General features: G+C 52.5%; 88 protein-coding genes, 1 tRNA gene and 1 pseudogene (2 of these 90 only partly in view). 23 read left to right on the forward strand and 67 right to left on the reverse strand.

Annotation, left to right across the window (positions count from 1 at the left end):
* Positions 1 to 251, forward strand: the 3' end of a protein-coding gene (locus NSU14_RS21950) for an NAD(P)/FAD-dependent oxidoreductase (protein ID WP_076242635.1). Its footprint begins 988 nt before the window's first position; 251 of the gene's 1,239 nt are visible here — the last part of the coding sequence; its start codon lies off the left edge, out of view; it ends in the stop codon at positions 249 to 251.
* A gap of 138 nt (positions 252 to 389) precedes the next feature.
* Here NSU14_RS21950 and NSU14_RS21955 read toward each other — a convergent pair whose 3' ends face one another.
* Positions 390 to 1,949 (reverse strand): flavocytochrome c, encoded by a 1,560-nt coding sequence (locus tag NSU14_RS21955; protein WP_042135081.1) that lies wholly within the window; start codon positions 1,947 to 1,949, stop codon positions 390 to 392.
* A 179-nt stretch (positions 1,950 to 2,128) separates the two neighbouring features.
* On the opposite strand from NSU14_RS21955, the gene NSU14_RS21960 reads away from it, so the two are divergent.
* Positions 2,129 to 2,587, forward strand: coding sequence for a hypothetical protein (locus NSU14_RS21960; protein ID WP_171718893.1), 459 nt, complete (start codon positions 2,129 to 2,131; stop codon positions 2,585 to 2,587).
* 106 nt (positions 2,588 to 2,693) lie between these two features.
* Here the strand turns inward: NSU14_RS21960 and NSU14_RS21965 are convergent, their stop codons facing one another.
* From NSU14_RS21965 to NSU14_RS21980, 4 genes are read right to left on the reverse strand one after another with little or no spacing between them, the layout of a single operon-like run.
* Complete coding sequence (locus NSU14_RS21965) at positions 2,694 to 3,488, reverse strand: PHP domain-containing protein (RefSeq protein WP_340947351.1); 795 nt, start codon at positions 3,486 to 3,488, stop codon at positions 2,694 to 2,696.
* 34 nt (positions 3,489 to 3,522) lie between these two features.
* Positions 3,523 to 4,356 carry an energy-coupling factor transporter transmembrane component T family protein gene (locus NSU14_RS21970; RefSeq protein ID WP_042135075.1) on the reverse strand — a complete coding sequence of 278 codons (834 nt, stop codon included), beginning with the start codon at positions 4,354 to 4,356 and terminating at the stop codon, positions 3,523 to 3,525.
* Complete coding sequence (locus NSU14_RS21975) at positions 4,343 to 6,091, reverse strand: ABC transporter ATP-binding protein (protein ID WP_340947352.1); 1,749 nt, start codon at positions 6,089 to 6,091, stop codon at positions 4,343 to 4,345. The genes NSU14_RS21970 and NSU14_RS21975 overlap by 14 nt, the downstream gene beginning before the upstream one ends.
* Positions 6,084 to 6,962 carry a hypothetical protein gene (locus tag NSU14_RS21980; protein WP_042234137.1) on the reverse strand — a complete coding sequence of 293 codons (879 nt, stop codon included), beginning with the start codon at positions 6,960 to 6,962 and terminating at the stop codon, positions 6,084 to 6,086. Before NSU14_RS21980 ends, NSU14_RS21975 begins: the two co-directional genes overlap by 8 nt.
* A 179-nt stretch (positions 6,963 to 7,141) precedes the next feature.
* Between NSU14_RS21980 and NSU14_RS21985 the strand changes: the two genes are divergently transcribed.
* The gene (locus NSU14_RS21985) at positions 7,142 to 7,975 is read left to right on the forward strand and encodes a MurR/RpiR family transcriptional regulator (protein WP_042135070.1); all 834 of its coding nucleotides are present in this window, start codon (positions 7,142 to 7,144) and stop codon (positions 7,973 to 7,975) included.
* Positions 7,976 to 8,027: 52 nt separating this feature from the next.
* Here NSU14_RS21985 and NSU14_RS21990 read toward each other — a convergent pair whose 3' ends face one another.
* The 7 genes from NSU14_RS21990 to NSU14_RS22020 form a co-directional block, all read right to left on the reverse strand.
* On the reverse strand, positions 8,028 to 8,750 hold the full coding sequence (locus tag NSU14_RS21990) for a response regulator (RefSeq protein ID WP_042135068.1): 723 nt from the start codon (positions 8,748 to 8,750) through the stop codon (positions 8,028 to 8,030).
* Entirely contained in the window at positions 8,747 to 10,414 is a 1,668-nt protein-coding gene (gene dcuS / locus NSU14_RS21995) for a DcuS/MalK family sensor histidine kinase (RefSeq protein WP_340947353.1), read from the reverse strand. Before dcuS ends, NSU14_RS21990 begins: the two co-directional genes overlap by 4 nt.
* 575 nt (positions 10,415 to 10,989) lie before the next feature.
* Positions 10,990 to 11,244, reverse strand: a complete 255-nt coding sequence (locus tag NSU14_RS22000; RefSeq protein WP_042135067.1) for a DUF7660 family protein — start codon at positions 11,242 to 11,244, stop codon at positions 10,990 to 10,992.
* Positions 11,245 to 11,509: 265 nt separating this feature from the next.
* Positions 11,510 to 12,727 (reverse strand): MFS transporter, encoded by a 1,218-nt coding sequence (locus NSU14_RS22005; RefSeq protein WP_336102492.1) that lies wholly within the window; start codon positions 12,725 to 12,727, stop codon positions 11,510 to 11,512.
* 78 nt (positions 12,728 to 12,805) lie between these two features.
* The gene (locus NSU14_RS22010) at positions 12,806 to 13,354 is read right to left on the reverse strand and encodes a hypothetical protein (protein WP_340947354.1); all 549 of its coding nucleotides are present in this window, start codon (positions 13,352 to 13,354) and stop codon (positions 12,806 to 12,808) included.
* Positions 13,355 to 13,491: 137 nt separating this feature from the next.
* Positions 13,492 to 13,911, reverse strand: a complete 420-nt coding sequence (locus tag NSU14_RS22015; RefSeq protein ID WP_039308413.1) for a DUF350 domain-containing protein — start codon at positions 13,909 to 13,911, stop codon at positions 13,492 to 13,494.
* Between the two features lie 24 nt (positions 13,912 to 13,935).
* Positions 13,936 to 16,302 (reverse strand): endonuclease MutS2, encoded by a 2,367-nt coding sequence (locus NSU14_RS22020; RefSeq protein WP_042135061.1) that lies wholly within the window; start codon positions 16,300 to 16,302, stop codon positions 13,936 to 13,938.
* Between the two features lie 152 nt (positions 16,303 to 16,454).
* Between NSU14_RS22020 and NSU14_RS22025 the strand changes: the two genes are divergently transcribed.
* Positions 16,455 to 16,802, forward strand: coding sequence for a phage holin family protein (locus NSU14_RS22025; protein ID WP_039308415.1), 348 nt, complete (start codon positions 16,455 to 16,457; stop codon positions 16,800 to 16,802).
* Between the two features lie 120 nt (positions 16,803 to 16,922).
* Here NSU14_RS22025 and NSU14_RS22030 read toward each other — a convergent pair whose 3' ends face one another.
* The gene (locus NSU14_RS22030) at positions 16,923 to 17,978 is read right to left on the reverse strand and encodes a GGDEF domain-containing protein (protein WP_052421741.1); all 1,056 of its coding nucleotides are present in this window, start codon (positions 17,976 to 17,978) and stop codon (positions 16,923 to 16,925) included.
* Positions 17,979 to 18,289: 311 nt separating this feature from the next.
* On the opposite strand from NSU14_RS22030, the gene NSU14_RS22035 reads away from it, so the two are divergent.
* Complete coding sequence (locus tag NSU14_RS22035) at positions 18,290 to 18,682, forward strand: cupredoxin domain-containing protein (protein WP_171718886.1); 393 nt, start codon at positions 18,290 to 18,292, stop codon at positions 18,680 to 18,682.
* A gap of 117 nt (positions 18,683 to 18,799) precedes the next feature.
* Here the strand turns inward: NSU14_RS22035 and NSU14_RS22040 are convergent, their stop codons facing one another.
* The 10 genes from NSU14_RS22040 to pheS form a co-directional block, all read right to left on the reverse strand.
* Positions 18,800 to 19,993 (reverse strand): sugar ABC transporter permease, encoded by a 1,194-nt coding sequence (locus tag NSU14_RS22040; RefSeq protein WP_076242628.1) that lies wholly within the window; start codon positions 19,991 to 19,993, stop codon positions 18,800 to 18,802.
* 2 nt (positions 19,994 to 19,995) lie between these two features.
* Positions 19,996 to 21,507: a xylose ABC transporter ATP-binding protein gene (locus tag NSU14_RS22045; RefSeq protein WP_340841441.1), complete on the reverse strand. Its 1,512-nt coding sequence runs from the start codon at positions 21,505 to 21,507 to the stop codon at positions 19,996 to 19,998.
* Between the two features lie 88 nt (positions 21,508 to 21,595).
* Positions 21,596 to 22,651 (reverse strand): D-xylose ABC transporter substrate-binding protein, encoded by a 1,056-nt coding sequence (gene xylF / locus NSU14_RS22050; RefSeq protein ID WP_042140901.1) that lies wholly within the window; start codon positions 22,649 to 22,651, stop codon positions 21,596 to 21,598.
* Positions 22,652 to 22,680: 29 nt separating this feature from the next.
* Positions 22,681 to 22,848, reverse strand: coding sequence for a hypothetical protein (locus tag NSU14_RS22055; protein WP_340947355.1), 168 nt, complete (start codon positions 22,846 to 22,848; stop codon positions 22,681 to 22,683).
* A 41-nt stretch (positions 22,849 to 22,889) separates the two neighbouring features.
* Positions 22,890 to 24,470, reverse strand: a complete 1,581-nt coding sequence (locus NSU14_RS22060; protein WP_042135050.1) for a helix-turn-helix domain-containing protein — start codon at positions 24,468 to 24,470, stop codon at positions 22,890 to 22,892.
* Between the two features lie 30 nt (positions 24,471 to 24,500).
* Positions 24,501 to 25,934 carry a sensor histidine kinase gene (locus NSU14_RS22065; protein ID WP_076242626.1) on the reverse strand — a complete coding sequence of 478 codons (1,434 nt, stop codon included), beginning with the start codon at positions 25,932 to 25,934 and terminating at the stop codon, positions 24,501 to 24,503.
* Complete coding sequence (locus NSU14_RS22070; RefSeq protein WP_042140900.1) at positions 25,931 to 26,923, reverse strand: sugar-binding protein; 993 nt, start codon at positions 26,921 to 26,923, stop codon at positions 25,931 to 25,933. The genes NSU14_RS22065 and NSU14_RS22070 overlap by 4 nt, the downstream gene beginning before the upstream one ends.
* A 1,147-nt stretch (positions 26,924 to 28,070) precedes the next feature.
* Complete coding sequence (gene zapA / locus NSU14_RS22075) at positions 28,071 to 30,236, reverse strand: cell division protein ZapA (RefSeq protein WP_340948976.1); 2,166 nt, start codon at positions 30,234 to 30,236, stop codon at positions 28,071 to 28,073.
* Positions 30,237 to 30,439: 203 nt separating this feature from the next.
* Positions 30,440 to 32,884 carry a phenylalanine--tRNA ligase subunit beta gene (gene pheT, locus NSU14_RS22080; protein WP_340947356.1) on the reverse strand — a complete coding sequence of 815 codons (2,445 nt, stop codon included), beginning with the start codon at positions 32,882 to 32,884 and terminating at the stop codon, positions 30,440 to 30,442.
* A gap of 382 nt (positions 32,885 to 33,266) precedes the next feature.
* On the reverse strand, positions 33,267 to 34,301 hold the full coding sequence (gene pheS, locus NSU14_RS22085; protein WP_042135043.1) for a phenylalanine--tRNA ligase subunit alpha: 1,035 nt from the start codon (positions 34,299 to 34,301) through the stop codon (positions 33,267 to 33,269).
* 617 nt (positions 34,302 to 34,918) lie between these two features.
* Between pheS and NSU14_RS22090 the strand changes: the two genes are divergently transcribed.
* The 5 genes from NSU14_RS22090 to NSU14_RS22110 all read left to right on the forward strand — a co-directional run bounded on the left by NSU14_RS22090 (position 34,919) and on the right by NSU14_RS22110 (position 43,178).
* Positions 34,919 to 37,576, forward strand: a complete 2,658-nt coding sequence (locus NSU14_RS22090; protein WP_076242622.1) for a hypothetical protein — start codon at positions 34,919 to 34,921, stop codon at positions 37,574 to 37,576.
* A gap of 54 nt (positions 37,577 to 37,630) precedes the next feature.
* Positions 37,631 to 39,142 carry an efflux RND transporter periplasmic adaptor subunit gene (locus NSU14_RS22095; protein WP_340947357.1) on the forward strand — a complete coding sequence of 504 codons (1,512 nt, stop codon included), beginning with the start codon at positions 37,631 to 37,633 and terminating at the stop codon, positions 39,140 to 39,142.
* Complete coding sequence (locus tag NSU14_RS22100; RefSeq protein ID WP_076242620.1) at positions 39,139 to 39,840, forward strand: ABC transporter ATP-binding protein; 702 nt, start codon at positions 39,139 to 39,141, stop codon at positions 39,838 to 39,840. The genes NSU14_RS22095 and NSU14_RS22100 overlap by 4 nt, the downstream gene beginning before the upstream one ends.
* A complete protein-coding gene (locus NSU14_RS22105) occupies positions 39,837 to 41,009 on the forward strand; it encodes an ABC transporter permease (protein WP_039310234.1) in 1,173 nt (390 codons plus the stop codon). The genes NSU14_RS22100 and NSU14_RS22105 overlap by 4 nt, the downstream gene beginning before the upstream one ends.
* A gap of 564 nt (positions 41,010 to 41,573) precedes the next feature.
* A complete protein-coding gene (locus NSU14_RS22110; RefSeq protein ID WP_052421739.1) occupies positions 41,574 to 43,178 on the forward strand; it encodes a diguanylate cyclase domain-containing protein in 1,605 nt (534 codons plus the stop codon).
* A 78-nt stretch (positions 43,179 to 43,256) separates the two neighbouring features.
* Here NSU14_RS22110 and NSU14_RS22115 read toward each other — a convergent pair whose 3' ends face one another.
* Positions 43,257 to 44,201: an alpha/beta hydrolase gene (locus NSU14_RS22115; RefSeq protein WP_076242618.1), complete on the reverse strand. Its 945-nt coding sequence runs from the start codon at positions 44,199 to 44,201 to the stop codon at positions 43,257 to 43,259.
* A gap of 37 nt (positions 44,202 to 44,238) precedes the next feature.
* On the reverse strand, positions 44,239 to 45,093 hold the full coding sequence (locus NSU14_RS22120; protein WP_076242617.1) for an SDR family oxidoreductase: 855 nt from the start codon (positions 45,091 to 45,093) through the stop codon (positions 44,239 to 44,241).
* 175 nt (positions 45,094 to 45,268) lie between these two features.
* On the opposite strand from NSU14_RS22120, the gene NSU14_RS22125 reads away from it, so the two are divergent.
* Positions 45,269 to 45,646, forward strand: coding sequence for a MerR family transcriptional regulator (locus NSU14_RS22125; RefSeq protein ID WP_039310237.1), 378 nt, complete (start codon positions 45,269 to 45,271; stop codon positions 45,644 to 45,646).
* 83 nt (positions 45,647 to 45,729) lie between these two features.
* On the opposite strand, the gene pulA is transcribed toward NSU14_RS22125, so the two are convergent.
* The 17 genes from pulA to NSU14_RS22210 all read right to left on the reverse strand — a co-directional run bounded on the left by pulA (position 45,730) and on the right by NSU14_RS22210 (position 67,934).
* Positions 45,730 to 48,132: a type I pullulanase gene (gene pulA, locus NSU14_RS22130; RefSeq protein WP_076242616.1), complete on the reverse strand. Its 2,403-nt coding sequence runs from the start codon at positions 48,130 to 48,132 to the stop codon at positions 45,730 to 45,732.
* 411 nt (positions 48,133 to 48,543) lie between these two features.
* Complete coding sequence (tnpB, locus tag NSU14_RS22135; protein ID WP_340947358.1) at positions 48,544 to 49,617, reverse strand: IS200/IS605 family element RNA-guided endonuclease TnpB; 1,074 nt, start codon at positions 49,615 to 49,617, stop codon at positions 48,544 to 48,546.
* Positions 49,618 to 49,626: 9 nt separating this feature from the next.
* Complete coding sequence (gene tnpA / locus NSU14_RS22140) at positions 49,627 to 50,025, reverse strand: IS200/IS605 family transposase (protein WP_156123092.1); 399 nt, start codon at positions 50,023 to 50,025, stop codon at positions 49,627 to 49,629.
* Positions 50,026 to 50,179: 154 nt separating this feature from the next.
* Complete coding sequence (locus NSU14_RS22145; RefSeq protein ID WP_256703743.1) at positions 50,180 to 51,421, reverse strand: MFS transporter; 1,242 nt, start codon at positions 51,419 to 51,421, stop codon at positions 50,180 to 50,182.
* Positions 51,422 to 51,602: 181 nt separating this feature from the next.
* Positions 51,603 to 53,315: a phosphoenolpyruvate--protein phosphotransferase gene (ptsP, locus tag NSU14_RS22150; protein ID WP_042135030.1), complete on the reverse strand. Its 1,713-nt coding sequence runs from the start codon at positions 53,313 to 53,315 to the stop codon at positions 51,603 to 51,605.
* Entirely contained in the window at positions 53,308 to 53,583 is a 276-nt protein-coding gene (locus tag NSU14_RS22155; protein ID WP_039309348.1) for an HPr family phosphocarrier protein, read from the reverse strand. Before NSU14_RS22155 ends, ptsP begins: the two co-directional genes overlap by 8 nt.
* Before the next feature lie 98 nt (positions 53,584 to 53,681).
* Positions 53,682 to 55,739, reverse strand: coding sequence for a glucose-specific PTS transporter subunit IIBC (gene ptsG, locus NSU14_RS22160; RefSeq protein ID WP_042135028.1), 2,058 nt, complete (start codon positions 55,737 to 55,739; stop codon positions 53,682 to 53,684).
* Between the two features lie 241 nt (positions 55,740 to 55,980).
* Positions 55,981 to 56,859 (reverse strand): glucose PTS transporter transcription antiterminator GlcT, encoded by an 879-nt coding sequence (gene glcT, locus NSU14_RS22165; RefSeq protein ID WP_076242614.1) that lies wholly within the window; start codon positions 56,857 to 56,859, stop codon positions 55,981 to 55,983.
* Between the two features lie 141 nt (positions 56,860 to 57,000).
* Positions 57,001 to 58,629 (reverse strand): hypothetical protein, encoded by a 1,629-nt coding sequence (locus NSU14_RS22170; protein WP_340947359.1) that lies wholly within the window; start codon positions 58,627 to 58,629, stop codon positions 57,001 to 57,003.
* A complete protein-coding gene (locus tag NSU14_RS22175; protein ID WP_336103832.1) occupies positions 58,613 to 59,320 on the reverse strand; it encodes an ABC transporter ATP-binding protein in 708 nt (235 codons plus the stop codon). Before NSU14_RS22175 ends, NSU14_RS22170 begins: the two co-directional genes overlap by 17 nt.
* An 89-nt stretch (positions 59,321 to 59,409) precedes the next feature.
* Positions 59,410 to 60,984 (reverse strand): flotillin family protein, encoded by a 1,575-nt coding sequence (locus NSU14_RS22180; protein ID WP_042135020.1) that lies wholly within the window; start codon positions 60,982 to 60,984, stop codon positions 59,410 to 59,412.
* Positions 60,984 to 61,520 carry a protease gene (locus tag NSU14_RS22185; RefSeq protein WP_340947360.1) on the reverse strand — a complete coding sequence of 179 codons (537 nt, stop codon included), beginning with the start codon at positions 61,518 to 61,520 and terminating at the stop codon, positions 60,984 to 60,986. Before NSU14_RS22185 ends, NSU14_RS22180 begins: the two co-directional genes overlap by 1 nt.
* A gap of 265 nt (positions 61,521 to 61,785) precedes the next feature.
* A complete protein-coding gene (locus NSU14_RS22190; RefSeq protein WP_042135017.1) occupies positions 61,786 to 62,949 on the reverse strand; it encodes an iron-containing alcohol dehydrogenase in 1,164 nt (387 codons plus the stop codon).
* 129 nt (positions 62,950 to 63,078) lie between these two features.
* A complete protein-coding gene (locus NSU14_RS22195) occupies positions 63,079 to 63,531 on the reverse strand; it encodes a hypothetical protein (protein WP_340947361.1) in 453 nt (150 codons plus the stop codon).
* A 320-nt stretch (positions 63,532 to 63,851) separates the two neighbouring features.
* Positions 63,852 to 65,435 (reverse strand): UDP-glucose--hexose-1-phosphate uridylyltransferase, encoded by a 1,584-nt coding sequence (locus NSU14_RS22200; RefSeq protein WP_336101551.1) that lies wholly within the window; start codon positions 65,433 to 65,435, stop codon positions 63,852 to 63,854.
* A gap of 332 nt (positions 65,436 to 65,767) precedes the next feature.
* Positions 65,768 to 66,754, reverse strand: coding sequence for a UDP-glucose 4-epimerase GalE (galE, locus tag NSU14_RS22205; RefSeq protein WP_042135011.1), 987 nt, complete (start codon positions 66,752 to 66,754; stop codon positions 65,768 to 65,770).
* A 1-nt stretch (position 66,755) separates the two neighbouring features.
* Positions 66,756 to 67,934, reverse strand: a complete 1,179-nt coding sequence (locus NSU14_RS22210; protein ID WP_042135009.1) for a galactokinase — start codon at positions 67,932 to 67,934, stop codon at positions 66,756 to 66,758.
* Positions 67,935 to 68,128: 194 nt separating this feature from the next.
* Here NSU14_RS22210 and NSU14_RS22215 point away from each other — a divergent pair, with 194 nt between their 5' ends.
* Positions 68,129 to 69,031: an AraC family transcriptional regulator gene (locus tag NSU14_RS22215; RefSeq protein WP_042135006.1), complete on the forward strand. Its 903-nt coding sequence runs from the start codon at positions 68,129 to 68,131 to the stop codon at positions 69,029 to 69,031.
* 100 nt (positions 69,032 to 69,131) lie between these two features.
* On the opposite strand, the gene mgrA is transcribed toward NSU14_RS22215, so the two are convergent.
* From mgrA to NSU14_RS22235, 4 genes are all read right to left on the reverse strand, one after another.
* On the reverse strand, positions 69,132 to 70,136 hold the full coding sequence (gene mgrA, locus NSU14_RS22220) for an L-glyceraldehyde 3-phosphate reductase (protein WP_042135004.1): 1,005 nt from the start codon (positions 70,134 to 70,136) through the stop codon (positions 69,132 to 69,134).
* Between the two features lie 99 nt (positions 70,137 to 70,235).
* Positions 70,236 to 70,976, reverse strand: a complete 741-nt coding sequence (locus tag NSU14_RS22225; protein ID WP_336101561.1) for an NAD-dependent protein deacylase — start codon at positions 70,974 to 70,976, stop codon at positions 70,236 to 70,238.
* A 36-nt stretch (positions 70,977 to 71,012) separates the two neighbouring features.
* On the reverse strand, positions 71,013 to 71,783 hold the full coding sequence (locus NSU14_RS22230; protein WP_336101552.1) for an HAD family hydrolase: 771 nt from the start codon (positions 71,781 to 71,783) through the stop codon (positions 71,013 to 71,015).
* A 49-nt stretch (positions 71,784 to 71,832) separates the two neighbouring features.
* Positions 71,833 to 72,582, reverse strand: coding sequence for an alpha/beta hydrolase (locus tag NSU14_RS22235; RefSeq protein WP_042134998.1), 750 nt, complete (start codon positions 72,580 to 72,582; stop codon positions 71,833 to 71,835).
* A gap of 201 nt (positions 72,583 to 72,783) precedes the next feature.
* On the opposite strand from NSU14_RS22235, the gene NSU14_RS22240 reads away from it, so the two are divergent.
* Together NSU14_RS22240 and ilvD are read left to right on the forward strand one after the other, a co-directional pair.
* On the forward strand, positions 72,784 to 73,824 hold the full coding sequence (locus NSU14_RS22240; RefSeq protein ID WP_076242606.1) for an acyltransferase family protein: 1,041 nt from the start codon (positions 72,784 to 72,786) through the stop codon (positions 73,822 to 73,824).
* A gap of 384 nt (positions 73,825 to 74,208) precedes the next feature.
* Positions 74,209 to 75,894 (forward strand): dihydroxy-acid dehydratase, encoded by a 1,686-nt coding sequence (ilvD, locus tag NSU14_RS22245; protein ID WP_039295667.1) that lies wholly within the window; start codon positions 74,209 to 74,211, stop codon positions 75,892 to 75,894.
* Between the two features lie 522 nt (positions 75,895 to 76,416).
* Here ilvD and NSU14_RS22250 read toward each other — a convergent pair.
* Positions 76,417 to 77,802 (reverse strand): polysaccharide deacetylase family protein, encoded by a 1,386-nt coding sequence (locus NSU14_RS22250; RefSeq protein WP_042134994.1) that lies wholly within the window; start codon positions 77,800 to 77,802, stop codon positions 76,417 to 76,419.
* Positions 77,803 to 78,054: 252 nt separating this feature from the next.
* Here NSU14_RS22250 and NSU14_RS22255 point away from each other — a divergent pair, with 252 nt between their 5' ends.
* Positions 78,055 to 79,281: an AI-2E family transporter gene (locus NSU14_RS22255; protein WP_076242605.1), complete on the forward strand. Its 1,227-nt coding sequence runs from the start codon at positions 78,055 to 78,057 to the stop codon at positions 79,279 to 79,281.
* On the opposite strand, the gene NSU14_RS22260 is transcribed toward NSU14_RS22255, so the two are convergent.
* From NSU14_RS22260 to NSU14_RS22270, 3 genes are all read right to left on the reverse strand, one after another.
* Entirely contained in the window at positions 79,242 to 81,047 is a 1,806-nt protein-coding gene (locus NSU14_RS22260; RefSeq protein ID WP_340947362.1) for a peptidoglycan D,D-transpeptidase FtsI family protein, read from the reverse strand. The two genes, NSU14_RS22255 and NSU14_RS22260, sit on opposite strands and share 40 nt — an antisense overlap.
* 110 nt (positions 81,048 to 81,157) lie before the next feature.
* Positions 81,158 to 83,221 carry a methyl-accepting chemotaxis protein gene (locus NSU14_RS22265; protein ID WP_340947363.1) on the reverse strand — a complete coding sequence of 688 codons (2,064 nt, stop codon included), beginning with the start codon at positions 83,219 to 83,221 and terminating at the stop codon, positions 81,158 to 81,160.
* Between the two features lie 182 nt (positions 83,222 to 83,403).
* Positions 83,404 to 84,426: a glycoside hydrolase family 130 protein gene (locus NSU14_RS22270; protein ID WP_042134986.1), complete on the reverse strand. Its 1,023-nt coding sequence runs from the start codon at positions 84,424 to 84,426 to the stop codon at positions 83,404 to 83,406.
* Between the two features lie 266 nt (positions 84,427 to 84,692).
* Between NSU14_RS22270 and NSU14_RS22275 the strand changes: the two genes are divergently transcribed.
* The 3 genes from NSU14_RS22275 to NSU14_RS22285 are packed head-to-tail and all read left to right on the forward strand — an operon-like array spanning position 84,693 to position 88,088.
* Positions 84,693 to 85,655 (forward strand): glycoside hydrolase family 113, encoded by a 963-nt coding sequence (locus tag NSU14_RS22275; RefSeq protein WP_340947364.1) that lies wholly within the window; start codon positions 84,693 to 84,695, stop codon positions 85,653 to 85,655.
* A 46-nt stretch (positions 85,656 to 85,701) separates the two neighbouring features.
* Positions 85,702 to 86,916, forward strand: a complete 1,215-nt coding sequence (locus NSU14_RS22280) for an AGE family epimerase/isomerase (protein ID WP_042134982.1) — start codon at positions 85,702 to 85,704, stop codon at positions 86,914 to 86,916.
* Positions 86,916 to 88,088, forward strand: a complete 1,173-nt coding sequence (locus NSU14_RS22285) for a glycoside hydrolase family 130 protein (protein ID WP_340947365.1) — start codon at positions 86,916 to 86,918, stop codon at positions 88,086 to 88,088. The genes NSU14_RS22280 and NSU14_RS22285 overlap by 1 nt, the downstream gene beginning before the upstream one ends.
* A gap of 114 nt (positions 88,089 to 88,202) precedes the next feature.
* On the opposite strand, the gene NSU14_RS22290 is transcribed toward NSU14_RS22285, so the two are convergent.
* The 12 genes from NSU14_RS22290 to NSU14_RS22345 form a co-directional block, all read right to left on the reverse strand.
* On the reverse strand, positions 88,203 to 89,165 hold the full coding sequence (locus NSU14_RS22290; protein WP_231575314.1) for an alpha/beta fold hydrolase: 963 nt from the start codon (positions 89,163 to 89,165) through the stop codon (positions 88,203 to 88,205).
* Between the two features lie 123 nt (positions 89,166 to 89,288).
* Positions 89,289 to 90,353 carry a LacI family DNA-binding transcriptional regulator gene (locus NSU14_RS22295; RefSeq protein ID WP_076242599.1) on the reverse strand — a complete coding sequence of 355 codons (1,065 nt, stop codon included), beginning with the start codon at positions 90,351 to 90,353 and terminating at the stop codon, positions 89,289 to 89,291.
* A 238-nt stretch (positions 90,354 to 90,591) separates the two neighbouring features.
* Complete coding sequence (locus NSU14_RS22300) at positions 90,592 to 92,589, reverse strand: methyl-accepting chemotaxis protein (protein ID WP_340947366.1); 1,998 nt, start codon at positions 92,587 to 92,589, stop codon at positions 90,592 to 90,594.
* Positions 92,590 to 93,400: 811 nt separating this feature from the next.
* Positions 93,401 to 94,723 (reverse strand): peptidase U32 family protein, encoded by a 1,323-nt coding sequence (locus tag NSU14_RS22305; protein ID WP_042134976.1) that lies wholly within the window; start codon positions 94,721 to 94,723, stop codon positions 93,401 to 93,403.
* A 261-nt stretch (positions 94,724 to 94,984) separates the two neighbouring features.
* Positions 94,985 to 95,917 (reverse strand): peptidase U32 family protein, encoded by a 933-nt coding sequence (locus tag NSU14_RS22310; RefSeq protein ID WP_340947367.1) that lies wholly within the window; start codon positions 95,915 to 95,917, stop codon positions 94,985 to 94,987.
* Positions 95,918 to 95,965: 48 nt separating this feature from the next.
* A complete protein-coding gene (gene mltG, locus NSU14_RS22315; RefSeq protein ID WP_081969892.1) occupies positions 95,966 to 97,012 on the reverse strand; it encodes an endolytic transglycosylase MltG in 1,047 nt (348 codons plus the stop codon).
* Between the two features lie 134 nt (positions 97,013 to 97,146).
* On the reverse strand, positions 97,147 to 97,455 hold the full coding sequence (locus NSU14_RS22320; protein ID WP_039295631.1) for a DUF1292 domain-containing protein: 309 nt from the start codon (positions 97,453 to 97,455) through the stop codon (positions 97,147 to 97,149).
* Positions 97,448 to 97,756 carry a DUF1292 domain-containing protein gene (locus NSU14_RS22325; RefSeq protein ID WP_036696606.1) on the reverse strand — a complete coding sequence of 103 codons (309 nt, stop codon included), beginning with the start codon at positions 97,754 to 97,756 and terminating at the stop codon, positions 97,448 to 97,450. The genes NSU14_RS22320 and NSU14_RS22325 overlap by 8 nt, the downstream gene beginning before the upstream one ends.
* 13 nt (positions 97,757 to 97,769) lie before the next feature.
* On the reverse strand, positions 97,770 to 98,186 hold the full coding sequence (gene ruvX / locus NSU14_RS22330; protein ID WP_042140895.1) for a Holliday junction resolvase RuvX: 417 nt from the start codon (positions 98,184 to 98,186) through the stop codon (positions 97,770 to 97,772).
* Positions 98,186 to 98,461, reverse strand: coding sequence for an IreB family regulatory phosphoprotein (locus NSU14_RS22335; protein WP_036696603.1), 276 nt, complete (start codon positions 98,459 to 98,461; stop codon positions 98,186 to 98,188). The genes ruvX and NSU14_RS22335 overlap by 1 nt, the downstream gene beginning before the upstream one ends.
* A gap of 319 nt (positions 98,462 to 98,780) precedes the next feature.
* Complete coding sequence (alaS, locus tag NSU14_RS22340; RefSeq protein WP_336101562.1) at positions 98,781 to 101,414, reverse strand: alanine--tRNA ligase; 2,634 nt, start codon at positions 101,412 to 101,414, stop codon at positions 98,781 to 98,783.
* Positions 101,401 to 101,835, reverse strand: coding sequence for a hypothetical protein (locus tag NSU14_RS22345; protein WP_042134969.1), 435 nt, complete (start codon positions 101,833 to 101,835; stop codon positions 101,401 to 101,403). Before NSU14_RS22345 ends, alaS begins: the two co-directional genes overlap by 14 nt.
* Positions 101,836 to 101,916: 81 nt before the next feature.
* Here NSU14_RS22345 and NSU14_RS22350 point away from each other — a divergent pair, with 81 nt between their 5' ends.
* Complete coding sequence (locus NSU14_RS22350) at positions 101,917 to 104,637, forward strand: tetratricopeptide repeat protein (RefSeq protein WP_340947368.1); 2,721 nt, start codon at positions 101,917 to 101,919, stop codon at positions 104,635 to 104,637.
* Positions 104,638 to 104,791: 154 nt separating this feature from the next.
* Here NSU14_RS22350 and NSU14_RS22355 read toward each other — a convergent pair.
* Positions 104,792 to 104,974 (reverse strand): annotated as a pseudogene (locus tag NSU14_RS22355) (alanine--tRNA ligase-related protein); the annotation flags it as partial.
* Positions 104,975 to 105,441: 467 nt separating this feature from the next.
* On the opposite strand from NSU14_RS22355, the gene NSU14_RS22360 reads away from it, so the two are divergent.
* Positions 105,442 to 105,518 (forward strand) — tRNA-Pro (locus tag NSU14_RS22360).
* 386 nt (positions 105,519 to 105,904) lie between these two features.
* Here the strand turns inward: NSU14_RS22360 and NSU14_RS22365 are convergent.
* Positions 105,905 to 106,612 carry a DUF421 domain-containing protein gene (locus tag NSU14_RS22365; RefSeq protein WP_042134964.1) on the reverse strand — a complete coding sequence of 236 codons (708 nt, stop codon included), beginning with the start codon at positions 106,610 to 106,612 and terminating at the stop codon, positions 105,905 to 105,907.
* Positions 106,613 to 106,719: 107 nt separating this feature from the next.
* A complete protein-coding gene (locus NSU14_RS22370; RefSeq protein WP_340947369.1) occupies positions 106,720 to 108,138 on the reverse strand; it encodes an MDR family MFS transporter in 1,419 nt (472 codons plus the stop codon).
* Between the two features lie 117 nt (positions 108,139 to 108,255).
* Here NSU14_RS22370 and NSU14_RS22375 point away from each other — a divergent pair, with 117 nt between their 5' ends.
* The gene (locus NSU14_RS22375) at positions 108,256 to 108,849 is read left to right on the forward strand and encodes a TetR/AcrR family transcriptional regulator (RefSeq protein ID WP_042134962.1); all 594 of its coding nucleotides are present in this window, start codon (positions 108,256 to 108,258) and stop codon (positions 108,847 to 108,849) included.
* Positions 108,850 to 108,952: 103 nt separating this feature from the next.
* Here the strand turns inward: NSU14_RS22375 and NSU14_RS22380 are convergent, their stop codons facing one another.
* Positions 108,953 to 109,369, reverse strand: coding sequence for a MerR family transcriptional regulator (locus NSU14_RS22380; protein ID WP_076242592.1), 417 nt, complete (start codon positions 109,367 to 109,369; stop codon positions 108,953 to 108,955).
* A gap of 91 nt (positions 109,370 to 109,460) precedes the next feature.
* On the opposite strand from NSU14_RS22380, the gene NSU14_RS22385 reads away from it, so the two are divergent.
* Both NSU14_RS22385 and NSU14_RS22390 read left to right on the forward strand, forming a co-directional pair.
* On the forward strand, positions 109,461 to 110,306 hold the full coding sequence (locus NSU14_RS22385; RefSeq protein ID WP_039295569.1) for an SDR family oxidoreductase: 846 nt from the start codon (positions 109,461 to 109,463) through the stop codon (positions 110,304 to 110,306).
* Positions 110,307 to 110,520: 214 nt separating this feature from the next.
* Positions 110,521 to 111,498 carry a Gfo/Idh/MocA family protein gene (locus NSU14_RS22390; protein WP_076242590.1) on the forward strand — a complete coding sequence of 326 codons (978 nt, stop codon included), beginning with the start codon at positions 110,521 to 110,523 and terminating at the stop codon, positions 111,496 to 111,498.
* Between the two features lie 115 nt (positions 111,499 to 111,613).
* On the opposite strand, the gene NSU14_RS22395 is transcribed toward NSU14_RS22390, so the two are convergent.
* Positions 111,614 to 115,343 carry the 3' portion of an endo-1,4-beta-xylanase gene (locus NSU14_RS22395; protein ID WP_340947370.1) on the reverse strand. 311 nt of this gene lie beyond the right edge of the window, so only the last 3,730 of its 4,041 coding nucleotides appear in the window; its start codon lies beyond the right edge, outside the window; the stop codon is at positions 111,614 to 111,616.

Raw genomic sequence — 115,343 nt, forward strand, 5'->3', positions numbered from 1 at the left:
GAATAGAGGCTGAATACTCCTGGGGAGCGGTCTTCGGCTCTACCCGTGACGGCTTGCCTTATATTGGGCCGCATCCGGAGTACCCGCACTGCTATTTCATTGAAGGCTACGGGGGCAACGGAACCGTCTACAGCATGATCGCGGCCGAGCTGCTCGCAGATACCCTTGCCGGCAAGGTGCGCCCCGAGCTGGAGCTGTTCTCGCTGACCCGTACAGCGAAGCCTGCGCCGTCTCCGGCAATTCAGGCGTAAGCAGCTGAGCCTGCGGGAGCCTGAATTGCCGGAGACGGCAGGAGCAGCAGCAAGTACACGCAGGAAAGGGATGCTCCGCAAGCCTGATGGCTGCGGAGCATCCCTTTTATAATAAAGCTGACAATATGGAATAATAGCTTATTGTGCTTTTACAAACTCAGCAGATTTGATCCCTGCCTGCCGTCCAAAGATAATAATCTCGGCTACAGAATTCCCGCCGATCCGGTTCTGGCCGTGTAATCCGCCGACTACCTCACCTGCTGCAAAAAGTCCTGTGATCGCTTTGCCGTCTTTGTTCAAGACCTCTGTATTGGTGTTAATCACCACACCGCCCATGGTGTAGTGAATTCCCGGGCCGATTTGGATCGCGTAATACGGTGCGCCGGACAGATCATTATCCATGCCTGTTGTTCTGCCGAATTCCGCATCCGACTTATTCTTCACTGCGCTGTTCCAGGTATCTACGGTCTTCTTCAGCTGATCTGCCGGAACGTTCATTTGTTCTGCCAGCAATTCGATGGTATCCGCTGTTTTGACTACACCCATCTTGATGTACTGGTCCACCGCTTTGACGCGGGATTTCACGCCGGAATCAAACACCAGATACGCTGATTTCTCCGGAAGTGTATTGATGGAAGCTGTCACTTTATCACGGGTATCCATTTCGTTGCCGAAACGTTTGCCCTCGCTGGACACCAGAATTGCACCTTCGCCCCGGACCGCTTCACCGATCAGGTAGGATTTCTCCTGTTGTACAGTCGGGTGAACCTGAATCTGATCCAGATCTACCGTTGTGCCGCCAGCCTGTTCAATCATCCGGATGCCGTCGCCGGTGCTGCCGATCTGGTTCGTAGTCACATAACCCTCGAGGTCAGGTCTGACTTCGGTAATCATCTCCATATTGGCGCCGAAGCCGCCGGTTGTTACGATCACTGCTGATCCGGTAATTGTTTTCTCATCGGCCTGGTTGAACAACACCTTGACGCCGTTCACCTTGCCATCCTGCACTGTAAGTTCCTTCACGTCCGCATTAACGAACAAGGGAATCCCTTGCTCTTGTACATTTCTTACGAGTCCGGCAACCAGATATTGACCGACTGCTGAGCCGTCTTCCGGACGGTGGGTGCGCTTCTCTTTCATTCCGCCGGTAATCGTAATATTGTTCAAACGGATTCCGATCGAATCCAGCCAGTCAATGGCACTTGCGGAATTGTCCACGAAAAAGCGGAGCAGCTCCTTGTTGTTCGTATCATGGCCGCCTGCCAGTGTCTCTTCATAGAACAGATCATTGGTATCCTCGATGCCCTGCTCCTTCTGGAACTTCGTCTGCGAAGCGTTCATACCCGAGGAGGATTTGGTAGTATTACCGCCGGCAACCGGCATTTTCTCGAGAATAACCGGGTTCATGCCGTTAGCCTTGGCTTCCAGCGCCGCCGACATTCCGGCACCGCCTGCGCCGACAATGATGATATCATATTTATCTTTTAACTGATCGTACGGTGTATAGCTCGCTTCGGATGCTCCCGATACGGCTTCGGCTGTCTCTTTAGGTGCAGTGGTTGCTGCAGGCTCTGTGGTTGCGCTATTCTTACCCTTGCTCTCATTGACACTGCCGTTAGCATTGTTGTTACCGCAGCCTGCGATAACCAGCATAACGGAAAGAACGAGTATAAGAGTCGCTGCATATCTCTTTTTCATAGTAACGCTTGCCCCCTTGTGCATATTTTCACAATTATCATATCCGCAAAAGGGCTGTCCTTGGAAGCTTACGTAATTAAAGAAATCATTAAGTAATTAAAGTAAGTGAATTTGCGTGCGGATGTTTATAGTTTTATAATTGGGACTTACACAATCGTATGACTGGGAGGAACTGAACCATGGACAAAAGCAAAAAATATATGCTTGCCGGCGCCATCCTGACCGCAGCTGGTGTTTCTCTAATGACCTATACAGCAAACCGTTACACTTCCTTCAAAAAAGTGGTGGCCAGAACCATCCGGCTGGAGGATATCGCCTCCCTTGAAATCACCCGTCTGTCCTCTGTTCCCGGTGAACAGAAGGATATTGTGGTTACGGAGCCGGAGGCCATCAAACAAATATGTGATGATTTCGCCGACGTCCGGTTAATGAAATCAGCGCGGAATGTAAGCACAGACAACAAATACAGCTATTATATTACCATCGTACAGGCTGACCGGAAGCAGCGGTTTGATATCATTCTCAAGGGCAGGCAGCATATGATTATTTACGATAATGATATGAACAATCCGCATTTAAAAGCTTATAAAATTATGGGTTCCTTCCATCCGCAGGCATTGAAGCTGGCTTTTGCTTAAAACCGCAAGGCGTAGCGTAAATCATCCCCGGAAGCATAGAAGACATTACCTATGAAGTCATGGCCGGAGGAGTCCGGACATGACTTCATAGGATTTCAGGGCCGCTTTAAGCCAGATAGCCAATCTCCGCTTCATCTCTGGAAGGCGCTTCGCCGGCAAGCTGCTTCAGCAGCTTCTTCATCATGACCGAAGCCTTCACCTTGGTATGGAGACACGGTGAAAGCTCCATCTCATAGTCCCCCTGCTTAATAGCCTCCTTCAATTCCTCAACTGTAGAGCAGGATACATGTAGCCGGTTCATTACGCTGCCATACTGCAGGCATTGATGACTGTCACTGCCGGCAACCACAGGAACGCCAAGCTTCTCTGCAAATGGCGTAATCAGGTTCTTGTAGGCTTCAGCCCCCTGCACGTAAATGTCTTTAGCATTGAAATCAAACGCATCCAGCCGCTTAAGCAGCTGAGGGTCCAATTGATGAAGTGGAGTAGAGGTGCGGAACGGATGGGCCCCTATTTTCCACAGATTGAATTCATCCGCCAGATCCAGCAGTCTTTTGAAAGGAATAAAGCTACACTGAGCAGTGTAATCTTCCAGCAAAGAACGGACAGCAAGAACATTCTCCTTAAGCCCGATCAGCAGGATGTGGCCTGTCTCGGCAATATCCACTTCCATTCCCGGAAACAGCTTCAGCCCGTCCACCTCATAGTAATGTCCGTTATACGGATACATCTGATCCAGTGCCTCGTACATTGCGAAGAAATTAGAAGTATTAAAATGCTCTGTCAAAGCGGCTGCCTGCAGTCCGTTCACTTTAGCTTCCGACATCATTTCTGCGAAATACGCCGGGGAAAATGCTGATTTCTTGGACAATTTTCCGTGTGTGTGCAGATCAATATTCATATAGGTTAGGCTCCTTTTAAGTTTGCAGATTAGGTTAATACACCAGCTCAGGGTACAGGGTTCCAAACCAGAACAGCAGTATAATGTAAATCGTTGAACCGGATAAAAAAGCCCAGTCCGGCCTCTTCATCCTCAAATAGGACAGCTTGATCTTCTTCACCTTCGGATTGCTGAGACCGTAGCTGAATCCGCGTGTTTCCAGTGCTTCAATCGTGGTTCGCGACCGTTTGGCTGTATTGAGCATGAGCGGGTAGAAGACCAGCACCACAATCCGCAAGTAATACGCAGCTGTTCTCCAGTAGAACACCCCGTGACGATGCGGTCTTTGCCCCCTGAGTCTGAAGGACAACAATATCTGGTGGAATTCTTCCAGCAAAGTAGGCAGAATACGATAACCGTAAGATAAACTAAATGCAAAGGCATCAGGTATGCCTAAGGATAAAAGTCCGTCACTAAGCCGTTCGGGATCCAGACTGGAGAATACAGTGATGCTCGCCAGTGAAATGACAGAAAGCTTCAGCGTCAGCGTTAACATTGGCAGCAGGGATTCACTCCCCCCTCCGAAAAAAAGCGTCAGCACGAACATCCAGCCGATCTGGCCGGTCAGGCCAAGGCACAGGATACAGATGATTAGCGGACTAACCCGTGACAGGACAGTTGTTATGACCATGAACACGAACATTCCTAATAAGATTGTCCGGTTATGCACAAACCAGGGCACGATGGCAAAAAACAAATACCATAACAGCAGTGTCCGGGGGTCAAGCCTGCCCAGAAAGGTAGCGCTGTTGTTATACGCGGTCCCCAGTAATTCCAGCTTGATCTGTTCTACAGAGATCCGGTCCAGCGCTTTTTTAACAGCCTCCATAGATTCCGGCCACCTCCTTCTGTAGCTCCACTTGGCTCACAAACTCGTCCAGGCTGCAGCAAATGCGCGGCAGGCCGAGTATGCGGCTTAGCTTCATTAATTGTGTCTCTGCCAATCCGGCACGCCTCAAGAGCATTCCGTCAGCAAATATTTCATCCTTCGTTCCGTCAGCAATGATCTGTCCCTGATGCATAACAATAATTCTACTGGCCCATTCAGACACAAGCTGCATATCATGAGTGGCGATTACCACCGTCTCCACATGGCTCCGCAATGTCTCAAGAACGCTAACCATTTCCTGCTTGGTCGAAATATCCAGATTCGCGGTGGGCTCGTCTAGCAGCATAACTGCAGGGCGGACAGCGGCACCGATTGCCAGGGATACCCGCCGCTGCTGGCCGCCGCTCAGCAGACGGGCATCCCGCTCAGCGAGCTCACTAAGCCGGAACGCCTGGAGCATCTCTTCTACTCTCCGGTCTGTATCCGCTAACTTCCGGGCCTTCAGATAATAGGAGATTTCTTTGCGTACAGAATCCTCGATAAACATATCCTCCGGATTCTGAAATACATAAGCAACCGTACCGGACAGGCGCTCGGGCGGCACACCATTGACTTCTATGCCTTTCACATTAACCGTTCCTGAGGAGGGTCTGGCAATACCTGAAATCAGTTTCATTAAGGATGATTTCCCTGCACCGTTGTTACCGATAAGGGCTACCGATTCCCCGTGTTTGAGCTCCAGCTTTACCCCGTTCAGAACAGGATGAAGTGTCTTGTGAATCGTGCGGTACGACAGGTGAACATCCTTCATTTTAACGATAGAATCCACATCTCCTACGCCTGTGCGGATCTGCCCGCAGACTGGATAGGCGGACCCGGCCTGCCCAGCCGGCCCTTTACGGCGGATCATCCGGTCAAGCCCCTCTTCAGGGGTCAAAGGGAACTGTCCTGCATTCCGGTCATTCTCCTCCAGCATCCAGACAGCTCTGGTCACATCCGGCGGATAAATGCCAAGCTCCAGCAATTCTTGTACAGAGGACAAAGCATCACGTACCGGCTTCTGCCAGCGTATGGATCCTTTATCCATTAGGATAACGTTCCTGCAGTATTCTGCTATAAATTCGGCATGGTGCTCAATGACTACGATGGTCTTCCCGTGCAGCTCATTCAATTGCCGCAGGATATCATAGATATGACGTGCATGCTGCGGATCAAGCTGGGCTACCGGCTCATCTATGACCAGTATTTCCGGATCCATTGCCAGTGCTCCCGCAAGAGCCAGCAAGTGCTTTTGCCCACCGCTAAGCTGCCAGATAAATTCATTTCTCAGTTCGCTAAGTCCGGTCAACGCCAGCGCCCGTTCTCCCCGTTCCTTGTAGTCCGCAAAACCATAGTTCAGCGGGGTAAAAGAAACATCATCAAGCACGGTTGGACGCACCAGCTGGTTCTCGAAGTCCTGATAGACATAACCGATATGCCTGGATAGTTCAGCGACACTCTGCCCTTCCGCCGGTTGACCGCAAATCACCGCTTCTCCGGCGAAATCTCCTGTGTAATAATGCGGGATTAATCCATTGAAGCATTTACAGAGTGTGGATTTGCCGGATCCGTTGCTGCCGATCACGGCAACAAAATCCCCTTTCTCCAGTTGCAGGGATACATCCCGCAGTACAGATTGTTCCGCCCCCGGGTAAGTAAAGGACACTCCTCTAAGCTCCAGGACCAGTTCATGCATCTGCCTGTCCTCCTTCCTGACGCCTGCGTGCAGCACGCCGGATTAGCGATAGAATGGTCACAACCGCAATGATGACGGCAACCAGCATGCTCAGCCAGATCAGCTTTTCCTCACCTGATTCAGCCCAGGCAAATTCAAAATCACCGAAGTTCCAGCCTGATTCCGACAACAATTCAGAACCTAGCGCAACCATGATCAGAATCGTACCTGAAATGACAAGCTTTGGCGACAGCCAGACCCCGGATGCATATTTCATATTCCGCTCACGCGGCTTCATGCCGAGCAGCGGCTCAATCTTGCCGTACAAGCGGGGAACCAGATACATCGTAGGCAGAAGGGCGAACAGAATGCCCGAGAACAGCACATCATTCAGAAATCCGACACCTTCGATGATGACGATACTTTCCGCCAGACCCTTAACCGCTTCCAGTTCCTCCACACCGACCCATACCTTCAAGATATCTACCGCTGAGCTAAAAAACTGGTGAATCGCCACTCCGGTAATTGCGGCTGCGCCTACCTGTCTACGGTTCTTCGGATCGGATACCATAAGGCCTGCTGTATACATCGCAAGAGAGAAGGTAATGAATTTCTCCAGTTCGCCCAGTCCGCCGAATTGACCCAGCATCAGCTCACCAAAGATCACTTCGCCGACAGCCGCTCCAACAGCTGCATACAACGGGTGAAACAGCATACATAAGGTCAGAGGAATGAAAGCGAAATATTCAATCGACAATTCAACCGGACCCAACTGGATGCTAGGCACCAGCTCCGTAAACATATTAGACAAACCATACAGCGACATCGACAGCACAAAAATCATCATTTTTTGAGATTGGGTCAGCGTGTAGCGGGTCTTTAACGTGCTCATAAACAGTTGGCCTCCCTACAGGAATTTATCTTTATTATAAAAAGGCCATGTCAGCACAGGTTTTTCCATTTGTTAAGCCGGAGTAATATTTTTTTCAGAATTTTTAACGCTGTAAAAATATTTACAACATCTTCAAGCGTTATATTGTGTAAAAAGAGCACATCCGGAGGAAACGCATTATGTATAAAGACTGGAATCACCGCCCGTTCTCACCCAACCAGCGGATCATCGCCGATTTTATCCAGAAGAATGAGCAGCGGGTTGTCTATATGACAGAGCAGGAAGTTGCTGACGAGCTCCATTTGAGCATCGCCTCCGTCTCACGTTTCTGGAAAGCAGCCGGCTACAAGCATGCCAAGGATTTCAAAAACCGGCTACGGTTCCGGTTCGAATCTACGCCCTCGGTTAAAATGCGTGACGCAATGGAGCGATCCGATGATAGTTCACTCCCCCAGCTGCTGCTGAATAATTCCCTTCACCATCTTCAGGAGACACACCGTTATTTGAATGAGACGTCGCTGCAGTCCGCGGTATACAGTCTGTCTGCTGCACGGATTGTATATGTTTATTGTCCCGGCCCCTGCGGCGGACTGGCTGAACTGATGATCTACCGGATGGCGCGCTTTGGTCTTCAGATGAAGCGGATGGCTCCGAGCGGCCATGAGCTGCTGGAGACCCTAATGCATGCTGACAAACAGGATGTGGTACTGGTTTTTGGATTTGTGCAGCTGTTACCTGAAATCGAGGTGATTCTGGACCATTCACGGGAGGCAGCTTATCAGGTCATTCTGATCACTGACAGACTTGTATATCCCCGTTCACAGGATGCAGATATCGTGTTGTATGCCGGAAGAGGCGAGGTTTGGGAGTTTCATTCAATGGTCGGCCCTATTTATATCATTGAGAATCTGATTCTCGGTGTAGGACTGGTCAACCGGGATCATAACCTGAGCAATCTTGACAAGCTCCAGCAGCTGCGGGCGCAGTATGGAGGGAAGCTTCCGCGTACCTGAACCCGCAATAATAAAAAAAGGACCCGAAGGTCCCCGCTAACACGCTTGCCGCTTATAAATATCTACTTATATAGTCCTTCCCCTCCGGCTTCACCTTGTACATATATACCGGTCTGCCTACCGCGCCGTAGCTGAGCTCCATCTCCAGAATGCCTGCCTCGGTCAGAAAAGCCAGATATTTGCGGACGGAAATCCGCGAAATCGGCGCCTGGCTGCTGATATCTTCAGTGGAGAATACCGGGTTCTGCAGCTGCTTAATCGTATCCCAGATGCTCTCCAGTGTGCCTTCGGTAAGACCTTTGGGCAGGCTCTGCGCCCCACTCTTGTCTTCTTCAGCCTCCGGAGCGGAATGGCGCAGCAGCTTATCCAGCTGTTCCTGGCTCAGATGCTCCTTGTGCATTAACCGAAAGTCTTCGCGGTATGCCGACAAAGCCGCCTGAAAACGGGCAAACTCAAATGGCTTGATCAGGTAATCCACAGCCCCGTTCTGCAGCGCCTTGCGGATGCTTGCATTATCGCTGGCGGCGGAGATCACAATGATATCCGCCTTGCTTCCCTGCTCCCGGAGCGTGGACAACAGCTGAAGCCCGCTGGTACCGGGCATATAGATATCCAGCAGCAGGAGATCGATCTCCTGTTCCGCCAGCATCTTCAAGGCCTCATCTCCTGAAGCCGCCCAGCCCGCGAACTCGAAGCCCTGGACCTGTTCGAGATAATGGCGGTTGAATTTCGCTACCATCGGGTCATCTTCTACAATCAGCACTTTAATGTTCATTGGCTCTCCTCACCCTTTGCAGCATATGGCACATCAACGATGAACGTGGTTCCCTGCCCGCCGCCGCAGGCGGCAATCTGAAGATGTCCCTGCAGTTTATCTACACTCTTCCTGACCAAATACAGTCCGATTCCCCGGTGTTCCCCCTTGGATGAGAAGCCCTGGACGAAGATCTGCTCCCGGAGTGCCTCCGGAATCCCCGGGCCGTTGTCGCTAACCTCACACAGCAGCCTTCCCTCTTCATAGTGAAAAGCAAGCCCGATCCGCTTATTACTGTGTACATCTCTGCCGTGTACATCTCTGCTGTATACATCGCTGCTGTGTTCATCAGGTCCCGGGCCGCCCAGCGCTTCCATCGCATTGTCCAGCAAATTCCCGGCAATCGTAATCAGCTCATGAATAACCTGCGAATCTGCCGATTCCGGCAGATAACTGTCCGCAGTCAGCAGCAGTTCAATTCCCGTCTCGCGCGCCCGGCTCAGCTTACCCAGCAGAAAACCCGCCATAGCCGGGTCCTTAATCTGTCTCGTGATGGCCCCGATCTCCTGCTGGTAGTTATTTGCCGTTCCCAGAATATACTGCTGCAGCTCGTCATATAAGCCCATATGCGTCATGCCCATAATCACATGCAGCTTGTTCATGAATTCATGGGCACCTGCCCGCAAGGCGTCTGCATAGACAGAAATACCCGACAGCCGTTCGGCCAGAACTGCCAGCTCAGTCTTGTCACGAAATGTAGCGATGGCTCCGGCAATCTCGCCGCCTACGCGGACCGGCAGGCTGCTTACGAGCAGGGAGATACCGCCCAGCTCCAGCTCCTGGTCCTGCCTGCCTTCCCCGCTGGCCAGCACATGCTCCAGACGCAGCTCTGGCCAATAATCGGCAATCTGCCGGTTTACAACGGCGCCGTTGATCCCTGCCGCCTTGAGAAGCCGGTGCGCCTCCATATTGATAAGCGTAATGCGCGCTTCCTGGTCAATCGCAATAATCCCCTCGCGAATGGATTCCAGCATGGCGCTGCGTTCCTGCAGGAGTCTGGAAATATCGGCAGGCTCCATGCCGAACATCATTTGCTTGATCCTCCTCGCCAGAACAAAGGCGCCTCCTGCTCCAAACAGCGCGCCTGAGACCAGAATGGCAATAATCGTCCATTCATTCTGCCTGACCAGACGCTGCACCCTGTCCATTGACAGTCCAGCTACTACGACCCCGAGCTGATGCCCTCTGCCGTCATAGACCGGCACGAATGCCCGCAACGAATTCCCGAGCGTCCCTGTTCCTTCGGAGATGCTCTCTTGTCCGCGCAGCGCAGCCTCCTGCCCGCCTCCCACGAAGGGCAGTCCTACCTTGGAGGCATCCGGATGCGAATACCGGATGCTGTTCATATCCATCACCACTACAAACAATATATCATTACGGCGTGTAATCTTGGAGGTGTAGGCTTGAATCCCCTTGCTGTTCCCTTCGCTTAAGCCCTCTGAGAGCAGCGGCATCAGGGCAATCGTGCGGGCAATCGTAATGGCCTTATCCTCCAGCGCATGCCGGGTCTGGGGAATAATCTGATTGCGGAATATAATATATAAGACCAGCAGCACCAGGACTACAACAGCAGATACCATCACCGCTACCGTTGTCCTTAGGCTATAGCTTTTTTTCTTGGCCAAGGATGCCCATGCCTCCTCATCTTCAATGAACTGCTACAAAGACTAGAATTATTTAAGGTAAGCTAGAAAACTGGATCACGCTATTCTGAATTTACCGATCTAATAACAGTACATGAAGGGAATTTATCTTTCAATCTTTTAGATGACTTACAGAAGTTTCAATTAGTTATTTATATCCTCTCACTGCTTCGCTAGGAAAAAGGATTGGATATACGATAACAAAAAAAGGCCATCATGGTGACTGACCTTACGACAAATAGGCAAAAAGAAACCTTGATAGACCGGAAGCCATTTAAGGTTTCAGTTTTATTAAAAATCATATGGGTCAGCTATTTCAAAATCATCTTCATGCACACTTTCGTATCGATACAATACCTGGTATTTTTATATTTCTCCAATCATCCACAGATTTCACCTTACCTTCCTCAAACGATACTATTGAACCATCTGGTGCTAAGTCTATATATTTTACATATCTTTTCAATCCATCATTCGGTAATCGATAGACTCCACCAAAGAAGTACCTTGAAAGGCTGTGAGCCAATCAAGATTAAACAGACATTTATTAGCACTTATTATTCATACACCCTCCCGACATAAAATAAATTCGCAAGAAAGTTCCAATCTATAACTTGAGGTATTTGTAAATTGTTATTTTCATAATAACCTTCCATATCCTCTACCCAAGACTTTATTCCTTCGAGAAAACTCTCAATGTCTCTATTTTCCCAAACATCAGGGTTTAATTTAAAATCCTTAATTAACATACCAATAAATTCTGTAAAAAGATCTTTATCACTAACTTTTTTTATTTCATTATATAATTCCATGTTCCCCTCCTACTGTATCGCAAGATTAATTCCATCGTCCATTTCCATTCAATTTAATTTACACCTTTTTTGTTATATTATTCCATTTTTACTTTCAACCATTTTTTTAGTAACCCATTGTACTGGTATTTTTCAGTACCGGCAATTCTAAATGCGGATAATCTTCGATAATCCAACGTTCATATATTTCCTGCATCATCTTTCCAAACACAATGGTTTTTAAATCACTTGATGAAAATCCCCTTGATTTAAGTGCGTCAGCAAATCAGTTAACATTGTTCTTTTTGTGAACATTTAAATCAAGCAACCGCCGCAGCACCAGCCAGCCCCCCAGCGGAGCCGTTCCCAGCAGCAGCATAAGCCAAGTGACAGCCTGCGGGGACTGATTGACCGACAGCACAGCAATGAACACAAGCAGCCCCATCAGCCGCCCGGTCATTAGACTCAGCTCTCTAAGCACAACCAGCTCCACCCGTTTGCCGGCACTCTCTTCAGAGACACCCATCAGGTCGAAGCTGGTAGACGTCATCGGCAGCATGTAGAGCGGGATGCACAGCGAGGTTCCAATACCCATAATTAACAGCGTGGCGTAATTCACCTTCCACAGAAGCGGCAGAATGAAAACGGCCAGCAGCAGACTGCCTGCCAGCATCCCCCTGAAGCGGGTTCCAGGCTTGAACCATTTGCCGGCCGCATAGTAGCTGATCAAAGAAACTGCCGAGGTAATCAGCGCGAACTGCCCAAGCTTACTCTCCTCACGGGCGGCAATATAGACCAGCAGTCCGATCAGGAACGAGAATACGCCCTCCCGTACTCCCTGGAACAGCAGCGCCGCCGAAGCAGGCCGCCAGGGACTCTCCTTGCGGCTAAGCTCACGCCAGGGCTCCAGCCACAGGTAAGTTCCGCCGCGCGGCCGCTTCTCCAGCCCAAAGCTGAGTACAGCAGCCACTCCATAGATGCACAGGGACAGGATAAACACAATACGGTAGCCCTTGTCCCCATGCCACAAGGAGATCAGACTACCCGACACCCACGGACCTACAATGCCCGTCAGCGAACCCAGCAGTCCCATCCAGCCGTTGAAGAAATCGCGGTTGTCCGCCTCGGTAATCTCAAAGAAAACAATATTAAAAGCCAGCCAGTAGAACCCGATGGAAAGACCGAGAATGAGTCCCAGCGGCCAGATATAATGCACCGCTTCTCCGCGCAGCCAGAGCACCAGCAAATAAAAAAAGCCCGAAACGGCAATTCCCAGCCGCAGGGCATTCATTTTGTTATGCTCCTTCACCCATTTGCCGCCCAGCCAGAAGCTTAGTCCGACTGCGAGCTGCTGGGCAACCGTAAACCAGCCGATCATGGCGAAGTTCTGCCGGCTTTTCCACAAATATACGTTCAAAAAAGTACCTGCCAGCACCGTAGCCAGCAGGTAGAGCCCGCCCACGGCGAGCAGCAGCGCCGCCTGGTTCCGTAATAACCTCTTCATGCTATACCTCCCTGCTATTCTGGACACCTCATGTATAACTAACATGTCCAAATCACAGGGAAAGCATGAATCCGAAGCTTACTCCGATGCAGTGCTGAGATTGCGCACAAGCTGAATGCGGTCTTCCTGTGCCAGACTGTGCTGCACATGGAAGCAGGAAGGACATACGAACAAATTCAGCGAGAACGGCGGCTTCAGTACCGGTCCGCCGCCCAGCGCTTCCGGCGTTGCCGGGGTAAATCCGCTTACCTGCTGAGTGCCGGAGTGAAGCATCAGCTCATGGCATTGCGGACATTCCGGTGCTTCCAGCTGCGCGGCCAGCAAGCTGGCGACACTCTGCTCATAACGCGTCAGATCATAGTCATCACCGAACTGGACCAGCGTATTAAATATGGGAACCACACTATCCTTGTCACCGTCGTCATCCCACAGATCCTCGTCGCTGACCTCTTCCTGTACGGAGGCGTCCTCAGTGTCCAGCTCTTCATCTTCAAGATCGTCAGCGCCTATTGTAATTGTGCGGTAACCGCTAAGCTCATTATTGCAATGAGGACAAGTGTCCTCCGGGCCAAACTCCTCATCCCATACAATCTCGGTATGGCACCAAGGACATACTGTCGTTTCCATCTGTATAATCTCCTTCGTTCCTCACATTAGGTTCACTTTCAATGCAACATTAAATAAATAATCCCGGCCGCTATAAACGCCAGAGCGGAAATGAACAGAACCCGAACCAGAATCTTCATAATTTCCTGCTCCCTAAATCAAAATATAGCGGCGCCGATGACATAGGACAATGAAACGGAGATCAGCAGTGCTGTCAGTCCCACGGCCCGGTTATCCGCAGCAATCTCGTCATCAATCGAAAAGACGGGGGTTAGAAATTCAAACAGGAAGTACGCCAGCAGCAGCAGGAGGAAACCCACAACCGACCATTTCATCGTCTCATAGATCGATGCTCCCGCTTCAATGCTGAAGCGCAGAATATTGCAGATGCCGAAGATCTTGCCTCCGGTTGCCATCGCTACGGCCACATTCCCCTTGCGGATTTCTTCCCAGCAGTTATATTTAGTCACCATTTCAAAGAAGGACAGGAATACCACCAGACCCAATATGGCCACAGTGAAGTAGCCGAGCAGCGCTCCCAGCGGATGATCCAGCAAAAGATCAATATTATCTTGCATACTTCTCCCTCTTTCTGCCGGACGCTACTGCAGTTCAGCCACGGTTACGCCCGCGCCGCCTTCGTTGTAATTCCCGAGCCGGTAGCTTTTGATATGCTTATGCTTGCGCAGATATTCCTGTATCCCCGTCCGCAATACCCCCGTGCCTTTGCCGTGGATAATCGAAATCTGCCCAAGGTTGCCGAGGAACGCTTCGTCGATGAAGCGGTCGGTCTCCATGATGGCCTCTTCCAGATTGGCCCCGCGCAGATCGAGCTCGGTGCGGACATTCTCATCCCGCGTACGCTTGACTGTCGTAGCCCGGCGCAGAGCCGGCGGAGGCGCATCCGGTGCAGAGGCCAGGAACTCCAGATCAGCAAGGTTGACCTTCATCTTCATAATGCCGAACTGCACCACGGCTTCCTTGGCACCGCTAAGCTCTACAACAAGGCCCTTCTGATTCACATTAGCCACCTTGACTTCATCCCCGGGCTGAATCTTCCGCGGCGCCTTGGTGCTGCTGCGGGCAATAACCTTCTTACGCGGTGCAGGCTCCGCTTCATCCAGTCTCCGGCGCGCTTCAATCAGCTTGTGCTCCTTGACGGACGCCCCTTCCTCCATTGCCAGGCGGCGGAGGTCACTGATGATCTCCTCGGCTTCCTTACGCGCCTTGGCGAGGATATCGCTGGCATCCTTCTCTGCCTTCTCCAGGCGTTTGTCGCGCTGGCCTTCCAGCTTCTCCAGCTCCAGCTGCTGCCGCTTGCGGAATTCTTCCGCTTCGCGGCGCAGGCCCTCGGCCCGTTCACGCTCATTCTCTGCGGTGAGGCGGTTCTCTTCCAGGGAAGCGATCATGTGCTCGACGCGCATGTCTTCTTCCTTGACTTCGCCGCGCGCATGCTCAAGAATGGCATTCGGCAGGCCGAGGCGCTCGGCAATGGCGAATGCATTGCTTCGTCCCGGCACACCGATCAGCAGCCGGTAGGTAGGACTCAGACTGGCCACATCAAACTCCATACTGGCATTGATGACGCCTTTGCGCTCATACGCATAAGCCTTCAGCTCACTGTAATGCGTAGTTGCCACCATCCGGCATTCTGTACGGTGGATATTCTCCAGAATGGCAATCGCCAGGGCCGATCCCTCCGCCGGATCCGTTCCTGCTCCAACTTCATCGAGCAGAATCAGACTCTTCGGCGTCATTCTCTTCAGAATGGAGATGATATTGGTCATATGGCTGGAGAACGTACTTAGGCTCTGCTCAATACTCTGCTCATCGCCAATGTCGGCATAGATCGCATCGAAGACGCACATCTGGCTGCCTTCCTCTGCCGGAATGAACAGTCCCGACATCGACATCAGACTGAGCAGACCGATGGTCTTCAGGGTAACTGTCTTACCGCCGGTGTTCGGGCCGGTCACGATAATCGAGGTGTACTGGTTGCCCAGCTCCACATCCAGCGGCACAACCTGCTCTGCGGGAATGAGCGGATGGCGCCCTTTGCGCAGACGCAGGTAGCCGCGGTCATTCATACGCGGCTGGGTAGCCTTCATGTCGCGTGCCAGGCGCGCTTTGGCGAAGATGAAATCGAGTTCGCCGAGAATATCGATATCATAAGCCATCTCTTCGGCAATATCGCCGACAAGTGCCGTCAGGCGGTGCAGGATAATCTCGATCTCCCGCTCCTCGCGCAGCCGTGTCTCGCGCAGCTTGTTGTTCATCGCCACAATCGATTCCGGCTCAATGAACAGCGTCGCCCCGGAGCCGGACTGATCATGAACAATGCCGCCGAAATGGGCACGGTACTCCGCTTTGACCGGAATGACAAACCGGTCACCACGGATCGTCACAAGCTGATCCTGCAGCATCTTCGATACCGAAGACGAGCGGATCATGGAATCCAGTTTCTCGCGGATGCGGGTCTCGCCGCCGCGCAGCTCCCGGCGGATGGAGGCCAGCTCTGTACTGGCCGAATCCATGACATCCGCATTCTCGTCGATACACAGGCGGATGGCATCCTCCACATGCTTCTGCTCCGAGAGCAGATCACTCTGGGCGAAGAGGGTAGGGATCTTCTCATCCTCGTGCATCGCCCCGAGGAACCGCTTCACTCTGCGGGCTCCGCCGATCGTGTTGCCGACAGAGAGCAGTTCAGTGGTGCCCAGCATTCCCCCGATCGAAGCGCGTTTCAGGGCGGGCTTGATGTCAGTCACACCGCGGAAGGAAGGAATTCCCTTCAGCCGGTCAACATTAGCAGCCTCATCCGTAGCCTGCAGAAGCAGCTTCACTCCTTCGAAATCCCCGGAGGGCTTCAGCAATTCGGCAGTCAGCCGTCCCATCGGTGTCTGCGTATACTGCATCAATTTATTTAAAATCTTGCGATATTCAAGCGTATGCAAAATTTTGTCGTCCAATTACTGTCACAGCTCCCTTCATAGATGGTTACATTATACCTAATTTAGCCCATTTTCGCTATTTGGGTATGATTTCTGGGCATAGAAAAGCGGCTGCGGGCCACAATAACAACGCACATATCCTTACGCGAACGCCAAAGGAGGTTAGTTAGGTGAGATTCTTAGGTCATGTGGTACGTTTCGTGGTCGCGGCAATCGTTCTGATGGTGGTCGGCTGGATTGTCCCGCAATTCACGGTCGGGGGGTTCTGGAGCGCGCTTGTGCTTGCGCTGGTTATCGCTCTGCTCGGCTGGGTGGTTGAGGGCATTTTCGGCAAAAAAACAACACCCTTCGGCCGCGGTATCGTCGGCTTCCTGGTCAGTGCCCTGGTGATCTGGATTGCCCAGTTCATTGTGAGCGGAGTCAGCGTCACCATTCTCGGAGCGCTGCTCGCAGCCCTGGTCATTGGTATTATCGACCTCTTCCTGCCGGTATCCACTCCGTTTGAAGCGGCCAAGTAGAAACGGCTGAACCACCCTTAGGGGACGGTATCCGTTTCAGCGCACAACGAAACCCCCAATCCCCGGATTATACCGGATACTGGGGGTTTTTTGTAATTAAAAAATTTTTATAACTAAAAATTACGCATAGGACACAACCGGATCATCGCCATGGGTGACAGCAGCCGTGACGACAGCATTTTTACCGCCCCGCTTGGCGCTGTACAGCGCTTCGTCCGTCTTGCGGAACAGCATTTCCTTGCCGTCCCCCAGCTGATAATCGCAGAATCCGATACTGACCGTAATCGGCTTGCCTCCGGCATACGGATGCTCCATAGCGGCTATACCTACCCGCATCTCCTCGACGGCAGCATAGGCTTCCTGAAAGCTTTTATCCGTAAAAATCACCGCGAACTCTTCCCCGCCGTATCTCGCCGCGAAATCATTCAGCCCGATCAGACCATTCACCTTCGCTGCCACCTCCTTAAGCACGAGATCGCCGACCCAGTGTCCGTACGTATCATTAACACGCTTGAAGTTGTCGATATCAAACAGCGCCAGCTGCAGCCTCAGCCCGTTGCTCTCGCACTGCTCCAGCAGGGAGTCCAGATATTCATGAAAGGTTTTGTGATTGTACAGGCCGGTAAGCGCATCGATCTTCAGCAGCTTGTCGGAAATCGCCCGTTCCACCATCAGCCCCTGCTCCGACTTGGTCAACTGCTCCAGATATTCGCGGGTCTCACGGGCCCTGACAATGACAGCCTGCGCCATCACGGCGAACACAATAAACACACATTCCACCATCAGAAACTCCAGCAGCGGTTTGTCCAGCAGCGGCCGCTCCAGCCCGAAATAAATCCCGCTATAGAATAGCGTGCTGAATACCCCGAGATAGTATAGCAGCCGCTGGTCGAAATAGATCAGGGCAATCATAATCGGCATCATAAGTGTCATCTGGGCACCATCTACAAAAGGCTCCAGCACAAAATACATCAGATAAGAAACGATGAATCCGCAGATCACAACGGCCTGCTTATGATAATGCTGCATCTTACGCAGCCAAATCTCGGCGGAAGCCATAGCTATAATGATCATCAGATTACAGGCGATGAACAAGTGGCCTTTACTGGGGATGAGGATGGTCTTAGTCTCAGTGGAATGGGAGGACAGCATAAAAATAAATTGGGCTGCCAGCATACAGAGCACAATAATCCAGTATCCGGTTAATATTCTTCGGTGCCATTTCTCCGAACTTTGCGATTCGTGGGCTAAAATAATGTGGATCCCCTACTTCTAACCAAATAATATAAAAGTTAAAATTATAATAGCTTTAATTATAATAAATTTTAATTGTTTTTGCATCATATTTTTGCAATTTTCGACAAAGTTTGGAGTCAGCTTCCGGTCAAACAAATCCTCACAGATTATCCAAGACAACTATCAGGATTTGAGCTATGCTAATGTCATCTGCTATCACAATTCATCACGAACCTTTTAGGAGGATGCTTATGATCAGGAAGGCGGCTATTCTTTGTTCCATTGTATTTGCACTACTGCTTACGGCTTGCGGAGCCGGCGGGGGCAGCAGCAATTCTGACAGCGCTAACAGCCAGGCTGCTGACACCAATCTTACAGCGGAAGAAGAAATCGTCATTACAGCAACCAACTACAGCTTTGACCAGAAAGAATACCACTTGAAGAAGGGCGTACCTGTCAAAATCATCTTCAAAAACGAGAGCGGCAACCACGGCATTCTTGTGCCTGAGATGAAGCTGCGGCTGGATGCCAAAGATTCCTCCAAGGTGATTCTCCCCGAGGAGGCAGGAACCTTCGAGGTCACCTGCGCGATCATGTGCGGCTCCGGCCACAGCGGAATGAGCGCCAAGATTATCGTTGAATAGGCAGCTCTATACGCATAGCAAAAAAGCCGGCCAAGGACAACTGTGGGACTGACCCCATTGTCCTTGACCGGCTTTTTGGTTGTTCTGCTGAAAGTTGTTAACCGGCTGAAGCTGCCGTTACTTCACACCCTTGCTGCGATTGGAAATATCCAGCCAGACGGCAATGACCAGGATTGAGCCTTTGACGACATACTGCCAGAAGGATTCCAGTCCCATCAGCGACATTCCGTTATCCAGCGAGGTCATCACCAGCGCTCCGATAATGGCACCGATGACTGTGCCGGCTCCGCCCATCAGGGAAGTGCCGCCAATGACGCAAGCGGCGATAGCATCCATCTCAGCCATATTACCTGCTGTGATGGTGGCCGAGGCCAGGCGTGAGGTGAGCACGATGGCGGCGATCGAGCCCAGCAATCCGCTCAACACGAAGATCAGCATGGATTTGCGCTTGATGTTAATGCCGGAGAGGCGTGCCGCCTCAATATTGCCCCCTATTGCATAGATATGACGGCCGAAGGTGGTCTTAGTCGACAGGAAATAGAAGATGACTGCCAGGACAATTACGAAAATAATCGGGAATGGAATCCCCTTGTAATTATTCATCACGGCTACAAAAGCCACCACCAGCAGGGCAAGTCCGGCCACCTTGGCGATGTCCAGGCCCAGCGGGGCGATTTCGAAGCCGTATTTCCTGCGGGAACGGCGTTTATTGAACGCACTCCAGAGCAGCAGTCCTACTGCGATCACACCAAGGATGATCCCGAAGCCCGGGGCAAAATAAGCATTGCCGAGCAAGGCCAGCACCGGGTCGGATACCGGAATGGTCATCGACTCGGTCACGCCCATCAGCACCCCGCGGAACACCATCATTCCCCCGAGGGTGACAATGAAGGCGGGGATCATTTTATACGCCACCAGCCAGCCCTGAATCAGGCCCAGCACGGCACCTGCGGCCAGTGTGCCAAGAATGACTACAATAGCCGGCAGCTCCAGCCAGTTGCTGAGAATAGCTGCCATGCCGCCGGTCAGTCCGACGATGGAGCCGACAGACAGATCGATATGCCCTGCCACAATGACCAGCACCATGCCGATGGCCAGAATGGAGGTCACCGACATCTGCGTGAACAGATTGGACAGATTCCGCGAAGTCAGGAAGGTCGGATTCAGTACTCCGAACAGCACCCAGATCAGTATTAATGCACCCACCATCGTATAGGCACGCATATCCATTTTGCCGAACAAGCCGCGTAAGCGCGATCCTCCGGCTGCCGGAACCGCTTCAGGTTCCCTAAGCTCTTTTTGCAGCTGCATCTCTATCTACCTCCCGTAGCGGCCAGCATAATATTCTCCTGCGTCGCTTCCCGCCAATCATATTCCCGTACGAACTGTCCTTCACACATCACCAGAATCCGGTCGCTCATGCCCAGTACCTCCGGAAGCTCCGAGGAGATCATAATAATGGCAACGCCCTGCTCTACCAGCTGATTCATCAAATTATATATTTCGTACTTCGCCCCGACGTCGATGCCCCGGGTAGGTTCGTCCATAATCAGGATTTTGGGGTCTGACATCAGCCACTTGCCGATAACCACCTTCTGCTGGTTCCCCCCGGACAGTGTGCCTACCAGCGTTTCCAGCGAAGCTGTTTTCGTCTTCAGATCCTGCACGTACCGGTCTGCCCACTTAATTTCCTCATTCTCATTGATGACCCCCAGCCTTGCGACTTTGCCCAGTGTGGCTAAAGTGGTGTTACGTTTGACATCCATCCCCATGACCAGCCCCTGGCGTTTACGGTCTTCTGTAACCAGGGCAATCCCCGCCTTGATCGCCTCGGCTATGGAACGGATCTTAATGGCCTTGCCTTCAATCAGCACCGTTCCTTCGGCCCGGCCCCCATAGGCGCCGAAGAGGCTGCTGACAAGCTCCGTGCGTCCGGCGCCCATCAGCCCGGCAATACCCAGTATCTCACCTTGACGAAGGCTGAATTCAATATCGCGGAGCACCTTCTGCCGGCGCTTCTCCGGATGCCATACATTATAATCTCTGACCTCAAGCACCTTCTCCCCAGGCGAATGCTCCACGCGCGGATAACGCTCCGTGAGTTCACGGCCAACCATTAGGGATACAATCTGGTCGTCATCTGTCTCACTGCGGTCAAGTGTAGCTACCGTCCGCCCGTCCCGCAGCACGGTGATGGAATCAGCCAGTGCGAACACTTCAGGCATTTTGTGTGAAATATAGACACAGGTTACCCCTTCGCGCCGCAGCTGGTTCAGAATGCCCATCAGGATAGACACCTCGCTCTCGGTCAGAGCTGCCGTCGGTTCATCCAGAATGAGAATCTTGGTATGCTTGGAGAGTGCCTTGGCGATCTCGACCAGCTGCTGCTGGCCGATGCCGAGATTGCCGATCTTCGTGTCCGGAGACAGATTCAGCCCGACCTTCTTCAGCCATAGCGAAGCCTGATGGTACAGCTCATTCCACTGGATCGCCCCCCGCTTCACCGGCTCTGCCCCCAGAAAGATATTCTCGCCGACCGTCATTTCCTTCACGAGTGCCAGCTCCTGGTGAATAATCGCGATACCGGCCTTCTCCGCATCCGTTATTCTATGAAAAGACTTTTTCTCCCCATTGATCAGGATTTCCCCGCCGTATGTCCCTGCAGGGTATAGTCCGCTCAATACCTTCATCAGCGTGGATTTACCAGCGCCGTTCTCGCCGCATAAGGCGTGAATCTCCCCTTGCCTGACCTTGAAGTTCACATGGTCCAGCGCCTTAACACCGGGGAATGTCTTGCTGATCTCTACCATTTCAAGTACATTCATGCCTTCCGCTCCTCCTTCCGGCCCTTAAACCTGCAAGCAGATGCGGTAACGCCACAGGCGCCGCATCTGCTTGACGGACAGGCCGCCCTTATTGTTTCGGCCACTGGTCCTTCGGAACGTTCTTGTAGACATCCTCAAGCTTGTGGAAGCCGTCCTTGATCAGTACGTCCAGGTTATCCTTATTGACCGCTAGCGGATCGAGCAGCACAGAAGGAACATCAATTTTACCGTTGTTAACTGATTTTTCAGTCGAAATACTTTCGCCTTTGGCAGCTGCTATTGCCATTTCCGCAGCTTTGGTTGCAATCGCGTTGATCGGCTTGTAGACCGTCATCAGCTGCGTGCCTTCAGCGATACGCTGTACCGCAGCAAGGTCAGCATCCTGGCCGGATACCGGTATTTTACCGGCCATGCCCTGAGCCGTGAGCGCCTGAATCGAACCGCCTGCAGTCCCGTCATTGGCTGCTACCACACCTTGAACATCATTATTGTTCGCGGTCAGCGCATTCTCCATATTTTTCAGCGCTTCTTCCGGCTTCCAGTCCTTGGAGAACTGGTCGTAGACAATCTTAATGTCGCCTTTCTCTTCAAGCGGCTTCAGAATATTCATCGCCCCTTCTTTGAACATATGGGCGTTGTTATCCGTATCGGCACCGCCGATATAGACGATATTGCCTTTAGGAGCCTTATCAATGACCGCCTGCGCCTGGAACTCTCCGACACGCACGTTATCAAACGAAATATAATAGTCTACCTCGGCATTATTGATCAGGCGGTCATAGGCAATGACCTTGATGCCTTCCTTGTGAGCCTTCTCTACGATCGGAGCCGTTGCTTCCGCGTTATGGGCAATAACCACAAGCACATCCACACCCTGGGAGATCAGCTGTTCCGCCTGGCTTAACTGGGTAGCATCATCGCCGTTTGCAGCCAGCACCTTCACTTCACCGCCAAGCTCCTCCACTTTTGCCGTAAAGATATCCCGGTCCTTCTGCCAACGCTCCTCCTTCAAGGTATCCATCGACATGCCGATGACAATTTTGTCCCCGTCCTTCGCAGCGCCGGATGTCTCCTTCTTCTGATTATCACCGTTTGAGACCACCCCACAGCCCGCCATTGACGCTGCCAGCACTAACGCTGCCATCCCCAGTGAAATTGCTCTTCCGTATTTTCTCACTCTGCCCTTCGCCCCTTTTCATTAGCCGCATATTTGATTGCGCTTACAAAAAAAGTGTAGCATGGATCATCCACCGCAGGAGCCGCTATTCCCAGCACTTTCTTGCTCTCCGCCTGCATTCCGTCCTCCTCTCCTGTAATGTAATTCTTCCCGGCCGCTTTCATAGGATTATCCGGGGCCGGAGCACAAAAAAGTCCTTGCTCTGTCAGCAAGGACCCTGCTTCTCATGCTGCTGCCGGAATTCGCTTGGCGTCATGCCGGCCGCTTTTTTGAAGACCCTGCTGAAGTAATTCGGGTCCTTGTAGCCTACCTCGTAACAAATCTCCTTGAGGTTCAGCTGATCTCCGGTGATCAGGCGCTTCGCTTCGTTGATTCTTAGCCGTGTGACGTAATCAATGAAGGTTTCACCCGCATGCTGCCGGAACAATTTGCTGAAATAATGCGGGCTTAAATTCACATATTCAGCCGTCTGCTCCATAGATATGTCTTCTTTATATTTCTGGCTGATGTATAGCAGCGCCCGCTGATGGACATGGGAACGGTTATGCTCCTGTTCCTGCTCCAGACTGTGGATCAGCCGCTCCAGCCAGGATTCTGCGCTCAGTCTGAGCGATATGGGATCCTCTGCTGTATGCAAGGAGGCCAGGATCTCCGCTCCGGCTGCGGAGTGAACGCCTCTGGCGAGGAACAGCAGGAGCCCGGTCACCTCTCCCCGCACTTCGGGCAGCGGCCGCCCGCCGCCTTGCTCGAAAGCAGCATACAGAATTCCGAAGCGTTCTATGGCTTCCTGCTTGCTCCGCTGCAACAGTGCATCCAGCAGCCGCTTCTCCTCATCCAGGGATACGGCCGTCTGCCCGGAGCTTTGGAGGATATCATCATAGTGGTGCACGCTGAAGGAATCATGGTGATCCGCACAGACACGGACCGCTTCCCGGTAGGATCGGCTAAGCCCGTCCCAGCCCTCGCGGATCGAGCCGATGCCTATGCTGACCGGCAGACCGAACCGCTGCTCTATCAGACTGCGGAGCCGCTCCCCCCAATCCATGGAGCTGACGCGCTGTGAGTAACCGGTCCGCCCCGGCGGCAAGGGAATAAACAACGCCAGCTGATGCCCGATCAGCGGTCCGGACAGGCAGCCGAGCCCTGCTCTGGCAACCTGCTTGACCGCCTCATAGATCTCCCGCTTGCCCTGCTGGAATTCTTCCCAAGCTGCGCTAGAATGCCTCGGGAATGACAGCACCATCGCATAGCCTTTGGCCCACTGCAGCTCCAGCAGACCGGCCACTTGTTCCAGCTCCAGGTCCTGCACATGCTCCAGCATGAGCATCATTGTCAGCTCGTTCTCCGCCAGCGGAAGCAGGTGGGCCAGCTTCTCCTGCAGCTCCAGCTGCTCATTCCTGCGCCGCTTCTCCTCCTGGATCACCGCCATCAGCTGCTTCAGTACATCCGCCACTTCGTCCCGTCTGGCCGGCTTCAGCAGATAATCCCGCACGCCCAGCAGCAGCCCCTCCTTGGCGTAGGAGAAGTAATCATGAGCGGTAATCATCACGATCTGCGCGGAAGGGAGCTTGGTGAGAATCTGCCGTACGGCCTCCAGTCCCTGAATGCCCGGCATCTTAATGTCCATGAAGATAATATCAGGCCGGTGCTCCTCCGCGAGCTGAATAGCCTTCCGTCCGTTCTCGGCATGCAGAAATTCAAAACCATCCGGGAAAATATGGCGGATCATCAGCTCCAGCCCTTCCCGTTCCAGCGCCTCATCATCGGCGATCAGCAGTCTGTACATAGTAAATCTATCTCCTTTCTCACCTGCGGCTCAGGCAGACGTGCGGAAGGGTACTTTGAACAGCACCGCCGTCCCCTGCCCTTCACTGCTGTCAATCTCGATCAGCTGCTGCCCGTCAAAGAACAGATGCAGACGTTTGAATACATTATGTGTCCCCAGTCCGGTGGACTGGCCTTTACCGCTGAAATACGGGGCCTCTTCCTCGATCGATCCCATCAGCCTCGCTACAGTCTCCCGGTTCATGCCCACACCGTTATCACTGATCTCAATCTCTACAAGTCCGCTCCGGTAGCGGATCGACAGTGACAGCACCGCCCCCTCCTCCATTTGCTCCAGCCCGTGGACAAAAGCATTCTCGAAGATCGGCTGAAGGGTCAGGCAGGGAATCATTCCGCCGAGCGCCTGCTCATCAATATCCATCTCAAAAGCGATCCGGTCACGGAAGCGGGCCCGCTGAATGTTAATATACTCGTTCACATGCTCTACTTCCTCGCGCAGCGGTACAGCCTGGTCAAGCTTCTGCAGGTTATACCGGAGCAGGCGGGATACCGATACCGTCAGATCGCTGGTCCTTGCCGCTCCTTCCAGATACGCCAGCTTGGCGATGGAATTCAGTGTGTTGAACAGAAAATGCGGATTGATCTGGCTCTGCAGCATTTTCAGCTCCAGCTCCTTGACCAGCCGGTCCTTCTCCACGTTCTTGATATTCTCCTTCATCAGCTCCTGGATATTATCGATCATTCCGTTAAAAGCCCGGCACAGGATGCTGATCTCATCGTTGTTAACACTCTCCGGCGCTTTCGTATCCATCCTCCCCTTGGAGATCTGCTTGGCGGTGGCCACGAGGCGGCGGATAGGTCCTGTGATGCTCCCGGACAGCCAGATCGCCATACAGATACTAAGCAGCGCAGCGGTAATTACCAGCAGGCTCCCCAGCCGGTTCAGCTTGGCCGTCGTGGACATGATCTCCGCATAGATCGGCTTGTACTGGTCCAGTTCCAGGTCAACCAGCTCCTGTGCTTCCTCGCGGATGAACCGCTGCGTCTGCTCCGCCTCGATATAGGCACCGGCCAGTGTGTTGGAGTCCTGACCATCAATCTCTGTAATCATCTGCCCGGCCTGCTCCAGAAACGTATCAATGATATGGCTGTAGTTCATCAGCGGAAGGCCGCTTCCCCCGATGGTCGCCATTCCGTCCAGCTTCGCCCGCAGCTCCTGCACAGCGCTCAGATGCTTCTGCACCTCCGGGAAGCTGTCCGCGTCCACCTGCATAATGAAGCGGTTCAGAGAGCGCATATTCTCCCCTACCTCATAGGATACTTCCTTGTACAGCATGATCCGGTTCATCATCAGATGGTAGCTCTCCTGCACATTCTTTCCGCTCTCAAAAAGCACAAAAGAGACAGAGCTCATCAGCAGCACAAGCAGCGGAATGCAGATGAGCAGCTTATGGCGGATACTCATAGGCTCTCTCCCTCCTGCACATTAGACTTGTCCAGCACCTTCACGCCGGTGAAGTATTTGGACTCCAGCTGCAATCCCTGAAAATGCTCATGGAGCAGCCGCACGGCCGTAGCCCCCATAAGATAAGGCTGCTGTGCCACTGTGGCCGTGATATCCCCGCGGCTGATGGCAGCAAGGGTCTCTGCCTGGTTATCGAAGCCAATAATCGTCATCGGGACACGCTTCAGGCTCTTGGAGGCCTGCAGTACTCCCAGCGCATCCGTTGAGCTGGTGCCGACCATCACATCAATCTCCGGATGAAGCCGCAGCATATCGGCTGCCTGCTGGATTGCCTCCATATGCGAGATATTGGAGCTGCGGACATCCACAATTGCAAGGCCGCTGTAATTTTTCACAATATTACTGAGGCCGTTCAGACGCTGAACCTGATTCTTGGCCAGCTCGCTGCCGATGATCACGCCGATCTTCCCTTTACCGCCGGTCGTCTGCACCACCATCCGGCCCAGCGCCTCGCCGGCTGCAACATTGTCGGTCCCAACATAAGCCAGCCGCCTGCTCGCCGGAGCGTCTGTATCAATGGTGATTACCGGAATCCCCCGGTTCACGGCTTTATCAATTACGGGGGTGAACTTCTCGTCGTTCAGCCCCTGCACGATGATCGCATCCGCCTGTGCGGCAATCGCTTTTTCCAGCAGGCTGATCTGCTCCTCCATGTTATTGCGCACCGGGCCGGTGAACTCGATATCAATTCCGTATTTCGCAGCAGCCTCTTTGGCACCCTTCTCGACCATTTCCCAGTACGGATGGTACCGCTCCTGCTCGATCAGCACAATATGATAGCCGGAATTATCCCCGCCGGGATGCCCGCTTAATTCATTGACAATATTGCCCATCCGGCTTGAATGATTGGCAAAGTCTATAAACAGATATGCCAGCAGCAGAAAAAGCACAATAACCCCCGCGCCGCTGACCCATTTTTTATCCATCATGCTCACCTCAATCAACATCCTACCCCGAGTTGTAAACGGTTGCAATATTTAATTTATGAATAGCTTATTATGTGAAACCTATACATTCATAATCATTAATTGCGGGAGTTGCCTAATCGCGGCCAAACCCGCCCGATGACGGAATAAGCGGCACACCAGTGTTTGGCTTATCTCCACTTGCCCATTACGAGAGTCAAAAGGGATTTATGATTTCCTCAGTCCCCTCCACCGTCTACCTCCGGCGGATCCAGGGGCACTTCTGCCCTCTCGGAGACGCATTGTATTCGGTTTTTCGCATACATTCGGCTCATCTACTCTCTCGGACGCACATTGTATTCGGTTTTTCGCATACATTCGCCCCATCTACTCTCTCAGACGCACATTGTACTCGGTTTTTCGCATACATTCGGCTCATCTACTCTCTCAGACGCACATTGTATTCGGTTTTTCGCATACATTCGGCTCGTCTACTCTCTCAGACGCACATTGTATTCGGTTTTTCGCATACATTCGGCTCGTCTACGCTCACGGAGGAGCATTGTATTCGGTTTTTCGCATACATTCGGCTCGTTTACCCTCTCGGAGGCGCATTGTATTCGGTTTTTCGCATACATTTGGCTCATCTACTCTATCGGAGGCGCATTGTACTCGGTTTTTCGCATACATTCGCCCCATCTACTCTCTCAGACGCACATTGTACTCGGTTTTTCGCATACATTCGCCCCATCTACTCTCTCAGACGCACATTGTACTCGGTTTTTCACACACATTCGGCTCATCTAATCTATCGGAGGCGCATTGTATTCGGTTTTTCGCATACATTCGGCTCATCTACTCTCTCGGACGCACATTGTACTCGGTTTTTCACACACATTCGGCTCGTCTACGCTCTCGGAGGCGCATTGTACCCGGTTTTTCGCATACATTCGGCTCATCTACTTAGCCTGCCGCCTATCTACTTGCGGATTCCGGTGCCCTTTGGCTCTTCATTCCCGCCCTTTGGTCCGCTTCTGAAGAAATCAAGGTTGCTTTGATTCTCCTTACCATTCACTTCAGGTGGACTCGGTGGGACTCCCCCTAAACAGCAAAAGAGCTGTTCCAAGCAGCACCCTGCTTAAAACAGCTCTTTCGTTAATGCATCCGCCATTCAACTGTCCTGTTCGATCAGTTGAATCCATTCATTATATTCACTCTGCAGCTTGGCATATTCCGCCTGCAGGCTGCGGTGCTCCTGGGAGAGCTTGTCCAGCTTACCCTGCTGCAGCTCGAACTGGGCCTGAACCAGACGCAGCTGGCCCTGGACGAGCTCGTAGCTCTCGCCGATCTCCCCAAGCTGCTGCGCGGTCTCGCTGCGCGAGCGGCTCACGGATTCCGCCTGGGCTTCAGCATCCCCGGCTTCCTGCTGCCAGATCTCAATCTCCTCACGCAGCTTCGCCTCCTGCTCGCTCCACTGCTGCTCGCGCTGCTGCAGTTCTTCGTACTTCTGCTTCCATGAAGCTTCGTACTCCCTGGTCTCACGGAGCGCTTCCTGCTGCTCCGCCGCCGCTGCGGCAGCTTCGCGGCCCGCCTCGTACAGCTCTTCCAGACGCCGCGCAGCTTCCTCGCCTTCGGCTTCCAGCAGCTCATAACGTTCCTTCAGCTGTTCGCCATCCTGCAGAATTTCATCATACTGGGCGATCAGCTCTTCGTAGCGGCCGCGCAGCGCCGCCAGTTCCTTACGGGCTGCCTCTGCCGCTTCCTGATGAAGGGCAGCTTCCTGCTCTGCCTCAGCACGAAGCTGGGCTTCCAGGTCAAGCTGCTGCACCATTCCATCCGCCTGTCCGCGGAGGGTCTCGACTTCACGCTGCAGCGCTGCCGATTTCTCCCCGGCTTCCAGAAGGTTCATCTCCAGCTCGCCGATATCCTCCATATGCTTGTTCGCCAGCTCCTGCCAGGAGCTTGCTTCGAGCGCGGTACGGTCAAATTCCGCCTGTGTCCGGCTCAGATTATCCGTCGTCTCCCGCAGAGATTTGCGGAGAGACGACGCTTCTTCCTGCGTCAGCTCATAACGCTGGCGCAGCCCCTCCAGCTCATCATTCAGCAGACCGCTGAGCTCATTGGCAGTCTGCAGTTCTTCCAGTGCTGCACTTAGCTTGTCCGCTGTTTCCTGCAGCGCACTGTTAAGTCCCGCTGCTTCATCCTGCGCCTGGACGTAACGCTGGCGCACTTCCTCCAGCTCTGCGCTATGCTGCTGCCCTTGCTCTGCCGCAAGGCGCAGCTCTTCGCCAAGCTGCTCTTCCCGCTTCAGCACAGCTTCGTACTGCGCGAGCAGCGTCAGGCGCGCATCGCGCTCGCCCTTGAGCCCGGCTTCCGCCGCGCGCAGCCGGGACTGAAGCTGCCCGGTTCCGCCGCGCAGCTCACCAAGCTGCTTCTCCAGCTCCTGAAGCTGCTGCTTGTGCCTGTGCTCCTGCGTCCCCTGGGATTGCCGCAGCTCCTTATTCTTGGCCAGCTCCTTCTCAAGCGCTTCGCGCTCTCCGCTGAGCTCACTGGTGAGTGCTGCCTTGGTATCGGCAAGCTCCTTGCTCAAGGTGGTACGGATCTCAACAATCTCACTGCCCATAGACTCCCGGGTCTGGATCAGCTCATGCTCCAGACCTGCCAACGTCTCCGCTTTCTCACGGGTCAGTGTCTCCCGAAGCTGCTCCAGCTCCTGCAGATGAGCGTCCTTCAGCTCTTCAAGCTGCTGCAGCCGTAACGCTTCAGCCGCTTCCAGCTCCTGTCTTGAAGCTTCGCGGCTTGCAGCCTGCTCTGCTTCGTAAGTCTCCCGCAGCGCTTTCAGCTCCGCTTCGCGCGCCTGCAGTTCATCTGTCAGCTGCCCGCGGCTGGAAGCAGCAGCCTGCTTCTCTTCCTCCAGCAGCTGTGCGTGCATCTGGCGTTCCTGCTCCTGCAGCTCCAGATGCCTCGCGCGTTCTTCTTCCACGGCGGCAATCAGCCGCGCCGCTTCTTCCTTGGCAGCCGCTTCAAGCTTCTCGTATTCTTCCTGCCGTTCGCGCTGCGCCTCCTGAAGGCGTGATACCTCCACGCGCAGCTCGGTACGTTCACCGGTCAGCATATTCAATTCATTCTTGAAATCCTGAACCTGGATAGCCTGCTCTGCCATATGTACAGCTGCAAGCACCGCGATCCGCGGGGTATCCAGTCTGGAATGTGATTTGGATATTGCACGCATATGCTCATCGACATAACGGGCAACCTGCTTCATATATTCAGTGCTGCTTCCGACAAGTTTATAGGAAGTTCCGTATATCTCCACGGCGACACGAGTCCGGTCCATAGCCACAGTTGTGCCCTCCTTTGTATGTGTGCGGATTCTAAGCTGATTTCCTTACTGCTATTGTAGCGTTATTCCTTAACCTTTGGCAAAAAAAACGTGTTCATTTCATAGATTTAAACCGGACTCCGTACTTCACAAGGGTACAGCAAAGCCGCAGCGAATCGGTTTCTAAATGGATTCGCTGCGGCTTTGCACAATTCCTGCTATTTTCTTAATTCTGCGCCAAAAGTTTGCTCCAGAGCAGAAACGACTCTGTCATGCACTTCCACAACCTCTTCATCGGTAAGTGTACGGTCCGTATGACGGTACAGCAGCGAGAGGGCTACGCTCTTCTTTCCAGCTTCCATTTTGCCGCCGGTGTAGACATCGAACACTTGCACATTCTGCAGCAGTGTTCCGCCATGTTCACGGATGGAAGCTATCAGGTGCCCTGCAGGAACTTCTGCGTCTACAACTACCGCAATATCCCGTTCCATCCCAGGGAAGCGGTGAAGCTCACTGTACTGTAGTTGGGAACGCGCCGCATCATATAGCGGCTGTAGCAGCACTTCAGCTACATAAGTATCCTCCAGATCCATCTGGCGCTGAAGTTCCGGATGCAGCTGTCCGATGGTACCGATCTTATCGCGGCCTTCAGCCTGCAGCAGGTAGACCGAAGCAGAGCGTCCCGGATGGTAGCCTTCAGGAGCATCCCCTTCATAGATTATGCGGTCCGTAAGGCCAAGGTGGGCAAATACAGTTTCAAGCGCCCCCTTAAGATCGAAGAAATCTACAGGCTCAGCCGCTACGTTCCACTGCTTGGCAGCACGGGTGCCGCTCAGCAGCAGTCCAAGTACCGGCAGTTCACCGGGCTGGCGGGTGAGCACTTCTTCATCGGTGAAGAAAACATTGCCGATTTCGAACAGCGCCAGATCGCCTTGACGGCGGTTGGTGTTATAGAGGGCAATGTCCAGCAGCTGCGGCAGCAGGCTGGTACGCAGCACGCTGCGTTCCTCGCTCATCGGCATCGCCAGCTTCACGGAGAGCTTGCCGTCCGCAAGTGCCGGGAAGAGCTTGCTCTGTTCCGGCTGGATGAAGGAATAGCCCATAACCTCCTGATACCCGCCAAGAGCCAGCAGGCGGCGGAGCTCACGGCGCAGGAACTGCTCTCTGGTGAGTGCCCCCGGTGTAGTAGTCCCTTCAATTAGGGTTGTCGGGATGTTGTCATATCCGTACAGGCGGGCAATCTCTTCTATGAGATCCACATCATAGCTGATGTCGCCTCGCCGCGTGGGAACCTGAACTTCAACGATTCCCTGGGCAGCATCACCGCACTTGAAGTGCAGACGGCCGAAAAGGGTCTTCACTTCCAGCAAAGACAGCTCGGTACCCAGATATTGATTCAGCTTCTCCAGCGACAGGGTCAGTACTTTCTCCCCGGCAGAGGCACTGCCTGCCTGAACAATACCTTCATGCACAGATCCGCCGGCATAGCGGGCGATTAGAGCAGCTGCACGGTTAAGTGCAGGAATGACGGCATTCGGATCGACTTCCTTCTCGAAGCGCTGGGAAGCTTCAGAACGCAGACCCAGCTGACGCGAGGTCTTGCGTACAGTCCCGCCGTCGAATTTGGCGGATTCCAATACGATATTGACGGTATTTGCTGTAACCTCAGTCGATAATCCGCCCATAACGCCAGCCAGGCCGATAGCTCCTGACCCGTCAGCGATGACAAGCATCTGCGGCTCCAGCTTGCGCTCCTGGCCGTCAAGTGTTGTCAGCAGCTCGCCTTCATGAGCGAACCGTACACCAATCGTTCCGCCTGCCAGCTGATCGCCGTCAAACGCATGCAGCGGCTGTCCGTATTCCAGCATCACATAGTTGGTAATATCGACGATGTTGTTGATCGGGCGTACCCCGGCCGCCATCAGGCGGTTCTGAATCCACAGCGGGGATGGAGCTGTCTTCACTCCGGCAATATAACGCACTGCATAATGGCTGCAGTATTCTTCATTTTCAATATTGACAGTGATGGAATCCGCTGCCCGTCCGCCTGCTTCCACAAGCTCTGCCGCCGGATCTGCCAGCTGCAGGTCACGGCCCAGAATTGCGCTCACTTCATAAGCAGCACCGATCATGCTCAGACAGTCGGAGCGGTTAGGGGTCAGATCGAAGTCCAGGATCTCATCGTTCAGGCCAAGCACCTTCAGAATATCCTGGCCGACTTCCGTATTCTCAGGCAATACGAGAATGCCTTCCTGAAGCTCTTTGGGCAGCAGCTTGTCGTTCAGCCCCAGCTCTTTGGCCGAGCAGATCATCCCCTGCGACAGCACGCCGCGAAGCTTAGCTTTCTTGATTTCCAGTCCGGGCAGCTTAGCGCCAACCAGTGCGACCGGAACCTTCTGTCCCGCTGCGACATTCTTGGCACCGCAGACAATCTGCAGATCCTCGCCCTGTCCGGCATCCACGATGCAGATGTTCAGCTTGTCGGCGTCCGGATGTTTTTCTTTGGATTTCACATAGCCGGTTACGATTCCGGAAATCCCTTTGTTACGGCGTTCAACTCCGTCAATCTCAATGCCGGCGGTAGTGATTTTGTCCGCAAGTTCATCAGCGGTCACCCCGTCCAGCGATATATAATCAGCCAGCCAGGCGGTTGATACTTTCATTTTCGCACACTTCCTTTTGTTTCAGATGTATTTATCTCCATGCCGCCCTATGCTTGGCTTGCGGAAACGGATAAGGAACAAGCCACGATGCCAACTTCGTTCTATTAAAATTTCTGTAAAGCAGTGTTCCTACAGAGAATATTTGGACTTCCAGCCGCTGTTGTCCCCAGATTTCTTCATTTATACCGCTTTTCACGGTTGAAATCCGGTGACTGCTTATGCTTCCGAAGTGAGCTTTCCTGTGGAAAGCTTTCAGGCGGACGCTACCGCTCCTACAGTTCCAAAATTCCCCTCCGGTTCATTTTTAACAGGTATAGAAACAGCAATTCAAAATCTACTGCAACCCTTTCGGCCCCACGCACCCCGCACACCCGCCAAATCTCTAAATCCCCTTGAACTGCTTCACAAAACCCATATCATTCGTGTAGAAGTAGCGGATGTCATCGATGCCATACTTCAGCATCGCGATCCGTTCTGCGCCTACGCCGAAAGCGAAGCCACTGTAAATCTCAGGGTCGTAGCCGCCCATCCGCAGCACATTCGGATGTACCATGCCGGCACCGAGGATTTCCAGCCAGCCGCTCTGCTTGCAGAGACGGCAGCCTTCGCCGCCGCATTTGAAGCAGCTCACGTCTACCTCAACACTCGGCTCGGTGAACGGGAAGAAGCTCGGACGCAGGCGGATGCCTGCTGTAGGACCGAACATCTCCTTCATGAACTGCAGCAGGGTGCCCTTCAGGTCGCTCATGCGGATATTGCGGCCAATAACCAGGCCTTCAATCTGATGGAACTGGAAGGAGTGGGTCGCATCGTCGTCATCGCGGCGGAATACTTTGCCCGGACAGATGATTTTGACCGGAGTTTCGCCCTTCATAGCCTGCATGGTGCGGACCTGCACCGGAGAAGTCTGTGTGCGCATCAGAAGATCTTCTGTTAAATAGAAGGAATCCTGCATATCGCGGGCCGGATGGTTCTTCGGCAGATTCAGAGCCTCGAAGTTATAGTAGTCTGTCTCTACTTCCGGACCTTCTTCAATCCGGTAGCCCATGCCGATGAAAATATCCTCAATCTCCTGAATTACGCGGTTCAGCGGATGAATACCGCCTTGCGGCAGGCCGCGGCCCGGCAGCGACACATCGACCTTCTCCGCATTCAGGCGGTTCTGTGTCTCCTGCTGCTGGAAGATTTCCTGCTTAGAGCCGATTACCTCTTCAATGGCACTGCGCACCAGATTGGCCACCTGGCCGATCACCGGGCGTTCTTCCGCGCTGAGTCCGCCCATACCGCGCAGAACCTCCGTAAGCTCACCTTTTTTGCCAAGGTATTTTACGCGCAAATCATTCAGAATCTGCGGATCGGTTACCTCCTGCAGCTTAGCCAATGCCTCGGCCTTCAATGCTTCCAATTTCTCTTTCATGCTTTGTACTGCCCCCTTAAATCTCGTATTGTCAACAAAAAAAGGCCTTTCCTCCCGGTAAAGGGACGAAAAGACCGTGGTACCACCCTTGTTAGACGGCTGCGACGCTTCCCTTAAGAGCAATATTCCCTCTTTCGGACCGGCGGAGACCTGTCTCACTTTAACAGAAATAACGGTCTGCGGCCGGTATCCCCTACTGTGTCCCTCAAGGAAGCCTTGAATGGAATTCAGGGAACTGCTCCGGAGTGAACTTCGGCAGCTCTGCTCTCTTAGAAACGCTCTCAATCTGCGGCGCTTCCTCCCTGTAAGCCAGGCACTACGTACTCTTCTCCATCAATGCATTTATGCGGATTGTGTCAAATACATTCGATCTTCCAGTTCGGAAGATATGTCTATTTATTATATGCAATAACGGCGCTTTTGACAAGTTGCACAATTTTAGGTTAATTTTTATCTTCCTTTAAGCTTCCTTTAAGCTTCAGCGCGGTTTTGGGGGCTTTTTTTCAGCGAACGTTCAGCCGAATTTGATATTTTCCCTTTTGAGATAAGCCTGGCTGTCCTCATTAGAACAGGGCGGCTTTTGAATAGTATCGGCTTTTATACAGGGAGGGAAATTCATGCTTAAACGAAGAAAAGCATTTGTTCTGCTGTTACTCAGTACATTTGCTGCAAGTCAACTCGCGGGGAGCGCGGGAACCACGGCGTTTGCTGCCTCGGCCAGTACAACCACTGCCAAAACAGCTGCCACAGTAACGGAAGTCTCCAGTCTTACAGGCCTCAGCGCAATCAAGCTCAGCACCACGCTTAGTGTGAAGCTGGGCAATGTAGGCATTCAGAGCCAAACCGGCGGAAATATTCTTACTTATACACTCACCTATACTAACAATGCAAGCAGCAGCGTCAATATGGTCAATTATTTCTCCAAAATCGTGACTGCCGGCGGCAGCATCATTAAGGGAATCCCGGTCAGCGCAGACAGTGCTGTCAAAAAGATCGCTGCGAAGCAGAGCACCAGCATTACATATTATGCGAATATTGGAACAGCCGCCTCGGCCAAAGGGCTTAAAGTCAACATGTACGGCTGGAACTTCAGTGCCGCCAATTATGAACAGCGCATAGGCACTTTTACCGTTCCTTCTAACTACTCGCTGTCCGCCCTTACAGGTGAGACCCGCAAAGTTGAACTTGGCAGCATACCGGTCAACACCAAAGCTGAGTCTGCACAAATCTACAAATATAACGGCAAGGTCTATGCCAAGGTTGGACTCAGTATAACGAATCTGGGCACCAAAGTACTCACAGACCCGGGCTACAGCCTGTACCTGAAATCCTCGGGCGGCTCTACCTTCACGCTCACGCTGGATGACAGCAGCTCCGAATACAAGATTCAGCCCCAGGAGAAGAAGACGCTCTACTATATGACTGAGATTCCCTCCTACATGAACGTCACCAAGATGACGCTGCAGATCGCCAAGCTGGATGAAGGGCTGAAGCTCTATCTTCCGGTCTCCTCCTATTCCCTTCCTGCTGCGGGTACAGCTGATTTCACCGTGGCGGCCGGCTATACCAAGAAGATCTCCATCGACAGCAATATTGTAGACATGAAGCTCGCGGACGCAAGTGTGCATGCAGACAATGGCAATGCCGTATGGAGTTATCAGCTCACCCTTAAAAATGCCGGCACCAAAGCAGTGACTTTGCCTGCGTATGAGCTTGCTGTCAAATCCGCTGAAGGCTATACCTTCCCGGTAACAACAACTGCATTCAGCTCCCTTACCTTAAAGCCGCTGGAAGAGAAGCTGATTGAACTAACCGCCAGCGTTCCGCTTGAGCTGGCTCAGGATACGCTCGAACTGCAAATGGTTGCCCCTGCGGGCAGCAGCACCAGTAACACCAGTAGCACCAGTAGCACCGGCAGCAACAGCAGCAATGGCAGCAGTGAGACCAGCACCAGTTCAAGTAAAGTAACACTGCCTGTAGCCTATTTCAAAATCCCTTATTCCCTGGCAGGCAATACTCACATCGCTACAGAGAACAGCATTACCAACAGCTACGGCACCTTTGGCGTCACACTGAATTCCCTGCAGCGTCTGCCGTGGGGCAGCGAAGATATCGTACAGGCTAAGGTCACCATCAGCAATCATTCCTCCAAAACAATTACTCTGCCTGCACTTACCGGTGTGCTGAAAGTGGACCTGACGGATTTGAGCTCGTCCTCACAGCTATATACGGAGAGTACCAGCACGGTTCTTGCTCCTGGAGCCAGCACGCAAGTCTCGGTTCTTACCCGCGTGCCTTATACGCTCGATTTCAGCCAGGCCCAGATCATTCTTCAAGAAACTTCCGGCACCAGCACTACCCAGTTCCTCTCTCTTGGCACAACGGATGGGCTTAGCAGCGGTATTACGCCTCTGGCTGTGGGTGAATCGTTCAAGATTACATCGACCGGTAAAAAAGCCAGCGTGAAGGAACGTTCAACCCTTGTATACAGCGGAACCAGCAATAACCTCATATACAGTGAAGTAGAAATGAACAGTGAAGAAACCCGGCAGACTGACCTCTCCCGGCTGTATGGACAATTCAAAACCGCAGACGGACAGTATTTCGAGGCAACTGCGATCCAGTCGGAGAGTTCCACAAGTCCGGCAGGCAAGACTCTGGTTACCTTCTGGGCTAATATACCGGCTGCCGTGGACACAAACGGCCTCCAGCTGTATGTCAGCCAGGAGATTGCAGACGGTAAGCTGACTTCAGCCGGAACCGCGGCTACAGCTTATGTGAATACATCAGCACTGACACTGGCTCCTGTGGTGCCTACGCCTGCTGGTAACCTGACTTCTGTGTCCCTGTATCCTTACACGCTGGCCATATCAAATTCTACAGGCACCATTACATCAGGCACCACCAGTCTTGCATTGGCATTTAACTACAATCTCTCGCGGGATACAACTTACCAGATGGGACCATTCGACCATAAGCTGATTCTGCACATTACTGACCCGTATGGACAATATTTCGAGAAAACGCTGTCCCTTGGAACGGATTTGGCAGTAGGAACTTATGGCTCCTACACAACGACCATTACCAACTCACTGTTCAAGAACTTAAGCGGAGGCACTTACAAGCTCACTCTGTACGACGAATTCCAAGGCCAGCGGACAGAGCTTGGCGGACAGGTCTACTCCGTCGATGTTGTGACCAAAGCAGCTTCAACTACGGATACCGGCACTACAGCGGCCGCAGGCAATGGCAGCACCGAAGCAAGCGGTTCGTAAGATTCTCAGGTACACCTGGCCCCTTATATTATTTGAGTAAGATGGAGGATCGGAATGAAAAAGAAGAAGAAAATGATTATCGCCTCAGCCGTTGTTGTTATTGCTATTGCAGGTATTCTGGGCTATGTATTATGGCCGGATCAGAACCCGCAGGTCAATGCCGCTCCCATGAACACCTCAATGGTGACCAAGGGAAATATCCTCGTTGGTGTCTCCGGCTCTGGTTCCGTTTCGGCAATCAACAGTGAGAGCATCCGCACCAAAGAAGCCGGTGAAGTGGATACAGTCATGGTTAAAAAAGGCGATGTCGTCAAAAAAGGCGATGTGCTGATTACCTTTGTGGCGGGCGATTTCAACGACAAGCTGAAGGAAGCCAACAAATCGCTGGAGAACCTCAAAACCGAGCTTACGAACAAGCAGGAAAACTACAAAACGATCGCGATGAATAATGCTACAGATGAAGAGCTGGAATCGGCAAAAACAGCTATTGATAAAGCCAAAAGCGATATTGCCGATCAACAGGATTCCATTGCTGCCATCTATGAGGATATGGTTCCGCCAGATCCGTTAACGGCTCCTATCGACGGAACGATTACAGCTGTAAATATTACGGACGGCGAACAGGCTCAGAATGGTACAGAGCTGTTCACCATGACTGACTACGTTAATTTGAGCGTAACTGTACAGGTGGATGAACTGGATATTCCTCAGATCAAGCTGGATCAGGTGTCAACGATTACGCTGGATGCGCTTGAGGATAAAGAGTTTGCCGGCAAGGTTATTGATATCGCCAAGGAAGGAACCTCCTCAAACGGCGTCTCCCTGTTCAATGTCACTGTAGGCTTGAATAACTCTGAGGGAGTACTGGTCGGCATGTCCGCAGAAGTGGCGATTACCATTGAAGAGAAAAATGATATTCTGACCGTGCCGATCGAGGCGGTATCCGAAGTGAACGGCAAATACTACGTGAATGTACCTGTGACCGAAGGCGGAGAATCTGCGGCAACGGACAGCGGTGCCGCAGGCGGTCAGGCTCCGAGCGGCGATTTGGTGGGCGGTCAGGCTCCGGGCGGTGATGTGGCAGGCGGGCAAGCTCCGAGCGGTGATGCGGCGGGCGGTCAGGCTCCGAGCGGTGATGTGGCAGGCGGCCCTCCTAGCGGTGAATGGCAAGGCGGAGAAGGCCAGACCGGCGGCCGGGGCATGCGCAGCGGCGGTTACGGCGGCGGTGGTGGTGGCGGCTACGGCGGAGGCGAGTTCCCGGGCGGCGCATCCGGCGGCAGAACCGCAGCAAGCTTAGCATCCGGCCAGAAACGGGTTGCCGTAGAGGTAGGCATCCACAATGAGAGCAGCATCGAAATCGTGAGCGGCTTAAATGAAGGTGATGAAGTGATCATTCCTACTGTGATCTCTACAGGCAACACTTCCACCCAGCAGACACAGATGCAAGGCGGTATGGGCGGCGGCTTCGGCGGTGGCGGAATGACCGGCGGCTTCACTGGCGGCGGTGCTGGGGGCGGAATGACGGGCGGCGGAGGCGGCTTCTCCGGAGGCGGTGGCGGACGATGAGCACCTCCGAACCGTTAATCCGGGTTCAGAACATGCAGCACAGCTATACCATGGCCGGAGAATCAATGGCGATACTCAAGGGCCTGACCTTCAACATCGATTACGGTGAGTTTGTTGCGATCATCGGACCCTCAGGCTCGGGCAAGTCGACCCTAATGAACATGCTGGGATGCCTGGATGTTGCTAATGAAGGTGATTATTTCCTGGACGGCCAGGAAATCCGCAAGCTGTCAGACAACAAGCTGGCCCAGATCCGCAACGAGAAAATCGGCTTTATCTTTCAAAACTTCAATCTGCTGCCGAAATTATCGGCAGTAGAGAATGTGGAGCTGCCCCTTATCTACCGGGGAATGTCTCACCGGGAACGCCGAGAGGTTGCCCGCAATGCTCTGGTCAGGGTAGGCCTGGAGAGCAGAATTGATCATCGTCCGTCCGAGCTGTCCGGGGGTCAGCAGCAGCGTGTGGCAATCGCCCGCGCCCTTGCCGGCACTCCTCCTATCCTGCTTGCCGATGAACCGACTGGTGCGCTTGATTCCAAGACAGGTAAGGAAGTTCTGGAGATGATCAAGGCGCTTAATGAACAGGGACATACTATTATTCTAATCACGCATGACCTTGAAATCGCCGAGCAGGCCAAACGGATTATCCGGATTCAGGACGGGGATCTCGTTGAGGATCGGAAGGTGTCCCACTCATGATGTTGTATCAAAGCATGAAAATGGCTTTTAAAAGTATTCTCAGCAGTAAAATCAGAGCCTTCCTCACAATGCTGGGCATCATTATCGGTGTATCCTCAGTAATCGCCCTCGTCTCGGTAGGACAGGGTACGACTTCGCAGATTACGGAATCCTTAAGCTCTCTTGGAACCAACCAGCTGACGGTTAACATTATGGGACGCGGGGCAACGACTTCCTTAACCTACGAGGAAGCTCTGGCACTTGGAGAGATTGAAGGGGTGGAGAATGTATCTCCCGTAATCACGGGGAATGTTACCGCCAAGAATGGGACCGAGAACGTTTCAGTATCCGTTGAAGGGATAACACCTGCCTATGAGGAAGTCCAGGATTTCCATGTGCAATCCGGACGGTTTCTGCTGGAGATTGATACAGATTACCGTCAAAAGGTAGCCTTGATCGGAACAGATACGGCTGAGGATCTGTTCGGCACGGATGACCCTGTGGGCCAAAAGGTACAGCTCAACGGAAGCAGCTTCAAAATCGTCGGTCTGCTGGAGAGCAAAGGCTCAACCAGCGGCGGCTCCAGCGACGAGAAGATTCTGATTCCTATTTCAACCGCTGAACGGTTCCTGCAGAGTAAGGGGGTCCGCTCGATTACCATCACAACTACTTCCAACGATAATGTGGAGGATGTAAAAACCGAGCTGGAGTCTACGCTCGATGCCAAATTCAGCGGTGCGGAGAACTCCTACTCTGTCTTCGATTCTCAGGAAATGCTGGAAACGGTAAACGAGACCAGTGATACGCTCTCTATGGCACTTGGCGGCATTGCCGGCATTTCCCTGTTCGTCGGCGGCATAGGAATCATGAATATCATGATTGTCTCCGTTAACGAGCGGACGCGGGAGATCGGAATCCGCAAGGCAATCGGGGCCAAAAAAATCAACATCATGATGCAATTCATGATTGAGTCTGTAGTCTTAAGCGGAACAGGGGGCCTGATCGGAGTCGGGCTGGGGCTTGGTGCCAGCTGGGCCGTGGGGAAATATACAACCATGAATGTGGCGACATCCTGGAACATGGTCCTGATCTCCTTCACATTCTCCCTGATCATCGGAGTTGTCTTCGGAATGATCCCTGCTAACAAGGCAGCCAGAATGCGGCCTATCTACGCGCTGCGAAACGATTAGCATTCCTGTATTAACGAGCCTTATATCTTATTTACTCCATCCGTCCGTCTCACATTTGGTTGAGGCTGGCGGATTTTCCTGTTCCATCCAACCCCTCCGGGTAAACTGGAGCTGTTTCAGCAAAATTAACTTTTAATTGATCCCGGGAGGGTATCGTTTGCAATAAATGTGGGTAATAGGTCTCAAGGGTAGAATACTTATAGTAGTCAGTTATACATAAATCTTCGTATAAGTAGCACGTTATATGTCTCAAGCAATTTCCTTCCCGGTTTCCCGGTTCGCTTGACGACCCGTAAACCCGGCAGCAGGAGATGATGAGGCTTATTATTTTTTTCAGCAATTGCTCTGCATGAAGGTAGTCCTATATACTGGTGAAAAGAAACCGCGGTTAAACCGGGATTTTTTCTTTCATTTCCCTCCTTCTTCCCCTGCTTTTAGGACTCGCTAACATAAACTCTCTTTATCATGCCAGCAAACAGCCATTTGCCGCATAAGGATAAATTCCGCATGCACCCAAGGTACACCAATGAGATTCGCAAAGTTCTATGCGGGGAGAGGATGACAGTGGCAGTTTTTTCCGAAATCACAAGTACACGCAGATTAATCCTATTATTCACATCCATCTCCGTTCTTTTGGTTGGCGTCAGCGTTGCCTCCCTGTTATATCTGAATTATACGATGAATAAACTATCGGATTCCTTATACAGTGATGTATACCAGAACTCCGAGCTCGTGCTGAATGCCGACCGTGATCTGCATCAGTCTGCCATCGCGCTTCAGACTTCGCTCAGCGGCAATATAACCGATGCGCAGCGCAGTGTGCTCTCGCAGGAGTTCGAGGACAATAATGCCCAGGCGCAGCAGCGGGTCAGTACTGCCCGTTATAATCTGGATTCTGTAGAGAGTCCATACAATGGAATGAAGCAGAGTGAGTTGCTGCTGGGTGAGCTGAGAAGTGAGCTGGAGCAGTTCGAGACCTCACTAGAGCTCTGGAAGGATAGCGGAAGGGAACTGATCTCGCAGCGGGTCCAGAGTGATTGGAACCCCGCGGCCTACTCCCCGCTGGCCGTTCATACCCAGCTCACCCAGGTAAGGGGGACGCTGGATACCGCCGAGGGTCTGATTGACAGCTATGCCCGGCAGGTTATTCTCGAGTTCAAGAATCTGAAAAGCTCGCTGTTTGCCGTCTATTCAGTATTCCTGTTCCTGCTGGTCCTGGTTATTATTTATCTCTGCCGCAGACTCATCTCATTGCAGAATGAAATGCTGGAAGAGAAATCACTATACCAGCTGATCGGCGAAACCATGTCCGATTTCATTATTTTGACCGATCACAATGGCCTGATCCTGTACGCATCCCCATCACATTCAAGTGTACTTGGGTATGTTCCAAGCAAGGGCGCCCCTCTCTCCAATTATATCCGCGAAGCCGAGATCTCCTGGGCCAAGCTGAAGAGTGTAGTTCAGGCTTCACCGCGGATTTCCGAGCTGCGTATGCGTTCGGCAGAAGGGCACTGGGTATGGCTGGAGACCAAAGTCACACCTATTCCGGGAAGCCGGGCTTTCCCTGCACAATTCATGCTGGTATCGCGTGAGATTACCCAGCGCAAGCAATATGAGGAACGGCTGCACAAGCTGGCCTTCTATGATCATTTGACTGCCATTCCCAACCGGGCACATTTCAAAATGTACATGGAGAATCTGATTAACCAGCCGGAGGAGCGCCGGCAGGAGATTGCCGTAGCCCTGCTGGATTGCGACCGGTTCAAGCAGCTGAATGATACGCTGGGCCATCTGGCAGGCGATGAATTCCTGCAGTTGCTCTCACGGGAGCTGCAGCAGACCGTTAAGGGCTCAGGCCAGGCGTTCCGCATCGGCGGTGATGAATTCGCGGTGGTGCTGCACCGGTTCACAAGTCCGGAAATGCTAGATGAAATGCTGGCGCGTCTGCTCCAGCTGTTCAATAAATCCTGGTCGGTCAACAAAGGCTCCAGCTTCCATACCTCTGCCAGCATTGGTGTAGCCCTCTATCCACAGCATGGCAGCAGCATCAATGATCTGCTCCGCGCCGCCGATCTGGCCATGTACCGCTCCAAGAATCATGGCGGCAATGAGGCCAATCTGTACAGCGAGAATGTGGATGAAAAATACACCCGCCAGCCGAAATAGCCTAAGCCCTTAGATAGAGGGGGCGCATTCCATAGCGAATGCGCCCCCTCTATCTGTTATGCTGAAGAAATCAGCTGTTTATTTGTATAAGGCATGCTTCAGAGCCGTGTAATATTCTTGCACAACTCTCTGGCTGATCTCCGCAGAAGGAAAGTATTCTTCGAACCCATGAAAACATCCGGGGTACAAATGAAATTCAGTCGGCACACCCGCCTGCGTGAGCCTTAACACATACTGAATCGTTTCATCGCGAAACGGATCTAAGTCACCGACGCAGGTGTATGTGGGCGGAAGTCCTGACAAATCGTCTGCCCGTGCCGGAGCGGCATACGGGGATTCTTGGCCTTGTTCTCCTAAGTACATTTCCCAAGCCAATTGGCTTTTGGCTCTGTTCCATACTCTGTCATCTGTTATTTCGTTACTGGACCTTGTAAGGAGCTGATCGTCAAGCATCGGATAGAGGGGCATTTGAAACATAATCGGAGGGCCGTTTCTATCTCTTGCCAGCAGGGAGAGAGCAGCCGTCAATCCGCCGCCGGCGCTTGGGCCGAATACTGCGATTCTGGATGAATCGCTTCCCAGTGATTCTGCGTTTTCGGAGAACCAGGTGAGTGCAGCATAGCAATCTTCGAGAGGAGCCGGAAACGGATGCTCCGGAGCCAGCCGGTAATCCACAGAAACAATGACACAGTCGAGCTCTGATACCAGCTGCTGCAGGGTAAAGTCCATCATATCGGCGGACCCCAGAATATATCCTCCGCCGTGAATATATAAGACACCCGGGAGAGATTGATTTTTCACTCTGGGCTCGTATATTTTGATGCGGACATCCGGCGCTCCTTCTGCACCTGGAACCTTTCTTTCTGAGATCAGCACTTCATCATTAAAGGGCAGAGATGCCGCCATTCCGGCAGTAAACTCCTGCATCTCTTTCCTCTGGGCTGCCAAATTCTCTCGCGTATATACAACTTTTGGTAGAGCAGCAAACATATTTTGAAGTTCCGGATGTACTTTATCCTCCATTGTCCAACCATCCTTTGTGAAGCAGAATTAGTATTCTTTATTGAATACCGGCTTGTCCATTTCGCCACGCTGTTTGCCCCAACAGCTCCCGCATGGTCTTCATGTACTTCTCTTCCGACTGGGACCATCTCAGCCCGGCTGTTTCTTCAGCGTCCGGACCTGCCAGATAGCGCAGCCGCTCAGACGGATCGCATGCAGCGGCATACACCTGATCTGCAGCCTGATTCTCATCTGAACTCTCAAACGGATAGTCCAGCATACAGTTCATCATATGTTCGTAATAAGGCTGGTACGCTTGCGGAACGGACAGGTTTTGAGTTGCGGCCATGGTGTTCGATGAGAAATTCGTAGTGATCATGGCTCCGGGTTCCACAAGCTTGACGGAGATATTCTGTGATTCCAGCTCGTACGAGAGTGATTCGGACAGCCCCTCAATGGCATGCTTGGTTGAGACATATACGGCCAGAAGCGGGTTGGAGGCAAAACCTACGTTTGAAGTGATATTGATGATTGTGCCGCCGCCTTCTTCGCGGAAATAAGGGGTGATTGCCTGAATGACGTTCATGACACCGAAGACATTCGTCTCGAAAATCCCGCGGGTAATGTCCATGGGGGTTGCCTCAAATATCGAGAGGATACTGACTCCGGCGTTGTTCACGACGGCGTCGATCCGGCCGAACCTGTTGATCCCTGCCGCAATGGCCGCCTCGATGGAAGCGGGCTTAGTAACATCAAGCCCGGTGACGAAAATCCGTTCGGGATTCTCCTCAGTCAAGCGCTGGTCCGGTTTGCGCATCGTCGCAATCACATTCCATCCTTCCTTCGCAAACTTCTTCGCTGTTGTATTTCCCAGTCCGGTCGAACTCCCGGTGATCAACACTGTTTTGGGCATTGAACATCCTCCTCATTAGTTTGTTGCTGCTCTCTCAGCTTAGCGGATTGAAGCGGCTCTAAGTCAAATCTATCAATTCAAGCCTTTTATATAGGGATAATATGGACTGGAGGCAAGTCCGGATTGTAGAATATACTAGAGTCACTCTAACATTCAATAGGCGGTGAAACATCTTATGGCGTATACGATTAGGGATATCGTTGAGAAAACGGGCATTACTGCATATACATTGCGTTATTATGAGAAGGAAGGCGTATTGCCGGCTGTTGACCGGGATACAAACGGGGTCCGCCAATTCAACGATCACTACATCGAGTGCGTTGAGACGGTTCAGGCTCTTCGTTCGACAGGGCTGCCGCTGTCAGAAATAAAACAATACGTTGAGCTGTACAAGCGCGGAGATCGTACACTGCACCTGAGAAAAACGATGCTGTTCACCCAAAAGAGCAAAGTGGAGGAACAATTAACACGGATGATAAAAATGCTGGAAAAGATCAATTACAAGCTCGCTTTAATCGATGCCCAAGAAAACAAGTTTGACAGACTTCCCTGATAAGTGAATTTTCATGGTGTGCCTTATAAAAAAAGCTGATCTGCCGTCCCCCGCGGGACGATACAGATCAGCTCTTATTCTATTTAACTGGTTCGCTGCAGCGGATCAGCCGCCTCACCGTCGTGCTCCAGCTTACGTTCCCGTATGGTTACTTTCAACACCTGCTCCTCGCTGCCGGAGCAGTCGATGAAGCGGTCTCCGGTACCGTCCTTCTCCTCCCAGTCATTCAGCCGGAGGATGTACCCGATAGACGCTGTGCCTGTCAGCACCTCGATCCGCGCTACTGCGTGACCGTCCTCCATGTGCTGGAAGTCCCGTTGTCCATCCTGAATGCCTGTACCCCATACCCAGAGATTCCAGCCCCGGTAATCGCCGTCCGGCCGTTCATAATGAACTTCGACTACCTTGGATCTCGGTTCAGGCTCGCCGTATTTATCGTAGAGCACCATCATAGACAGCCCGGCCACTTCAATACTGCCGTTCTCCGTCTGCCGGAAGGCCTCCGCTCCTGCATGGGTATGATCGACAACGATATTCCAGCAGCCGGAGGATTCAGGCAGACACTGGGTTACCGGTCCCATATTTGCATTGTAAATCACGACAATATTTTTCCAACCATCGCCGCCGGCATGATTCTTCAGCACATAGGCAATGACTCCGCTGTCACAGCGCAGGAACTCAAGGCTGCGCTCTATCTCCTGACGTCCATGCAGACGGAAAGCCGGATGTCCCCGCCGCAGCTCAATCAGTCCTTTGTAATATTGAAAGACGGGAATGAACTTCTTCTTGTTCTCCCAGCGGATGGCATTGATGCAGTCAGGACTGCGGTAGCTGTTATGGTCCCCGTATTTGCTGCGCAGAAGCTCATCACCGGCGTGCAGGAACGGTATTCCCTGCGAGGTCAGGATAATCCCGTTAGCCAGCAGAGAGCGCCGTACAGTCTCATTCTCCAGTACATCAAGGGTATCAATCGCGAAATACGGGTCAGCCTGCTCCACAGCGGTTTCCAGATCCCCGCCGCTCCGCAGCCTGCCATTCTCAAGCTCCAGTAAACGCGCTTCCTGGCGTAATCCCTGGGTAGCGAGAATTTTGTCCCACAGATTGAGATTATCATGTGCCGTTACATAGTTCACTGTCTCTACAGGCGAATCGGTGAACTCATGTATGGCCCCCTTGATCCCGGAAGCAACCGCACCTTCTTTACCGTATTCTCCGGTAGCGAAGCCCTTACCCCAGCCGTCACTGTCTCCCTTGATAGCAGACCGGAAGTTATCATTGAAGACGGCATAACCTTTGCCGCGCTGCACACCCTTCAGGGTCTTGGTGGCAAGCGGAGAGTCTCCGCCTGTCCAGGGCTCACCGTAGAGCAGCAGATTCGGATTAATCTCCAGCCGCAGCTCTTCCGTGATCTCGCGCATGGTCACACTGTCCATCAATCCCATCAGATCGAAGCGGAAACCGTCGATATGATACTCTGATGCCCAGTAGGACAAGGAGTCTTTAATGTATTTGCGGACCATCGGCTGCTCGGTAGCCAGCTCATTGCCGACACCCGAGCCGTTGGAGAGCCGTCCGCTATAGTCATGGCGGTAGTAATAATCCGGCACCAGCGGCTGGAAGGGCCCTTTTTCTATAGAATACGTATGGTTGTAGACCACATCCATAATGACAGAGATACCACGGCTGTGCAGGGCCTGCACCATCTCCTTGAACTCACGGATACGGGTAGGCGGACTGGCCGGGTCTGTGCTATATGAGCCTTCAGGTACATTATAGTGCTGAGGGTCATAGCCCCAATTGTAGTCTGTGAATAGCGGAGATCTCGGTGCTTCACCGGGAGCCTTCAGCTCATCCACCGTCTGGAAGTCGAATACCGGCAGCAGATGCACATGCGTAATCCCCAGCTCAGCCAGATGGTCTATGCCCAGTGCATGACCCGCAGCATCCCTCAGTCCCAACTCAGTGAACGCCTTGAATTTCCCCTTATGGGTAAGACCCGAGCTCTCATGAGCCGAGAAATCACGTACATGCAGCTCATAAATTACAGCATCAGCCGGATGCGGCAGAGCAGGAGAAGTGTCCTGATCCCAGCCAGCCGGATTCGTATCCTGCAAATCGATGACCGCCGTCCGCACACCATTAGCCGATACAGCCGTTGCATAAGGGTCTGCAGCTTCGTTGATGCTTCCGTCCGCAAATACAGCCCGGTACATATAATACCTGCCCTTAAGATCACCGGAAACCCTGACTTCCCAGATTCCACCGTCTGAGCGCTGCATGTTGATAATCCGGCCGCTGTCCTTGTAATCTCCGGTATGACCGGCTGAGATGCCATTCCCGCCGGTAGCATACAGCACCAGCGATACTGCAAACGCGGTCGGCGCCCAGACTTTAAACATACTGTACTCCGCAGAATACGTTAAGCCGAGGTCTTTGCCTTCATAGGTCTCCATTACTGATTCTGCATTTATATAATTGCTGCTCATTCATATTCACCATCCTAATGCTCTCTGCCATCCGGCCGAAAACTGATCACTCTATTACAACCAAGCTATTTCCACATATCACCAATCTAATACTTGCACGGCTCTGCAAGCGGGTATTGCTGAGAATTCTTACTTACGGTTCATCTTATAATATGTAACATTATGTTCACAGGTTTGGGTTACAGGGTAGAATTGCATCTGCTTGCTATATCCTATATCGGCATGAAGTCCCGGGTATTTAAGCTCATGAGGTGACCGCTGCGAATCTACCCGGAAGTATACTTGTCCTGCTGCCAAATAACAACTGGTGAACTACACACCACCTAAGAGGTGGGTGCTTCTTGGTCAATAGAGCTACTGCTCCAAGTTTACCCAAGCTTATAGGCTAGTTCCTAACCCGCTAAGGGCCATTTACATGGCTAGTTGTAGAAGATTCAGTGCCGCATTCCGGTCTCTGTCATGCTCCGTATGACAGGCAGGGCAGGACCACTCCCGTACGGCTAGGTTCTTTACTTCTGCATTTTTGTAGCCACAGCAGGAACACAATTGACTGCTTGCAAAGTGTTTGGGAGCAATGATTAATTCTCTGCCGTACCATTTCGCTTTGTAGGTCAGCATGTCTCTGAACAGGCTCCAAGACACTTCGGATATGGCTTTGGCTAACTTATGATTCTGCATCATGTTCTTTACACGCAAGTCCTCCATCACGATCACTTGGTTTTCGTTTATCATTTGGGTGGACGTTTTGTGTAAAAAGTCTTTCCGTTGATTCGCTATTTTTTCATGCAGTCTGGCGACCTTCAGCCTTGCTTTATACCGGTTACGGCTCCCTTTCTTCTTTCGTGACAAGTCCTTTTGCAGCTTGGCTAATCGTTGTTCAGACTTCCGCAAGTACTTCGGATTCGGTATGATTTCGCCATGTGAAGGAATCGCAAAGTCTTTCAACCCCAGATCCACACCGATCTTCGTCTCGAGTGGGGGCAATGGGATGATATCCGTTTCCACCAATACGGAAGTGTAATATTTTCCCGTGGGTGTTTTGGAAATGGTGCATGATTTAATACGTCCCTCGAATGGACGGTGCAGCTCGATTTTGATTTTCGTTTTTAGTTTGGGAATTTTGATCCTTCCCTCTGTAATGGCAATGGTTCCCTTCTGGTTATTGGTTGTGAAGCTATGGCTATTCTTCTTCTTGCTCTTGAATTTTGGAAATCCCGCGTTCGGTTCACGGAAAAAATTCTGATAAGCCTTCTCTAAGTGAAGCTGGGCATTGGCTAAGGCTAGACTATCCACTTCTTTCAGCCAGGCAAAATCCTTTTTGTATGGCGCAGGTGTCGTTTTGAGCATCGTTTCCGTTTGCTTGTAATGTTCAATCTTATCTGCAAGCATTCGATTGTAGATGAAGCGAACAGCGCCGAATACTTTAGTGAAGTACTGCTCTTGTTCATAGGTGGGATGGATTCGATACTTATAAGCCTTTAACACCTGCCCACCTCATTTCTGACCTTGAGATTCGATGTACTTCCGGATGACTTCAATCGGCGCACCGCCAGTCGTCAGTAGACAATAACTTCTGGACCAGAAATATTCCTTCCACAGCTGTTGACGAATTACAGGAAATTCTTTCTTAATTAGACGGGAGGATGCACTCTTATAAGCGTTCAGAAATTTAGAAATATCGCTATTGGGGTGAGCTTTCATTAGAATGTGAACATGATCCTTGTCATGCTTCCATTCCTGCAGGGTGATATTGTAATTAGGCTGAATAGACTCAAATATCTCTTGTAACCGATTCGAAATGTCATCGTCTATTACTTTTCTGCGGTACTTCACGACTAGAACAAGATGATAATGAAGAGAGAATACTGAATGATTATTTGTGTCTAATTCCACGGATATCACAACCCATTTCATAATACTACTGAATAGTTTTATTGTAATATTTTAGGTTGTATTTGTCTATGAGAAAGACCGCTGACATTCATCCCGCCACTTAGAGAAGTGGGGGAATTCTGACAGCTAACTGTTAAATGTTGTTTTGCTTCCTTTAGCGCTTACGCATGACCTTTCCGAACAGCGCCAGAATTGGAAGCAGCAGGAAGCCAGCAGCCAGAATGGAGGCCCTGATCGAAAAACGGCTGCCTATATAACCAACAACCGGACCGCCTGCGGACTGGCCGAGTGCATCCGATTGGCTAATCATCGACAGGACTGTTGCCCGGTTCCGGCTTGAAAGCTTCGAGTTCAGCCAGGTAGTGTAGATAGGATCGCTCACGGAGCCGGCCGCCCCCAGGAGAAGCACCGCAAAGATCGCGGCCGAGAAATTCGGCGCAAGCGCAAGCAGCAGGATGCAGCCCATGCGGATACAGGTCAGTATGAACAAAGCGGCAGAGACCTTTCGTTCCAGGAGCAGGTCCATTCTTTTCCCGGCAAAACGCACGGCCAGCATCCCCAACATTGTAGCCGCTGCACTGATCAGGCCGAACCATACCGCCATTGACACGGAGGCATCCGGGAAGCCGATTTCATCGATCAGGTGGATTTGCCACAGGCGGTCATACCCTTCAGACGCAGCCCCGTTAAATAATGTTACAACGGTCAGCAGCAGAAGCAGCGGGTGATGTCTGAGTACGGATACGCCGCTTACCCAGGTCTTGCCCAGTTCACGGATTGGTGAGGTGTGCGGCTCCCGCTCACGCCGGATAAAGCCCGTTTCCTTCATATAACGGATCAATACCAGCCCAAGTATGAAATAGACAGCCCCCCCTGCCAGAAACGGCATATTAGGCGCAAGCAGTGATAACCCTACACTGACAGCAATGCCCAGCAGAGATGCACTTAGCGCAAATACTTTGGAACGCATAAAAATTGCCCCCGTCTGCTCCTCATCCAGCTCGTCTACAATCCAGGCCGTGTCCGCCCCGCTGACAAACGTCCAGCCGATGCCATACAGCATCTGGGACATAAGCAGCCAGGCAAATGCAGGCAGCATGGAGGCCGGATGCATCATCCAGACAATACATCCTTCCAGTACAAAAGCACTTCCCAGCACGAACATTCCGATAATAACCGACAGCTTACGGCTGTATGTATCTGCTACAACACCTGTAATGCCTTCGAACACTAACACTGTTATCTCCAGAACCGTTCCAACCAGCACCAGCTGAAATGGATTTAACCCTAGCTCAGTGACGTAATAAATGCTGTAGGTTGTAAATATGGTGCTGCCCGCTAATGACATCATAAAAACCATGAACATATACAGCTGCGAGGCATTGAATTTCTGCAAAAATGGTTCCACCCTTCGGAAGTAATGGACTCATTATATATAATGCTGCCGGAATGGGCGGTTCCGTTCTTGCTGAAGTGGATGCATGCTCACAATTCAAAAAAAACCGGCCTCCTGTAACGGAGACCGGCTAAAGTAGTTGGAAAAGTGGAATTGCCTCAAACAGAAAACCAAAAACGAATTAATTCACACGGCTTTGCACAAGTGCGGCTACTTCCTCGGCAGTGCCGAGCTGCAGCGCCTGGGCAGCCATTTCCTTCATGTCAGCAGCAGACAGCTTGGCAATCTGGCTGCGTGCCGGAAGGATGGAGGTTGCACTCATGCTGAATTCATCCAGGCCAAGGCCGAGCAGCAGCGGAATCGCTGTAGCGTCGCCGGCCATTTCACCGCACATGCCGGTCCATTTGCCTTCGGCGTGTGCTGCATCAATGACGATTTTGACCAGACGCAGAATCGCCGGGTTATATGGCTGATACAGGTAGGATACCCGCTCATTCATACGGTCCGCAGCCATTGTATATTGAATAAGGTCATTGGTACCGATACTGAAGAAATCTACTTCTTTGGCGAACTGGTCAGCCAGTACAGCTGTCGAAGGAATCTCAACCATGATGCCCAGCTGGATGTTATCGGATACTTCCTTGCCTTCTTCACGCAGCTTGGCCTTCTCTTCCAGCAGCAGATCACGGGCTGCACGGAATTCGCCAAGAGTCGCGATCATCGGGAACATAATACGCAGATCGCCGTGGGCACTGGCTCTGAGCAGGGCACGCAGCTGGGTGCGGAAGATATCCTGACGGTCCAGACACAGACGGATGGCACGGAAACCTAGGAACGGATTCATTTCCTTCGGCAGATCCAGATAAGGCAGCTCCTTGTCGCCGCCGATATCCAGCGTGCGCACAACTACCGGCTTGCCTTGCATGTTCTCAAGCACGCTGCGGTAGGCATTGTATTGAATCTCTTCGGAAGGCAGCTTGTCGCGGCCCATATACAGGAACTCTGTACGGTACAAGCCTACGCCCTCGCCGCCATTCTCGATTACACCCGTTACATCATTCGGTGTACCGATATTGGCAGCCAGCTCTACATGCTTGCCGTCAGCCGACACGGTTGGTTCGTCGCGGAGCTTCTTCCACTCGGCAATCTGCAGATTGTAAGCTTCCTGCTTGGCGGTATATTCAGCGACTTCCGCTTCCGTAGGGTTGATTAGCACGTCCCCGTTCAGACCGTCGACAATAATCAGATCGCCGGCTTTGACGAGAGACAATACGTTCTTAGTTCCTACAACAGCCGGAATTTCCAGGGAACGGGCCATAATTGCGGAGTGGGAAGTACGTCCGCCGATATTGGTCGTGAAGCCCTTTACGAAATTACGGTTAAGCTGTGCTGTATCCGAAGGCGTCAGATCGAGTGCAATAACGATAACCTCTTCACTGATTTCAGCCGGGCTCACATAGTGAATGCCAAGCAGATGGTTCAGTACGCGTTTGGTTACGTCACGCATATCGGCTGCGCGCTCCTGAAGGTACGCGCTCTTCATGTTCTGGAACATTTCCACGAATTGATTAGCTACTTCATTCAAGGCATAGTCCGCATTAACCGATTCCTCGCGGATTTTATCCATTACAGGCGTGATCAGCTCGGGATCATCAAGAATCAGCAGATGGGATTCGAAGATCTCTGCTTTCTTCTCGCCGAGCTCTGCCAGTGTCCGCTCTTTGATGCTCTGCAGTTCGCCTCTGGATTTGTCCAGGGCGTCAGTCAGCTTCGCAAGCTCAGCGTCCACATCAGTGACCGCTGTTTTGGTAATGGTATAGTCCGGATGTTCCAGGATAAAGGCACGGGCTACTGCAATACCTGCGGAAGCCGCGATTCCTGAAATTTTACTCATGAACTTCTCCCAGCCCTTCTTTAACCATGATCTCCTGCAGTGCGCTGAGGGCTTCAGCTTCTTCACTGCCTTCAGTAATAAGGGTCAGGGTATCTCCTGCTTCAAGGCCAAGGGACAGAACGCCCAAGATGGATTTAAGGGTTACTTTTTTACCTTTGGCTTCCGCAAAAGCCTCAGTGCCTTTGAATTTTGTAGCTGTATTTACCAGCGCTGTTGCCGGGCGTGCGTGAATTCCATCTTCGTCAATGATTCTGAAAGTTGTTTGCATAATAATATCCAACTCGCTTTCTATTAATTAGGATAGTTGCTTATGGTGAAGGCCGCGCTCCCTTTAATTATAATGGAAGCGCTTCGCCTTTGCACATTTTACTGAATGGTGATGATATCCTTATCACCGATGGATACTTTGCCCGGTTTCTTCAGGGTGACAGAAGAGCCTTCAGGCAGGTTGGAGAAGATGACCGGAGAAATGACGGAAGGTGCATTGGCCTTCACATACTCCAGATCCACTTCCATAATCGGCTGTCCGGCAGCTACCAGATCGCCTTCTTCTACAAGAACCGTGAAGCCCTGGCCTTTAAGCTTAACGGTATTGACACCGATATGCACGAGTACTTCCTTGCCGCCGTCGGACATAATGCCGATTGCATGCTTGCTCGGGAAGACATTGAACACCTTGCCGTATACCGGCGAGGCAATCTTGCCGTCATCGGACAGGAAGGCGAAGCCGTCACCGGTCATTTTTTGCGAGAAGACCGCATCAGGAACCAGTGTAATATCCATCAGCTCGCCGTTTACAGGGGATACGATATCCTCAGGGATAATAGCCTCACCCTGCTCGCCGGCCTGCTTCTCAAGCTCCGGCTTCGGCGCTACAGGAGCAGCAGCCGGTGTTCTTCCGTTCATGACATCCTGAATCTGCGATTTGATGGTGTCCGAACGGGTACCGAAGATCGCCTGTACGTTGTTACCCACTTCCAGAACTCCAGAAGCACCCAGCTTCTTCAGCCGGTTCTTATCAACGCCCGCTTTATCCTTGACTTCAACACGAAGACGGGTGATGCAGGCATCCAGATGCGTAATATTCTCTTTGCCGCCCAGAGCGGACAGAATGTTGCGCGGCAGATCGTCGCCCGACTTCGATACACTCTCTGTGCTTATTTCTTCCTCGTCGTCAGATGCATCTTCGCGGCCCGGAGTCTTGAGGTTGAACTTGCGGATCACGAAGCGGAATCCAAAGTAGTAAATCACCGCGAGCACCAGACCTACCGGAATAACCAGCCACCAGGCTGTACGGTTCGGAATGACGCCGAACAGCACATAGTCGATGAAACCGCCGGAGAAGGTCATACCGATTTTGACATTAAGGATGTGCATGGTCATGAAGGAAAGACCTGCAAATACCGCATGTACAGCGAACAGCAGCGGAGCCACGAACAGGAATGAGAATTCCAGCGGCTCGGTAATACCTGTCAGGAACGAAGTCAGCGCTGCGGAAATCATCAAGCTTCCGACAACCCGTCTGTTCTCAGGTTTGGACTCATGATAGATCGCAAGGGCGGCTGCCGGAAGTCCGAACATCATGAACGGATATTTACCAGTGGTAAATGTACCGGCTGTGAAATCCACACCGTCACGAAGCTGCTGCATGAAGATCCGCTGGTCACCGCGGACCAGATCTCCTGCCTTGTCCACATAACTTCCGAATTCATACCAGAACGGCGAATAGAAGATATGGTGCAGGCCGAAAGGAATCAGGGAACGCTCGATGACCCCGAAGATAAAGGCCGACAGCGTCAGGTTGGTGTTGATCATACTCTGCGATACATAGTTCAGGCCGTGTTGGATCGGCGGCCATACCAGTGTGAGCGCAAGACCGAGAATCAGGGAAGTTACCGCAGTCATGATCGGTACGAAACGTTTACCCGCGAAGAAGCCGAGATAAGACGGCAGCTCTATACGGAAGAACCTTTTGTACATGGATGCGGCCAATATCCCCACCAGGATACCACCGAACACCCCTGTCTGCAACGTAGGAATCCCCAGCACGCTGGAGTAGGCGAAATCTTTCCAGGTCAGGACGTAGGCGTTGACGCCAACAACCGTACCCATGGTTACGTTCATAACCAGGAATCCGATGATAGCTGCCAGACCCGCTACACCTTCACCTCCGGCCAGCCCGATGGCTACGCCGACTGCGAACAGCAAGGAGAGATTATCAAATACAATTTGCCCCGAGTTCATCAATACGGTAGCAATAGCTTGAACTACATGATTTTCCAGTGCCGGCACATACTGCAGGAAATCCGGATTAACGAGCATGTTCCCGATCCCGAGCAGCAGCCCTGCTGCAGGCAGAATGGCAACGGGCAGCATAAGCGCTTTACCAACTCTCTGCAAAACGCCAAATAACTTTTTGAACATTGAGGTCACTTCCTAATCCTAAATTTCATTCAAAACAGAAGCCAAAAAAGGCATGAGCAATACAGCACACAGATTGTCGTCTAACGCTAACGTTAGAGTACCCCGAGTTGGGGCAAGACAACCATAATACTGTAAATCACTCATGCCTGATCGTATCAGTTACACGTTTGTATTCTGTTTTGTTAATAACAGGGATCATTGTAGCACTGATAATTTGAAGTTGCAAGCATTAATTAACAGGCTAAATGCTGTCCTGCTGTTCCATACCGGATTCATCTTCCTTCTTCTGGGCAAGACGCTGCAGATGAATCGTCAGATAACTCACCTCGGCAGGATATACCGGGATATGCACGCGCTGTTCGATAACCTTGGTCAGCTTCCAGGCAAGCATATACATCTCGGGATATTCACGTTTCATCAGCCCGTCAAGGGAGGAAGTCTCACGTACAGTCTCCCCCCGGCGCAGCCTCTCCAGCACAAAACGCAAATGAGTCACCAGACGTGAATAGTCCAGGGAGTCACGCGGAATGCGGTATTCGAGGTTATCCTCCACCAGTCCCACCATGTCCCCGATCAGCTGCGAATGCTGCTTAACCTCCGAGATATGCCGGTTGCTGAGTGCACTGACAATGTGAAGCGCCACAAAACCGATCTCATCCGGCGGCAGTGAAACCTTCATGGCTTCGTTAATCCGGTCCACTGCATATTCGGCCAGCCTGTATTCCTCCGGATAGATCTCCCGGGTCTCGTACAGAAAAGGATTATGTATGGCTATATGCTGTTCACTCCTGCGGATGGCAAAGGAAATATGGTCAGTGAGCGCGATATGGATATGCTCGTTAAGTGCCTGCCGGCTGCTCTGCATAATATGCAGGACGATCTCCTGGACCACCTCAATCAGCTTCTCGTCCACCTGGGGCACAAGCTGCTTATACTGCTCCTGCTCCTCCTGGCTCCGCAGGATGAACATTTTTTCCACAGAAGAGAGGTTGATCCGGTCCCGTGTCTTACGGTTGAAGCCGATACCCTTGCCAATGACCACTACCTCGGCATACTGGGGATGCTCGGCAATGATAACGTTGTTATTCAGTACCTTGGCCACTGTTATGCTGCTGCTCACTTGCGACACCTCTTTTAATTCTGAATACCCGATCTATTAAGGCAGCACGATACACGTATCAGCATGTGAAAATTAACCTTGAGCTACTATCATAACATCAAGAATCTCAAATTAGAAGTGTGCGGCAAAGAGCCGGGAGGCTCATTTCACCCGAAACGTCCGCCCAGAGAATTTGTAGACCAATATCAGGGCCGCCAGCATATAGACAACAGCAGAGAGTACTACGATAAAAGCAAAAATCCCTGGCTCGCTCTTGAACTGTATGGCTATAAAACCGGCTGCCAGCACGATACTGTTCACAATCGTAAAGAACGGATTCTTCACATTCAGCTCGGTACTGTACGGCTGGAAGATGTAATACATGAACAGATGATGCACCGAGAAGAACAGGGACAGTGCCACAATCGTCACGCAAAAGATAACCGCATCCGCTGCGCCCCAGTTCTCACCCGACAGCAGGATCAGTAGATTCACCCCCAGGCAGATCGCTGCCGCCGGAATCAGATTAAGCAGGCTGATGCGCAGCAGCCGGATCCGGAAGTTGCTCAGGATCGCCGACTGTTCACGGTAGAACCCGTAACGCAGCAGACTGAGATCACAGTTGTAGAACATAGCCTTGCAGACACGTTCACCGATGGAGGTGTAATTCATAAGGATCAGAAAGGTTGGCAAGGCACTGATCAGATAATGGGCCATTCTGTTAAAAGCTGCTTGTGAGAACAGCAGCGTCAGCAAAGCAGCTGCGAAGAGTGCGCCAATAATTACCAGACGCCGCTGCACCGGATGAATGAGTAACCGCCGGTGGCGCGAGAAAAAAATCGCATTAAGATAAGCATACCCGCTTTTACCTGCGAATTGTCCGGGGTTCAGTTGCTCCGCCGTGTACTGCTGCTCCCGGGTTGCGACATCCTTCACCCGCGCCTCCTTCATCATGCGTCCCATATCCAGCAGCGGATCATCAATTTTGGTAACGGCATCCACTGCATTGCGGTAATCCGGATAACGGGCGATGTAGACCGCACATAAGGCTCCCAGCACAGTGACACCAAGCACCAGAGGCAGACTGAACAACATGTGACTGTCCACCAACGCAAAGCCCGGGAGCAGAGGCACATAAGCCAGCAGGTAACCAGCACCAATGGCGGTCCAGACCCAGCTTGTTTTTTTGACAACCACAATGCCGTATTTATCAAAAATCCACAAATGCAGGGCCTCGCAGGCAATACGCCAGAAGGTCAGCAGCAGAGCAAGAACACCTCCCTGCCACAGCGGAGCCCCCAGAAGATTCCCGAAGACCATCAACGCCGGGATAAATGTTACCGCAAAGCTGATCCCGCGCAGCGTCAGCGTAACACGCATATATCTCTCCGCGGGGAGCCTCATCAGCTTCACGAAGATATACTTGTCCCGTTTGGGCTCTAGAATAACCGCGCTGGAAACTGCAGCGACCAGAAAGCTTAAACAGAGCAGGACCTGCAGGTACAGCTGATATTGTGCTGAAAGCGTTAAGGTTAATTCACTGCCTGCAAGCTTGACGGGCAAATAAACCATAAGCCCCAAATAGGCAAACTTGGACAAGAAAGCCCAGATGGCTTTGAGGATATAGACAATTACCGATAAAGTCCGCTTAAGCGCCGTCTCAGCATAGGCCGAGGCCGGTAACAGCTTGCCGATAACGGGGATTTTTCTGAAATAGAATATCAGCCGGTTAGCGCCGGACATCCCGCGAATCTCCATGATCGCCTTCAGCGTGCTAATCATGGTCTCCATCCTTCAGCAGCGCGATAATCTGCTCCTCGAATTCCGGACTGCGCAGCGTTTCCGCGGGAATCTCACGGAGTAAGCCATTATTCAGAATCACCAGCTCATCACAGAGATCGGCAGCCAGCTGCAGAATATGGGTGGAGAAAATAATAATATGCTTCTGCTTCATCTCACGCAGCAGCTTCTTGATCTCCAGCGCGACCACTACATCAAAGGAGGTCAGCGGCTCATCCAGCAGAATCAGCGGCGGCCGGGAAATGATGAAGCAGAGCATCTGGATTTTGTTCTTCATCCCGTGGGAGTAGCCTTTGATCAGGCGGTGGCGGTCCTCCTCCTCAAAACGGATGATATCAAAATACTCTTCGATACTTCTGCCCGGTTCAATTTTATCCTTATTGATATCCATGTAGAACTTCACGAACTCATAACCCGTTAAGAAATCCGGCAGAATCGGCAGGGAAAAGACATAGCCGATCTCCTCTTCGCGAAGCGGAAGACTCACTTCCTCCCGCCGCAGGAAAGCCCCGCCGCTGTCCATGCGTATCTCACCGCTGAGGCAGTTGAACAGTGAGGTTTTGCCGGCACCGTTGCGTCCCAGGAGCCCGTAAATCTTGCCTTGCTCGAAGGTGAAGTCAATTCCCTTCAGCACTTCCTTACCGTCAAAGCTCTTCCGTATATTATCCAAAATGAGCTCCATGCCTGCACCTCCGTTTCCTATTGCCCTAATTCTATAAAAAAGGTATGACAGGCGGTTAAACCTGCCGGCCATACCTCGGTGATACGCTATTATTCCTCTGGTTGTTCAACCGGGGCGGCCGGTGGTATTACGGCCGGTTTCGGTTTGCTTGGGAGGGCGGTTACTGGCGCTCCGGTATACTCGGCAGCTGCCGCCAGCTCCGGCTTGCCCTTAGTCTGGGTCAGCCCTTTAATCAGAGCCTCAACATCAATGCCGGACACACTTTTCAGCATCTCGGGGGCTGTCGCCATCAGCTGGGTCACATAATTGCTGACCCGGGCCGCACCTTCACCGTTGCCGGTATCCACAACAGTCAGCTTATCGATAGAAGCCAGCGGCTCGGCGATCTTTCCGGCCAGCTCCGGCAGCATTTTGACGATAATATCGAGTACCGCCGCTTCGCCGAACTTCTGGAAGGCTTCCGCCAGCTTCTCTTTGGCTTCCGCTTCGGCCAGACCGCGCAGGCGGATAACTTCCGCTTCCGCTTTACCTTTGGCCAGCTCGGCATCGGCCACCGCCTGCCCTTCCAGACGTTTCTGCTCGGAGGTAGCCTGAGCCTGCTTCTCAATACTATACTGAAGCGCATCGGCTTCACGCATCCGCTTGGCCTTGTCGGCTTCCGCCGCCTGCTCCACCGCGTAACGGTCCGCTTCCGCTTTCTTCTTCACTTCCGCATCATACTGCTTCTCGCGAACCTGGATTTCCTTGGTCTGCAGATCAATTTCGCGTTCCTTGCGGACCAGCTCGACCTTCATCTGCTCTTCAACCACCGTCTGCTTGGCCCGCGCCTCCTGAATATGGTACGCCTGGTCCGCTTCCGCTTTGGCGGTATCCTGATCACGTTTGAACGCCGCTACCTTCAGCTGGTTCTCCTTCGAGGCTTCGGCGATGTTGGTATCACGCAGCAGTTCTGCCTTCTGCCCCTGCTCTTCGGCATTGGCCTTCTGAATCCGCGCGTCACGCACTGCTTCGGCTTCGGCAATCTCTGCATCCCGCTTCACTGCAGCAATCCGCGGTTTACCCAGCGCTTCCAGATAGCCGTGCTTGTCACGCACATCCTTAATGGTGAACGAGACGATCTGCAGCCCCATTTTCTTCAAATCACGGGCCGCAACGCCTTGAACCTCCTGGGCGAAACGGTCCCGGTTGCGGTAGACCTCTTCAACGGTCATCGAGCCGAGAATCGCCCGCAGATGGCCTTCGAGCACTTCCTGGGCTTCGCTCTTCAGCGCCTCAATCGGCTTGCCCATGAACTGCTCGGCTGCCGTCGCCACATCCTCGGTCGAGCTGCCCACCTTGATGATCGCCACTCCATCGGCAATGACCGGAACGCCCTGCTCCGTGTAGACCTCCGGGGTCGTCACGTCTAGCTTGTGGGAGAGCAGTGACATGAACTCGGCCTTCTGGAAGACCGGCAGGATGAATGCACCGCCGCCGCGGACGATTTTGATTTTGCGGCCGGAGCCGTCATCTGAGATATGATTGCTGCCCAGGAAGGAACCGGTGACGATCATACCTTCATCAGGTCCTACCGTTTTGTAACGGGCCCAGAATGCAATCCCCAGTACAAATAATACAGCCACAACGACTGCGGGAATAAACAAAAAATCAGGAATACCGAACATTAAGAATCCACTCCTCTTCTGTCTTCGAATTCTGACACAAGGGCTACGCCCTCCCGGACCTCTACCACCACAACTTTAATGCCGGCCGGCAGCGGATGCTGTTCGAAGCTGGCTGCGGTATGCAGACTGTTGCCTGCACCGAATTTCACCATAATCTCACCATAGCCTGATGCAGGAACCGGAACCATAACCTCACCGATTCTTCCCGGCAGATCGTTCATGGAGAACCCGTTCGACATTTCGCTGTTCCTCATTGGCTTCACTACAACAAGATGCAGCACCACTCCCGTAAAAGCCGCAATCAGCAGGGACAAGGCAAGAATTGCGCCATCTTCCAGTCCGCTGTAGCGGCTAAGCAGCACCCCCGCTCCGCCGAACACTGTTACTCCGCCTGCCAAGATGGCAGGATTGACGAAATCAAAGGATACGAAGTCAAAAACCCCGTGCAGAGCGCCTCCGATCAGGTCGCCTACAAGTACACTGACTACGGCAAAAATAATGCCCAGCGCCAAACAGCCCAAATACAGCGTTTGCATGTTTGTCTCCTCCCGTCTTTACTTCCGGACTGTCATACTAGATTAAACGCAGAAACCATGTCCTTGGTTTCACAAAGTTGGGTATTAATCTCATTATTGTATCTCCGGAGAGAGAACATTAAGGGATTTCCATGTTAAAAAGCCGCTCCCGGTGAACGGGAGCGGCTGATCTTTGGGTGCAGCAAATATGGTTAACCATTGCCGGTATGTCTATCCAGCTGCCTTGCAGGACCGGCTTACATGGTCAACTGCTTGTAAATGCAGCTTACAGAGCCAGCTTGTAAATCTCTACAACATCCTCACGCTGCAGCTTGCGGAAGTTGCCAAACGGGCCGAAACGGACAGCCTTGTCCGCCATATTGCCGATTTCGCTGTCATCGATGTCATAATCACCAAGCGTCTTCGGAGCTCCGATGGAATCCCAGAAGCTGCGAAGCGCCTCGATGCCTTCCAGACCGACTTCCTCATCGCTTCTGCCAGCCGGATCAATCCCGAATACGTTCACTGCCAATTGGCGGAAACGGGCAGGATTCGTACTGAGGTTGTATTTCATCCATTGCGGGAACAGAATCGCCAATCCTCCGCCATGCGGAATATCGTAAACGGCGGATACGGCATGCTCAATATTGTGCGTAGCCCAGTCTCCGGCAAAGCCCATGCTGACCATCCCGTTCAGTGCCATGGTGCCGCAGTACATGATGGTCTCACGCAGTTCATAGTTGTTCAGATCTTCGATCAGCTTCGGTGCAGTCTCGATTACTGTACGAAGCAGGGTTTCACAGAAGCCGTCTTGTACTAGCGTATTGCCGTCTGTGTGGAAATAATGCTCCAGTGTATGGGACATGATGTCCACCATACCGTAGACCGTCTGGTCACGCGGCAGGGAGAAGGTGTTCTCAGGATCAAGAATCGAGAATGCCGGATAGGCATGCACGCTGCCCCAGCCCATTTTCTCCTTGGTCACTTCATTCGTAATTACCGAGCCGTTGTTCATTTCCGAACCGGTAGCCGCCATAGTCAGCACAGTCCCCAGCGGAAGAGCTCCCTGAGGCGCCGCTTTGCGCTCCACGAAGTCCCACATATCCCCATCGTATTTCGCACCGACAGCTACAGCCTTGGCACAATCCAGCACACTGCCGCCGCCGACGGCGAGGATCAGTTCGATCCCGTTCTCGCGGCATAAATCCACGCCTTTATGTACGGTAGACAGGCGCGGGTTAGGCTCCACTCCGGCCAATTCCGTAACTACAGCTCCGATGGCATTCAGCTCAGCAATTACATTGTCGTACAGGCCGCTGCGCTTAATGCTGCCGCCGCCGTACATCAGCAGTACATTCTTGCCGTATTTCGGCACTTCGGTGCGGAGTGCCTGCAATGTCCCTTGTCCAAAAATCAGCTTGGTAGGGTTATAGAACTCAAACTTACGCATATGGGTAAACCTCCATGAGTATATGAATGTGACGCACTTGTATATTATAGACCTCCGGCTTGCCGCATTCAAATGACTACAGAGGAGCGGCAAAAGGTCGGTATCGTGTTTAAAAGACACGGCGTTCCCTTAACGCCTGCCTAGCACAAATTCAAAGGGATTTATCCCTTTATTTTCCGCTTGCCGCCCACTTTTGGCGGAATCAGAGGGATTTATCCCTTTAATTTCCTCATGCCGCCCACTTTTGGCGGAATCAGAGGGATTTATCCCTTTAATTTCCTCATGCCGCCCACTTTTGGCGGAATCAGAGGGATTTATCCCTTTATTTTCCCCTTGCCGCCCACTTTCAGCGGAATCAGAGGGATTTTTCCCTTTAATTTCCGCTTGCCGGCCACTTTCGGCGGAATCAGAGGGATTTATCCCTTTAATTTCCCCTTGCCGCCCACTTTCAGCGGAATCAGAGGGATTTATCCCTTTAATTTCCCCATGCCGCCCGCTTTCGGCGAAATCAGAGGGATTTATCCCTTTAATTTCCCCATGCCGCCCGCTTTCGGCGGATTCAGGGGCACTTCTGCCCCTCATTTCCTCCCATCGCCCGATTTCAGCGAAATGAGGGGCACTTCTGCCCCTCATTTCCTCCCATCGCCCACTTTCAGCGGAATCAGGGGCACTTCTGCCCCTCATTTCCTCCCATCGCCCGCTTTCAGCGAAATCAGAGGAACTTCTGCCCTTCATTTCCTCCCATCGCCCGATTTCAGCGGATTCAGGGGCACTTCTCCCCCTCATTTCCTCCTGCCGTCCACTTCCGGCGGACACATCATTGCATCGTAGTTTCCCGCGCAACAAAAAATGCCCCCGCCGACACTCCGGCAGGGACATCTCATTTACAAGACACAGCGGTCTTAGTTAAACCCGCTGCTGTTCACGAACCGGCGGAATGCCGCCTGGCCTTCCGGTGTGCGTTTGTAGACTCCCGCATGCTCCAGAATATGCGTGAACTTGGTGCCTACCTCGTTCTGCACCGTCTTCACCGCTTCCTCGCGGCTCAGGGAGGTGCCGAAACGGCCGGCCAGCTCCGCGATCCAGGAGGCATGCAGCGTGAGCGGATGATCAGCGCCCTGGCTCTGGACTGCTTCCAGCAGTGCGGTGTCTCCGGCCAGAACGCCAGCGACAGCATCGAGCTCTTCCTTGAGGCGCCCCGGCAGAATCGCCAGGCCCATAACCTCGATCAGGCCGATGTTCTCCTTCTTGATGTGGTGCATTTCCCGGTGCGGGTGGAAAATCCCTTCGGGATATTCTTCGCTGGTCCGGTTGTTGCGCAGCACCAGATCCATCTCATAGCCGCCGTCTTCTGCCCGGCGGACGATAGGTGTAACCGTGTTATGCGGCACGCTCTCCCCGGCTTCTTCACTGAAGGCCAGGACATCAGCTGCCGGATCGCTGTAAGTCTTCCAGGCCTCATAGATACTGTTGCCGGCTTCCAGCAGCACGGCAGGATCTGCCCCGTGCATCCGCAGCACAGACATCGGCCATTTCACAATGCTTAGGCTAACGCCTGGATATGCAGCATGGGTGAAGCTATCCTCTTTGGGCGCCTTCTGGATGGGGAAGGTGTGGCGTCCGCCCTGGAAGTGATCATGGGTCAGAATGGAGCCGCCGACAATCGGCAGATCGGCATTCGAGCCGATGAAATAATGCGGGAAGGATTCAACAAAGCTAAGCAGACGCTTCAGCGTATCCTTCGTCAGCTTCATCGGCACATGATCATGGTGGAACACGATACAATGCTCGTTATAATACACATACGGCGAGTACTGGAAGAACCACTTTTCATTATTCATTGCAAGCGGAATCACGCGCAGGTTCTGGCGCGGCGGATGATTGACCCGTCCGGCATAGCCGACATTCTCGCGGCAGAGCTGGCATTTCGGATAGACCGGCGGCGGGAGCAGCCGGGCCATGGCGATTTCCTTCGGACTTTTCTCCGGTTTGGAGAGATTGATCGTCATCTCGATATCCCCGTAAGGCGACTCCTGAAGCCAATATACATTCTTGGCCACCCTGTCCATACGGATATAGTTGGAATCAATGCTCAGCTTATAAAAGCGGTCAGTGGCCGCCTGAATGCCCTGCTCCGCCTGGATCGCGGCAAACTCCGCATTTACCTCAGACGGCCGGGCCATCAGAAGGCCCATGATCTTGGCGTCCAGCAGATCGCGGTATGTGTCCGTATTCTCCGGAATCAGCCCGGACTCAAACCCGTAGTCGATCAATTGATCCAGCGGGGCCTGCGGACTCTCAAGCGGACCTTCAGTGAATTCACCGGCATACGGCTCACTGAAGCCGAACTGGTCCAGCAGCTCATTGCGGCTGTAATCAACGTCAGCCGGCTGAATCAGCCCCTTGTGCTGCGCGAACAGGACCAGCTGTTCAATTGCATACAATGCCTTCTCAGAGGCTGCAGCCGTAATATTATCGTTCTGCATTTCAATTCTCCTTATTTGCTGCAACCTGTATAGCTGAACTTAAGATATTAACTTAAGCCATAGACGTCACTACGGTGAATATTTGGACCTCCGGCCGCTGTTGTCCCCAGATTTCTTGATTGACCCGCTGATTGCGGTAGAAATCCGGTGACTGCTGATGCTTCCGAAGCGAGCTTTCCTGCGGAAAGCTTTCAGGCGGTCGCTAACGCTCCTACAGTTCCAAAATCCCCCTTCTATCCTTCTGGCTTTTTATTTTTCTTTTGTTCATCTTAGGATTGCTTATTCTTCAAGCCAGGCTTCCGTACTATTCACAACAAAGTACATTGGCAGGCTTAGCCGCCATACCCTTCCGGATTCGCGGAGTGCCAGTTCCAGGCGCTTTGGATGATGCCTTCCAGATCGGCATGCTGCGGGTCCCAGCCCAGGATCGTCCGGGCTTTGGCCGAAGAAGCGACAAGTACCGCCGGATCACCGGCGCGGCGCTCCTGGATTACAACCGGAATGTCCAGGCCGGTGACCTTCTTCGCAGTTTCAATCACCTGCTTGACGGAGAAGCCCAGGCCGTTGCCCAGGTTGAAGATATTGCTTGCACTGCCGCTGCGCAGGTAGGTTACCGCACGGACATGCGCATCCGCCAGATCGCTGACATGGATATAGTCGCGTACGCAGGTTCCGTCTTCTGTCGGGTAGTCTTCGCCGAAGACCGCGATGTTCTCCCGCTGCTTAAGTGCAGCCTGGAGCACCAGCGGAATCAGGTGGCTCTCCGGACGGTGGTCTTCGCCGATTTTGCCGCTGGCATGTGCACCTGCAGCATTGAAGTAGCGCAGCGCTACGTATTTGATGCCGAGTACCTTGTCGAACCAGGCCATCATGCGTTCCATGGTCAGTTTGGTCTCCCCGTACACATTCGCAGGTTCAGTGCGGTCCGTTTCTTCAATCGGCACCTTTTCCGGTTCGCCGTAGGTTGCGGCTGTGGAGGAGAAGACGATTTTGTCCACTCCGGCATGCTGCATCGCTTCGAGAAGACACTGTGTACCATACACGTTGTTGTCGTAATATTTTACCGGATCCTTCATGCTCTCGCCCACCAGGGAACTCGCTGCGAAATGGATTACCGCTTCAATCTTGTTCTCGGAGAAAAGCTTGGCCAGCAGTGCCTTGTCGCGCAGGTCTCCCTCATACAGCTTGCCGCCCAGCAGCGCCTCGCGGTGCCCTGTCAGCAGATTGTCGATAACTACAACCTCTTCGCCCCGGTCCAGCAGCTCCGCCACTGTGTGGGAACCGATATATCCTGCTCCGCCCGTTACCAGAATCGCCATCTTACTTCACTCCTTTCAGTTCTTCAACGCCGTTGCCGATCGTGCATACATAGAACTCGCCCGTCAGACCGGATCTCTTCTTGTAAGCTTCGCCGACTTCGGCAATGAAACGTTCCACATCATCCTCATGCACCAGAGATACTGTACATCCGCCGAATCCGGCACCTGTCATACGCGAGCCGAGTGTTCCCGGAATACGCTGTGCTTCTTCAACCATGATGTCCAGCTCTTCGCAGCTGACTTCATACAGGTCACGCAGGGAGACATGGGAGTCGTTCATATAGAGTCCGAATTGCTTCAGGTCATTGTTCTTGAGCACTTCAACCGAATCGAGCACACGCTGATTCTCTTCCACCACATGGCGGGCGCGGCGTCTGACGGTTTCGTCGGTGATTTTATGCTGATGAAGCTCGAATTGTTCAGGTTTAAGCTCGGCCAGGTAAGACAGGGTTGGCACCTCTTGCTTCAAAATAGCCAGAGCCTCCTCGCATTGGCTGCGGCGCTCATTGTACTTGGAGTCCACAAGGCCGCGCTTCTTGTTCGTATTGCCGATAACCAGCTTATAAGAGCCGGTCACAAACGGTACCAGGCTGTATTCCAGGGTGTCGCACATCAGCAGGATGGCCTGGTCGCGTTTGCCGTTGGCGACAGCGAACTGGTCCATGATGCCGGAGTTTACACCCACATACTGGTTCTCCGCACGCTGGGACAGCAGGGCGATCTCTACAGTATCCGTGTCTCCGCCAAGCAGCGTCAGGAAGGCATAACCTGTTACTACCTCGATGGAAGCGGAAGAGGACAAGCCCGAGCCGTTCGGAATCTCTCCGTGGAACAAGAGGTCATACCCTCCGGATACCGGAAGATCCTTCTTGGCCAGCTCGACCATAACACCAACCGGATAGTCAACCCACTCGCCGGTTTTGGCTTTGCCGATTTCGCTGTAGTCGATAGAGGCTTCATAAGGGAAATTCGTTGATGCGAATTGAACCTTGCCATCCGAACGCGGACGTACGATAAGGGTAGTTCCGAAGTCCAGTGCTGCCGGGAACACATAACCGCCGTTGTAGTCCAGATGCTCTCCGATGAGATTCACACGGCCTGGTGCATAGAATACCCGCGCCTCTTCGCTGCTCTCCCCGTATTTCTCGATAAATTTACTGTTAAGTTCCTGTACGCTCATTATTGCCACTCCATCCTTTCGCTGCTTGTGCTTGGGCTTTCAACTTGTTTCCAACTTGCTTCCTTCTGCTTACATTATAATAAAATCAGACTTGCCCTGATAATGCAATCATGTGTGCAATACATGGACAAATGTGACTTCCGGCAGCCGGGAGGATATACTGGAGATAAAGATTCATTTCTGCGCTTCCCCTCATGCTAAGCTATGATAGCGTTATATTCAAGAAAGGCGGATGGCCGTTGGAACATACCTATTCCGTAGGATCAAATCCCGTGTATTTCGATCAGCAGTCTCTGCATGTGCTGTTCGCCGGGGAGAGCCAGACGCTTCCGCTGCATCAGGCCGGCCCCAAGATCTACGATTATTATCTGCTTCACTATATTGAGTCCGGCTCCGGTGTCTTCCGGACCGAGCAGCGCAAATATGAACTGGGGGCGGGAGACTGCTTCCTGATCCACCCGGCCCAGCTGGTGAGCTACATCTCGGATCAGCAGCAGCCCTGGCGGTACCGCTGGGCTGCCTTCACCGGAACGGAGGCGGAGCAGCTCGCCTTGCAGGCCGGCTTCTCCCCGGAGAAGCCGGTCCTGACCACGGCTGAAGGCAGTCTGATCCCGGGTGCACTCGCCGGGATGATGTCCGCCTTCTATGCGGGCAAGGAGAGCGCGCATCTGACCTCGCTCGGCTATCTTTACCTGATCATCGGCGAAGCATCCGGTCTGCTGATCTCCTCCTTAAGGTCGCCCGGGGCGGAGTCGCAGGTCAAACGCACAGTGAAGCAAATGATCAACTATATGACATCACAATATGCCCATCCGGTCTCCATTGAACAGATGTGCGGCAGCCTGGGCTATAACCGCGCTTATTTGTCACGCATCTTCAAGCAGGAGACCGGCCTCTCGCCGGTGACCTATCTGCTGAAGCTGCGTATTGAGAAGTCCCGCCAGCTGCTGCGCGAACGCCCTGAGCTGTCAGTAGAGCAGGTCGCAGCCTCCGTCGGCCTGACCGATGCCCTGTACTTCTCCCGGCAGTTCAAACGCTTTTGTGCCCAGTCTCCCAGCACTTACCGGCAGGCAACTGCCAATCCCGGGGAGAAATAGGCTCAGGAGAGCATCCGGCGTTCTACCAGAACTCCGCTTAAGCCAACAGCCCGTTTCCTGTTCCGGAAGCGGGCTGTTGCTTGTCAATTCTATAGATTACTCAGGCTTCATCCTCTGTTCCAAGGATCGTCTCAATCCGTTCCAGCTCTTCCTGCGAGAAATCGCCATGCGCCAGAGCGGCAATATTCTCCTCGATCTGGCTTACCCGGCTGGCGCCGATCAGCGCCGAGGTCACCTTGCCGCCGCGCAGCGTCCAGAGGAGCGCGAACTGGGCCAGGCTCTGGCCGCGCGCTACCGCCATCTGATTGAGCGCATGGATTTTGCGCAGCACCTCCGGCGTAATCCGGCTCTCGTTCAGGAAGGCGGATGGCCCGGCGGCCCGGGAATCGCCCGGAATGCCGTTCAGGTATTTGCTGGTCAGCAGGCCCTGCGCCAGCGGTGTAAAGGCGATACTGCCGACGCCATGCTCCTGCAGCACATCCTGCAGCCCGCCTTCGATCCAGCGGTCGAGCATGGAATACCGCGGCTGATGAATCAGAAGCGGTGTTCCGAGCTTCTTCAGGATGCCAATTGCCTGCTCCGTCTGCTCAGCCGTGTAGTTGGACAGGCCGATGTAGAGCGCTTTGCCTGAACGCACGGCATGATCCAGTGCTCCCATCGTTTCTTCCATCGGTGTTTCCGGGTCCGGACGGTGGGAATAGAAAATATCCACATAGTCCAGTCCCAGCCGTTTTAGGCTCTGGTCCAGGCTGGATAGTATATATTTGCGTGAACCCCAGTCGCCGTAAGGGCCGGGCCACATATAATATCCCGCCTTGGTGGAGATTACCAGCTCGTCACGGTACGGAGCGAGATCACGGGCAAGAACTTTGCCGAACAGTTCCTCTGCCGAGCCTGCCGGAGGGCCATAATTATTAGCCAGATCGAAATGGGTAATTCCGAGATCGAAAGAGCGGGTGATCATCTCACGGCCATTCTCATAAGTGTCGATGCCGCCGAAATTATGCCACAGGCCCAGTGAAATTGCCGGAAGCTTGAGGCCCGACCTGCCGGTGCGGTTATAACGCATGACTTCATACCGTTCATCGCTAGCCACATATACCATTGATTATCCCTGCCTCTCGTTTCCTCAGTTATTGCAATACCCTATTTTAAACTCCGTACAGACTTTGTAATCTTCACCCCGGCGAAAAGCTTGAAATCCTCATCCGATCAGCCCTTGTATTCTGCCCATCACATCGCCGATCCGGTCCGTAATGATCAGATCTGCCTGATGGTCGTACGGTGTCGGATCACCGTTGAGCAACACCGTATGCCTTCCCCGGAAGTAGGTGATCAGACTTGCCGCCGGCTGGACGGTGAGCGAGGTGCCGCCAATCAGCAGCAGATCTGCTGCCGCAATCGCCGCCACTGCGTCGACCAGTACATCATGATCAAGCGCTTCCTCATAGAGCACCACATCCGGCTTAATGATGCCGCCGCACTCCGGGCACAGCGGTACAGCAGCCGTCTGCTCCAGAATCTGCTCCAGACCGTAATAGGTATTGCAGTCCATGCAGTGATTGCGGTGAATTGAGCCGTGCAGCTCCAGCACCCTGCGGCTTCCCGCCAGTTGGTGGAGACCATCGATATTCTGTGTTATGACCGCCTTCAGCTTGCCTTTCGCTTCAAGGTCAGCCAGCAGCTTATGTGCCCCGTTCGGCTTCGCCTCCGGATGAATCATCTTGCTGCGGTAGAAATCAAAAAAAATGTCCGGCGAGGACATGAAAAAGCTGCGGCTCAGCATGACTTCAGGCGGATAAGGAGAGTTGTGCTGAGTCTGGTAAAGACCGGCCGCCGAACGGAAATCCGGTATGCCGCTCTCCGTTGAGGTTCCGGCGCCGCCGAAAAAAACAATATTCCCGCTGTCTTTGATCCAGGAAGCCAGTAGCTGCAATTGATCCATAGAGTCCACACGTTTCCTCTCTGTACAGAAATGAAATCAGAATGTTAACCGGAGCTGCGGATAGCCGGAAACAACAATATCCGCATCCAGCAGGTGGGCTGCGGCCCCGTCTGGAGACAGACCCACAGCAAGACGCAGTCCGGCTCCCTTACCAAGCTGCATATCCGCATTACTGTCACCGATAATGACCGTCTCCCCGGGCAGCAGGCCCAGCTCCCGGCAGGCCGTCTCGGCCATCTCCGGTGCAGGCTTGCCGTGCTTCACTCTGTCTCTGGTGACGACAGAATGAAAATAACCGGATATCCCAAGCCACTCCAGCTGCTCACGGGTAGTGGCCATATTGTCTGAGGTCACTACACCGAGTTTCAGCGAAGCGGCCGCACACTGCTCCAGGAAATCCGGCAGCCCCGGCATTGCCACCGCCGCCCTCCGCCGGCGCAGCTCGTTCATAGCTTCCTTGGAGATCGCATTCACCCGCGTTACCGCTTCATTCCAGGGAACGCCGGCAGCATACAGCTGCCAGGCCAGAATCCCGGTCGTTTCTTCGGCGGTCGCCATGGAGAGCGGCCCGGCGGGATCATAGCCGGTCACCTTGCCGTTGGCATCATGAACCGTACCCAGCACAGAAGCAAGCTCCGGCCCGGCTCGCGGCAGGCCGCCGATGAATGCCAGCTGGCTGCCCAGCCCCTCCAGAATCAGATCAGCCCAGCTTCCCCAGGTGGCAAGCAGATCCAGCAGCGTTCCATCCTTGTCGAACAAGATGCCCCTGCACGGAACGGATATCTCATTAATATGCAATTCAGGCATTCAGACTGACACTCCTCTCCCAGGCGGAGTTACTTCCGTCATTCGGTGCTCACTTGCTCTGACGCAGATTCCCTATCCAATCCAGCAAGGCCCGCGCAGTGCGTGCCTGCTGCTCTTCCTCTGTGATCGTGGCTATGCCGTCACCCTTCTGGGGGCCGTAGCTCCCGAACTGGGCATGATTGCCGCCGTTGACCGGCGTGTATACAGTGTTGCCCGGAAGATAAGCCCTGCCTTCGTTATAGCTCTCCTGATCAACCACCTTGTCCTCCGTACCCAGCACCGACAATACGGACAGCGTAGTATCCTTCAGACTGCCCTTCTCATCCGGGTAGGAAGCCAGAAAAAAAACGCCTTCCAGCTGGTCGGCATGATCTGCGGCGAAGCGCGAGGCCATTACCCCGCCAAGCGAGTGTCCGCCAAGCACAAAGGACTGCTTCGGATGCACGCGGATGATCTCTTCGGCAGCATTCCCCTTGATCACGGCCAGATTGAGCGGCATTCTTGCGATATAGAACGGGTGGCCGGCTGCTGCGATTTTCCTGGCAAGCGGAGCATAAGCTTCCGCCTCGACCAGTGCGCCGGGATAAAAGATCACGGCGGTGCCGAGTGCAACCGATGGCTCGAACGAGATCCAGTTGTCATTCTGCTCTACTGTAACTCCCCCGGCAGAGACAAGTGCGGATTCGGCTCTTTCAGCAGGCTGATACGGAGTCAGGTACTTCCATATAAACACCCCTGCCACCAGCAGAATCAATACAATTCCTATAAGCACATTACGTTTGGTACTGCTTTTTCTCAATAGAATTCACTCCCGGATACTGCATACAGAAAATTATAGTGTAATCAATGAAATCAAACAACCTTCAACACTTCGCCACATCTGGCGGCCATGAGAGCGCTTACCATTGTGATGTATTTCACAATTTATTTACCGGAAATCATGTATTTTAAAATTAAAGTATTAAGCATCGCGCAAACCGCATTTATTGGAGGTAACGTCATGACCCGGGAAAGCTCGCTCGACACGCGTGGAGAAACGTTTTTTCTTAATTTGCGCTTCATGCTTATTGTAACTGTCTTTGTGGCCAATGCGATCGAACCCCTGATTCTTGAAATGAGCGGACTCCACACCCTGTACCAATGGATCTTCAGCTTTCATATGCCGCTGTTTGTGCTTGTGACCGGTTACTTTGCCCGTAAAAGCTTAAATGGCGCGGCCGGCCGTAAGGTGCTGCTGCAGATCGGACTGCAATATATTATTTTTCAGAGCCTCTACTCCGCACTCGACATTTCCTTATTCCATGTAAATAACATACAGCATTCCTTCTTCGCTCCTTACCTGCTGCTGTGGTTCCTGGCCAGCCACGCCTTCTGGCGTCTGCTCATGCTGGGGATGAGCCGCTGGAGCAAGAGCGCCCAGTTTGCCTTCGCCATCGCCGCAGGTGTGGCTGTAGGTTATCTGCAGTTGGATGGAATCTGGTTCAGCATCAGCCGCACCTTTGTCTATCTTCCCTTTTTCGTCATCGGATTTCATTTCTCATTCGGAGCTTTCGTTAAGCTGTATCAGCAATATGTCAAAACCGCTGCCGCTGCCGCTTCCCTCCTGCTGCTTATAGTGATGGGCGTAGCGGGACGCGGTCTCCCGATGGGCTGGCTGTTCGGCAGTATGACCTATATGCAGCTCGGTGCCCATGAATGGTATGCGGGGGTGTTCCGGCTCGCTGTGTATGGTCTGCAATTTGCCGCTTCCCTGGCGTTTCTGGGCCTGGTCCCTTACGGGTTAAGCCGCATGACAGACTTGGGACGCCGCACCCTCTACGTCTTCCTGCTTCACGGATTCATTGTCCGGGCGGCTGCCGTTTCCGGCCTGTATGCCTATATCGGAAATGCTGCCGGAGCCGCTCTTCTGATTGCAGGCGCAGTATCCTGCACGGTGCTGCTGGCCCAGCCCGCTGTCAGACGTATGCTGAACCCGCTGGTTGAGCCGTCTGTGGACTGGATGATCTCGCTCCAGCGCGCCGCAATCCGGCGTTCACTTTAGTAATTATTCACAGAAACCTCTTCCCTTATTAATATGTAGAAGCCTGTCCCGCCGCGGATAGGCTTTTTGTGTATGAATTCCTGTGGAGGACAGTGTAGCCGTTTCCATTGGTCTGCCGGGAGATTACCGCGACAAACTTCACATTGCCCGGTAGAAAAATGAGGTTTTTTGTGATAGACTCTCTATTAACGTTCGTATCCAATCCGCTTGTTTTATAGAAACGGCTCCGCCCTACTTCTGTTTACTGCAGGAAGCTGGACCTTGTACCTTCTATAAACCGCAGACACGCAGCTTTTGGGATTGCAATGCGTTAATGCGGCACTATATTTGTTCTCACCGTTCCAAGAGGTTAGGCTCACAATACTTTTAGGGGGAAATTTCATCATGGCAAACAAGAAAATGCGTTCAGACATGATCAAAAAGGGCTTTGACCGTGCTCCACACCGCAGCCTTCTGCGGGCCGCAGGCGTTAAGGAAGAGGATTTCGGCAAGCCGTTTATCGCAGTCTGCAATTCCTATCTCGACATTGTACCGGGTCATGTGCATCTGCAGGAATTCGGCAAAATCGTTAAGGAAGCTATCCGTGAAGCCGGCGGGGTTCCGTTCGAATTCAATACCATCGGCGTTGATGACGGTATTGCCATGGGACATATCGGAATGCGCTATTCGCTCCCAAGCCGCGAGATTATTGCCGATTCTGTGGAAACGATGGTTTCCGCTCACTGGTTCGATGGAATGGTGTGCATTCCCAACTGTGATAAAATCACCCCGGGCATGATGATGGGCGCACTGCGCGTCAACATCCCGACGATCTTCGTCAGCGGCGGACCGATGAAGGCCGGCGTAGACAGCAAAGGCAAGAAGCTATCCCTGACATCCGTGTTCGAAGGCGTTGGCGCCCATCAGGTCGGCAAGATCAATGACGCTGAACTGCTTGAACTGGAACAATTCGGCTGTCCAACCTGCGGATCATGTTCGGGTATGTTCACAGCCAATTCCATGAACTGTCTGGCTGAAGCTATGGGCCTTGCTCTCCCGGGCAACGGCACCATTCTGGCTGTTGCCGAAGAACGCAGAGATTTCGTCCGCAAATCAGCTACCCAGCTAATGGAGCTGATCAAGCTGGATCTGAAGCCGCGTGATATCGTAACCCATGAATCATTGGACAATGCCTTTGCGCTGGATATGGCTATGGGTGGTTCCACCAACACTGTGCTGCATACCCTGGCACTAGCTCAGGAAGCTGAAATTGACTATCCGCTGGAGCGCATCAATGAAGTAGCCAACCGCGTGCCTTACCTGGCCAAGCTGGCTCCGGCATCCGATATCTTCATCGAGGATGTGGACCGGGCGGGCGGCGTCAGCGCTGTGCTGAACGAGCTGCTGAAGAAGCCGGGCGCCATCTTCGGCGACTGCATGACCGTAACCGGCAAGACTCTGGCCGAGAATGTCACGGGTCATGAGATTCAGGATACGTCGGTTATTCATACAATAGACAACCCTTATTCCCCGGTAGGCGGATTGGCTGTACTCTACGGCAACCTGGCTCCGGAAGGCTCCATCATCAAGGTTGGTGCCGTAGATGCTTCCGTTGGCGGCTACCACAAGGGCCCTGCCATCTGCTTCGACTCCCAGGAGCAGGCGCTGGAAGGGATCGCGAACGGCAAGGTCAAAGAAGGCCATGTCGTTGTTATCCGGTATGAAGGTCCGAAGGGCGGACCGGGTATGCCGGAAATGCTGGCACCGACTTCGCAGATCGTCGGTATGGGTCTTGGCGCCAAGGTCGGCCTGATCACCGACGGCCGGTTCTCCGGAGCGTCCCGCGGTATCAGTATCGGCCACATCTCGCCGGAAGCGGCTGAGGGCGGACCGATTGCTTTTGTCGAGGATGGCGACATCATCGAACTGGACCTGATCAACCGCAAGATCGAGCTGCTGGTTGAAGAAGAAGTCCTGGCTGTCCGCCGCAGCGGCTGGAAAGGCTTCGAACCGAAGGTGAAGACCGGTTACCTGGCCCGTTACTCCAAGCTGGTTACCAATGCAAGCAAAGGCGGCGTGCTGAAGATCTAATCGGCCGCAGCCTGAGATAAAAAGAACGAACTGAAAGAGCAGTCTCCTCCGTTAATGCGGCGGGACTGCTCTTTTTGACATGTAAGGACCGATTTGCGACTAGAATTGCACAGTTCCAGCAGATGTAGGGACCACCCAAATTGTCTCTATCGCTGTTCGCTAGGGAAATGTTGTACGCTCTGCAACTTTGATTCATCGATAAAGGGTTGTTCCGGAAGATTGTTGTATGAAATACAATAATCTTCCCGCTAAGCCGCCTGGAGTAGGTGAAATCCTGCATTTCATACAACATTTTCCGGTAATCTCCGATTTAACTCGGGAAATGTTGTATTTCGTGCAGGATTTCGACTTAGGATGGAGGTCTCGGGATCTCCGTCCGACACAGGCAGCAAACATATCGGCAATAGCTCCAGATATATAAAAAGCCCCGCCAGCCCATTCAGGCCAGCGGAGCATAAGAAGCAGCTTCAGTTGCGGTATAGATAAATATCAAAATTTATAAGTGCTGTCTGCCTGCTGCATTCAATGAACAACCGTTGCTCCGGGTAGTTCAAGTTCAGCTTCAAGGGAATGCTCCTCTTCCCGCATCCGCTCCCGCTGCTTCACCGGCTTCTGCGGCCGCTGCTGGTTCATCTGGTCGAGCAGCTGCGACACGGGCATCAGCATCATTTTTGGTACCAGCAGCTCACTGCGGACTTTAAGTCTCGCTCCGCCTGACGGATGAATGACGCTGAGCAGAATACTGAGATAGAATTTGGTGGAACTTGCGAACAGGCCGCTTGGCAGATCCAGAACCATGAATCCGAATTTCTCCGGCCCGCGGTTCAGCATGCTCACACCGTAGAGTGCCTTGGCTTCCGCCAGATCCACATCACCGGCAATCCGCTCCGCAAGCACCGGGAGATCCTTCTCCATGCGGCGGATCATGCGGATGGCAAGCTGTGCCGAGGAACGCGAATGCACCCCCAGCTCGAACAGCTGCCTGTTGTCGATATGCAGCTCAATCACCTTGTCACCTTTGCTTAAGGTCTCGCCGTTATCCATCTGCACGGGATTCCCCTGATACTTACGCAGCCGGTAATGCAGGAACGGATCTGCCGGAGAGATCGTCTTGATCTGGAACAACAGCTGGAATACCTGTTCCCAGGCCAGCCATAAGCCGACAACCAGCCGTTTGCCGAAAGACAGACGCGTGATAGGTGATTCCTGCACCGCCTTGATCATCTTGTCAATCCGGATACTTCGCAGCCCCCGCCTATCCGCTTCTTGAAGCATCCGCTCCAGGGCAATAAGCATATGCTCCGGTGCATGCGGATCGGCACCGAGCGTAGTACCGCAGTCATGAAGCAGCATGACTTCACCGGGGCCCAGCTTGGAGATCAGCTTGTCGGTCAGACGTTCCGCCCCCAGCTTCTCCTTCCAGTCGCCGAACATGGCCGACCAGAGTACAATCTGCACCTGCCGCCGCTTCGAGAAGTCAAACAGGTTCACAATTCCCCACGGCGGACGGTAATAGGTACTGCGCTCGCCGGTTATTTTGAAGATAATATCATCGGTCCGCTGAATTTGCTTCCTCACCGTTGCCGGACGCATCAGCCAGTTCGTCTTGTGCACATAATTGTGAATCCCGATGAGATGCCCTTCATCATGCATACGCTTAATAATCTCCGGATGCGCTTCAGCATGAGCACCTACCACGAAGAAAGTCGCCTTAGCTCCATAGCGCTTAAGCAAATCCAGCAATAACGGTGTATAATGCGGGTCAGGTCCGTCATCAAAGGTCAGGCCATAATCCGTGCGCCCGATTCCCTTCCGAAAGACACGATAACCAAATATACGGCTGATCATTCCAGGAATGAAAGCATAAAAGGTAGAAATGTAAAATAGCCAGAGCAGCAAAGTCTGCATGTAAATTCCCCGCTTTTCCAGAGTTGACTTTGGCTCGTCTTACGTGTGATACGGCCAAGTAGAGTAAGTAGAAGCGTCTGCTGTCCTGCAAGAGGACAATACCGTTGTGGCGACAAGTAGTACATTTAAAAAAAACGTTACCCCCTATTTTAACACAGCTGCCAAAGAAATAGACGCTTTTTTATTAAAATCGTGTACAATGAATTGAAGTGATTATTGTAAATTTATCTAAAAAAGGAGTCGTTTATCTCTATGCTGCCGCTGTACAAAAAATATTGGCGCACTTTTTTCGACATCGGATTGGTTATTCTGACGCTATATCTCGTGATGCTGGGATTCAGTAAGCTGTATCAGCTGGCCGCTCCTGTGTTCCTGTCCTTTTTTGTCTTCCTGCTGATTGAGCCGCTGGCCCGGTTCCTGAACCGCAAGGGAATGGCTAAGCCTTTCGCCTCCGCTATCTCCGTGGTACTCTTCTTAGTGATCCTGCTTGGCGCATTATTTGCTGCCGGACTGCTGATTACGACTCAGGTCATTCAATTCCAGGACAATCTGCCCAGATATACATACATAGTCCAGCAGCATTTTACTGAGGCTACCACCTATCTCCAGCAAAAAATTGATGCGCTCCCGCCCGATCTCACAGATAAGCTGAACGGTTATTTCACCGATGCGACCAATGTCCTCTCGACGTGGATGGTCACCTTCTTTAAATATATGATCGGTGTGCTTGGCTCCTTCTCTTCCTTTATGGCTAATTTCGGCATTGCGATTATTCTGGCCTTTTTCCTCAGTATGGAGATTAAGGACTGGCGCCGGATCGCCCATGACAAGCTGCCCAAGACCTTTAAGACGGCTTACGCTTTCCTGCAGGGGAATGTGTTCAAGGCTATCGGTTCTTATCTAAAAGCCCAGTTGATTCTGATCAGCATCACCTTCGTGATCGTTCTCGCCGGACTGCTGATTCTGCAGACTGGAAATGTTCTTACTCTGGCTCTGATCTGCGCCTTGTTCGACCTGCTGCCACTACTCGGAGTACCGGCGATTCTGATCCCCTGGATTATCTATTTGTTCATTGTCGGCAATACCTCACTTGCCATCGGTCTGATCATTCTGCTGGCAGTGGTGATGGTTATACGGCAGCTGCTGGAGCCCAAAATCACCGGAAATTCGATCGGCGTCTCCTCGGCTTTCCTGATGTTATCTTTCGTAATTCTGTCTTCCTCTGTATTTGGCATCGCTGGCCTTATTCTGTCGCCGATCCTGCTGATCCTGCTCAAGGAGCTGATTCAGCAGGGGTATCTGCAGCGCTGGATCTATCTGCCGCAGGAGGAATTCATCGTGTCTCCGTTTGCCGCTTCTGAACCCTCCACAGCCGGCGGCCCTGTACCGGGTAATACGGCTGGTACAGCTTCGGCTGGTACAGCAGGCACAGTCGGTACTCAGGCCCCCGTTGACCCGGACAGCAGCTCAAATACTTGACCGAATAATTTGGCAGCTGCCTGCGGACTGCTTGGAGCCACGTTCTCGACAGCAACGGATACAGCATATCTCGGATGGTCTACCGGGCCATAGCCGATGAACCATTGATTATTGCGGGCCACGCCTTTGACCAGGGTCTGCGCTGTGCCTGATTTGCCGGCGACCGGCCATTCAAGGCCCTGCAGCGTCCGGCCTGTTCCTTCTGTCACCACTTTACGCATCATGGACAGCAGCACGCGGGCGGTTGCCCCGGATATTCTGCCCTGCGGCGCAGGGGCCAGATGTCCCGGAAGCTCCTTCAGCATCTGGCCGTTGGCAAAAGCAACCCGCTGCAGAATACGCGGCGCTCTAACCTCCCCGCCATGCAGCAGCGTGACTACGAGATTCGCCGCCTGCAGCGGTGTAATCCGCACATCGCGCTGGCCGATTGCAGTCTGCACCCTGACCCCGCCGTCATCCGGCAGCAGCGTGGTGAAGATCGTCCCCGCCTGCTCCCCGGAGAGCGGCCGGAGCAGCGGCAGGCCCAGCGTATTCTCCGCCTGCCAGCCGATGTCCCGGCCAAGGCCCAGTGCCAGAGCAGCAGCATTAAGCTGTGCTCCACTAAGCCGCTCGGCAAGCGTGGCGAACACGGTATTACAGGACACGGCGAACCCTTGCGCCATCGTAAGGGCGCCGTGTCCTTTGCCGTTCAGGCAGGTTAATCCGTATTTCCCGTATTCTCCTTTACAATAGAACGGTTCCTCCGGTGAAGTTAATCCGGCCTCCAGGGCAGCAGCGGCAGTGACTATCTTGAAGATGGACCCGGGTACCGCTGCCTGCAGCGCCCGGTTGTTCCATTCGCCCCCTTGCGGCGAGATCTGCTCCGGGTTGTAGAACGGCAAGGAGACCATCGCGGCAATATCGCCGTTCTGGCTATCCAGGACTACAACGGCTCCCTCCTTCACGCCTGCTTCTGCGGCCAGCTGCTCAATACTCTCCTGTAGTTTCTTATCAATCGTGGTATATAAAGACAGCGGGTAATAAGGATTCCCCGGTGCTTTGACTACAATCGGACTGCCTGGAACACGGTTGCCCCTGGCATCCACCTGGGCAACCGCCTCTGTATGCCCCACTCCCTGCAGCAGCGGCTCCAGTGTTTTCTCCAGCCCGTCCGTACCTGTACGCGGAATCCGCAGACCTGTCGGTGATTGCCGGAGGGCTTCACCCGAAGCTTCAGACAAATAACCAAGCCATTGCCGCCCTGAAGCGGCTCCATCATATCTGCGGGCAAAGGGCAGCGCCTTAACCCCCTCAATTCCCAGCTCTTCCACTTCGCGGGCCTCTGACAACGACAATGCCAGCGGAGTGTCCCCCTTGCCGGAGGGCCAGAGCAGCGGCTCCTTAAGTCCTGTGCGACTGGATTGCAGCTGGTTGTAGCTGACCCCAAGAATTTCTGCCAGGCGGTGCAATTGGTTATCCCCGGCAGGCTCCCCGGTAACCGTATGCAGCGGAAGTGACTCTTCCTGCGGAAACAGCGCCGCTGTCCACACAGTCTCTCCGGCCAGCGGTTCTCCGTTCCTGTCATAGAGCCGGCCCCGTCCGCTGTCCAGCACTGTCTCCCGCTCGCTCTGAATTTCAGCCATCTGTGCCATCGTGTACCCGCTGCTGCTTACCTGCTGATTCTTCAGCAGCAGCTGGACCCAGGCCAGTCTGATGATCAAGCCTGCAACGAGCACAGACAGGATCAGCAGACTCCAAAATATACGTTTGTGAACCAGCTTCTGCAAGTGTTATTCCTCCATCAAGTGGGCTGCGGAACTATGGGTTCTATTATGCCCACCCCAAACCGCAAAAAAACCGCTTCCCCCGAAGGAAAAGCGGTTAATACACTTGCAGCTTACACGCTGAATTTAGACAATCGTTCTTTGAGCTTGGACGAGGCATTCTCCAGTTTGGCGGAGAGATTGACCAGATATTCACTTACGCTCTCCTGCTCACCGGTGAGGGATGCAACCTCCTCGGAGGCGGCAGAGGATTCTTCCGCAAACGAGCTGACATTGCCAATCGTCTCGGACAGCACTCTCTGCGAGTGGTTCAGTCCGTCAATGGATGTTGACACGGAATCCAGCCGGGTAATCAGATGATTCATTTGCCCCTGTACACTGACGAAGATCTCGCTGGTGCTCTGAACATACGTCATCTGTTCTCCAAACAAAGGTGCCACCTCGGATAATGCGGCTACAGTCTCATGCATGTCATTCATGATTCTGTCGGTAATCTCAGCAACTACTGCAATGGAACGCTTGGACTGTTCAGCCAGCTGACGGATTTCATCAGCGACCACGGTGAAGCCTTTGCCTGCTTCGCCTGCCCGGGCTGCTTCAATAGTAGCATTAAGCGACAAAATATTAGTCTGCTGGGTAATGTTCTGCATGACCTCAAGCACCCGGATGACTGACGAGGTGGTATCCTTCAGTTCATTGACCTTAATGACGAGCTTCCCTGTCATATCGCCGGTCTCATGCGTTCTGCCCAGCAGCTCCTGCAGCTTAACGACACCTTCCCTGCTGGACGCCTGTACGTTATGTGCGGTCCCGCCAATCTCCTGGGCCGCAGCAATCACCGCATCCATCCGCTCGGAGATCCGGGCGGTCATCTCATTTCCGCGGTCTGCTTCCAGCGCCAGATTTCCTGCACCGCCGGCAATCTGTTCAGTTGCTGCGGCAATATCCTGTGCGGCCACTGCTGTCTCACGGGATGCATTGCCCAGGGCATCTGCGGTCTCCAGTACTTCACGTGCAGTCTCATTGGTGTGCACGACCAGCTCTGTGATCCGTTCCATCATCATATTGAAGGAGCCTGACAGCTGGCCGATTTCATCATGCGAGACTACCTTTGTACGCACGCGCAGGTCACCTTCTGCCCCTTGGAACATGAGGTCCCGCAGGCGTGACAGCGGCCGTGAGACCATCCTTACCATCCAGAGGCCAATGAGAATGGCGATGACGGCAGCGGCAGCCACTGCTATGTAAGTGGTGTTAAGGATACGGCCCGCATCTTTAATCAGATTCTCGGAAGGGACAACGCCAAGCAGTCTCCAGCCCGAGCTCTCCAGCGTACCATACACGGCAAGAATGGATTTGCCCTTCTCATCCTTGGTCGGCAGGGAGCCTGAGTTCTCGCTGAGTCCCTTGAACAGGGTGCCTCCCAGACGCAAGTAAGTGTCTGTCTCCTGATGCTGGGAAGAGGCAATCATCTCATCTTTGGTAGTCAGCAGCTGGATATAAGAATCCATCCCCAGATCGACTTTGCTGAGGTGGCTGGCCAGCTCCGTAGTCTTGATGTCACAGACCGCTATGTATCCTAAGCTTCCCTCTTCCCCCGCTACGGACTTGGCGAAATGGACCACGCCTTCTGCTTCCCCTTGCCTCTGGGCCTCGGTAATCCACAAGCCCTGCGGCTTATCCTGCAGCTGCTTGTACCACGAAGCTTCGCGGACACCCGCCAGGAATTCATTGTCCACAGCCCCCGCTGACGCGGCAGGCAGCGCTTCATTAAGAGGAATCAGATAAACCGCTTGCACATTAGTAACTGCAGAGAGCCAATGGTTCAATTCGCCGCTGATCACAGCGGCCTGTTCCGTCCCCCCGCCTGCAGCAGCAGTACTTTCTTCCGAGACTGCCTGCCGGATATCCTTATTGTAGAACAGCTGGCCCAGATTATCTTCAAAGCGCAGCAGAGTTACATCAAGCTTCTCTGCCGTTTGCTCGACTGTCTGCTGATTAGCGGACAGTGCATTGTTCTCGATTGTTTGTTTGGCAACAGAGTAGGATGTATAGCCCAAAGACAGGACGATTCCCATCGTCGCAACGAAAAACACGAGAAAGAGCCGCACCCCCAGCGACTTGGAGGGATGCAGCCGAGTAAGAATACTTTTACCGCGAACTGTTGACTTGCTCAAAAAATCACCGCCGGATCTGCTGTATTCTTGTAGGGAATGATTCCGCACAAGGCCAGTATTAATAATATACCATCAGATCTTGTAACGCTGTGATTTTGTTGTATGAGATGAGTACCATAGAATGCGGACCAACGGTGTCAGGTGAAAAAGGCCTCTGCCGCCTTATCCGATCTAGATTTCGCCTAGATTTTCCCTAAATCCGCATCATCGCCAACCTCTTCATGGGTGTCGATCACGTAGTTGACGATTTCCTGCACTGTCGTATATGCAACACCTACATAAGTATCAGCCGCCCCGTAGTAGATGGCAATGCGGCCCGTTTCGGCATCATTCAAGGTCGCGCACGGGAAGAGAACATTGTTCACGAAGCCTCTCTCCTCATACCATTCTTCCGGTGTAAGCACGAAGTTCCTGGAGCGGTATTTGACTCTCGACGGCTCGTCTTTATCCAGAATAACCGCACCCATGCTATACACCAGCCCGTTGCAGGTTCCAGTTACACCATGGTAGAACATGAGCCAGCCTTCGGAGGTTTCAATCGGGGCGGGACCGCCGCCAATCTTGGTGCTCTGCCACCAGCCCTGTCCGCCTCTGCTCATCACATGACGGTGTTTGCCCCAGTAGACGAAGTCAGGACTCTCACTCAGGAAGACATCGCCAAACGGGGTATGACCGCTGTCGCTTGGACGGGAGAGCATCACGAAGTTGCCGTTAAGTTTCTTAGGGAACAGCACGCCGTTGCGGTTGAACGGCAGGAATGGATTTTCCAGGCTGACGAAGGTCTTGAAGTCCTGCGTTCTGGCTACACCGATGGCGGCGCCGTAGAAATCCGTACACCAGATAATATAGTAAGTATCTTCAACCTTAACCAGACGCGGATCGTAGGCATATCTCGGCATGTAGGGGTTGCCTTGTTCATCAATGAACGGAATGGGAGCGTCTTCAATTTTCCAGTCCAGTCCGTCATGGCTATGGCCCATACGCAGATGAGGGCGGGTCGTATTATCCTCTACCCGGAATACGCCGAGGAAGCTTCCTTCATAGGCAATTACCGCACTATTGAAAATACGTGCAACCCCTTTGGCCGGATTGCGTTTGATGACCGGGTTGTCACTGTGTCTCCATACCGGATTCTCATTTCCTTCCGGTCTGTCCTGCCAAGGCATATTCGGAATGTTACTTCCGGTCAGTTGAACTTCTCTCATAGCAATAGTCTCCTTTCAGATTGGCGCAGCCGCGGCTGCAGTTGACTGATGATTCCGTCCACTCCGCAGAATGGACATACATAGAGGCCGGTTTCAGGCTTCCCGCACAATTCCCCCTTGAAAACATTCATAAAAAGCGTTATAACTTAATTGTATTCTTGTTATCGTTAAATAACAATAACATAATAACAAAATACAAATAAATTATTTTTTTTGTTTTATACACTATATTTTTTGTTCATTCTACAGCAAAGCGAGGTTACCACATGTCACTGCTTAGCGAGTATATCGGAGGCGTAACCTGGGGGTTCATGGGCAGACGGGGAACCTGGGCCAATGATGCAGCGGAGTCTTCCATGGAGCTGATGAAAAGGTCTACCGGTGCGAACTGGACCGCCATCGCATTCAGCGCACTTCAAGCTACCCCGCAATCTACAGAGATCCCCTATTGGTCAGAACCCACGGTCAGTGATGAAGAGGTACGCTGGGCCATCCGCCAGGCAAAATCACTTGAACTGAAGGTCTGCCTGAAGCCCATTGTGAATTGTGCAGACGGCACATGGCGGGCTCATATCAACTTCTTCGACAAGGATGTTCCCTGCGAGCCGAAATGGTCAGAGTGGTTCCGTTCCTATACAGCCTTTATCCTTCATTATGCTGTGCTTGCCGAAGAGAGCGGCTGCGAGATGTTCTGTGTCGGCTGTGAGCTGGTCCAGACGGACCGGCGGGCCGCAGAATGGCGTGCCCTGATTGCCGAAGTCCGCAAGGTATACAGCGGTGTAATCACCTACAACTGCGATAAGTATCAGGAGGATAACGTGAGCTGGTGGGATGCGCTTGATGTAATCTCTTCGAGCGGCTATTATCCCGAGCAGGACTGGGAAGTACAGCTTGACCGGATTGAGGCGGTGGTCATGAAACACGGCAAGCCTTTCTTCTTCATGGAAGCGGGATGCCCCAGCCGGACCGGCAGTGCCGCCATCCCGAATGACTGGAGTCTCGAGGGCGGCCCGGATCTTGAAGAGCAGTCCCGTTTCTACCTTGCCATGTTCGGCGCCTGCGGGAAGCGGGACTGGGTACAGGGCTTCATGCTGTGGGATTGGCCGGCCCAGCTCTATCCGCTGGACGAAGCAGCAGGCAACGATGATTACTGCATGTACGGCAAGCCGGCTGCAGGCATTATTGAAGAGTATTACAGTTCCAAGACGAAATCCCCGCCTACCTTATAGCCTTGATTTCAATATCTACCATTACTGTTTAGGAGTGAACAACCATATGACGAAATCGCCACAGATTTGGCGGAATGAAATGGAAGCAGAGCTGAAAGACAATATCCTCAGCTTTTGGATGAAGCATACCCTGGATGACAAGCATGGCGGATTCGTAGGTGAAATAGATAACCAGATGAATATCAATCCGGAGGCCGGAAAAAGCCTGGTGCTGAACGCGCGGATTCTGTGGACCTTTGCGAGCGCTTACCGCATGTATGGCAACGCTGAATACCTGACTATGGCTGAACGGGCCCACGCTTATTTGCTTCAATATTTCACCGACGCCGAATACGGCGGCTATTACTGGATGGTAGATGCGCTGGGCGCCCCTTCCGAACGCAAAAAACAAATTTACGGCCAGGCCTTCGCCATCTACGCCCTGGCTGAGTTCCATCATGCTACCGGACGCCAGGATGCACTCGATCAGGCTGTGGCACTGTTCCGTATGGTCGAGCAATACGGCTATGATCCGCTTAATAAAGGTTATATCGAAGCCCTCTCTGAGCAGTGGCAGATGACAGAGAATTTGAGTCTCAGCAGCAAGGACATGAATGAGAAGAAATCGATGAACACCCATCTGCATGTGCTGGAAGGCTACACCGGCCTGTACCGTGTGTGGAAATCCGAAGAGCTGCGGACCCGGCTGGCTGAGCTGATTGAGGTCATGCTCCTCCACATCATTGATAAGGAGGGCAAGCATTTCCATCTGTTCCTGGATGAAGAGTGGAATATCAAGTCCGACCATATCTCCTACGGTCATGATATCGAAGGCAGCTGGCTCCTGGTCGAAGCGGCTGAAGTGCTTGGGGATGAGGAGCTGCTGCACCGGGTGCGCAGTGTGGCTTTGTCCATGGCCGAAGCAACATTGGCTGAAGGCATTGACGCTGACGGCGGAATCTGGAATGAGGCGGATTCGAACGGGCTGCTGGATAAGAATAAAGACTGGTGGCCGCAGGCCGAAGCGATCGTCGGCTTCTATAATGCCTACCAGCTATCCGGAGATCCGAGGTTCCGCGATGCTGCTGAGGCAGCCTGGACGTTCACTAACAGCTACATGGTCGATCATACATTAGGCGAGTGGTTCTGGGCCGTTGATGAATCCCTGCAGCCGCTGGCGCATGCATCCAAGGTCAGTGCCTGGAAATGCCCTTATCATAACAGCAGAGCCTGCTTTGAAATGATCGGAAGACTGACAACAACCTCAAAGGAGACTAAATAATGAGCACATTATTCACAGAACGCAAGGCGCAGTTAACAGAACGATATGAATCACTGATTGGCCGCAAAAATGAGAAGGTTCCCTTTGGCAACGGTACCTATGACCGTTATCAATACCCGCTGCTCACAGCGGAACATGCGCCGCTGATCTGGCGTTATGACTTTAACCCGGCAACCAATCCTTATTTCGCTGAACGGATCGGCGTGAACGGCATCTTCAACCCGGGGGCCATTGAGCTGGACGGCATGTTCTACATTGTGGCCCGTGTCGAGGGGAATGACCGCAAATCCTTCTTCGCAGTAGCCGAGAGCGACAGCGGTGTAGACGGCTTCCGCTTCTGGGATCATCCGGTTGTCCTGCCGGAAACTGAAGAACCGGATATCAACGTCTACGATATGCGTCTGGTGAAACATGCCGACGGCTGGATCTACGGCCTGTTCTGCACCGAGCGCAAAGATCCCGCTGCCCCGCACGGCGATCTGTCCAGTGCAGTTGCCCAGTGCGGAATCACCCGCACTAAGGACCTGAAGACCTGGGAACGTCTGGCTGACCTCAAGACCGGCTCTGCCCAGCAGCGTAATGTAGTGCTGCATCCTGAATTCGTAGACGGCAAATATGCCTTCTACACCCGCCCGCAGGATGGGTTCATTGATGCAGGCTCCGGCGGCGGCATCGGCTGGGGACTGTCCGATACCATTGAGAATGCTGTAATTACCAGCGAATCCATTATGGATCAGCGTTATTATCATACGATCAAGGAAGTGAAAAACGGCCAGGGCCCGGCGCCGGTCAAAACCCCTCAAGGCTGGCTGCACATCGCCCACGGTGTCCGCAACACTGCTGCGGGACTGCGTTATGTACTGTACGCATTCCTGTCCGATCTGGATGAGCCGAACAGGGTAACCCATGCTCCCGGCGGACATTTCATCGCTCCGGACGGTGAAGAACGCGTCGGCGATGTATCCAACGTTGTATTCTGCAACGGCATAATCGCCCGGGACAACGGGGACATCTATATCTACTACGCTTCCTCCGACACCCGGATTCATGTGGCTACCACTACGGTAGATCAAATGCTTGATTATGTGCTGAATACTCCTGAAGATCCGCTCCGCTCTTATGCCTGTGTCCAGCAGCGCATTGCCCTGATTGACCGGAATCTCCAGCTGTAATTACAGCTGTAATATCCGTCTGAGGGCAGATTGCACGAAGCACTTATACCAGTAAAAAGGCAGTACCGGCAGAATGCTCTGCCGGTACTGCCTTTTATTCGTTTGAGCCGCTGGCTATAAGGTATTCAATAATTCGGTGACGTATTTAACGACAGTCTCCGGTCTGTGAATGGGAATGGAATGCCGGGGATCTTCTTCGGTAATATGCTGTACATTTGGGGTCAGCCTGGCTAAGCGCTGCTGGCCTTGCTTCCATTCTTCATCCGGACTGCCTGCGCTAAGCACCGTAATGGGCAGCTTGCTGCTTAGCGGCTCTGCCGCCTTCAGCTGCAGGGCACTCTCTTCCGCGCAGAGCAGTTCTGCATATGCGGCCCGGTAAGCACTCTTGCGGTATCCCAGACTTGAGGCGTTTTTTTGGATAGCTGCCGGGAGTCTCCGCCCTCCTACAGGCCTTCTAAGCAAGCGGGGAATCCCCGCAGGCGCCAACAGATAACCCAGCTTATATTGCCGTCTGTTCGCCTCCCGCTGCTGTTTCCGGCGGTTGCTCATTTCATCCGTAAGATAACGGCTCTCATGTACAGCATCAACCAGCAGCAGCCCCTCCACTTCATCCGGATATTCCCCCGCAAAGCATCTCACAATCATGCCTCCATAGGAATGGCCCACCAGAATATAGGGAGGCTTGCAGTCCATTGCCTTCAGCAGTTCCCTGAGCTCCCGGACGTATTTCCTGCAGGTTGCACTTTCCGGCTGGCTGCCGCTCCCGCTCCAGCCCAGGCCTGCCCGGTCATACGAGACTACCTTGGCATACAGCGACAGCTCCGGCTGCACCATTGACCAGTCCAGGGATGATCCGCCCATACCCGCTTCCAGAATTACGGTGTGTTCTCCCTTTCCCATAACATGGGCATGAAGGCAGGCATCCTGCACAGGAATCATTTCTCCAGGAGGCTTGTAGGTTAGAGCATCACGCTTCGTAAGGACATATTGAACGATGGACAGCGGTGAACAGATTATTGAAATGAACCGGTGCAGAGCCTGCTCGTTCTGCGGAATCGCGGCCATGTGTAACGTCACACCCTTCTCTTAACTGATGTCCAAATTATATAGGCGTGTGCTCAGGCCAAAAAGAGAAACTATAACCGGGACATTTCCTATTTTACCTTCGATTATCCTGCACGAAATACAATATAATTCCAACTATGCTCTTGGTCCAGCCACCGAATCCCGGTGGACAATGTCGGCAGCAATCAGGATCTTCTCCAGCGGTGCGGCAGGGTTATGGATACGGTTCAGCAGCTTCTCTACAGCCGCCCGGCCCATTGCCTCTTTCGGAACATGAACAGTAGTGAGCGGGGGAACCCCCCGTGTGGCGTCCTCAATATTGTCAAAGCCGGTTACCGAAACTTCACCCGGGATGACAAAGCCTTCTGCTTTGAGCACATCACTAATGGTGAGCGCAATGAAATCATTGGCACACACTAGTGCGGTTGGCAGACTTTTGGTTTTCTTGCGTCTCTGCAGCCATTGCTTAAAGCTCTCATCAAAAGTTCCATCATCCATTCCCTCCAGCTGCAGCATTTCATCATCGCCGGCAGGCGTCTTCATTCCATTCTCTTCCAGGGCGCTGCGGAAGCCGATCCAACGGTCACGGAAGCTGCGGGAATAGCGGATATTTCCGATAAAATGCAGCTCTGTATGCCCCGTGCCCATCAGGTGATTGCTGAGCCGGGTCATGGAATCCGTATTATTGGCGAATACGGTATCGCTTGGAATAAGCGGATCTTCATGGTCAATCAGCACCATCGGCAGGCCGATGCGGTGCACCTCCAGCAGCAGTGAGGTCGAGATCTGGCCCACGCCAATCAGCCCGAGCAGTCCGTTAGGGTTGAGAATATTGACGAAGTTATCCGTCCGGTGCTCAGAGACTATGACCATACCCAGACCTTCCTGGTCCAGCGCCAGTGCAATGCCGTCTACAATCTTCCCCCAATACAGGGAATCCTGGGTTTGCGAACGGATATTAGGCATCAGCACCAGCACAGACTGTTTGTTCCGGTCACTGTCCGCAGACTGCGGAGGACGTTTGATGCTTTGAACATAGGCATTCTTTTGAGTGAAATAGCCTAATTGCGAAGCCGCCTGAATGACCCGCTCCCGGGTAGTTTCGTTGACGCCGCCTTTGCCGGACAGGGATTTGGACACGACAAACTTGGAAACGCCGAGATGGTCGGCGATTTTTTGCATAGTGACTTTCTTAGCCATATATAAGACCTCCAGATACTATTCACGGTTTCGCATAACGAGCTTTATTCAGTGTTGCTAACTTTTTCGGAAATCATAACATTTAGCTAACAAAATAATTATACGGGGTCGCGAACCGATGCACAAGCATAAAGAAACCGCTCCTTCCCGGATGGAAAGAAGCGGCGGAATGCAGTAATTTATATGCCCGGATATATGCCCGGAACGATTTAATTTGTTATTGTACGTTGCCGCCTGACTATATCTTAAACAGTGACAGCTTGCTCTCCAGCTGTGTCGATGCACTCTGCAGCTTACCGGACAGCGATACGAGCTGATCACTAACATTCTGCTGCTCATTGCTGAGGGAAGCAACTTCTTCAGAAGTAGCAGAAGACTGCTGTGCAACCGCACTTACATTGCTCATGGCATCGGACAATACGCCTTGGGAATGATTCAGGCTGTCGATGGCACCGGTGACCGATTCCAGGCTGGTAATGAAGTCTTCCATTTGTCCCTTCACCGATACGAAGATATCACTGGTACTCTTGACTGAACTCATCTGTTCCTTGAACAGCGGGGCCACTTCTGACAATACGGCTACTGTCTCATCCATTTCAGCCATAATCTTGTCTGTAATGCCGGCAACCAGGGCGATAGACTGCTTGGATTGGTCAGCGAGCTGCCGGACTTCACCAGCAACCACCATGAAGCCTCTGCCTGCTTCACCCGCTCTTGCCGCTTCAATCGTTGCATTTAGAGACAGGATATTCGTCTGCTGGGTAATATTCTTCATGACATCCAGTACCTTAATCACCGAATATACCGTGTCCTTCAGGTTGTTGACCCGGTCCACCAGTGCGCTGGTCATCTCACCGGTGCGGCCAGTCTGTTCCAGCAGCTCTTCGAGCTGGCTGGCACCGTGTCCGCTGGCTTCCCCTACTCCGCGGGCGGCCTGGTCCATCTCGGCATTAGCAGCAATAACACTCTGCATCTGCGTAGCAATCAGATCCGTCAGCTCATTGCCGCGTTCCGCTTCCTGCGCCAGGCTTCCGGCACCGCCGGCAATCTCTTCCGTAGCAGCAGCAATCTCCTTGGCAGAAATCGCCGTCTTGCGGGAAGCGTCGCCCAGATCATTGGCTGTTTCAAGCACCTCGCGCGCAGTTTCCGTTGTCTGGGCAACCAGCTCGGTGATCCGTCCCATCATCAGATTGAAGGAGGCGGACAGATCTCCAATCTCATCCTTCGAGACATACTCTGTACGGACGCTAAGGTCACCCTGAGCCCCCTGAACCATAAGATCCTTCAGACGTGCCAGCGGCTTGGCAATCATCTGTACCATCCAGAAGCCGACCAGAATGGCAAGCAGAGCTGCAGCTCCAGCCGCTATGAATGTTGTGAACAGAATCGGAGTGGCAGCCTTAACCAGCTGGCCGGTAGGAACAACTCCTGCAAGCTTCCAGTCCGCCTTCTCCATCGGGTTGTAGACAGCCAGGACATCTTTGCCATTCGCATCCTTAGCTTCCTGACTCTCGCTGTTCTTCTTGCTCTCCATAATAAAGTTAAGCTCTGAGACCTTGCCGTCCTCTGCCGGTACGGAAGAAGCAACTACCATTCCTTCCGGTGATACCAGCTGAATCCGCGAACCGTCCCCAAGCTTCACGCTCTCGAAGGCTTCTTCAAGCAGAGTGCTCTTAAGCTCAAGCAAAACAACATAACCTGCATTAGAGCCCAGGTTCTTGAGCGATCTGACCATTGCGATATTCTTGCCGCCATCGCCTTCAACGGAAGTCGGGAACCAGTAGTTCTGTGCGGACTTCGCTTCCGAGGTATAGTATGGCTCATATGAGGTTGAATTTTTGACAGCAGTCTTGTACCATTCCTGATCTCTTAAGCCGTCCACGGTAAGACCGGAGCTCCCGCTCGATATGATCGTCATCGCAGGATCCTCTGGAATCAGTGAGATCGCTACGATATTGGAATCTGTTGTAGTCTGGCTCGAGAGTTTCTTGCTGATGGCATCTGTAGCCACAAATTTATCATAACTGCTCGCAGCAGCGGCAAGCTCAGTCAGATTCGATTGCATTTGCGTATCGAAATACAGCTGGAGTGCCAAATTTTCATACTGCTTCAAGGTAATATCAAGCTTCTCGGAAGTCTGGATAATCGTCTGCCGGTTGGCTTCGGAAACATTATCCTTAATGGTATTCTTGGCTTTGTTGTAAGACAGAATCCCCAGGAACAGTACAACAATCACAATAGAAGATAAGAATATCAGGAAAAGCTTAACACCAACTGATCTCAGCGGGTTAACTCTCTTAACCTGGCGTACTGAACCATTCAGTACGTTCTTTAAAGTTAGTTTTTGAACTGCCGCTTTACTTGTTGACTGGGTATCACCTGCTTGGCCTGTCTCAGCCTTTTGTATAACCTTAGGCTTTTTACTGTTCTTTCCCACTTTAATCCTTCTCTCTTTCGGTTTGTCTCTGTCGCTCTCCGGATTTGGAGCCCCCATTACAATCACCTGCCAATTAGATTAGAAGACGTATGTAAGCGTTACCTGTGATATATATCGGCACAAAGGCTCATTTTTCTTAGTATTTGATAGAAATTACTTCAGAATTTTTATGTTTTTGTCGAACTGCATAAGTATTTTGGTCTAGAACTAAAATCCCCCTACGGGTTAATCGAACCGGAGCGTATGAAGCTCCCCGGCTGCATGATTTTCCAGCCGGAACCTGGCAGACGCTCCATGGACGTATCGGCTTGTGAGGAGGACTGAGATTCCGTTAATTGCTCTGAATCAGCTCATTTGAAGCTTAGAAGAACAAGATAAAGGATTCTCAGTCCGCTTCATCCAGATTAGGCAGGCTTTCAGCAAAATAACGGCATCTCAGTCCGGGTTCAGGAAGAGGAAGCATTCTACTCCCGGGAGAGCAGCCGGAAAAGTTCATTCCACATTCATCCTTATTCAGAACCAGCCTGCTTTCCGGCGGATTCCAAGGAATATACGCAAAAAAGGACGCCCTTCCAGAAGAAGGGCATCCCTTTAAATCATTCTTATGACTTTATTTTCTTTTACGCATCATGTCAAAGTAAGCTACCGGCTGGTCGACCTTCATTCGCACCCGCTGTAGCGGATGACGGGCAACGTCCAGCGGATTCCCCGCCTCGTCCCACAGCTCGCCGACAGTCTGCTTGAAGAAGGTGTCATCCGGTCCGAAGAATTCCACTTCCTGGCCCGGCTTGAAGTTATTGCGCTGCTGGACAAGTGCCATGCCGCTCTCCGCATCATATTCCAGCACCAGGCCGGCGAAATCATAAGGTGCCGCTTTTTCCTCCGGCTCATAAATATGATCCTCATGATCCGGAGTATCGTAGAAGAAGCCTGTATTGAGCGGTCGGTTAGCCGCCTTCTGCAGCTCCTCCAGCCATTCCGGCTTCAGCACATAACCTTCCGGGTCCGCCATATAGGCATCAATCGCTTTGCGATAGGCATTGACCACCGTTGCCACGTAATGGATCGACTTCATCCGGCCTTCGATCTTAAAGCTGTCAATCCCAGCTTCGATCAGCTCAGGAATACTCTCCAGCATGCACAAATCCTTCGAACCCATCGAGAACGGATTATCCTCCGGCTGATGAAGCGGCAGTTGGGTTACGCCAGGCTGCAATGCCTGAGGCGCCACTGCCTGGTCCTCTTCCGATACCCAGGTTCCTTCCGGACGGCCATCTTCGAACAGGTCGTATTTCCAGCGGCAGGACTGGCAGCAGCCCCCGCGGTTGGAATCGCGGTCTGTAAAGTGATTGGACAATACACAACGTCCTGAATACGAGGAGCACATTGCACCGTGGATGAAGCTCTCGATCTCGATGTCCACATGCTGCTTGATCTCGGCAATCTCCTCCAGGCTGGTCTCCCGGCCAAGCACGACCCGCGGCAGTCCTTCCTGCTTCCAGAAAGATACTGCCTGCCAGTTGAGCGTGGACTGCTGGGTGCTGAGATGTACCTCAAGACCCGGTACCAGGCGGAGTGCGGTGTCTACAATTACCGGATCCGCTACAATAATGGCAGCAATGCCGGCTTCATATAAGTTACGCAGGTATTCTTCAATCCCGGCGATGTCTTCATTGTGAGCATAGATATTCGTCGCTACGAATACTTTGGCGCCATATTTCTTGGCAAATTCAACGCCCTCGCGCATTTCCTCAAAAGTGAAATTATCCGCTCCCGAGCGCAGGCCGTATTTCTGTCCTCCAATATATACTGCATCCGCACCATAATGCACGGCGAATTTCAATTTCTCTAAGTTTCCTGCCGGAGCCAGGAGCTCCGGTTTGTCCAGACGGTAACGTTTGCCCTTGAATTGGGGCTTGGTCATAGTTCCCATTCCTGTTCTCCCTCCTAATTGTCTCAGCTGCTGCAAGATTGAACGGCCGGCATTTGGTGTGAGGGCGCAACTGCGGGGAATGTTTGGACTTCCGGTCGCTGTTGTCTGCAGATTTCTTCATTTATACCGCTTAGCGGTTGAAATCCGCAGACAAAGGCGAACGCTGGCGCTCCTCCAGTTCAAACTTCCCCTCCGCTGCTTACACCATAATGTAGCCTAGACAATCCATTGCAAAAGCTGAGACAATGCTTTTTATATATTTTAATATACCTGTTCTTTGTAGAAGAAGCCGAACGACAGTTCACGCTCAGGGTCCTGCAGCGCCCGGATGTCATCCATCCAGGCCTCATCGTAAGCATATTCAGCCGGATCAGCGGAATACAAGTCAATGGCATGGCGGTAAGCCTTAACCACAGCTACATTATAAGCCACCGGCTTCAGCAGTCCTTCAATCTTCAGGCTGTGCACACCAGCCTTCAGCAGGAAATGCAGATCCTCAAGAATACAAATATCGTCCGAGCTCATAATATGCGTTCCATTCTCATCCTCATATATCGGGAACTTCTCATTCGGCCGTTCCGCTTCGATCAGGAAAAGCCCGCGCTCCTTGCCAAGACTGCCGCCATCACCCGGCCGCCCCTGATGAGACATATAGCTGGCTACCAGCTTACGCTTGGAATGATAAATATTCGTCATGCCATGCACCTGGACCTGAGCCTCGACTTGCAGATGAGGTACCATTTCGGTCATTTCATCCATATTCAGCTCACGTGCCAAGACAACCCGCGAAGCTCCCTTACTGCCCCAATAGTTGGCTGTGGCGTAATTGGTGGAGGTCATTTCCGCATTCCAGTGCAGCTTCAGCCCTGGCGCTTCAGCCTTCACAGCTGCCAGGACAGCAGGGTCTCCAAATTCGACCCCGTCTACACCCAATTCGCCGATTGCTTTGATGTAAGCCGGCAGCTCTTCCAGCATTTTATTGGAGATCAGCCCGTTTATGCTTACGTACACCTTACCGCCTGCATCATGTGCAAGCTTTACAGCTGCTGCAGTATCTTCCAGCGAGAAATGCCCGGCGAGCCGCATGCCGAAACGGTCATCTCCGATCAGCAGCGCAGTTGCGCCTGCCGCAAGCAAAGCTGCCGCTTCTTCCAGCGAGGCTGCTGTCGCCAGCAGCTCCGGTTTGTTATTCATTGTGTTACCTCCTGTGCCTATCGCATCAATACTATTGTAGCTCTTTTCCTACTGATTTTGTTTGCTTTTTTCGATATTGGCTAAATGTTCCTTGTAGGTCTTGGCGAATAAATGCGCCTGGGAACCATCCTTCTTGGTGACATAGAAGAAATACTCCGATACCTCCGGAGTCATTGCGGCTTCAATAGAAGCAAGCCCCGGGCTGCTGATCGGTCCAGGCGGCAATCCTTCCTGCTTGTACGTATTATAAGGGCTGTCCACCTTCAGGTCCTTCTCGTAGAGCCGCTCCTTCTGCTTGTCCAGCAAATACTGGACCGTAGCATCAATCTCCAGCTTCTGCCCCTTGTCCAGTCTGTTATAAATAATACCGGCGACCAGCGGACGTTCCTCGTTCACTACCACCTCACGTTCTACGAGCGAAGCAACCGTCATCAGCTCATGCAATGTAAGTCCACGGTTCGCCAGCTTCGCCTTCCACTCAGGGATCGTGTCAAGCTTCTTCACCAGCTGCTCCAGCATGGCTTCAATGACCTCCTGCGGAGTACTGTCCTTGGCCAGCTCATAGGTTTCCGGGAACAGATACCCTTCAAGACGGTGCCGCAGCTCCTTATTCTCCGGGATTCCTAAAGTCCCTACTGCCTCAAGGCCCGCACCTGAGTCAATCAACTGCAGGAAAACTTCTGCCTTCTGGTTCCACGCTTCAGCCAGCTTATCTGCAACCTGAGTCGCCGTATACCCTTCGGGTATCGTGAATACAACGGTATCTTCCTTCACGACATCCCCTGCATTCATCCGGCTGATCAAGGTATCATAAGTGTCGCCCGGACTCACGTTATAGGTTCCTGCCTTGAAGCTGGAGCCTTCCTGGACCCACTTTAAATACCCTTTAAAAAATAATCCTTTCTTGATAATTCCCTTCTCTTCGAGCAGGTCGGCAATTTGCGAGCTTCCCATACCCTTCTCTATCGTAACCGTCACGGCCGGCCCTGCGGGCTCCACCGGCTGCATTCCATTCCAGATATACCATGCTCCTCCCCCTGCAGCAGCTGCCAGGACAAGGATTATAATAAGCACAGTGCGGATCACGGCTTTCAAATGTTACGCCTCACTTTCCGACTATAAAGTATAAAATTGTATTGTCTTAAATTCAACACTTTTTTTATTTCCTGCATTCCAAGCAAAAAGAGCGCGGAAAAAAATCCGCCCTCTTCCGTGCTAATGCTATGACTTTATTCGGTATCTTCAGCCGGGAAGGTAAGCTCATCGTACAGCTCGGAAACATCCTCCCACTCTTCATCGTCCATAATGCTCTCCAGCTCAGGAAGCCCGTCAGGGGAAACCACGATCCGCAGAATTTCCTGCTCCGCAGCTCTTCCTGAACCGGCCAAAACAGCATAAGCACGGTCACCGACAGCAAATTCAGCAATAATATCGTAAACGGAAGACTTGCCCTGCTCATCTTCCAGTTCTACTGTTTCTCCGTATACTTCTTTAAGCTTCGAAGTCCATACCGCTTGATCAGCGGAAAAATCAGTCATTCTCCGCTCCTCCATCCAGCTCGTCTACCAAAGTATTGAAGGTTTCTTCTACAATAGCCCATTCCTCGTCATTCTCAATCATGAACAGCTGCAAGTCGTCGCCGTCTTCTTCGTAACGGAACGCATAGACTTCATCAGTCTCTTCATCCTCAGAATCCAGTGGAACCACCATCATATACTTCGCGTCCGATCCGTCGACTTCAAACTTCATGATGACCTCAAATTCCTCTTCATTACCTTCCTCATCAGGAATATAGATAATTTCCGGTTCTTCTTCTTGGCCGATCTGCTCGTTTGTCATATCCGCACACCCCTCACCTTTTACTGTTAGCATCCAAAAAATTTTGCAATATCAGGGCTGCGGCCATTTTGTCCACAATCCCCTTGCGTTTCTTCCGACTGACGTCCCCTTCAATCAGCACCCGCTCAGCAGATACCGTCGTCAGACGCTCATCCCAAAGGTGTACGGGTAAATCAAGTTGCTCCCGCAGCTGGTCTGCGAATTCGATGCAAATTTCACCACGGGGTCCTACTGAGCCGTTCATATTCTTCGGCAGCCCAACGACAATCTCACCGATTTCGTACTCCTTGACCAGTTCACGGATACGGTCGAATTCGTTGCCGTTTCCGCGCCGCTCAATAGTCTCCAAAGCCTGCGCTGTCCACCCGAAAATATCGCTTGTGGCGACACCGATTCTGCGGTCGCCGTAATCCAGTCCCAGCTTCTTCATCATTTCGGCTGGTCCACCCGATGATTGGCCAGATAGAACCGGACCAGTTCCTCAATCAGCTCATCACGTTCTTTTCTCCGGACCAAACTTCTCGCATTGTTGTGGCGCGGAATGTAAGCCGGATCTCCGGAAAGTAGATACCCTACGATCTGGTTGATCGGATGATATTCCTTCTCCACCAGCGCGTCGTACACGGCGAGTAAAATTTCCTGGGGAGAAGCTTCCTTTTCGTCGCCCTTCACATTGAATTTGACCGTTTTGTCCATGGAGTCCATTTGTGACACCTTCCTTCTGCAAAATCACCCCTATTCGGGCGGCTTCGCAAAGTTGCTGCTGTACAGCTTACTTGCTGCCTTCATCATAACATATTCATGGCCCAACGAGGAAATCCTGCCACTGTAAAAGCGCTTTTTTTGGTATTTTATCTACAAAAATAGATGTTTTTTTGGGTTTTAAGCTATTGCAAGCCCCGGGTCAATAATGAATAACCCCAAAAATTATACATTTTGTGAATAAAGCAGCGGTACTGATATGTTGCCCTCAGTACCGCTGTATCTTTATCCGGGGAATTTCTCAGCTATTTCAGGCAATCCGTTAAGCCAATGCAGCTACAAGCTCTTCGGCCTTCTTCAAGGCTTCGCCCAGCTTGGAGGCATCCTTGCCGCCAGCCTGTGCCATGTCCGGACGTCCGCCGCCGCCGCCGCCGCAGACCGCAGCGATTTCTTTGACCAGCTTGCCGGCGTGGAAGCCTTTCTTCACCAGGTCCTGCGGCACAGCAACCACAAAGTTCACCTTGTCATCCATTACTGCGCCGAGCACCAGTACGGCATCCGGAAGCTTGGATTTCAGTTCATCGGCAGTCGAGCGCAGAGCATCAATATTGCCGGCTTGCACGGATACTGCCAACAGCTGTGTGCCGCCGCCAACTGTAATTACACTGCTGGTCAGCTCAGCTGCAAAGGTTGCGCTCAGCTTGGACTGCAGCGATTCGTTCTCGCGGCCCAGCTCACGAACCTGGGCATGCAGGGCTTCGATCCGCTTAGGCACATCGCCCAGCGAGGACTTCAGCAGTGCTGCCGATTGCTTCAGCAGATCCAGCTGGCTCTCCGTGAACTGGTAGGCGTAGCGGCCGGTCACCGCTTCAATCCGGCGCACACCGGAACCGATGCCGCTCTCGCTGAGCAGCTTGAAGATTCCGATCTGCGATGTATTGGCTACGTGGCATCCGCCGCACAGCTCCAGGCTGTAGTCGCCGACCTGCACGACACGGACGATATTGCCGTATTTCTCACCGAAGAGCGCCATCGCTCCCATAGCTTTGGCTTCATCAATCGGCTTATTCTCAATGACAACATCGAGGCCGCGCCAGATCTGGGCGTTCACGCGTTGTTCGATATCGCTGAGCTCCTCCGGAGTGATGGCTCCGAAATGCGAGAAGTCAAAGCGCAGGCGTGAACCTTCTACTAAAGAACCTGCCTGGTTGACATGGCCGCCAAGCACTTCCTTCAGCGCTTTGTGCAGCAGGTGGGTTGCCGTATGGTTCTTCACGATATCCTCACGCTCGGCACGGTTCACTTCCGCACGGACCGTATCTCCAACCTTCAGGTCTCCGGCTTCGACAGTAACCAGATGCACATGCTGGCCATGCGGAGCTTTGAAGAGTCCGCTAACCTTGGCAGTCACAGAGCCGCCGGTCAAAAGTCCGGTGTCGCTGACCTGGCCGCCGCTTTCCGCATAGAACGGAGTCTTTTCAAGGATAACCTGGCACTGGGCGCCTTCACTGACGACATCAGCAAGTGCGCCGTCAACTACAATCGCCAGCACTTTTGACTCGGTTACCGTGTCATTATATCCAACAAATTCACTTTTAACCGTCAGCTCGGCAAGTGCTCCGCCCTGAATCTTCATGCTGGCGCTGTCCTGGCGGGCTGCTCTGGCGCGGTCACGCTGCTCCTGCATCGCAGCATCGAAGCCTTCACGGTCTACCGTAAGCCCCTGCTCGGAAGCGAAGTCCTCTGTCAGGTCAAACGGGAATCCGTAAGTGTCATAGAGCTTGAACGCATCAGCGCCGGCAATGGTACTCAGTCCGTCCCCTTTGGCTTTGGCGCTGATCTCGCCCAGGATAGCCAGACCGTCGGACAGTGTCTCGTGGAAGCGTTCCTCTTCCAACCGGATGATTTTGGCAATATATTCACGGTTCTCCACTACGGAAGGATAATACACTCCCATGATGTCGCCCACTGTCTCTGTCAGCTCATGCAGGAACGGGCGGTCCAGTCCCAGAGTCTTGCCGTAGCGCACGGCACGGCGGAGCAGACGGCGGATAATGTAGCCGCGTCCTTCATTAGAAGGAAGCACTCCGTCACCTACTGCAAAAGTAACGGTACGCACATGGTCGGCAATGACTTTGAGCGCGATATCCTGTTCAACATTATCCTTGTAGGTTACTCCGGCAAGTCCGGCAGTCTTCTGGATAATCGGCTGGAACAGGTCAGTGTCGAAGTTGGAGTCCACATCCTGCAGAATGGAAGCGAAGCGTTCCAGACCTGCGCCGGTATCAATATTCTTGTTAGGAAGCGGTGTGTAGCTGCCGTCCTTGTTATGGTTGAACTGCGAGAACACGAGGTTCCACACTTCCAGCCAGCGTTCATTCTCGCCGCCCGGATACATCTCAGGATCACTCATATCACTGCCGTAAGCCTCGCCGCGGTCATAGAAGATCTCCGAGCAAGGGCCGCAAGGTCCTTCACCGATGTCCCAGAAGTTCTCGTCGCCCAGCTTGATGATACGTTCTGCAGGCAGACCGACTTTTTCATTCCACAGCTTGAACGCTTCTTCGTCCTCGGCATATACCGTAACGGAAATCCGGTCGCCGTCGAAGCCGATCCATTCCTTACCGGTCAGGAATTCCCAAGCCCAGGTAATCGCTTCTTCCTTGAAGTAATCGCCGATGGAGAAGTTCCCCAGCATCTCAAAGAACGTGTGGTGACGGCGCGTCTTGCCCACGTTCTCAATGTCATTGGTACGGATACATTTCTGCGAGTTGGTCAGGCGGGGATTCTCAGGAATCTCCCGGCCGTCGAAGTAGGCCTTCAGCGGTGCCATGCCTGCGTTAATCCACAGCAGCGATGGATCGTTGTGGGGCACGAGCGAGGCGCTCGGCTCAATGCGGTGACCTTTACTCTCAAAAAACTGCAGCCATTTGGAACGGATTTCACTTGCTTTCATCATGTACAGCTCCCGTCTCATCATTTAATGCGGCACTTTGGCCGGAAATCTCATTGTTGCCCCAAAAGTTACCCGAAAAATCAAAAACAAAAAACGCCCCTGAATTAGATTCAGGGACGATGATTATCGCGGTACCACCCTGGTTATCGCCTTGTTCCGTGAGAAAACGGACTATTGCAGACGATCGCCTTGTGCGGCTGTTAACGGGTGCCCCCCGGCGGGATTGTCCCCGCACTCCGAAACTAGCTTTCTGCCGGCCTGTCTTCAAGGTTCTCACAGCCAATTGCGGGGAATCCGCAAAGGAACCTGTTCTCTGATGGAGCCATTCTCCGGCGTACTTGTTTTCATCAACGTTTTGTCCGATTTGCATTTTAACATTTTCAGTATAGCCAGCGGCTTTGGTTCTGTCAATCTTCATCAAGAGATTTACAGCTCTTCCATGTCCGAATATAATCAAATTATTATTTAGCAATTCATTCCATTTGTCACTGGGGGAGCTTTCTTGGAAATCAGTAAAAAAGAACTGTCAACGGTCAATGAGATTATTTATAAGAATATGGACCTATGGCTCAAGAAGCTGAACAAACGCATTCACCTCAAGCTATATGCGCTGGTGTATGACAACAATGACAAGCTCACCAAAATCGTTCGTGTCAAAAAAACAGTACCCGCTTCCAATGGTGAGCCTGGCGTTGCCCAGGATATATTCCCGGAGGTGGACTTGCAGACGGTATTTGATGAGCTGCGTATTCTTCCAGCCGATGAAGGCAAACTGCCCGCTACAATTGAGGTCTTAAAGTGCTTTCTGGATAAACAATGCTACAAGTCCCTGGCGGATTACAAACAGAAGAGTGCCGAGGACAAAACAGAGGAAAGCGAGGTCAAGGCGCAGCCAGAGAGTGAAGATACAAGGCTACTCTATGCTAATCATTTTCAATACCTTGGGGCCAAGAATACACAAGTTACGCTTTCTTACCTATTGGAAATAAGGAATGTGGATGCGGTGTCGCGGGAGCTATTCTTCTCCAGGCCTCAGTTCTCGTTCCTCCGGATGTCGCTGGACTATTTCTTCGGTAACTATTTCTCGGTGAATCCCAAAGGAGAAATTACTCTGCAAGACAACAAAATCCAGAGCCGCTTCGATGAGGACCCCCTGCTGTTCAACCGAAGAATGTCACGTTTATTTTTTGGCAAAATGCAGGAGTACATCCTTAGCAATAAATCTGCTGACGTTCCTGAATTCAACAATGACTTAAAGTTTGATTATTCTATACATAGCCTAATGGAACAGATGGACGAAATCTCCAGCCTCCCCTATGAGAATGCAAGCCCGTTCGGCTCCATCCTGTTTCTGAACAGCCAGGCCATCGACTTGCCGGGATTGATCCGCTTCAGCATCCAGTTCAAGGAGACGGGCCGAATTCTGCTGGACGATGCCAAACGTATCCGTAAGCTGCTGGAGCTGACCAATGAGGATAAGGATCTGTATCTCATTGCGGACCATAGGCATATTTACGGACTGGGCGAAGTGAACTGGAACCTGCAGCATAGCACCCTTGCCGTTCGTCTCGATTTCAACGGCTTATCCAAATTAAAGCTGGTTCTGGTTCATACCGAAGCTGAATTGTCCAAAGGCGGGGAACTCATTGTAGAGAATGACAAGCGTTACTACCGTTCAGATCTTGCCATGGTGGAGCAACCGCTGATTTCATTAAGCTCCAAGAATCCCAGACTGGGCGAAGAAGGCTACAGCTCTGAACGGTTCATGAAGCTGCTGGAGAATACGTTCTGGAAGGGGCAGTCCACTGCTGCCCACCAATCCAGCATTAAAGCTCTGGACCTGATTGTCCGAAAGGCCAGGGAACAGAAGCACGGAACTATGGTCGTTATTACAAATCCCGATACGGCCGAGCAGGAGCTTACCACCTTAAGCAAACAATCCACGCCCATTGAGGAAAAAGCAATTCATCCGGATCATGTTAAATTTCTGACAGCGATTGACGGCGCGATCTATTTCGACACCCAAGCCCGGTGCCACGCGCTTGGAGTGATTCTGGACGGCAATGCCAAACCGGACATCGGCGATCCCAGCCGCGGCGCCCGCTTCAACTCGGCCCATCGCTATCTGCATAAGCTTAAGGATAACGGTGACCAGAAATGTGTCATTGCGATCATTTCCGAAGACGGCATGGTTAATCTGATTCCCGAGAATGAGAACGAAGACCTGCTGCTGGCCACTGCCGAAGAGATGATTGACCTCATTAATGTGGATGAGCCGGATCTGAACAAGCTGGAGGCCAAGGGGAAACTGCTGCTGGAATCCAGCATCGTCGATAGTGAGTGGTTGTTTAAGGTGGGGAGAGCTTGCTGGAATGCGGAAATGTATGATAAAGCTTTTGAATTTGCAAATCACGCCGAGGACCAGGCGAAATCGGAATTTATATCCGCATCCAATTATAATCTGATCGGGATTTGCTATTATGCTAAAGCCCATAATCAAGACGATGATCAAGCGAATATGAAGTATTACGAAAAAGTTATTGAGATGTGTGAGAAGGCTGTTGAAAATTCACTTCATGGTAAGAATCGGTACCACATCTATAAGCAAAATATAGGTTTTTCTTGCTATAAATTATTCCAAATATTAAAAAATAACTCGGATGATTATTATGCAATACTGGAAAAAGCCATCTATTCATTAAGTGAGGCGATCGAGGAACGGAAACGCAGATCTCTTGAAAACAGTAAGCAACTATATTTTAGAAGAGCCTATTGTCTTCAGGAACAAGCTGAATCGGAAGAGAGTGAAGTTACTAAAGAAGCCCTATATAGAAAGTCGATTGATGATTACAATCTTTCATTGGAGCTTGAACCCAAAGATCCGGATTCACTCTGGAATAAATTCCTCATCCATGAGTATTTAGTTGAGCTGAATGATGCCGTAGAATGTCTCGCTAGAGTCTTAGTACTTAAAAATGAAGAAATATATATGGAACAATTAGTTGAAATCATAAACAAACAGCCCGATCTGATTCTTGTGGCAAGAGCTGCTTATACCGCGCAAACCGGCAGCGCTTCACTCCCATCGGAATTGGACAAGCTCTACGAAGCCTATCTGGGTAAATTGGAGGCCTTCGATCTAGAAGGTGTGGCAGCTGCCAAGGAGGTGACCTCTCATCCGAAGCCGGATTCGGACGGGGATGAAGAGTTGGATTCAAACTAACGTGCTGCGAGTGCGAAAGGGGCGTTACACCAGAACGGGACTCTTGTCCATTCTGGTGTAACGCCCCTTTGTAGCGCCTATTGTTACAACCTTCTGAATTCTACGCCAGCAGCCGCAGCAGCACGATCCCGCTCAGGGCGAGTACAAGGTCCCGAACCACCCGGCCTTCGAAGTTAGCCTTCAGCGGTGCCATGCCTGCGTTAATCCACAGCAGTGACGGATCGTTGTGCGGCACGAGCGAGGCGCTCGGCTCAATGCGGTGCCCTTTACTCTCGAAAAACTGCAGCCATTTGGAACAGATTTCACTTGCTTTCTTCTTGTACAGCTCCCGTCTCATCATTAGTGCGGCCCTCCGGCCGTAATTCTTGACGTTACCCAAAATCAAAAACAAAAAACGCCCCTGAATGAAATTCAGGGACGATGATTATTGCGGTACAACCCTGGTTTTCGCCTTGTTCCGCAGAATCACGGACTGTAGCAGACGATCGCCTTGCGCGGCTGTTAACGGGTGCCCCCGGCGGGATTGTTCCCCGCACTCCGAAATTAGCTTTCTGCGTTGATTTTTAACATTTCCAGTATATCCAGCGGCTTTGGCACTATCAATCTCGGGCAGGAAAATTGCAGGAAGGGGAGCTGAAACTTATGTAAAAATGATATTTACAGCGCTTACATACGAGCGTATAATTTAATAATATAGCTAGAACATTGCTGAAATGGATACCTAGGGTTTATTGGTGATATGAGAATGCTCAAAGAATTGGAGCAATTGTATTTTATGCATCAGATTCTACTAATTTCAAATGTCGAGACGTAGCTCAGCTTGGTAGAGCGCTTGCTTCGGGAGTAAGAGGCCGCAGGTTCGAATCCTGTCGTCTCGACCATACAGTTAGTGCCGGAACCCTTGATTTATAAGGGTTTTTTGTTTGGACTCTTTATGATCATCCTTTGTATGTTTATGCATGAGTCTTAACCAATTAAGGCAATTACATCTTTTTCTCCACATAAAGGAGTACCTTCAATTCAGGCTGCCAGTTAATTCAGCCAGCCACAAACGAGCAAGTTGAGGCTTTATTGGAGAGAAGGATTATGATAAACAATGCTGTTCATCCTCCATCTGGAAAGCTGAACGGCGTTGTTTATTTTTGATTATTCCGGCAATTGCGAAGCATAACCATAGCATAAATCACGAGGAGCTTGTAAAGGAGCTAAGACGCCACGAAATCAAAGACCAGAACTGGGAACGGAATAATTAGATATGCATATGATGTCACTCTTTATCCAGCGGATTGCGGATATCATCCTTGTAGAAATCGAAAATGAGCTGCTGCTGCGTTCCTCTCACTGCATAGAACACGTCGGAGATATGTTTTCCTTTGCGTCTTAGCTCGTTCTCCAGCCATTGTGCCGTAAGTCCGTAATTCTTCAGATTATCCTCCATTACGATGCCATCCATAATTAATTCCACCGGGAAGGCTTGCGGATGGGACGGCAGCTTCATATCCTTCTTCTGTACTCCCTGAAAGGCCTCCTTTTTCAGGACGGACAACCTTCCGTTATCTTCAAGAATGGCATACTCCACCTCTTCTATATCAAAAATATCTTTCTCCCGCAGCGACTGATCCAGTGAATCCATCGTATATTTAAGCTTGCGCATGTTGCCCTCCAGGATCTTCCCTCCTTCAATCAGTACCGTGGGCGAACCGGAGATCCAAGCTCTCCACTTATGGCTTTTCAGCGCGATCAGCGACAGCAGAAAAGAAAGGGCGGCAACAGCGACAAGGGCCAGAATCAAATAGACCGATTTCAGGCTCTCATTGAACGCCAGGTTGGCGGCTATCGACCCCAGCATGATGCTGGTGACGAAGTTATGAGAAGTCATGTTCGATATCATCTGCTTGCCCAGCAGCTTAGGGATAAACAAAAGCAGAATGACGGAAATTATCGTGCGGACCAGAATATCCATATAAGCATGCATAGCGCAATCCCTCCTCCCTCCATTATTTCCAATACGAACCGAAACAAACGATTTGTACGGGAGGAGACAATGAATTGACCGTAATTATATTGTGACTTAGCCCGGATTTATCTTTTTATTCTCGGCAGAAATGCCGCCGGAATCAGCGCCAGTGTAGCGAAGGCAATCGACCAGATAAACGTATGATCGAACGCAACAGCCATAGCTGCCGGGTCATGGGACAGGACTGAATTAAGCTCGTTCTGCAAAATAATAGCGATAACCGATACGCCAAAGGCGCCGCCGATCTGCTGCATAATACGAGTGGTGCTGCTGGCATGCGGAATTTGCTTCGAAGACAGGCCGATATAGGCCGAAGCCATGACCGGCAGAAAAACAGCCCCTAATCCTGCCCCACGCACGATCAATGCTGCGCTCAAACAGTAATAGCTCGTATCTCCGCTAAGCTGCGTAAGCGGCCATGTTCCAAGTATGGTAAGGAGGGTTCCGGCAAGAACGACGGGTCTCGAACCGATCTGATCCGTTAGTTTGCCGGCAAGTGATCTTGTCAGCAGCATCCCGATTCCTTGCGGAACGAGCAGCAGACCGGATATTAGCACGGATTCGCCGCGGACTTGCTGGAAGTACAGCGGCAGCAGCAGCATCGCCCCGTAAGTAGTCAGACCGGACAGGAATAGCAGTGTCGAGGATACCGTAAAGGGACGCACCCGAAACAGCTTAACATCAAGCAAGGCTTCGTCACCTTTGCGGTATGCATAAATGACAAACACTGCTAAAAGCACTAACCCGGCTATAACGGGAACGAGAACAGCGGCATGACCGTAACCGTGGCTCGAGCTTACCTCTCCTAGACCATAAATAATGAGAATGATAGCTGGGGACAACAGCATCAGTCCCGGCAGATCCAGCCGCAGTGTCCGGGTTCCGCGCTCTTCATTGGGCAATCCCTTCCACGCCATGAGGATGGCAACGATGCAGAGCGGAATATTCACAAAGAAAATCCATCTCCAGCTCAGATGATTGATGATAAGGCCTCCCAGCACTGGCCCGAGTATCGGCCCAAGCAGCGCCGGTAGAGCCACCGTGGCCATTCTTTTGCCCATATTCTGTCCTCCGGAGGCGCGTACGGCCAAGGTCTGCATAATGGGCATCAGCAATCCCCCGCCGATCCCTTGAATGGTACGGAAAAAAATCAGGCTCTCCACATTCCACGCCATGCTGCACAGCACAGAACCGAGCAAGAACATGCCTAGCGAAAATAGCCACATCGGCTTGCCCCCGAACCGCTCCACCGCCCAGCCGCTAATAGGAATGACCATTGCAAGCGCAAGCAGATAACCGGTCATCACCCATTGAATGGTTGACACCGAGGTGTTAAATTCCCGCACCAGTGTATCAATAGCCACATTCGTTATCGTCGTGTCGAATAACGGGGCCAGAATACCAAGCATGAGAATCCACATCAATTTCTTCGCGGCTGCCTGCTGTTCAGCCGATTCAAGCACTGCGGTATCTTGTTTTTGCAAAATAGATTCCCTCCCTTAGATCGAGAAATAAGAAACAAAAAGTTTCTTATTTGCGCTTATGATATACTATCCCCATATGAAACGCAACGAAAATTTCTAAAGGAGTATGAGACCCATATGTCTACTTCTCAACATCAGGATAAATTGAAAAACAGACGCAGAGGCAAAGAGCTGGAAGGGGCTATACTGCAGGCGGTACGGGAAGAATTGCATGAACAAGGCTATTCTAATCTAACGATGGATGGAGTAGCGGAGCGGTCAGGAACAAGCAAAGCCGTGCTGTACCGCCGATGGGCCAACCGTGCTGAGATTGTACTGGCGGCGGTCCGGGAACGCGTGCCTCTGCCGCTGGAGGAGGTACCCGATAACGGGAATTTGAGGGACGATGTGTGCGGTGTGCTCCGGTCCATGAATCAGAACAATATCGAAGTGATGATGAAGGCTTTCTACGGGCTTGTAACGGAAATCGGCGCCATGCCGCTTGCCTCCTTGATATTCCCAGACGGGCGTCAAAACAGGACAATGACGATTGTACTGCAGCGGGCCGTTGAACGGGGAGAGGTATCGGCCGAGTCCGTTACGCCCCGGATGCTTACTTTGCCGGCAGATCTGGCACGCCATGAGCTAATGCTGTATAACAAACCAATGTCCGAGGAGACCATTGCCAATATTGTGGACGAAGTGTTCCTGCCGCTCGTATTAAAGCGTTGATTACCCTATCTAAATAGAAAAACGAGAGGAGATACGCCGCCAATAATTCGCCGTAAATCTCACTCTCGCCTGATTTCAACATACAATTTGATGTCTCCGCCGCTCAATCAGATGAGCCCGCCTGCCAGCTTTTCATCATCTCCTGCGCCTGCTGCGGATCTGTCATGAGCAACGTCCGGTACTCCAGCATCCAGTTCAGGGTATTCAGCATTTGGTCGTATTCTTCCTTCTTGCGTTCGATCTCCCTCTTCTTGCTGCGAATCCAATCTATGATCTGCTGGTTCGTATGCGCATTGGAATCGTGGTCCTGCAGAGCTTCCTTCAGTTCCGCCAGTGAACAGCCGATGGATTGGAACTTCTTGACGAGCTTGAGCCGCTGGACAGCCTCTTCCGAATAGTTGCGGTAATTGTTGCTTTCCCGCCGGACATGCCGTTCATCCAGCAGGCCTTCCTTTTCATAAAAACGGATCGTATGGATCGTGAGTCCCATCTTGTCTGCCAGTTCCTGAATTTTCATCATTATTTCTCCTTTGGACCGCTTGCCCTAGAGTTCACTTCATAGTTTATGCTTAACATGATCAGGCAGTCAACTTATGAAGGAGGATATCATTATGCATGTTTTTGTTACTGGAGCAACGGGGTATATCGGTTCCGCGGTTGTCAAGGAATTGATCAGTGCGGGACATACTGTGACGGGTCTTTGCCGTTCTGAAGAGAAAGCAGCGGGACTAACGGCGGCGGGAGCCACAGCGCTGTACGGTACTCTGGATGATCTAGAGACTCTGAGCAGCGGCGCTGCTGCTGCGGACGGCGTGATTCATCTGGCGTTCACCAATGATTTCTCCGACTTTGAAGGTGCGCTGGCCCTGGATTTGGGGGCCGTTGAAGCTATGGGAGCGGCGCTGGAAGGCTCCGGGAAGCCGTTTATTACCACGGCTCACGCAAATGGACATGCCGTAGATGCTGCAGTGCTCGCAATGGCAGAGCGGGGCATCCGGGCATCCATCGTCTCGCTTGCACCGTCTGTGCACGGCGAAGGCGACCGGGGTTTTGTGCCGATGATGATCGACATCGCCCGGGAGAAGGGCTTCGCCGCCTACATCGGCGACGGAAGTAACCGCTGGCCGGCAGTCCACCGCCTGGATGCGGCGGTGCTGTACCGCCTGGCGCTGGAAGCCGCCCCGGCGGGCTCGCGGCTGCTGGGCGCCGGCGATGAAGGCATTCCGCTCTGCGAGATCGCCGCAGTCATCGGGCGGCAATTGAGTGTGCCGGCGGCCAGCATAACCCCTGAAGAAGCCGCCGCCCACTTCGGCTTCCTTGGTGCTATCGCGGCAATCGACATCACAAGCTTATACAACACTGCGCAGGCAAGCCTGGCAACGCGGGAGCTTCTGGGCTGGCAGCCGGTACAGCCCGGACTGATTGCCGATCTGGAAGAAGGGCATTATTTCGTATAGCTCTGCAACTCTGATTCATAGATACCAGGTGTCCGAGAGAATTGTTGCAGAAACTGCAAGATTTCTCCTGCCAAGCCGCTCGGAGGCGCAAAAATGCTGTCTTTCGTACAACATTTCAGGAATATGGTTGATATAATGAAGAGAATGTTGTATTTAATGCAGGATTTCAAAGCAAAACCCAAAAGCAGGACTAGATGCGGAGGAGGATACTGAGTTGAGCAAAATCATTCACTGGGGCATTATCGGCTGCGGGGATGTAACCGAGGTTAAGAGCGGTCCGGCCTTGCAAAAGGCCGGAGGATCGCAGCTCGCGGCCGTCATGAGGCGCAGCGGAGAACTTGCAGCCGACTATGCGCGGCGGCATGGGGTACCCCGCTGGTACGACGGGGCAGCCGGTCTGATAGCCGACCCTGGCGTGGATGCCGTGTATATCGCTACACCGCCGTCCACCCATATGGAATACACCTTAGCGGCAGCGCAGGCCGGAAAGCCAGTCTATGTGGAGAAGCCCATGGGTCTTAATACGGCGGAATGCGAAGCCATGATTGCTGCCTGCGGGCAGGCGGGGGTTCCGCTGTACGTCGCTTATTACCGCAGAGGGCTTCCGCGCTTCCGCAAGGTTAAGGAGTGGCTGGACACAGGAGCGATCGGTGAACCCCGGTTTGTGCGCACCCTGCATATGACTAAGCCGCTCGCAGCGGTAAGTGTGGAGAATTGGCGGGTGGACCCGGAAATTTCCGGCGGCGGGTTATTGCTGGATGTGGGCAGCCATACGCTGGACCTGCTCGATTTCCTGCTTGGCCCGATTGAAGATGTCAACGGACATGCGTCCAACTTTGGAAGCCCCTACAAACCTGAGGATACCGTATCCGGCAGATACCGCTTTGAGACAGGCGTTCATGGGACGGGCATCTGGTGCTTCAATGCCTTTACTAACGAAGACGTTACTGAAATTATCGGCAGCCGTGGCAGTATCACCTTCTCCACCTTTGCGGAGCAGCCGGTTATTCTCCGGACCAAAAACGGGGAGTACCCTGAATTCATTGCCCACCCGCCCCATATCCAGCAGCCGCTGATCCAGTCCATTGTAGATGAGCTTCTGGGATGCGGCACCGCTCTAAGCACCGGCGATACCGCTATCCGTACCAGCCGCGTGATGGATGAACTTGTACGGAATTACAATGGACGCTGATTGCCGGCATACTTAAAAACAAAAATAAACCTGCAGCATAAACAGCCAGCCTCCGGGAATCCGCCCGGCGGCTGGCTGTTGCTGCGCTCAATCAGAAGAAAATTCTAAGTCCTAATTACAGCTTCCAGATCCGGTACAGAATGACCGCTGCTTCCGCCCGGGTAAGAGTATCGTCCGGGGCAAGCCTGCCGTTCTTACCGTTCACAATTCCATATTTCAGCAGAGCTTCCAGACTGCCCTTGGCGTAAGCGGAGATCCGCTCTGCATCCGCGTAAGCATCCAGAGTTCCGCTGCCTTGTGCCGCTATCCCTGCTGACTTCAGCGCGCGGGCGGCGATCACCATCATCTCCTGACGTGAAATCGTGCTGTCCGGCTTAAAGGTGTTATCTGCATAGCCGGTGACGATGCCGAGCTGCTTCGCGGCTGCAAGCTCCTTGAAATGCTCCGCATTATTCCCGACATCGCTGAATCCAGCACCTGCTTCAGCAGCAGCTTTGAGTTCAAGCACCTTCAGAAGGGATGCGGTGAAATCTGCTCTGCTCACTGGAACCGCCGGGGAGAAATTGCCGCTGGAGGTTCCCAGGACAAGATCACGCGCCGCCATAGCAGCGACAGCCTGCTTAGCCCAAGACAGATTCCCCAGATCCGTGAATGTCAATGGAGCATACGCCGCTGCAAAAGTGCCGAACTCTGATGTCTGGAACACAAGTGATCCGTTCGCCGCATTATAACGGCTGTTCACGACAGCAATCATCTGGCCATCCTCACGGAGCTGGCGCACCAGCAGTGAATCGGGGTAACCCAGCTCTTCCATTGCCGGCTTGTAAGGAATTGAAACAGTTATAGGCATATCCGGGCTGCTCCAGGCCATCTCCCGGCCTCCGGCCGACAACTTCAGCTCCACTACCGGACGACTGCCGGTCAGACTGCGGGCTGCCGCATCCGGACTGGCCGCCGGGGACTCTTTTACATGAATGGAGATGTATTCACTGTTTGCTGTAATGCCAGCCAGTTGCCCGCCTGGGATTGCGAGCGTTGCAGGGCCTGTCTTGATCACAAGCACGAAGTTCGCCTGCCCCTTCAGGCTTTGCAGCGGCAGTTCAACTTCGTATGAGGCTGCACCCGTCTGCTTCGGCAGGTCGATCACGATTTGTTTCATGCCGTCTGCTGCCGGGACTGCCTGCTCCAGCGCTTTGCGCAGAATATCGCCCGTAACCGTGGCCTTTGCCTCTCCTCCCTGATTCTTGATTTCCGGTCTGATCGTAACCACGCCGTCCTTACTCTCAAGATTCACAGGCTTCGGTGTAGGTGTGCTATTGACATAGTTTGTTCCGCCAGATACCGGTGCCGGGGTTGGTGTAGCTGTTGGTGTTGGTTCTGCTGTTGGTTCCGCAGTTGGTTGTGTCGTTGCTGCTGGTGTCGGCGTTGGTGCCGTTGTCTGTTCCGGCTCTTCATCCCTGCTCTTGAGAGTCAATATGCCGTACACAGACGTGTCCTGATAACCGTTCCCGGTGGTATCATTCCAGGCGGCAACACTTTGCCGGACGCCGCTCTTGGCATCGTTAATCTGAGTGTCGAAGCCGACCTTGGTGCCGCCGGCCGGGGTGATTTTTTTGAACGGAATCTTCATTTCAAGGGTATAGCTTGTTCCGGCTACCTTGGTTGCCGACTCGAAGCCTGCACTGATGGCTGCCGGACTGAAGGAGGCTTCATTGTCATAATTGACCCGGAACTGTCCGTCATCGTCCTGATAGAAGGTGGTACGGCCCAGATTCTCATCCAGGAAGACCTCAACCGAGTCTTGCTCCCACGCATTCGCGTTACTCTTGTCCAGCTGGGCATCGCTGACCTGGACCAGTACATATAGATTCTGTTCATCCCACAGAGTACGCGCGGTTCCGCTTGCACCCTGCCAGGCCAGCTGATACCGGTTCACTGCCATCTCAGGCGCTGAGGACCAGATTTCATCCGCTGTTCCGTCAATGACCGGTGTGCCGTAAACGGCCTCAGACACATTAGCCTCTGTCGTGTTCGGTTGATGCTCTGACATATATTTTGCCGGATCAATGACGCCGTAATATGCCGGTTTGGCCTGCAAATCCCTGTCAAACAACAGCGGACTTGAGACAGCTCTCCAGCTGGTACGGTCATCCATTCCCCAGAAGGTAACGCGCTCGATATTGGCGGCATGTGCCTTGTAGAGATCCATCAATTTCGCATACAGATAGCCCTGGTCGACCAATTCCTTCTCCGTTTGCTTATTGTCGCTTCCGGCTTGAATATCGAGCTCGGTAATGCTGACCTCTACCCCAAGCGAGATGAATTTCTCCAGCGACAGCTTGACGTTATCGGGATTCGTGTTGATATTGTAATGTGCCTGCATCCCCACACCGTCAATCAGCAGCTTCCCGGGGTTAGTAAGCGCGTACCTGTCGTTGATTTCCTTGACCATACTGTAGATGGCCTGGGCTTTGTTCTGGTTATCATCGTTGTAATCATTGTAATACAGCTTGATATCCCACTCTGGATGATCGTCCAGCACCTCTCTGGCCGCCAGGAAAGCCTGCTCTACATAGTCCGCACCGATGGCATCATACCAGTGGGATTGACGCAGAGCCCCTTGCCAGTTGGACGGGTTGGACGGGTTATCATTCATTGCTTCATTAACTACATCCCAGGAGATCACCCTGCCCTCAAAATGCTCCATAACCTCCCGGATATGAGTTCTAAGATTGGTGAGTGCTTCGGCACGTCCCAGAGGAACGGTATTGCCTGCCGCATCCGTGGTCAGGTTCATCCAGTCAGGCGACTGCTGGTACCATACCAGCACATGCCCGTGCATCTTCATCCCTTCCGCCAGCACCTTGTTCACCATCGCATCTGCCGCTGTAAAAGTGAAATTCCCCTTAGTCGGCTGCAGCGCATCCGGCTTCATGGCATTGCCTGCGGTAGCAACGTTGTGATGCAGCTTCAGCAGATCCAGCCGGACACCTTCCAGATCCTCGGCTGAAATCGCGTTACCGATCAGGAAGTCATTCTGATAGGCTGCTTTTAGAGGAACCAGATCCCTTTGAATATCCACCGGGCCGGTGCCTGTATGCTCAAAAGTGATATCGTCGATATAAAAGGAGGCTGCTGTGTTGTTGGAGCTTTCAATATAAAGGGTCAGATATTCGCCGCCCACACTGTTATAGCGGTAGCTGCCCTCAAATTTCACCCAGCCGTCAGCAGTGCTGATCGTCTTGGGGGACAGGGCCACATAACTCGCACCACTGTCATTGCCCACCTGCGTAGACAACTGGAGCTGCGAGCTGGCAGGATCGATCAGCTTGACCCAGGCAGAGATGTTGTATTCGCTGCCCTTATCCACGTATTTCTCCACACGCAGGGAAGGCCCGTGCCAGGTAGAGGTTCTGCCTTCCACCTTCAGCGCGTAGGAACCATCAGCCGTATGATTCTCTTCACCGGTTACAGTAAGCAGCTCGGTTCCCGCTCTGCCGGTGAAGCCGCCTGCCGTCTGGTCTTCAAAGGTGATCGTATTGAATGGTAAAGCCGGGTCCCGGACAGGTTCTTCCCCGCCGCCTGGAGTGCCCTCTTCAGTGAACAGAATATCTCCAAGATAAAATGGCACTGCGGCCCCGGCCTCGTTAGAATTGATGCGCAAGCCATAATCCTTCTTGTCGGGGTCCACGGCACCGGTATCCACAGTGAATGTTTTCTTCAGTGTGACTGATTGGCCTGCCACATAGGGTACTGCCGTATAATTCCCATAGCTTTTCACCGTCTGGAGCGCCGCCGCCGCATCGTCCGGGACCGCTACATTAGCGTCAACGTAGACGACAGCA

This window comes from Paenibacillus sp. FSL R10-2771 (assembly GCF_038000205.1).
Lineage (GTDB): Bacteria > Bacillota > Bacilli > Paenibacillales > Paenibacillaceae > Paenibacillus_AQ > Paenibacillus_AQ phytohabitans.

Coding starts and splice junctions, on each gene's coding strand:
- NSU14_RS21955 (WP_042135081.1), bottom strand. CDS start 1,949: ATGAAAAAGAGATATGCAGCGACTCTTATACTCGTTCTTTCCGTTATG.
- NSU14_RS21960 (WP_171718893.1), top strand. CDS start 2,129: ATGGACAAAAGCAAAAAATATATGCTTGCCGGCGCCATCCTGACCGCA.
- NSU14_RS21965 (WP_340947351.1), bottom strand. CDS start 3,488: ATGAATATTGATCTGCACACACACGGAAAATTGTCCAAGAAATCAGCA.
- NSU14_RS21970 (WP_042135075.1), bottom strand. CDS start 4,356: ATGGAGGCTGTTAAAAAAGCGCTGGACCGGATCTCTGTAGAACAGATC.
- NSU14_RS21975 (WP_340947352.1), bottom strand. CDS start 6,091: ATGCATGAACTGGTCCTGGAGCTTAGAGGAGTGTCCTTTACTTACCCG.
- NSU14_RS21980 (WP_042234137.1), bottom strand. CDS start 6,962: ATGAGCACGTTAAAGACCCGCTACACGCTGACCCAATCTCAAAAAATG.
- NSU14_RS21985 (WP_042135070.1), top strand. CDS start 7,142: ATGTATAAAGACTGGAATCACCGCCCGTTCTCACCCAACCAGCGGATC.
- NSU14_RS21990 (WP_042135068.1), bottom strand. CDS start 8,750: ATGAACATTAAAGTGCTGATTGTAGAAGATGACCCGATGGTAGCGAAA.
- NSU14_RS22000 (WP_042135067.1), bottom strand. CDS start 11,244: ATGGAATTATATAATGAAATAAAAAAAGTTAGTGATAAAGATCTTTTT.
- NSU14_RS22005 (WP_336102492.1), bottom strand. CDS start 12,727: ATGAAGAGGTTATTACGGAACCAGGCGGCGCTGCTGCTCGCCGTGGGC.
- NSU14_RS22010 (WP_340947354.1), bottom strand. CDS start 13,354: ATGGAAACGACAGTATGTCCTTGGTGCCATACCGAGATTGTATGGGAT.
- NSU14_RS22015 (WP_039308413.1), bottom strand. CDS start 13,911: ATGCAAGATAATATTGATCTTTTGCTGGATCATCCGCTGGGAGCGCTG.
- NSU14_RS22030 (WP_052421741.1), bottom strand. CDS start 17,978: ATGCTGGCAGCCCAATTTATTTTTATGCTGTCCTCCCATTCCACTGAG.
- NSU14_RS22035 (WP_171718886.1), top strand. CDS start 18,290: ATGATCAGGAAGGCGGCTATTCTTTGTTCCATTGTATTTGCACTACTG.
- NSU14_RS22040 (WP_076242628.1), bottom strand. CDS start 19,993: ATGCAGCTGCAAAAAGAGCTTAGGGAACCTGAAGCGGTTCCGGCAGCC.
- NSU14_RS22045 (WP_340841441.1), bottom strand. CDS start 21,507: ATGAATGTACTTGAAATGGTAGAGATCAGCAAGACATTCCCCGGTGTT.
- xylF (WP_042140901.1), bottom strand. CDS start 22,651: ATGGCAGCGTTAGTGCTGGCAGCGTCAATGGCGGGCTGTGGGGTGGTC.
- NSU14_RS22055 (WP_340947355.1), bottom strand. CDS start 22,848: ATGAAAGCGGCCGGGAAGAATTACATTACAGGAGAGGAGGACGGAATG.
- NSU14_RS22060 (WP_042135050.1), bottom strand. CDS start 24,470: ATGTACAGACTGCTGATCGCCGATGATGAGGCGCTGGAACGGGAAGGG.
- NSU14_RS22065 (WP_076242626.1), bottom strand. CDS start 25,934: ATGAGTATCCGCCATAAGCTGCTCATCTGCATTCCGCTGCTTGTGCTG.
- NSU14_RS22070 (WP_042140900.1), bottom strand. CDS start 26,923: ATGATGGATAAAAAATGGGTCAGCGGCGCGGGGGTTATTGTGCTTTTT.
- zapA (WP_340948976.1), bottom strand. CDS start 30,236: ATGGACCGGACTCGTGTCGCCGTGGAGATATACGGAACTTCCTATAAA.
- pheT (WP_340947356.1), bottom strand. CDS start 32,884: ATGAAAGTATCAACCGCCTGGCTGGCTGATTATATATCGCTGGACGGG.
- pheS (WP_042135043.1), bottom strand. CDS start 34,301: ATGAAAGAGAAATTGGAAGCATTGAAGGCCGAGGCATTGGCTAAGCTG.
- NSU14_RS22090 (WP_076242622.1), top strand. CDS start 34,919: ATGCTTAAACGAAGAAAAGCATTTGTTCTGCTGTTACTCAGTACATTT.
- NSU14_RS22095 (WP_340947357.1), top strand. CDS start 37,631: ATGAAAAAGAAGAAGAAAATGATTATCGCCTCAGCCGTTGTTGTTATT.
- NSU14_RS22100 (WP_076242620.1), top strand. CDS start 39,139: ATGAGCACCTCCGAACCGTTAATCCGGGTTCAGAACATGCAGCACAGC.
- NSU14_RS22105 (WP_039310234.1), top strand. CDS start 39,837: ATGATGTTGTATCAAAGCATGAAAATGGCTTTTAAAAGTATTCTCAGC.
- NSU14_RS22115 (WP_076242618.1), bottom strand. CDS start 44,201: ATGGAGGATAAAGTACATCCGGAACTTCAAAATATGTTTGCTGCTCTA.
- NSU14_RS22120 (WP_076242617.1), bottom strand. CDS start 45,093: ATGCCCAAAACAGTGTTGATCACCGGGAGTTCGACCGGACTGGGAAAT.
- NSU14_RS22125 (WP_039310237.1), top strand. CDS start 45,269: ATGGCGTATACGATTAGGGATATCGTTGAGAAAACGGGCATTACTGCA.
- pulA (WP_076242616.1), bottom strand. CDS start 48,132: ATGAGCAGCAATTATATAAATGCAGAATCAGTAATGGAGACCTATGAA.
- ptsP (WP_042135030.1), bottom strand. CDS start 53,315: ATGAGTAAAATTTCAGGAATCGCGGCTTCCGCAGGTATTGCAGTAGCC.
- NSU14_RS22155 (WP_039309348.1), bottom strand. CDS start 53,583: ATGCAAACAACTTTCAGAATCATTGACGAAGATGGAATTCACGCACGC.
- ptsG (WP_042135028.1), bottom strand. CDS start 55,739: ATGTTCAAAAAGTTATTTGGCGTTTTGCAGAGAGTTGGTAAAGCGCTT.
- NSU14_RS22170 (WP_340947359.1), bottom strand. CDS start 58,629: ATGGAGACCATGATTAGCACGCTGAAGGCGATCATGGAGATTCGCGGG.
- NSU14_RS22175 (WP_336103832.1), bottom strand. CDS start 59,320: ATGGAGCTCATTTTGGATAATATACGGAAGAGCTTTGACGGTAAGGAA.
- NSU14_RS22180 (WP_042135020.1), bottom strand. CDS start 60,984: ATGTTCGGTATTCCTGATTTTTTGTTTATTCCCGCAGTCGTTGTGGCT.
- NSU14_RS22185 (WP_340947360.1), bottom strand. CDS start 61,520: ATGCAAACGCTGTATTTGGGCTGTTTGGCGCTGGGCATTATTTTTGCC.
- NSU14_RS22190 (WP_042135017.1), bottom strand. CDS start 62,949: ATGCGTAAGTTTGAGTTCTATAACCCTACCAAGCTGATTTTTGGACAA.
- NSU14_RS22195 (WP_340947361.1), bottom strand. CDS start 63,531: ATGAGGGGCAGAAGTGCCCCTGAATCCGCCGAAAGCGGGCGGCATGGG.
- NSU14_RS22200 (WP_336101551.1), bottom strand. CDS start 65,435: ATGCAGAACGATAATATTACGGCTGCAGCCTCTGAGAAGGCATTGTAT.
- galE (WP_042135011.1), bottom strand. CDS start 66,754: ATGGCGATTCTGGTAACGGGCGGAGCAGGATATATCGGTTCCCACACA.
- NSU14_RS22210 (WP_042135009.1), bottom strand. CDS start 67,934: ATGAGCGTACAGGAACTTAACAGTAAATTTATCGAGAAATACGGGGAG.
- NSU14_RS22215 (WP_042135006.1), top strand. CDS start 68,129: ATGCTAAGCTATGATAGCGTTATATTCAAGAAAGGCGGATGGCCGTTG.
- mgrA (WP_042135004.1), bottom strand. CDS start 70,136: ATGGTATATGTGGCTAGCGATGAACGGTATGAAGTCATGCGTTATAAC.
- NSU14_RS22225 (WP_336101561.1), bottom strand. CDS start 70,976: ATGGATCAATTGCAGCTACTGGCTTCCTGGATCAAAGACAGCGGGAAT.
- NSU14_RS22230 (WP_336101552.1), bottom strand. CDS start 71,783: ATGCCTGAATTGCATATTAATGAGATATCCGTTCCGTGCAGGGGCATC.
- NSU14_RS22240 (WP_076242606.1), top strand. CDS start 72,784: ATGACCCGGGAAAGCTCGCTCGACACGCGTGGAGAAACGTTTTTTCTT.
- ilvD (WP_039295667.1), top strand. CDS start 74,209: ATGGCAAACAAGAAAATGCGTTCAGACATGATCAAAAAGGGCTTTGAC.
- NSU14_RS22250 (WP_042134994.1), bottom strand. CDS start 77,802: ATGCAGACTTTGCTGCTCTGGCTATTTTACATTTCTACCTTTTATGCT.
- NSU14_RS22255 (WP_076242605.1), top strand. CDS start 78,055: ATGCTGCCGCTGTACAAAAAATATTGGCGCACTTTTTTCGACATCGGA.
- NSU14_RS22270 (WP_042134986.1), bottom strand. CDS start 84,426: ATGAGAGAAGTTCAACTGACCGGAAGTAACATTCCGAATATGCCTTGG.
- NSU14_RS22275 (WP_340947364.1), top strand. CDS start 84,693: ATGTCACTGCTTAGCGAGTATATCGGAGGCGTAACCTGGGGGTTCATG.
- NSU14_RS22280 (WP_042134982.1), top strand. CDS start 85,702: ATGACGAAATCGCCACAGATTTGGCGGAATGAAATGGAAGCAGAGCTG.
- NSU14_RS22285 (WP_340947365.1), top strand. CDS start 86,916: ATGAGCACATTATTCACAGAACGCAAGGCGCAGTTAACAGAACGATAT.
- NSU14_RS22295 (WP_076242599.1), bottom strand. CDS start 90,353: ATGGCTAAGAAAGTCACTATGCAAAAAATCGCCGACCATCTCGGCGTT.
- NSU14_RS22305 (WP_042134976.1), bottom strand. CDS start 94,723: ATGGGAACTATGACCAAGCCCCAATTCAAGGGCAAACGTTACCGTCTG.
- NSU14_RS22310 (WP_340947367.1), bottom strand. CDS start 95,917: ATGAATAACAAACCGGAGCTGCTGGCGACAGCAGCCTCGCTGGAAGAA.
- NSU14_RS22320 (WP_039295631.1), bottom strand. CDS start 97,455: ATGACTGATTTTTCCGCTGATCAAGCGGTATGGACTTCGAAGCTTAAA.
- NSU14_RS22325 (WP_036696606.1), bottom strand. CDS start 97,756: ATGACAAACGAGCAGATCGGCCAAGAAGAAGAACCGGAAATTATCTAT.
- ruvX (WP_042140895.1), bottom strand. CDS start 98,186: ATGAAGAAGCTGGGACTGGATTACGGCGACCGCAGAATCGGTGTCGCC.
- NSU14_RS22335 (WP_036696603.1), bottom strand. CDS start 98,461: ATGGACTCCATGGACAAAACGGTCAAATTCAATGTGAAGGGCGACGAA.
- alaS (WP_336101562.1), bottom strand. CDS start 101,414: ATGAAAGCAAGTGAAATCCGTTCCAAATGGCTGCAGTTTTTTGAGAGT.
- NSU14_RS22365 (WP_042134964.1), bottom strand. CDS start 106,612: ATGCATGCTTATATGGATATTCTGGTCCGCACGATAATTTCCGTCATT.
- NSU14_RS22375 (WP_042134962.1), top strand. CDS start 108,256: ATGTCTACTTCTCAACATCAGGATAAATTGAAAAACAGACGCAGAGGC.
- NSU14_RS22380 (WP_076242592.1), bottom strand. CDS start 109,369: ATGATGAAAATTCAGGAACTGGCAGACAAGATGGGACTCACGATCCAT.
- NSU14_RS22385 (WP_039295569.1), top strand. CDS start 109,461: ATGCATGTTTTTGTTACTGGAGCAACGGGGTATATCGGTTCCGCGGTT.